Origin of the sequence: Rhizobium sp. AG207R, assembly GCF_027109195.1 — a bacterium.
GTDB classification, from domain to species: Bacteria; Pseudomonadota; Alphaproteobacteria; order Rhizobiales; family Rhizobiaceae; genus Rhizobium; species Rhizobium dioscoreae.
In genome coordinates this window covers 1-113,848 of sequence record NZ_JAEPVT010000006.1, presented here as the reverse complement: position 1 = coordinate 113,848, position 113,848 = coordinate 1, and the positions used below count along the sequence as shown (strand labels likewise).

Below are 113,848 nucleotides of genomic sequence, written 5' to 3'. Positions count from 1 at the left end.
ATTAATGAGGCGGCGCGAATGCTGCGGCCCGGCGGCCGGCTTGTCATCATCGACCTCGCGCCGCACGGGCTTGAATATCTGCGTGACGAGCATGCGCATCTGCGTCTCGGCTTCTCGCATCAGACCATGTCGGATTGGCTGAAACTGGCGGGGCTGGATGTGGAGCGCGTGCAGGATCTTCATTCGGGGAGGGAAGGCGGTCAGGCGCTGACCGTGACCATCTGGCTGGCGCGCGACCCGCGGTTGCTGATTGCGTCCGACCAGGGCCACCAGTCATCCCCCATTTTTGCCGGGAGAGTATGATATGTCTTCGAGCTCAGAAAGCCATAACGCGGGTATCCGCATCTCCTTTGAGTTCTTTCCTCCGAAGTCGGAGGAGGCCGAGCAGCAGCTGTGGAACACCGTCGAGGAGCTCAGCGATTGGGACGTTGAGTTTGTTTCGGTTACGTATGGGGCAGGCGGTTCGACCAAAGCGCCGACGCTTTCTGCCGTGCGTAAGATGATCCATGAGACGCCGTTCACGACCGCATCGCATCTGACCTGCGTAGGTGCCACGCGTGAGGACACGCATCGGGTGATCGACGAGTTTCTGGCTACCGGCGTTCGCCGTTTCGTCGCGCTGCGCGGCGATCCGCCGGGTGGTGTCGGCGCGGCCTATCAGCCTCATCCGGGCGGCTATGCCAATGCTGCGGAACTGGTGCAGGCTTTGCGCGAGCGCGGCGATTTTGATATTTCCGTCTCTGCCTATCCTGAAAAGCATCCGGAAAGCCGCGATACGGCAGCCGATATCGATATGCTGAAGCGCAAGGCGGACAATGGTGCCGACCGGGCCCTGACGCAGTTCTTCTTCGATAATGATGCCTTCGAGCGTTATCACGATCGCGTTCGCGCCGCCGGCATCAGGATTCCCGTTGTGCCGGGCATCATGCCGATCCAGAACCTGACGCAACTCAAGCGCTTCGCCGGCGCCTGCGGCACGAATATTCCGGCCTGGCTGGACGAGCGTTTTGATGGTTTGGACGAGGATGTCGAGGAGCGCGCCAAGGTCGCAGCTGATGTGGCCGCCGAGCAGATCCAGGATCTGGTGCGCCGTGGTATTCACGAGTTTCATCTCTATACGATGAATCGTTCGGCACTGGTTTCCGCCGTGCTTGAACGGCTGGGCCTTGAGCGCAAGGTGGATGCGCGGGCCGGGGCGGCCGCCTAAAGTACGTCGCGCGAACTCATGAAAAAGCGCATGTCCGGCGGGGCATGCGCTTTTCTAATGAAACAGAGGTTTTGTTAGCTTTTCGGAGTTTGGTCGTTTGCGTATTTCGCCGAAGCCGTCAGATGAAGAGCATCGTCACGACGAAAGCGAAGGCCGCACCGACCACTAGGACGTTGATGGATCGCGTTAATCCCATGTCTTCCTCCTCAGTCAGCCGTTAAATTTTATGTCGAAAATGTGTTGCTTGGAAAGAACATTCGATGCTGCGGCGCGGTATCGAATTCGCGGTGTGATTCATGAGCTTTCGGCAACATTTTGATATTGCGTTATAAATGTCGATTGCTGGCTCGATGACGGGCTGTGAATAAATATTAATATGTTGTGACTGCGGACCATCTGAATGGAGCAGGAGATCATATTTCCCGCGTTTTGACGCCGCGTTTCATCCACATGAAAAGCCGCCCATCGAGGACGAGCAGACCTGCGGCGATGAGCAGCATGCCAGCGATTTCGGTCGGCCCCATTCGCTCGCCGAGAAAGAGGAAGCCGAGCAATAACGCGCTCGGCGGCACGAGCAGAGTGACGAGGGAGGTGTTGGTGGCGCCTGCAAGTTCGATGATGCGAAAATAGAGGATGTAGGCGAAAGCAGTCGACAGCAGCGCCAGGCCGAGAATGGCTGCAATTGCCGTCACCGGCGGGGTGGCAAGCATCCAAGGTTGATCGATCACCAGCGCAACCGGCAGCATGATGAGCGAGGAGCCTGTCAACTGGCCCGCTGCCACAACCGGCGGCGCGATGCCCTTGAAGCGTTTGGCATAAATCGCTGCAAATCCGTAGGAGATTGCTGCCAAGATCGGCAATAAGAGTGCCCAGAGGGGGACCGAGCCGCCGCTGGTAACGCTCGGTCCGAGCAACACGATCGTTCCGAGAAGGCCGGTGAGGCAGCCGACCAGCTTGGCCGATGTCAGGCGCTCATCCGTTGTTAGCTGATTGCCGATCAACACGGTCCACATCGGCGTCGTCGCGTTCAGGATGGATGCGAGCCCGGCACCCATTTGCGTCTGGCCGCAGAAGATCAGCGTATGCGGTATCGCATTGTTGATTAAGCCCAGCAGCAAAAATTGCGGCCAATAGCGGCGCAGGGACTGATAGATGTTGAGGCGACCAGCCAGATAGAGATGCAATGCCACGGCTGCCAGCGAAAGGCGCAGAAAGACGAGCGTGAAGGGCGGCACATGATGAACGGCGATACGGGCGAAGAAGAACGAACCACCCCAGATCAATCCGAGCAATAGCAGCAGGCCCCAGGTCGAGGCGTTCATTCGATGTTGGCCGTTCATGGCATTCTCCTCTTTCGATGCATCTAAACCGGAAGAGTGCGGGTTCTCCACCCGTTTCTTGCTATTTTGCCCATGGGCGTGAGGGGAGCAGATACAAAAAAGGCGGCCTGGAGCCGCCTTTTTCGATCGATATATGGAGGAAATCAGAGTGCGTTGAGCAGTGCTGTCGTTGCCCAGCCATCGGCCGGCATACCCAGGCGGAACTGTTCCTTCTGGATCGCGACACGCGTGCCGGAGCCGAGGATGCCATCAATCTTGCCGACGTCGTAGCCGCGGGCCACGAGCTTAGTCTGAAGCGCCTTCATGTCTACATCGTTCAGGCCCGGCTCGGGATTGCCCTTGTTATAGGGCGGGGCGCCGGCAAAGCGCGTCGCGAAATAGGCGGCCGAGGTCGTGTAGATAAACGACTGGTTCCAGCCGAGATAGGTATTGTAGTTCGGATAGGTCAGGAAGGCAGGCCCCTTGCGACCCTGTGGCAGGATGAGAGCAGCCGGCAGGGAGCCGAAGCTCGTATTGCCGTCGCGGGGGGTGACGCCGAGCTTGAACCAATCGCCCGCGGTCAGCGGGCCGCCGATGCCGGATTTTTCCCAGGGAAGATTGTCCGGAACCGTCACCTCCTGCAGCCAGGGCTGACCGCGCTGGAAGCCGAGATGCTGGAGGAATCGCGCTGTCGTCAGAATGACGTCAGGTGCGCTGGTCTTGAGGTTGACATGGCCGTCGCCATCGCCATCCGTGCCATAAGCGATGATATCGGGCGGCAGCATTTGTGTCTGGCCGATTTCGCCGGCCCACGCACCCGTCGTCGTTGCCGGGTCGACATCGCCGCGCTGGACGAGCTCGATCAGCGCGATCAGGCGCGGGCGGAAGAAGTCCGGCCGGCGGCAATCATGCGAGAGAGTGACCAGCGCGTTGCGGGTGTTGAAATTGCCCTGGACGGCGCCGAAATCGGTTTCCATCGCCCAGAAGGCGGTGATGACGCCGGGAGGCACGCCATAGTCCTGTTCGGCCTTGGCGAAGATGTCGGCATATTGCTTCATCTTCTGGCGGCCGATGTCGAGGCGACCCTGGCTGACGGTGCGCTGGGAGAATTCGAGGAAGGTTTGACGGAAGACGCCCTGGCTGCGGTCCATGGCAAGAACCTTCTGGTCGATCTGGGCGCCGGCGAGCGTCTTGTCGGCAGCTGCAGCATCCGCGCCGTCCGCAATCGCTTCGGCCTTCACGCCGGCCAGAAATGTCGTGAGATCGCCGCCGCAGGCTACTTTTGGAGTGGCATCGCTGCTCGCGGGCGGCACCGTTGCCGGAACCGCGCTTTGAGCCAATGCCGTACCGGTCATGGCTGAGGCGAAGAGCAACGCGAGAGCGCCGCGTCGAATGGTGTGACGATCCATGAGCGATCCTTCCTAGTGATAGAATAGGGTCGCTTTCACAGAAGATTGTGACATAAGCAAGAGTGAAATGGGCTCAGTATTAAGAATTTCCCTGCTTCTCTACTGCGGCCACCCAGTTTTGCCAGTTCTGCTCAGAACCGCCGAAAACATTGATGTCTGTCGGGCCTTTGATCCCCGGAATGACCCCCGTAGATGTGTATTGCCAGAAAGCCCAGTTGCGACCTGCGTAAGTCTCTTTCGGGTGCTTGGCGACGGATCGGACCCAGAAATGATAGTCCTGGAAATAGCCGACTAGATTTTCACGATGGAAGTCGACCGAAGTATAGATGATCGGGCGCTTGCCGTAATAGGCCTGCAGGCGATCCATAAAGCGTTTGATCTCGCTACGTACGGTCTCGGGAGCTGGTCTGGTCTTGCAGGTGGGGGAGCCGGGATTCCATTCGACGTCGACGACGGGCGGAAGCGCCATGGCATCCCTCGGCACGTTACGGATGAACCAATCGGCCTGCTCATCGGCAGTGGAGCAGAAATAGAAGAAATGATAAGGCGCATGCAGAAGTCCCGCGGCGCTCGCTTCATTCCAATATTCAGTGAAACGCGGATCGATCCGGTCCTTGCCTTCTGTCGCCTTGATGAAGACGAAAGCCACGCCAGAACCCTTGACGGCTTTCCAATCGATATCGCCCTGCCACTTGGAAATATCGATGCCATGGATGGGATGGCGCTGCGGGTGATCGCGGCCGAAATCTTGTGGCTTCGTATCGGCGAACCTGGTCTTGGGGAGGGCCGCCGTCGACAGGGCATCATAGCCCGTCGTGCAGCCAGTCAAGGCAAGAGCGAGCGGCAGTAGGCATGCCAGAAGCCGGCGCATAGATATCCTGTTATGGCGCGAGTGATCTTGCTGCCCCAAGACTTGGCTTCCGTAATATGGTCCCCGATAATCCGAAAGAGCGGCAGACCATACCGTTGCCAGCTGGTCTTGCCACTTTATTCACCATATCAACGTAAAAAATGCGTTATCTTCAAGCAAATTCTTATGCTTGGTGTCTTACGAGGCCGGATTTTGCGCTGGAATCCATCGGCACTCAGGCGGCGTGCCGTGCCGCCACGGCTCGCCAGGCGTAACCGCGGCCGATTCTTTCGGTTTTCACCGACATGCCTCGCGCTGCAGCCTTCTCTTCGAGCACCGTCAGAAGATCGGCGCGCGGAGTGACGTGGAATTTCTTCAGCCAGCCTTTGAGCATGGCGCGGAACCAGCCCGGCAATCCCTCCTGCTGGCCGAAATCGACGATGTGAAGCTCGCCGCCCTGCGCGACTGCGTCGAGCGACGCGTCGATAGCCCTTGTCCAGTCGGGGATCATCGAGAGCGCGTAGGAGATCATCACACGGTCGAAGCCATCGGTGCCGAAATCGGCGGGTGAAAAGGCTGTAGCGTCGGCGACGCGAAAATCCGGCATCTGTTTCAGGCCACGGAAGTTACTGCGTGCCGAGATCAGCATTTCCTGCGAGATATCGAGGCCATAGAGGTGAGCGGACGGGAAGCGCCGATAGGCGAGCAGCATATTGCGGCCTGTGCCGCAGCCCACTTCCAGGAGGGAGCCACCGACGGGCACATTCAGCTGTTCGATGGTCCGATCGCGGCCGAACAGGTAATATTTGCGGGTCAGATCATAGATGTGACGCTGATAGCGGTACATGCCGTCCATCAGCTTGGCGTGGTTTTTCGCGCTGGTTTCTATGCCTGTATCCGCCTGGCTCACGCTTTTTTTCCGTAGATATGGAAGCCGCCGTAGATGGCCGAACGGTCACGGGTGTTGAGTTCCTGTGAGCGTTCTTCGAAATAGACCCACTGATCGCGGATCGCTGGAGAGAGGCGGCCCTCAATGATGCTCTTTTCGGCGGCCGTGCGGAAGATGACGCGGGCGTCTTCGCGTGCCGTGCGGGTAATCTCCGCCCAGAGGCCATTGAGCTGCTCATCGGTCATCCAGTCCTGCGCATCGAGCAGGACATAGCGATCGCGCGAGGCTGCCGGCTTCGAAGCGAGAAGCTCGGTGAAATTGGCGTGATGGACGCTCACACGATCGGCATTGGCGCGAATCGCCGCATAGTGCTCCGGCTTGAGATAGGTGGGCAGGGGGCCTTGGTGCTGGGCAGCGTAGCGTCGCGAGAATGCCTGCCAGGCGAAGTAGTTGTCACGCATCGGGAAGTGACAGGCTAGCTTTTCCAGGCGGTGTTTCAGCACGGCGGAAATGGAATCGTCACCGGCCAGGCTTGCAAGTTCGTCATATTGCTGCGGCGGGATGCCGAGGCCGAAGAGCGAGCTTTTGCGGCCGAGCAGCCAGCGGACCGCTCGCTTGTCAAAGATCGGAGCGATCTCCTCTTCAAAGAACTGACGCTGCTCGCGCATCGTGCGGGCTTCCGTCATCTTGTCGAGGCGGACGCCGTGCAGGCGTGCCAGTATATGGGCGGCACCAATGAACCGGCCGAGAAGGCCGGTCTTGTAGATATTGCGGTTGAAGACCGTGATGCGGCGGCGGCCATAGAGATCGCGACCATTCCAGTAGTCCGCCGTTGCCGCGTCGAGGCGAGGCGCGATGAACTGATCGTAGGCTTGGCTATTGGCCGCGATGCCGGGCGTTCCGAAGAAGCGCACCAGGTCCGCATGGCCGGGAAGCAGGCGGAAGGCTGCAAGCTTCAGCTTGTTCAGGGCAATGTGGTGGCGATTGAGATCGACGACATCGATGGATGCGGGATTTTGCGAGAGGTAGGCGAGCATGTTGCAGCCGCCCGAACCGATGGTGACGATGCGATGATGCGCCTGCAGCTCCATCGCCTCCATATCGATATCCGGATCCTCCCAGATCTGCGGATAGACAAGGCCGGAAAACAGCATTCCGAACAAGCGCTCGGAGAGACCCGCTTTGGACAATGCCTTGTGCTGCAGCAGAGCGTCCTTGAGTTTCCGGTTCTTTTGGAGACCGGCATCCGGGGCGAATTCCGTCATCTGAGTCTTGTCACCGATTTGTGAAGTTCAGGGCGTGTAACCCGGCAATGCTACAGTCTGATGACGCGGGCTGTTGGCAGATCCGGCGGAAAAGCATCCTTGCGCATATTTAAGGAGCCCTGACCATCATAGGTCTTTCATCTTGCTGCGTTTCCTGATTGTCTCCGCCTACCTTTCTGGAGGGTATGTAATATGCGTTTGATATCGAGAGTGATCGCGGCTCTGGTTGTTCTGCTGCTGATCATTGTCGCCGGCGGGGCCGTCTGGCTCTCTCTTTACCCGCCGGAATTGCTGAAGGTTGGCGATGGCTACGCGGCAAAGATCGTCTGCTCCAATACGTTCGTGGCCAAACGGGACCCGGAAAAAGTGATGGAGGAGGATGTGCAGGCTCCCGGCAATCCGGCATTGAAGCTCATTCGCGTCTATGTCGACCGGGACGAGGGCGTGGTCACGGCCCGCTTCCTTGGACTGTTTGCGCCGAACCGTGCGCTCTATCGGGGGGCGCTCGGCTGCGCGCTGGTGCCGGACGGTGATCTGCAGGCGGCCCGCAGCGCCGTCTTCCTCAACAAGGTCAAGGCGCCGAAGAGCGACGCTGTGTGGCCGGATGGGGATACGGTAAACCTCGGTCAGGGCGATGTCGGGAAGAAGCTCGCCGATATCGTATCGAATCTGGATCTCGCCGGGCCTGCCATGCGCGCGATCGTTGTCGTCAAGGACGGGCGCATTGTCGCCGAGTCCTATGGCGATGGCTTCAGCAAGGCAACGCCGCTGATCGGCTGGTCGATGACCAAGACGGTCAATGCCGCCATCATCGGCCGGCTCATGCTGGCCGGGCGTATGTCCTTCGACGATCAGAATCTTCTGCCGCAATGGAGCGTGGACCCACGCAAGGATATCAAGCTCAGCGATCTTCTTGCCATGGAGAGCGGCCTTGCCTTCAACGAATCCTATGGCACCGTATCGGACGTTACACGCATGCTCTATCTCGATCCGGACGTGACCAGTATCGCAGCCAACGCGCATCAGTTGGCTGCGCCCGGCGAGCGTTTCAGCTATTCCAGCGGTACGGCAGCGCTGCTTTCGCGCCTCTGGATGAACCGGCTGCCCAATCTGAGCGCTGCCATCTCCTATCCGCGCGAGGCGCTTTTCGGGCCGCTCGGCATGTACAGCGCCGTTTTCGAGGCCGATGAGCGCGGCACTTTCGTCGGCAGCTCCTATCTCTATGCCAATGCACGGGACTGGGCGCGCTTTGGTCTCTTTTTGCTGCAGGATGGGGTCTGGAATGGGCACCGCTTGCTGCCGGAAGGATTTGTCGGCGCCATGCGGACACCGACAAAGGCTTCCGAGGGCGTTTACTCGCAGGTTCAGGCCTGGCTTGCAGGCCCTGGCGGCTCCAATGCGCAATTTGGCCTGCCTGCGGATACCTTCTGGATGACCGGCCACGACGGCCAAACGATCGCAATCGTCCCGTCGGCCAATCTCGTTGTCGTGCGGATGGGGTTGACGCCGACCTGGGCGTATTATCGACCGCAAATCCTGGTGAAGCGGATCATCGATATAATAAAGCCGGCCACGAACTAGGCCGGCTTCTCATAAGGTTTTGGTAAAATCAGTAATTGCCGTTGGCGACGTCCGTCAGGCCCTTGCGCTTGGCGTCGTAATAATAGCCACGGGCATAGAGCTGCACGGCATTGGCTTCCTTGTTCTGAGCCTTGCTGTCCGCCGTCATCCAGGCACCGCGCAGATATTTGGCGGCGTATTTGATGTTGGTTTCGGCGTCGAGGAGACCGGACGGCGGGCCTTCGTAGCCCATGGACTTGGCCGTATTGTACTTGATCTGCATCAGGCCGAAATATCCGGCGCGATTATAGGCTTTCGGATTGTAACGGCTTTCGCGGTGAACGACGCGATGGATCAGGGATTCCGGAATTTCGTAGAGCTTGGCGTATTTCTGAATGAGCTTCGAAACGTAGCCCTTCTCCGCCGCCGGGACATCGGAATCGTAATTGGGAGTGTTGGTGGTGGTCATGACAGCAGGAACGACCGTCGGACCGCTGCTGTCGAAATTGAAGTCATAATGCATGCGGTTGTCCGCATAGCGCGGAATGCCCATCTGGGCGGGCGTGGCGAAGGCGACCTCTGCCTGTGCCATCGAATTCGGACGCGGCGTCGGCACGGCAACCTGAATGGCTGCCACATCCGATGTCATCGGAATGGTCGGCTCGCTCTGAGCCACGGAGGCGGAAACTGGCGTGAGGGCAGCATCGCCGGGGCGTGCCGGATTGGGCATGGGGATCGCGACCACGGAAGGCACCAGGGGCACGTCGGATGCTGCATAGGCCGCTGCGGCTGACGTGCTGCCGGCGGGCGCGCCCGTTGCTGCAGCAATTGCGGCGGTTCCCTGATTGGCAGCGTTCGCCACAGGCGCGCCGAAGCGTCCCTGTGCGGCATCCATCTGCTGCTGGCTTACCGTTGCTGCTGCCACGTTTGCAGTGCCCGGAACAAGACGGCCGGACTTTGCCATTGCCATTTGTTGCGGCTGCTGCGGGCCGATGAAGCCCGGTGCTGCTGCGACCATTGCGGCGCCTGCAGGTGCTGCTGCGCCAGTTGCGGTCAGGGTCGTATTCGGATGCGGCACGTTGGCGTGTGCCGACGGGAGTTCTGCCTGAGACGTCTGCTGCTGCTGAGTGCTTGCGCACCCGGCGAGAGCGCCGCACATCATTGCCGATAAGGCAACGCTGCGCTTCAGGCTGGGAAATCCGATCGTTACCATTCTGTCACTTTCGAAAAAACCAAACCTAATTTCGATGCAATTCGGCCACAGGACCGCCAAATTCGGTCACAGGATCGATAAAATTATGAATCCCCATTAACCTATCCGTGATCGCCTCGCAACCCTGCACCGGCTCAGGCGGCCATCCGGCGGTATCCGGCGGTCACTGCGCCGGCTGCAATCAACAGGGTTCCGCCAGTTCTGTTAACGGCGCGCTGCACGCTTGCCTTGCGAATGAAGCCGCGCGCCAGGTCGGCGACAAACATGTAAATGAGTGAGTTCAGCGCCGCCAAAGTGAGGAAAGTTGCCTCCAGAATAAGCGTTTGCTGAAGAAATGGCTTCGACATGTCGAGAAATTGTGGAACGAATGCAATGAAAAAGACGATGCTCTTCGGGTTGAGAGCCGTTACAATATATGCGTGTAAGAGAATTTTTAACGGTTTTTCCTCTGGGAGATTGTCATTGTCGCCTAGAGGACCCGTCACAATCGGGGCTCTCCAGAGCTTGATTCCGAGGAAAACGAGGTAGGCTGCGCCGATCAGCTTAAGAATCGTGAATAGTGTCGCTGAAGTGGCGAGGAGGGCGCCGAGACCGGCTAACGATGCGGTCATCGCGGTGAAATCGCCAAGCGTCACGCCCGTCACCGTTGCCAGGGCCGTCTTGCGGCCGTGGCCGAGCGCATAGGATATGACAAGGAGAATGGTCGGACCCGGTATGGCCAGCATGATGCAGGATGCGGCGGCGAAAGCGAGCCAGGTTTCGATGGACATAGAATCCTCCTCTATTCCTCTTCCGCCGTCAGCAAAGACATTGGATTTGCGATCCGTCAATCCGCCTGATTGCCAATCAGGCGGATTGACCACCGATTAAGCCGATTGATCGCCGATCGGTCAGGCTTGTGAGTACTTCTGCCCGATATGGTCCATGACTTCGGTGAACCAGGGAGTGGAGATATCGAAGGCCTTGCCGCCCTTGATGCGCGGGAATTCGATGACTCGCAACTTACCGCCCTGACCTTCATCATGTCCCGTGACGCCGGACACCTTGTTGAGGGCACTTTCCACCGCGAGGTCGACCATCCCCTGAATCAGGCGCAGGTCCTCGCCGTTTGCGGGGGCGGAGCGTGCGAAATAGCCCGACTTCTGTACCATGGAGCGTTCGGCGCCGATGATCGCTGCGAACTGTTTCTGGAACCAGCCGCCGACATTGATCGTGTCGATCTTTACGTGGCCGAAGGCGTCGCGCTTGACGGTTTCGCCGGAGGCTTCCCGTTCGGCAACGATGGCGTCGAGGCCGGCACCTTCCGATACGAAGAGCGTCACCTGGCCGGTTTTCTCCATGATATTGCGCAGGCGTTCGCCTTCCACCTCGATATCGAATGCCATTTCCGGCAGATAGAGGCCGTCGATACCCTTCATCTCGGCATTCATCATGAAGCCTTCGACATATTCGTTCGCGCTGGTCTTCTGAATATAGGCGCGCGCGGTTGCAGCGGTCAGCCAGCCACAGTGGCGGCCCATCACTTCATGGATGACGAGCGTCTTTGGGGCCGCTGTCTGTTCGTTGCTGACATTGTCGAAGAAGTCAGCACCGACTTCGGCAGCCGTCCAGGCGCCGAGGGACTGACGGATCGGCACGATGTCGTTATCAACAGTCTTCGGCAGGCCGACGACGGTCAGATCATAGCCGTTGGCGCCAAGATAGGCAGCAAGATCGGCCGCCGTCGTATTGGTGTCGTCGCCGCCGATCGTGTGAAGGATGGTAACGCCGTCGGACGCCAGTCGCTCGGCTGCGACGCGCAGCGGGTTTTCGCCTTCCTTGACCAGGCCGCGCTTGACGCAGTCTGCGATGTTGGTGAGCTTGACGCGGCTGTTGCCAATCGGCGAGCCGCCATAGCGATGCAGCAGATAGGCGCGCTCGCGCATGGCCTGCGTCACCTCGATGCTGTCACCCAGCAGAACCCCCTGATAGCCGGAACGATAGGCGATGATGTCGAGATCGGGCGCCACATCGCTATAGCGCTGGATCAGCCCGCCAACGGCAGATGAAAGGCAGGGCGCCAATCCACCGGCAGTGAGCATTGCGACTTTCTGTTTGGCCATGGGGATCCTCCTTGCAGACAAGCTGCTTCATTTCAATGGTTGCGGTGGAATGGATGCGACAGGCAAGCAAGGGTGTAAAGTAAAGAATTTAAGAAAGCGGCGGTTTGTTCCGTCTTCAAAAGCGGGGCGGGGCGATTGGACGATAGTTCGCATTTGCAGCATCATTACCAAATTGTGAAAAGTGTTTTCGGGCTTGCGACGAATGGACTGCTTGCAATGGCAACCATTATTTGATCAAGGTGTTCTACTGTTTCAGTAGGATATAGAGACCGGCATGTCGTTCTGGGAAAAATTGCTGAATGCTATCGGTAGCACTGCCGGCAATGCCCTGTCGGCGGTGGTCGAGGCTATTCGCACCGTCTTTGAAGGCGATCCGGAAACGCGCCGTAAGGTGGCATTTTCCGTCGCCATAATCGCTCTTTCCGCCAAAATGGCGAAAGCAGACGGTGTGGTGACGGAAAACGAGGTCAACGCGTTCCGCGAGATCTTCGAATTTCCGCCCGATCAGGCGAAAAACGTCGCCCGTCTCTATAATCTGGCGCGCCAGGACGTGGCCGGTTACGAAGCCTATGCGGAGCGGCTGTCCTCCCTTTGCGCGACCTGCACGAAGAATTGCCCCGTGCTGGAAGATGTACTCGACGGTCTCTTCCATATCGCCAAGGCAGATGGCCTGATCCATGAGAAGGAAATGGATTTCCTTCAGCATGTGGCCGAAATCTTCCATATGAGCGAAGAGCGGTTCGAGCAGATCATGGCGCGCCATGTGAATGTTGGCGGCCGCGATCCCTACAAGGTGCTCGGCGTCTCGCGCCAGGACGATTTCCCGACGATCCGCCGCCGCTACCATGGCCTCGTCTACGAGAACCATCCGGATCGCCTCGTGTCGCGTGGGGTGCCGGAAGAGTTCCATGCCATCGCAAACGAACGCATGGCGGCTCTGAATGCGGCTTATGCCGAGATCGAGAAAGAACGCCGCGCAGCATGAGTGCATTCCAGGCCGATTTCGCTCGCGCCCATGTGCAGCCTTCGCCGAACCATGGCGAGAGGCGGGATGGACGTCGGCCTGATATCATCCTTCTGCACTATACTGGTATGGGCACGGCTGAGGGCGCTCTCGATTGGCTCTGTCGTCCGGAGAGCCAAGTGTCGAGCCATTATTTCGTCTTCGAGGACGGGCGGATCATGCAGCTTGTTCCCGAAGAGCGCCGAGCGTGGCATGCGGGCAAGAGTTCGTGGCATGGCGAGACCGATATCAATTCATCGTCGATCGGCATCGAGATCGCCAATGCCGGCCATCCCGGCGGACTGCCTGAATTCCCCGATGCGCAGATCGAAGCGGTGATCGAACTGTGTCGCGATTGCGGCCAACGCTGGGCAATCGCGCCTGAACGGGTGCTTGGACACTCCGATGTTGCCCCTGTGCGTAAGGTCGATCCGGGCGAGAAATTCCCCTGGGCGCGGCTGGCTGCGGCCGGTGTCGGGCACTGGGTTGAGCCGGCTTCGATCACCGGCGGTCGCTTCTTCCAGAAGGGCGATGTCGGTCAGCCGATCGAGGCCTTGCAGTCGATGCTCTCGCTCTATGGCTACAGCACTGAAATAAATGGCGAATTCTCGGAAAAACTGAAGGGCGACGTTGAAGCCTTCCAGCGCCATTTCCGGCAGGAGCGAGTGGACGGCATTGCCGATTTTTCGACGATCGATACGCTGCATCGCCTGCTGGCCGCGCTGCCGCGCTATTCCTGAATTCGTTCCGTTCTGTCATCGGTGTTTATAGCCGGCTATAGATGCGAAAACGCGTAACGCCCTGCTGCGCCACAGCTTTTCCCTATTATCTCCGCATTGCATTGGTCTAACGACGCTCGCTGAACGGCGGTCGCGCCGTCTGGGTTTGTGTGTCGCGCGACCGTAGACGACTAATGGGGACTGTGCATTCCGGCGGCTCTTTTTGCCTCCAGCCGGACGTGATGGCTTGCGCTATCCGCGGTCCCGCCCCTGGAGACAAAAGACTACATGAAAAATTTGATTGTTGCGGCTGTGGCATGCGTGGGCGTGCTGCTGGCGGGATATGATTCTGCCTCTGCAGGCGAGCGCCATGCGAAGCAGAAAACGGTTCCTCTTAAGATCGTCAGCCGCACCACCGGCTTTCCGGTTCCCAATGTTCCCGCCGAATTGCGCGACGCCGAGACCTCCTTCGCACGGCAAAATCGCTATTCCGCACTGATTGCCAAATATGCCAAGCAGAACGGCGTTGCAGTTGAACTCGCCACTGCTGTCATTCAGATCGAAAGCAATTTCAATCCGAAAACTCGTGGAAGTGCAGGCGAAATCGGCCTGATGCAGATCAAGCCGGCGACCGCCAAGCTGATGGGCTATACCGGCCGCACCAAGGGTCTCTACGATCCCGAAACGAACATCAAGTTCGGCATGAAATATCTTGCCATGGCGCAGGACCTTGGCGGCGGACCGACCTGCAACACCATCCTCAAATACAATGCCGGCCACGGCGCCACGCGCATGAACCCGATCTCGAAGCGTTATTGCGGCAAGGTGCTTGCCCTTCTGGACTGACATTCATGCCAGGATTTCGGATAGGGCGGAATCGTTTTCCGTGCTATCGAAATCGCGACTATGGATGAGGGTTACAGCATGGCAGCGGATTTCAGGTTCATCGTCGTTGGCCGGGGCATGATGGGGGCAGCCGCTGCCCGTCACCTGGCAAACCAAACGGACGGCGTTGCCGTCATCGGGCCGGATGAACCTGAAGATCGCGCCAGCCATCAGGGTGTTTTCGGCAGTCATTACGACGAGGGCCGCATCACCCGCACGATCGATCCGGACACGAACTGGGCCCGTCTCGCAAACCGTTCGATCAGCCGCTATGCGGATATCGAACGGGATAGCGGCATTCAATTCTATGCTCCGGTCGGCTGCCTTGTTGTCGGGCCGGAGCGGGGCGGTGAAATAGCTTATGTCGGCGATGTCGTGGAAGCGGCCAGGCGGCTCGGCGTGCAAACCGATATCCTCGATGATGCCGAGCTCAAGGTGAAGTTCCCCTTCTTCTCCTTCGCATCGGGAAGCGAAGGGGTCTTCGAACCGCATGGGGCCGGCCATATCAGCCCGCGCCGGCTGGTCAAGGCACAATCCCTGCTGGCGGAAAAGGCAGGCGCGCGTGTCATCAAGCAGACGGCGGTGTCGATCCGCGATGAGGGTGGCCTTGCTGTCGTCACGACGGCGGAAGGCGATACATTCAGCGCCGAAAAGATATTGCTCGCCGCCGGCGGTTTCTCCATTGCCGAGAATCTCTTGCCGCGACCTGTTGAGATGAAGGTTTATGGCCGCACGATCACTTTCTTCGAGGTGAGCGAGGCGGAAGCCCAAGCCCTCTCCGGCATGCCATCGCTGATATCGAAGGCGGCTGATGATTTGGACAGCATCTATATGCTGCCGCCGATCCGCTATCCGGACGGCAAATATTACATGAAGATCGGTGGCGATCCCGATGATTTGCAATTCACGACCGAGGCGGAGCTACGTGCCTGGTTCCGCACCGCCGGCCGCGACAAGGCTCGCGAGCATCTGGTGCGGATATTCCATGGGCTCGTTCCCGGCCTGAGGCGGCCACCGGCTTTCACCAATTCCTGTGCCGTCTCCTATTCGCCAACGGGCTATCCCATGATCGGCTATACCTCTTCGCTGCGTGTTGCGGTTCTGACGGGTGGCTGCGGTACGGCCGCCAAGAGTTCCGATGAAATCGGACGGCTTGGGGCGGAACTGCTGCTTACAGGCCGAATCAACGACGAAGGCTACAGCACGGATTTCTCAGCGCATTTCCGCAACTGACATCCGCTCTTCACAAACCAGCATATTTCGGTGGCAATTGCGGGCGGTCTCGGTTAATGAGCCTGTGCCAGTTGGCCGGGCAGCCGCGCTTCATCAATGCCGAAAGGCGATGGGGTGAGGAAAGTCCGGGCTCCACGGAAACACGGTGCCGGATAACGTCCGGCGGGGGCAACCTCAGGGAAAGTGCCACAGAAAGCAAACCGCCCGATCTCCGGATCGGGTAAGGGTGAAAGGGTGGGGTAAGAGCCCACCGCGTCTCTGGCAACAGCGACGGCACGGAAAACCCCACCGGGAGCAAAACCGAATAGGGATGACACGGAGTGCGCAAGCGCTCCAGCCTGTTTCCGGGCCGGTCATCCGGGTGGGTTGCACGAGGCGTCGCGCAAGCGGCGTCCCAGATGAATGGCTGCCACGTTCCGGTCTTGGCCGGAGCCATACAGAACCCGGCTTACAGGCCAACTGGCAAATCATCGCGCTACTTCGGGCGGTGCGTTCAACGCTTCCGCCAAATAATTTTTGAAGCTGCCGAATGCCCTGCATTTCAAGGCTTTCAGCCCTCGATAGACGAGGGTTTTAACCTGTGAAAACAATCCGTTTCGGGACGTATCCTGAAGCCGATCCTAACCTTTCGTTAAACTTAACGTCTTATGAATATTCAGGCTGCGGCCACGTCTGACGTGGCTTCATCCCATTGACGCCCATATGGTCCCATGGTATCCCAAAAGAACACTGCACAAGGGCAAATCAGAGCCCAATTATCGCAAAGCCATGATTGCTCCCGTTCTGGGAGTGTCGAAGGGGTGTCGGCTCTTTCGGCTTGCGAAGCTGTGTCCGATTTTGGCTGTGCCTGTAAGCGAGTAGCGGTTTGCGGGTCATGGGGGACGGGTGTTTCGCGTCATGAACCGCTTCCTGTCAAATGCGACCAACCGGATCGATTCCAAGGGGCGGGTTTCCGTGCCGGCGGCGTTTCGTTCTGTGTTGGCCGAGCGCAATATCCAGGAGCTGTACTGCTTTCAGGATTTTGTGTTTCCGGCGATCAGCGTCGGTGGTCTCGATCTGCTCGATCGCTTCGAGCGGCAGATTGCGGCGGACGATCCGTTTTCGTCGACGGCAAACCAGATGTCGCTCCTCATTCACGGGGGCGGGGTCTTCATGAAGCTCGATGCGGAAGGGCGGCTGATGGTCACGGATTTCATTCGCGACTTCACCGGGATCGCAAGCGAAGTAACCTTCGTCGGTCGGGCGGATCATTTTCAATTGTGGCGACCGGAGGCCTTCTTGGCCTTGCAGTCGCAGGCACGAGAGGAGCGCAGGCTGGCGGGCGGGCGCTCGGAATAAAGCGGGGAAACGGAATGGCGGCGAATTCAGGCGGAGGTTCTTCTGATGCCGGTGGCGGACCGGTTCGTCACATTCCGGTTCTTCTTCGCGAGGTGTTGGAGGCGCTGGCTCCGGCGCCTGGCAAGGTCATCCTCGATGGAACGTTCGGGGCTGGCGGCTATACCTCAGCCATCCTCAAGGCTGGCGCCAATGTGATCGCGCTCGATCGCGATCCGACAGCGATTGCTGCAGGGCAGGCGCTGGTTTCTGCTCATGACGGCCATCTCAAGCTCATTCAATCGCAGTTTTCTCAGCTGGCTGAGCACGCTCCTGAAGGCGGTCTCGATGGCGTCGTGCTCGATATCGGCGTCTCCTCCATGCAGCTTGACGAGGCCGAGCGCGGTTTTTCCTTCAGCAAAAACGGCCCGCTTGACATGCGTATGTCGGCGAGCGGTGTCTCGGCCGCCGATGTCGTCAATCGCGCCAAGCTTGCTGATCTCATTCGCATCTTCGTGTTTCTGGGCGAGGAAAAGCAGGCGCCGCGCATCGCTCACGCGATCGAGAAACGGCGCGCGGAAGCGCCTTTCGTGACGACGCGCGATCTGGCCGGGTTGATCGAGGTCGTGACACCGAGAAAGGCGAAGGACAAGATTCATCCGGCGACGCGGGTCTTTCAGGCCCTGCGGATTTTCGTCAATGACGAGCTCGGTGAGCTGGCTCAGGCATTGTTTGCAGCCGAGCGCGCGCTCAAGCCGGGCGGGCGCCTCGTTGTCGTGACCTTCCATTCGCTGGAGGATCGCATCGTCAAGAAGTTCTTCGCCGACCGTTCGGGTCGTGCTGCCGGATCGCGTCACATGCCGATCGTGAATGAGCGGCCCGCCACTTTCGAGCCGGTCGGCAAATCGATGATTTCTGCGAGCGATGCCGAAGCGGAAGCCAATCCGCGCGCTCGTTCGGCCAAGTTGCGTGCGGGGGTTCGCACCTTGGCTCCGGCAGGGGCGACAGATCTTTCGATCTTCGATCTGCCCAGTCTCGCCAGTCTTGGAAAGCTTGGGGGCTAAAATGCTGAAGACTTTTGACATTGTGCTGATCGGCGTCATGACGGCCATGGCCAGCGTGACCTATACGATCAAGCATCGTGCCGAGCTGAAGCTGGAAGAGGTTCGCCGCCTCGAATCCGAAATCAAGCTAGAGAGGGATACGATCGATCTCCTCAAGGCGGACTGGGCACTGGTTTCTCAGCCGAACCGGCTCGAACGCCTCGTCAACACCTACAACAGCGAACTTCAGCTGCAGCCGACGCTCTCGACGGCGATCGTTCAGCCGAGCGAATTGCCGATGTTGCGCTCGCAGCTTCCGCCGCCGACGGTAACGGCCTCCAACGATCCGAAGAGCGGCAAGGCAGGCGGTGCCAAGAGCGGCGCATCGGTGGCCTCGAGCAACGGCGATACGACGGATGCTCAGATCAGGAAGGCCATCGCCGATGTCGCAGCCGCTCCGGCGCCGCGACCGAAACCGCCTGCTCTTGCCAAGCGCAAGAAGCCGGATGTCGACAACATGGCAACGGGATCGGTGAGGGACTGATGTCTTTTCTTTCGCGCATCATGGTCCTGAAGAGCAAGGCCCATTTCTCCACTGACGGCAATAACCGCCCAAGCGACGGCTTTTCTCGTTCGAGCTTTGAGGGTGCGCGCAAGCGCAAGTCCAGTCAGGCAAAGAGCCGCGTCGTCCTTTTGGTCGCAAGCTTCGTCGCCGTCTATTGCGTGATCGGCGGCCGGCTTGTCCAATTCGCCATGACATTGCCTGAGATGACGTCAAGCATTCTGCCTCCGGATCGTCTGATGGCCTCGCGTCCTGATATCGTCGACCGTAATGGCGCCCTGCTGGCAACCGACATCCGCACGGTCTCGCTGTTTGCCGAGCCGAACAAGATCATCGACGCGGACGAAGCCGTCGAGGAATTGCGCAAGGTTCTGCCGGATCTCGATACCAAATCCACCTACAAAAAGCTTTCGGCGAAATCCTCGCACTTTGCCTGGCTCCGTCGGCAGCTGACGCCGAAGCAGCAGAACCAGATTTTGGCGCTCGGCATTCCGGGCATCGGCTTTCGTCCGGAGAAGCGCCGCTTTTATCCGGGCGGTACGACTGCCCCCCATATTCTCGGCTATGTCAACATCGACAATCGCGGCGTTGCGGGCATGGAGAAATATATCGACGACCAGGGGCTCGCCGACCTCGCTGCTGCGGGAATGACCAACGATCAGCCGCTGCAGCCGGTGAAGCTTTCGATCGATCTGCGCGTACAAGGCATCGTTCGCGATGCGGTCGTTAATGCCGTCAAGAATTTCCAGGCCAAGGGCGCAGGTGCCGCAGTCCTCGACGTCCACACCGGCGAGGTTCTCGGTATGGCCTCGGCTCCGGACTTCGATCCGAACTATCCGAACGAGGGCGCCACGGAAGGCTGGCTCAATCGCATGACGAATGGCACGTTCGAAATGGGGTCGACCTTCAAGACCTTCACTATGGCCATGGCGCTGGATGATGGCAAGGTGACGTTGCGTGATGCCTTCGATGCCACCAATCCGATTCGCATCGGTGGCTTTACCATCAAGGATTTCCACGGTCAGCGGCGCGTTTTGACGGTTCCCGAAATTTTCCAGTACTCCTCGAACATCGGCACGGCCAAGATCGCCGATCTTGTCGGGATCGAGGGGCATAAGGAGTTCCTTACCCGTATCGGCCTGCTCACGAAGATGCAGACCGAGTTGCCCGAAGTGAAGATGCCGTCGCAGCCACGGGTCTGGAAGAAGATCAATTCTATAACAATCTCTTTCGGCCACGGCGTCTCGACGACGCCCTTGCAGACAGCCGTTGCGGGAGCAGCGCTCGTCAATGGCGGCAAGCTGATAGAACCGACCTTCCTGCCGCGCACGCGCGACCAGGCCGATGCCATCGCCAAGATGGTCGTCAAGAAGAGTACCAGTGATGACGTGCGCTTCCTGCTCGAGTTCAACGGCACCAGGGGCTCGGGTCGCAACGCCCGCGTTCCCGGCTACAATGTCGGCAGCAAGACCGGCACGGCCGATAAGGTGGTCAACGGCCGGTATTCCAATACGCTGAACTTCAATACCTTCATGGCCGTGTTTCCGATCGACAATCCGCAATATATCGTCATGACGTTCATCGATGAGCCGAAGAGCGGCGAGCGCGGCGGTGGGACGATTTCGGCCTTCACGGCATTGCCGATCGCGCGTGACATCGTCGCTCGCGCGGCGCCAATTCTCGGGGTACAGCCCAGTTTTGGAAAAGATGACTCGGCCTTGCTGGCGTCTTATTAAGCGTGAAAGAATACACACGTCGATTCGCGAGGGGCGGACTGATCGAGAAGGCGAAAAGTACATTCGATGAACTTGCGGGATATTGCCGGAAATGAGTTTCCGGAACTCAACACACATATTGGCGGAGCGCTTGGCGATCTTGAGATAAGCGGGATCTCCGCCGACAGCCGTAAAGTGGCGCCAGGCATGGCCTTTGTTGCCGTTGCCGGCACGAAGGCGGATGGAGCAAGTTTCATTGCCGATGCCGTTTCGCGCGGTGCTTCCGTTATCGTTGCGGGTCACTTGGCTGATGCCGGTAATGTGCCGCTGCTGCAGGTTGACGAGCCGCGCCGGTTCCTCGCTGTCGCCGCTTCCCGTTTTTACGGGCGCCAGCCGGAAACCATGGTGGCGGTGACGGGAACTGCGGGCAAGACCTCCGTTGCTTCTTTCACGCGCCAGATCTGGGCATATGCCGGCCATCCGGCCGCCATGATCGGCACGACGGGCGTCGTTTCACCGACCCGCAACGAATATGGCGCGCTGACGACGCCCGATCCGGTGTCGTTGCACAAGTTGCTGGCCGAACTGGCGGACGAGGGCGTTACCCATGCGGCGATGGAAGCATCCAGCCACGGCCTCGACCAGTTCCGGCTCGACGGCGTGAAGCTTGCTGCTGCTGCCTTCACCAATCTCGGCCGCGATCACATGGATTACCATCCGACGGTCGAGGACTATATGGCGGCCAAGATGCGGCTGTTCCGCGATTTGCTGCCGAAGGGTTCGCCAGCTGTTATCTTTGCCGATGACGCCTGGTCTGCGCAGGCGATTGCCGCCGCCAGAGACGCTGGGCATGATGTCCGCACCGTCGGGCGCAAGGGCGATTTCCTGACGCTGAAGCGCGTCGAGCATTTTCGCCACAAGCAGATCGCCGAGGTCCATGTTGGCGACGATATCTTCGAAGTTCATATCCCGCTTGCCGGAGATTTCCAGATCGCCAATGCGCTGGTCGCGGCCGGCCTCGCCATTTCGACGGGTGTTGCCGCACCGGTTGCCATGGCAGCGCTCGAAAAGCTCGTCGGTGCGTCCGGCCGCCTGGAGCTGGTCGGTCATACGCATGACGGCGCGCTCGCCTATGTCGACTATGCTCACAAGCCGGATGCGCTGGAAAACGTCCTGAATTCGGTGCGGCCGTTTACGACGGGCCGGGTCATCGTCCTCTTCGGCTGTGGCGGCGACCGCGATCGCGGCAAGCGTCCGATCATGGGTGAGATCGCCTGCCGTCTGGCCGATGTCGTCATTGTCACCGACGACAACCCGCGCTCTGAGGATCCGGCGGCGATCCGCTCGGAGATCATGGCGGCTGCCGCTTGCGCGACGGAGATCGGCGATCGCGCCGAAGCGATCCGCAAGGCTGTCGGCCTACTGAAATCCGGCGACACGCTGATCGTTGCCGGCAAGGGGCATGAGGAAGGTCAGACGATCGGCAGTGTAACGCTGCCGTTCTCCGATCATGCCGAATTGCGCAAAGCATTGGAGGATTTGAAGTCTTGAGCTGGCTATGGACAACTGAGGATCTGATCGCTGCAATCTCCGGCCGCTCTTTCGGAGTGCTGCCTGAGGGCATTACGGGCATTTCCATAGACAGTCGTTCCATCAAGCCGGGCGAAGCCTTTTTCGCCATCAAGGGCGATCGCGTCGATGGTCATGACTATGCCAATATCGCTATGGCGAACGGCGCCGCTTTCATCGTGATCAGTGAGGCACGCTTGCCTGCGATGGGCGGCCTGGCCGTGCCGAAGGTGGTCGTCGATGACGTCTTGGCGGCGCTTGCGCGGCTCGGTGTTGCCGCCCGCAAGCGCACGCAGGCGAAGATTATCGCCGTCACCGGTTCGGTCGGCAAGACGACGACTAAAGAGATGCTGCGCCGCGCGCTGACGCCTTCGGGCAAGGTGCATGCCTCCGTTGCTTCCTTCAACAATCATTGGGGCGTGCCGCTGACATTGGCTCGCATGCCTGAGGATACCGATTTCGGCGTTTTCGAGATCGGTATGAACCATCCCGAAGAGATTAGGCCGCTGGTCAAGATGGTGCAGCCGCATGTCGCGATCATCACCACAATTGCGCCGGCCCATCTCGGCAATTTCAACAGCATCACCGAGATTGCTGCCGCAAAGGCGGAGATATTCGACGGTGTCGTGCCGGGCGGTCATGCCATTCTCAATCACGACAACGATCAGTTCGAGATGCTGGAGAAGGCTGCCATGGCGGCCGGCATCGAGCACATCCATAGCTTCGGCCAGCATGCGAAGGCCGATGTGCGCCTCGCCGAATTCAATGCTTCGGAAGAGAATTCGACGCTTTGGCTGACGATCGGCGGCGAGACCATGGAAGTGGCGCTTGGCGCCCCTGGTCGTCATATCGCGGAAAACGCGCTTGCCGTGCTGGGCGCCGTCATGCTCGTGGAGGCCGATCTCGATCAAGCGGTCGATGCGCTGGCCGACCTGCAGCCGGAAAAGGGCAGGGGCCAACGCCACAAGCGCGCGATCGGCAACGGCTACTTCACGCTGATCGACGAAAGCTACAACGCCAATCCTGCCTCCATGCGCGCGGCCATCGCGTTGCTGGCGACGACATCGCCGCATGCCGGACCAGGCGGACGGGTGGGCAGGCGGATCGCTATGCTCGGCGACATGTTGGAAATGGGGGATTATGCCCAGCGCGTGCATGCCAACCTTGCCGGGCCGCTGCTTGCGGCTGGCATCGAGCATGTCTGGCTGGCTGGTCCGGAGATGGCGGCTTTGCGGGATGAGCTGCCGGAAAGTGTTCATGTCGAATATCACGAGACGACTGAGGAGCTCTCGGAATTCGCGCTCAATTCTGTCGCCCCCGGCGATGTCTTGATGGTGAAATCGTCGCTTGGAATGGGGTTCGGAAAGATCGTCGCGGGCTTGCTTGACAAATTTCCCGCATTTTCCGACACGGGCCCCCACACCCATCAGGGGCTTTAGAAAGGGCTCTTATGCTGATCTGGCTTGCCGAACTGTCGGACCATATTCATTTTTTCAGTACCCACTTCAGATTCCTCAATCTGTTCAGATACATCACGTTCCGTACCGGCGGTGCCCTGTTCACGTCAGCGTTGATCGTTTTTCTCTTCGGGCCGCGAATCATCTCCTCCCTGCGCGTGCGTCAAGGCAAAGGGCAGCCGATCCGCGCTGATGGTCCGCAGACCCATTTCAAGAAGGCCGGCACCCCGACCATGGGCGGCCTGATGATCCTGGCGGGTATCGTAGTCTCGTCGCTGCTGTGGGCTGATCTTGCCAATGTCTACGTCGTCGCCACCTTGCTTGTGACGCTCGGTTTCGGTGCCATTGGCTTCTACGACGATTATCTCAAGGTCACGAAGCAGAGCGACAAGGGCTTTTCCGGCCGCGCACGACTCGGCATCGAATTCGTGATTGCCGCGATTGCCGTCTATTTCATGATGACGACGGCGCTGTCCTCCGGTCCTGCCGGCTCCACCTTCGGCTCGTCGGTCGCCTTCCCCTTCTTCAAGAACTTGCTGCTGAATCTCGGCATGTTCTTTGTATTTTTTGGCGCTTTCGTCATTGTTGCCGCCGGTAACGCCGTCAACCTGACGGACGGCCTGGATGGGCTGGCGATCGTGCCTGTGATGATTGCCGCGGCCTCCTTCGGCATCATCGCCTACCTCGCCGGCAACTTCGTCTTTGCCGACTATCTCGCGATCAATTTCGTGCCTGGAACGGGCGAACTGGCTGTCGTCCTTGGTGCTGTCATCGGCGCCGGCCTCGGTTTCCTCTGGTTCAACGCGCCGCCAGCCGCAATCTTCATGGGCGATACTGGTTCGCTGGCTCTCGGCGGCATGATCGGCTCCGTTGCCGTCGCCACCAAACACGAGATCGTCATGGCGATCATCGGCGGTCTCTTCGTGCTTGAGGCGCTTTCCGTCATCATTCAAGTCGGCTTCTTCAAGATGACGAAGCGTCGCGTCTTCCTGATGGCGCCGATCCACCATCACTTCGAAAAGAAGGGCTGGACGGAGAGCCAGGTCGTCGTGCGTTTCTGGATCGTCGCCGTCATTCTCGCGATGATCGGCCTTTCCACCCTGAAGCTGCGGTGAGGCGTCGATGATTCCGGTCTCCACGCTGAACGGAAAGAAGGTCGCTCTCTTCGGCCTTGGCGGCTCCGGTTTTGCCACGGCACACGCGCTCGTTGCCGGCGGCGCCGATGTCACGGCCTGGGACGACAATCCGGACAGCGTGGCTAAGGCGGCTGCCGAGGGAATAGCGGTTGCCGATCTCAGGACGATCGACTGGAACAGCCTGTCGGTTTTCGTGCTGTCGCCCGGCGTGCCACTGACGCACCCGAAGCCGCACTGGACCGTCGATCTTGCCCATGCCGCCAGTGTTGAGATTATCGGCGATGTCGAGCTTTTCGTCAGGGAGCGGCGGGCACATGCCCCGGATTGCCCTTTCATCGCGATCACCGGCACGAATGGCAAATCGACGACGACGGCGCTGATCGCCCATATCCTGCAATCGAGCGGGCGGGACACGCAGCTCGGCGGCAATATCGGTACGGCGGTGCTGACGCTCGATCCGCCGAAATCCGGACGTTTCTACGTCGTCGAATGCTCCTCCTATCAGATCGATCTGGCGCCGACGCTCAACCCGTCCGCCGGCATCCTGCTAAACCTGACGCCCGATCATCTCGATCGCCATGGCACGATGCAACATTACGCTGACATCAAGGAGCGGCTTGTCGCGGGCAGCGATGTCGCCGTCGTCGGCGTCGATGACAGCTATTCCTCCCTGATCGCCGACCGTATCGAGCGAGCCGGCGGCAAGGTCACGCGAATTTCGCGCCGGCATGCCCTAGCGGATGGCCTCTATGCCGAGGGCAGCCGTATCCTGCAGGCATCGAACGGTGCGGCAAGCGAGATCACCGATCTCGATGGTATCCAGACCTTGCGCGGCGGCCATAACGCACAGAACGCAGCCGCGGCGATTGCCGCCTGCCTCGCCGTCGGCATTTCTGCCGAGGAGATCCGGGCCGGACTGAAATCCTTCCCCGGCCTCAAGCATCGCATGCAGCCGGTGGGAAGGCGCGGCCGGATCGTCTTCGTCAACGATTCCAAGGCGACCAATGCGGATGCGGCAGCCCCCGCGCTTTCGAGCTACGAAAATATCTACTGGATCGCGGGCGGTCTGCCGAAGGAGGGTGGCATCACCAGTCTGGCGCCGCTCTTTCCGCGTATCGCCAAGGCCTATCTGATCGGTGAGGCGGCACCCGCCTTTGCGGCAACACTTGGCGATCAGGTTCCTTATGAGATTTCCGGCACGCTGGAACGCGCCGTGGCACATGCTGCCGCGGACGCGGACAGGGATGAACGGGAGTCCGCAGCGGTGATGCTGTCACCGGCTTGCGCAAGCTTCGATCAGTACAAGAATTTCGAGGTCAGAGGCGACGCCTTCGTCAGCCATGTCGCGGCGATCGACGGCGTCACCATGCTGATCGGTTCAGCAACTGGAGGCAAGTGATATGGTAAGCCGCGTTGAACGTGGGGCCTTGGCCGAATGGTTCTGGACCATCGACCGCGTGTTTCTCGCCCTTTTCATCCTCTTGATCGGCATCGGCTTCATGCTGTCCTTCGCGGCTTCACCGGCGGTGGCGGAGCGTATCGGGCTTGAGCCGTTCCATTTCGTCAAGCGCCACGCCCTGTTCCTCATACCGGCGATCGCGGCGATGATCGGCATTTCCTTCATGACGCCCCGACAGGTGCGACGGACCGCCGTCATCCTGCTGATCGTATCGCTGGCGATGATGCTTTTCGCGCTTTTCTTCGGCATCGAGGTCAAGGGCTCGCGGCGCTGGGTGAATATCGCGGCCTTGTCGATCCAGCCTTCGGAATTCATGAAGCCGGCTTTCGTCGTCGTCTGCGCCTGGCTGTTTTCCGAACATGCACGTCAGCCGGAAATTCCGGGTAATCTCTTCGCCATCATCCTCTTTGGCATCGTCGTCGCTTTGCTCGTCGCGCAGCCTGACCTTGGCCAGACGATCCTGACGACCGCCGTCTGGGGCGGCATGTTCTTCATGGCCGGCATGCCCTGGCTGTGGATCATCGTGCTCGGCGGCCTCGGCGCGGGCGGTTTCGTCACGGCCTATTATGTCTTCGATCACGTGGCGCAACGCGTGAACAAGTTTCTGACGGGCGAGGGCGATACGTTCCAGGTCGACACCGCCAAGGAAGCGATCGTCCATGGCAACTGGTTCGGCGTCGGTCCTGGCGAGGGCATCGTCAAGCGTATCATTCCGGACGCCCATACCGACTTCATCTTCTCGGTGGCGGCCGAAGAGTTCGGTGCCATCTTCTGCATCGTGCTCGTGCTGATCTTCGCCTTCCTCGTGTTGCGCGGCCTGTCGCATGCCTACAAGGAGAAGAACGACTTCAACCGTTTTGCCGTCGCCGGTCTGGTGCTGCAGATCGGCATCCAATCGATCATCAACATCGGCGTGAACCTGCAGCTGCTGCCGGCCAAGGGCATGACGCTGCCGCTGATTTCCTACGGCGGTTCGTCGATGACCGCGATCTGCGTGACGGCAGGCTTCATTCTGGCGCTGACGCGTCACAGGCCGGAAAAGCGTGCGCAGGACCGGACCATGTTCCGCGTGACGCACGGATTGCCGGCGGAGTGATCGTCTTGGGACTACCGGCCATCCGCTCCTCATATCTCCTGCCCGCTGTTCATTCTCTGGTCGCTTTTCCCGAAACGCCGGTCTATGAGGGGGGCTTGGCCCGCGCCGATGACGCGGTCGGGGCGGCTTCCTATATCAGGGAGATGCCCCGAGTAGTGGGGTATTCGCGGGAGCGAAAATCATGAGTAAAGGCATTGTCCTTCTTGCCGCCGGCGGTACCGGCGGTCACGTATTTCCGGCCGAAGCACTGGCCTACAAGCTGAAGGAGCGCGGCTATTCCGTGCACCTCGTCACCGACAGCCGTGCCGAACGCTATGCCGGCAAATTTCCGGCAGACGATATCCATGTCGTGCCCTCGGCAACGATCGGCTCGAAGAACCCGTTAAAGGTTGCGCAGGCCCTCTGGACGCTATGGACCGGCATGCGTGCAGCGCGCAAGCTGATCCAGCGCATCAAGCCCGTCTGTGTCGTCGGCTTCGGTGGCTATCCGACGGTTCCGCCGTTTCTGGCCGCGACGCGCATGGGCGTGCCGTCCATGCTGCACGAGCAGAACGCGGTCATGGGCCGCGCCAACAAGATGCTGGCGACGCGCGTTCGCGCTATTGCCGGCGGTTTCCTCACCGAAAACGGCGCGTTTGCCGAGAAGACGGTGACCACGGGCAATCCCGTGCGCCCGGCCGTCATCGAAGCGGCAAAACGCCCTTATGTGCCATCTGGTCCGGAAGATCCGTTCAATCTTGTCGTCTTCGGCGGCAGCCAGGGGGCGCAATATTTCTCCAAGGCCGTTCCTACGGCGATCAGCCTGCTTGAGGAACCGCTGCGAAAGCGGCTGCGGATCACGCAGCAGGTGCGTCCTGAGGATATGGAGACGGTCAACAGCTGCACGAGAAAGCTTGACATGGGCGCCGATGTCGCGCCGTTCTTCAACGATATGGCGGAGCGCATCGGCGCTGCGCATCTGGTTCTCTGCCGCTCCGGCGCCTCCACGGTCTCCGAGCTTGCGGTTATTGGGCGCCCCGCGATCCTGGTTCCCTATCCGCATGCGCTCGATCACGATCAGGCGGCCAATGCGGCTGCACTGGCGGCAACCGGCGGCGTCAAGGTCATCGTGCAGTCGGAACTGACGCCGGAGAAACTTTCCACCATTCTGCGCGGCGCCATGACCATGCCGGAAAAGCTCGCAAAGATGGCTGCATCAGCCAAGCAGGCGGGCAAACCGGATGCGGCAAACTTGCTTGCCGACATGGTTGAGGCTATTGCCGCGGGACGTTCAATTCAGCAATTCAAGGGGGCAGGCGCATGAAGCTGCCGAAGGCAATCGGCCTTGTGCATTTTATCGGTATCGGTGGCATCGGGATGAGCGGCATTGCCGAGGTTCTGCATAACCTCGGCCATCGCGTGCAGGGTTCCGATCAATCGGAAAGTGCCAATGTGCAGCGGCTGCGCGACAAGGGTATTCCGGTCCATATCGGTCACAAGGCTGAAAACCTCGGCGATGCCGAAGTCGTCGTTGTCTCCACCGCCATCAAGAAGAGCAATCCGGAGCTGGTCGCGGCGCGTGAAAAGCTGCTGCCGGTCGTGCGCCGTGCCGAAATGCTTGCCGAATTGATGCGCTTCCGCAATGCGATTGCCATCGGCGGTACGCATGGCAAGACGACGACGACCTCGCTCGTCGCGACGCTGCTAGAAGCCGGCGGCCTTGATCCCACGGTCATCAATGGCGGTATCATCAATGCCTATGGCACCAATGCGCGCATGGGTGAAGGCGAGTGGATGGTGGTCGAGGCAGACGAGTCGGATGGCACCTTCCTGAAACTGCCGGCGGATGTTGCCGTCGTCACCAATATCGATCCGGAACATCTCGATCATTACGGCAATTTCGATGCCGTGCGCGCCGCTTTCCGGCAGTTCGTGGAGAATGTGCCGTTCTACGGCTTCGGCGTCATGTGCATCGACCATCCGGAAGTGCAGTCACTGGTTAGCCGCATCGAGGACCGCAAGGTCATCACCTATGGCGAGAACCCGCAGGCCGACGTGCGTTTCTCGAATGTGCGGATCGATGGCACGCGTTCGCTGTTCGATATCGAAATCCGCAGACGCCGCACCGGCAAGGTGATCCAGATCAAGGATCTCATCATGCCAATGCCGGGCCGCCACAATATTTCCAATGCGACCGCCGCCGTTGCGGTTGCCAACCGGCTGGGGATTTCCAATGAGGCGATCGCCAAGGGCCTTGCATCCTTCGGCGGCGTCAAGCGCCGCTTCACGCTGACCGGCGAATGGAACGGGGTCAAAGTCTTCGACGACTACGGCCATCATCCCGTCGAAATCAAGGCGGTGCTGAAGGCAGCACGCGAAGCCTGCAAGGGCCGCATCATCGCCGTTCATCAACCACATCGCTACACGCGCCTTTCGAGCCTCTTCGAGGAATTCGCGGCTTGCTTCAACGATGCCGACAGTATCTTCCTGGCGCCCGTCTATGCCGCCGGGGAAGATCCGATCGAGGGCGTTGATTCGCAGACGCTGGTTTCGCGCATCAAGGCAGGCGGTCATCGCGATGCACGCTATCTGCCTTCACAGGAAGATCTTGCCGCCATGGTTGCAGAGATTGCGCGACCTGGTGATTTTGTGGTTCTGTTGGGGGCTGGTAGCATCACATATTGGGCAGCATCATTGCCAAAGGAATTGGAAGGCCTCTCGGGTAAGTCCGCATGAAACAAGTAGATGGGGAAAAGCTTCTGGCGTCGCTCGGCGACGGTGTAAAGGACATCAGGGGACGGCTGACGCCGGATGCCCCGATGGATCGTGTGACGTGGTTCCGCGCCGGCGGGCTGGCGGAACTGATGTTCCAGCCGCACGATACGGACGATCTCATCACGTTCCTGAAGATCCTGCCGGAAGAGGTGCCGCTGACGGTCGTCGGCGTGGGTTCGAACATATTGGTGCGGGATGGCGGCATTCCGGGCGTTGTCCTCAGGCTTTCGGCCAAGGGTTTCGGTTCTGTCGAGCTTGCCGGTGAAAACCGCATCCTGGCCGGCGCGATCTGCCCGGACAAGCATGTCGCAGCCATGGCAATGGACAATAGCATCGGCGGTTTCCATTTCTATTACGGCATTCCCGGGAGCATCGGTGGTGCCGCGCGGATGAATGCAGGCGCCAATGGTGCCGAAACCCGTGAGCGCGTCATTGAGGTGCATGCCGTCGACCGCAAGGGCGACAAGCACGTGCTGACCAATGCCGAAATGGGATACAGCTACCGCCATTCCGATGCGTCTGAAGATCTGATCTTCACGCATGTCCTTTTCGAGGGATATCCGGAGGATCGCGCCAAGATCCGCACCGAGATGGATGCCGTGCGCGCTCATCGCGAAACGGTGCAGCCGGTACGCGAGAAGACGGGTGGCTCAACCTTCAAGAACCCGGATGGTTTCTCCGCCTGGAAGCTGATCGACGAGGCGGGTTGCCGCGGTCTGGTTATCGGTGGCGCGCAGATGTCATCGCTGCATTGCAACTTCATGATCAACATGGAGCAGGCGACGGGCTACGATCTGGAATATCTCGGCGAGCAGGTCCGTCGCGAGGTTTTCGAAAAGTCCGGCATCAAGCTGGAGTGGGAAATCAAGCGCCTCGGAAACTTCATGCCGGGCCGTGAAGTCCGCCCGTTCCAGGGTGTGACCACGGAGTAGGTCCCGACTGCAATCGGTGTCATCTTCATAAAATGATTCAACAAAAAGGCCGGGTTTTCACCCGGCCTTTTCAATTGCTTATGCTTGTTTTCTCAGACTTCGTCGTTGCCCGAGAGCAGGATGCCGATCAGCGAGAGCACTGCTGCGCCGGCGAGGTAATAGCCGACATAGACCAGACCGTAATTGGTCGCGAGCGAAGTGGCGATGTAGGGCGCCAGGGACGCGCCGACGATGCCGCCGAGATTGAACGTCATGGACGCCCCGGTATAGCGCACGCTGGTCGGGAAGGGGGCGGCCAGAGCCGCGCCGATCGGGCCATAGGTAAAGCCCATCAGGGCAAGACCGATGATCGAGCAGGCGAAGGCACCGGCAAGGCCAGCCGTCAGCAGCGACGAGTAGAACAGGCCGAAGATCAGGATGCCGATCGTCGTCAGGATAAGAACCAGACGGCGCGAATAGCGGTCGGACAAGAGGCCGGAGACCGGGATCATCAGGCCGAAGAAGACGACGCCGACGAGCTGAACGACGAGGAACTGGCCCTGGGAGTAGCCGAGGCCGGCCGGAAGCGGCCCGTTGCCCGGGGGGCGAGTGCCCCAGCTCAGTGTGAACGCCGTCATCAGATAGAACAGCACGAAGGTCGCGACCGCGATAATGGTGCCGAGGATCAGGCTGCGGAAATGCGAGCGGAAGATGACGGCGATCGGAACGGAAACGCGTTCTTCCTTCTCGATGGCCCGCTGGAATTCCGGGGTTTCGGTGATCTTCAGGCGGACATACAACCCGACCGCGACCAGCACGATGCTGATCAGGAACGGAACGCGCCAGCCGTAGTTGAGGAAATCCGCATCCGCCATGCTCTCGCGCAGAATCAGGAACAGACCCGCCGAAAGGATGAAGCCGATCGGTGCGCCGAGCTGCGGGAACATGGCATACCAGCTGCGCTTGCCTTCCGGTGCATTTTCCGTCGCAAGCAAGACAGCGCCGCCCCATTCCCCGCCGAGGCCAAGACCCTGGCCGAGACGGCAAAGTGCCAGCAGAATCGGTGCGAGAACGCCGATCGACTCATAAGTCGGCAGCATGCCGATCACGACGGTCGAGAGGCCCATGGTCATCAGAGCCGCGACCAGTGTCGCCTTGCGGCCGATCCGGTCTCCAAAATGGCCGAAGATCATCGCGCCGATCGGGCGTGCGAAGAAGGCAATGGAGAAGGTCGCGAAGGACTGCAGAGTTGCCGAAGTCGGATCGCTTGCCGGGAAGAACAGCTTCGGGAAGACGATAACCGCCGCCGTTGCATAAACATAGAAATCGAAAAATTCGATCGTTGTGCCGATGAGGCTCGCGATCAGAACACGTGCCGGGGAATTCGCAACAGCATTGTTCGATGACGAGGGGGTCGGCGATAAAGGAGATATCGCGTCAGTCATGTTCCCACCAATTCAGAGGATGCTAAGGAGCGCTTAGCGGATAAAAATTGTCCTTAGCGTAATTTTTGTTCAACGCAAACGTTAACTGCGCAAGAAATCAGCGGTTGCGTGCTATTATTTTGCCGTAATTGTTGATTCGTGAGCAATCAGGCGGGTGTTTGTTGTTGGAGAGGCGTGCTCCGGCGAGTCCTTACCGGAATCTTTTTCACCAATGGCCGATTCTCGCTTGGATTGCGGGCTGAGGAGAAAGGTTTCATGCAGAAAAAACTCATCGCTGAGTTTCTTGGGACGTTTTGGCTCGTATTCGGCGGCTGCGGCAGTGCGATCTTCGCAGCAGCCTTTCCGAGCCTCGGTATCGGTTTTCTAGGCGTTGCTTTTGCGTTCGGTCTGACTGTGCTGACTATGGCTTTTGCCGTCGGCGGCATATCAGGAGGGCACTTCAATCCGGCTGTCTCGGTCGGCCTGACGGTGGCTGGCCGCTTTCCCGGCGGGCAGCTCATTCCCTATATTATCGCACAGGTCATCGGCGCCGTTGTCGCCGCGGCCGTGCTCTATCTGATCGCAAGCGGCAAGGCTGATTTCCAGCTCGGTGGCTTTGCGGCGAACGGCTATGGGGAACATTCTCCCGGCGGCTATTCCATGGTGTCGGCACTGGTGGCCGAGATCGTGCTGACGCTGTTCTTCCTGGTCGTGATTCTGGGCTCGACGAGCAGCAAGGTGCCGGCCGGCTTCGCGCCGATCGCCATCGGCTTGGCGCTGACGCTGATCCATCTGATCTCGATCCCGATCACCAACACGTCGGTCAATCCGGCTCGTTCGACAGGGCAGGCTCTCTTCGTCGGCGGCTGGGCTCTGCAGCAGCTTTGGCTGTTCTGGGTTGCGCCCATCGTTGGCGGAGCGTTGGGCGGACTCGTCTGGAAACTGGTCGACGACAGCGAGTGATCTCGGCCTCAATTTAATGCCTGCGGCCCCGCATCGAGTGCTCGATGCGGGGCTTATTGTTTAAAAAAATCTAAATGTAGTGATTTCAAAAGTAGCAACTCCATGATTCCAATGGCAGAATTCTTTAAGTCGGTTTGATTCGAAGCATGCGGCCCTCGCCAGGTCGGGGGAAAGTTAACGAAAGTAAACGCTTCATTAACCTTAATGTCGTTCTAATCGGCCTATTGAAAGCGGGGCGAGAATCGCGGTTAGGCGAGGCCCTGCAAACGCAAAGTAGAGACCGTGAAGTCGGGGGTATTGATGGGTGGCAAGCATGTGGCTGTCCTTTTGGGCGGATTTTCCTCGGAGAGGCCGGTCAGCCTTTCCTCGGGGAAGGCATGCGCCGATGCCCTCGAAGTAGAAGGCTTCCAGGTTACCCGGGTCGATGTTGATCATGATGTCGCCAGCCGCTTGGCTGAGCTGAAGCCCGATGTCGTCTTCAATGCGTTGCATGGTCCTTTCGGCGAAGACGGTACAATCCAGGGCATTCTGGAATATCTGCAAATTCCCTATACACATTCCGGCGTGCTTGCCTCGGCTCTTGCGATGGACAAGTCACGCGCGAAGACGGTGGCTGCTGCCGCGGGCATCCCGGTTGCCAGCTCGATCGTGATGGATCGTTTCGCCATTGTTGGCGAGCATCCGATGAAGCCGCCCTATGTCGTCAAGCCGGTACGCGAGGGCTCGAGCTTCGGTGTCGTGATCGTCAAGGAAGATCAGGCGCATCCGCCGCAGATCGTTACCTCTGCCGAATGGCGCTATGGCGATGAGGTTCTGGTCGAGCGTTATATCTACGGGCGCGAGCTGACCTGTGGCGTCATGAACGGCAAAGTCCTCGGCGTGACTGAGATCGTGCCGCTCGGTCACAGCTTCTATGATTATGACGCCAAGTACGCCAAGGGTGGCTCAAAACATGTCTTGCCGGCGGAAATTTCACCGAATCTTTACCAAAAGATACAAACATTATCGTTAAGGGCGCATGAAGCTATCGGCTGCCGCGGTGTTAGTCGATCTGACTTCCGTTTTGACGATCGCTTTTCCGAAGAGGGCGAACTTGTCTGGTTGGAGATCAATACCCAGCCGGGCATGACTCCTACCTCCCTGGTGCCTGAAATGGCCGCTCATGCCGGCTACTCTTTTGGTGAATTTCTCCGGTGGATGGTGGAGGACGCGTCTTGTTTGCGCTGACGGTCAAAAATATGAGGCGGTCCCGTCATCGCGTCCCGCTCGCCATCGACGAGGTTGAGGACGCATTCGTTCTGCCGCGTCCGCTGCGCCGCACTGTTCGTTTCCTGGTCAGCCTCGGTTCGGGTCGCATCAATATTCCGGCTCATACGGGTACTGTTTCGACCCTCGTTCTTCTTGCTGCGACCGGCCTTTATGGCATGTCGGTTGGTGGTCATACCCAGGCGGTCGCGGAAGCGACGACTTCTGCCGCTGGTTTTGCGATCGAGGATGTAAAGGTCTCCGGCAATGACGAGACCTCGGAAATCGAGATCCTGCAGCTGCTCGGCCTCGACGGTACGACGTCGCTCGTTGCCCTTAATGCCGATGCCGCCCGCCAGAAGATTGCCAACTTGCCCTGGGTTCAGAATGTCGAGGTTCGTAAGGTCTATCCGCGGACTGTCGAGGTGAAGCTCAAGGAGCGTAAGGCCTATGCGATCTGGCAGCACGGTTCCGAGCTTTCTCTAATCCAGAAGGACGGCAGCGTGATTGCACCGCTGCGCGACAACAAGTTTGCAAAGCTACCGCTCTTCGTCGGTCGTGATGCCGAAACCGCAGCCGCCTCCATCGACGACCAGTTTGCCAAGTGGCCCGATGTTCGCAGCCATGTGAAGGCTTTCGTGCGTGTCGCCGGTCGTCGCTGGGATCTCTATCTGGACAACGGCGTGATCATCAAATTGCCGGAAGACAATATCGATGATGCGCTCGCGCGGCTGACCAAGCTCGACAAGGAGCAAAATCTTTTGCAGCGCGATATTGCTGCCGTCGATCTCCGTATCGATGATCGTACCGCCATTGAGTTAACTCCGGATGCCGCAATTCGTCGCCAGGCCGCAGTCGATGCAAGAAACAAGGCTTTGAAGAAAGCAGGTCAGGATACATGAGCTTATTTGGTTCGTCCCATTTCGGCCTGCCTCGGTTGAAGCCTTTGTCTTCGAAGCGGTCGCATATCGTGTCGGTCCTTGACATCGGCTCGACGAAGGTCGTTTGCATGATCGGTCGTCTGACGCCGCGCGAGGAGAGCCAAGTTCTCCCGAATCGCACCCACAACATAGAGATCATTGGTATCGGTCATCAGCGTTCCCGCGGCATCAAGACTGGCGTGATCGCCGATCTCGATGCGCTGGAAGGAGTTGTCCGGCTTGCGGTCGATGCCGCCGAGCGTATGGCGGGCCTGACCGTCGATAGCCTAATCGTCAACGTTTCGGCCGGTCGTCTCGGCAGCGATATTTACACCGCGACCATCGATCTCGGTGGTCAGGAAGTCGAGGCCAACGATCTCAAGAAGGTTCTGGCCGCAGCCTGCCAGCAGTCGATCCGTCAGGAGCGTGCCGTGCTGCACTCGCTGGCGACGGGCTACTCCCTTGATGGCGAGCGCGGCATTCGCGATCCGCTGGCCATGTTCGGCGACGCTCTTGGTGTCGACATGCATGTGGTGACGGCCGAGCGCGCGGCGCTTCGCAACCTCGAGCTCTGCATCAACCGTGCGCATCTCTCGGTCGAAGGCATGGTGGCGACACCTTATGCCAGCGGCCTTGCAGCCCTCGTTGACGATGAAGTCGAGCTTGGCTGCGCTGCGATCGACATGGGCGGCGGCACGACGACGATTTCGGTCTTTGCCGAGGGAAAGCTGGTGCATACCGATGCCGTCAGCCTTGGCGGCCATCATGTCACCACCGATCTTGCACGCGGCCTTTCCACCCGCATCGAGGATGCGGAGCGGCTGAAGGTCGTTCATGCTTCCGCTCTCGCGAATTCTTCGGAAGAGCGCGAACTGATTTCCATCCCGCCGATCGGCGAAGACGAGCGTGACCAGCCGACACAGGTGCCGAAGGCGCTCGTGTCGCGCATCGTCAAGGCTCGCATCGAGGAAACTCTCGAGCTCATTCGCGATCGCATCCAGCGTTCGGGCTTCAGCCCGATCGTCGGCAAGCGCGTCGTCCTGACCGGCGGTGCCAGCCAGCTGACCGGTCTGCCCGATGTGGCGCGCCGGGTACTTGCCCGCAATGTCCGCATCGGTCGTCCGATGGGCGTGTCTGGTTTGCCGACGGCAGCCAAGGGGCCGGCTTTTTCGACCGCTGTGGGACTGATGATCTATCCGCAGGTCGCAGACATGGAAACACATGCGCCGAGCAGCGGTCTGCTCTCGTCGTTTGGAGGTAACAACAGCCGGATCGGCCGCGTTGGCCAATGGCTGAAAGAGAGTTTTTGAGTGCCTGATCCCGGAAATCAGTCCGGGGCAAGCGTCAGGCAAGTGAAATCGAGTGAATTGGCCGGCGTGGCGATGCGGCCATAAAGAGAAGGAACGGGTACAATGACTATCAAGCTGCATAAGCCAGATATCACCGAGCTTAAGCCGCGAATCACCGTGTTCGGTGTTGGTGGCGGTGGCGGCAATGCCGTCAACAACATGATCACGGCAGGCCTGCAGGGCGTCGATTTCGTCGTCGCCAACACGGATGCCCAGGCGCTGACCATGACGAAGGCAGAGCGGATCATCCAGCTCGGCGTCAACGTCACGGAAGGTCTCGGCGCCGGCTCGCAGCCGGAAGTTGGCCGTGCAGCTGCCGAAGAGTGCATCGATGAAATCATCGATCATCTGAACGGTACGCATATGTGCTTCGTCACCGCCGGCATGGGCGGTGGTACGGGTACGGGTGCCGCTCCGGTCGTCGCGCAGGCCGCTCGCAATAAGGGCATCCTGACCGTCGGCGTCGTTACCAAGCCGTTCCACTTCGAAGGCGGCCGCCGTATGCGTCTCGCCGAGATGGGCATCCAGGAACTGCAGAAGTCGGTCGACACCCTGATCGTCATTCCGAACCAGAATCTGTTCCGCATCGCCAACGACAAGACGACTTTCGCCGACGCGTTCTCGATGGCCGACCAGGTTCTCTATTCGGGCGTTGCCTGCATCACCGACTTGATGGTGAAGGAAGGTCTCATCAACCTCGACTTCGCCGACGTGCGTTCGGTCATGCGCGAAATGGGCCGCGCGATGATGGGTACCGGCGAGGCTTCCGGCCAGGGCCGTGCAATGCAGGCTGCTGAAGCTGCCATTGCCAACCCGCTGCTCGACGAAACCTCGATGAAGGGCGCACAGGGCCTGCTGATCTCGATCACCGGCGGCCGTGACCTGACCCTGTTCGAAGTCGACGAAGCTGCAACCCGCATCCGCGAAGAAGTCGATCCCGACGCCAATATCATCCTCGGCGCCACCTTCGACGAATCGCTTGAGGGCATCATTCGCGTTTCCGTCGTCGCAACGGGCATCGACCGCGCGATGAACGAGGCTTCCGACAGGGGCATGGAATTCCGCCCCGCCGCAAAGCCTGCTATGCGTCCTTCCGCGGCCGCCGCTCCGGCAGCGGCCGCAGTTCAGCCTGCCCACGTCTCGCAGGCCCAAACCGCACAGGCTGCCGCTCCGGCTCCTCGTACCGTGGATCCGGTCGCCCAGACCATTCGTGCAGCAGAGGCCGATCTGGAGCGCGAACTGGAATTCCAGATGAGCCGGCAGACTCAGGTGCCGCAGCAGCCGGTTATGCAGCAGGCCGCTGCGCCGGAAGATAACTTCCGTCCGCAGAGCCGCATCTTCGCAGCAGCCCCGGAAGCCCAGCCGGTCCGTCAAGCTCCGGTTCAGCCTCAGCAGCAGGCGCCGGTCATGCATCAGCAGCCGGTCATCCGTCAGGCTCCTGAGCAGGTCCGCATGCCGAAGGTCGAGGATTTCCCACCGGTCGTTAAGGCCGAGATGGAACACCGCGCCCAGCCGGCAGCCGCCCAGGCGACCGAAGAGCGTGGCCCAATGGGTCTTCTGAAGCGAATCACCAATTCGCTCGGCCGCCGCGAAGAAGATCCGGCTTTCGACGACATGATGGCTCCGACGAACAACGCCGCTCCGCAGCAGCGTCGTGCGCCGTCGCCGGAAGCGAGCCTCTATGCTCCGCGCCGTGGCAATCTCGACGATCACGGCCGCCAGGCTCCGCAGGCACGCATGGCAAACCATGAGGACGATCAGCTCGAGATTCCGGCCTTCCTGCGCCGCCAGTCGAACTGACCCGCAACAGGCAGCCCTTTAATAGGTTGCTAACCATATTGGAGAAATCCGGGGCCGAAAGGCTCCGGATTTTCTTATTTTATAACCATTGTCTTATTTAAAATTATCCAACGAATTCAATTGGCTGCTTTCGTAACAAAACGAAAGAAACAGTGATTTGGAATGCGATGCCCTGGCGCGTATGTAGATATCAAGCAAGCCCGCTGAATCACATTCGGAGACGAATGTATGTGAGGTGCGTGGCATAGTTAACAGACTGAACCGGCGATAAGGGTAAGCGTCCGAAGATGACCGCCCGGCCTGGATCAGATAGACGAAGGCAGAATTACATGGCAATTGGATTGCTTGGTTTTCAGACCACCATTGCAAACCCTGTGACACTTTCCGGTATTGGCGTTCATTCCGGTGCCAATGTGTCGATCACCTTCTACCCCGCCGAAGCCGGCACCGGTGTCGTTTTTCAGCGTCTGCACGATAATGGCGATGTGACCGAACTGCGCGCCGTTTCCTCGCAGGTCGGCAACACGGATCTCTGCACGGTTCTCGGCTTTTCTCCGGCGCGCTCTGTCGCGACGGTCGAGCACGTCATGGCTGCGATCTACGCGATCGGCCTCGATAACGTCGTCGTCGAGGTGTCCGGTGCGGAAATGCCGATCATGGACGGCAGCTCCTATCCCTTCATCGAGGCGATCGAGCAGGCGGGTGTTGTTTCGCTCGGTGTCAAGCGCCGCTATATCCGCGTTATCAAGCCGGTGCGGATCGAAGCTGGCGGTTCCTGGTGCGAGTTCCGCCCCTATGATGGCACGCGCTTCGAAGTCGAGATCGACTTTGAATGCCCGCTGATCGGCCGTCAGAAGTGGGAAGGCGATCTGACCGCTGAGACCTTCAAGACGGAACTGTCGCGCGCGCGTACCTTCGGCTTCATGCGTGATGTCGAGCCCCTCTGGGCTTCGGGCCATGCGCTGGGTTCGTCGCTGGAGAATTCGGTCGTCATTTCGGACGACAATACCGTCATCAACGTCGAAGGCCTGCGTTATCCCAAGGACGAGTTCGTCCGCCACAAGACGCTCGATGCCGTTGGCGATCTGGCTCTCGCCGGTGCACAATTCATTGGTTGCTATCGCTCCTATCGCGGCGGCCATCGCATGAATGCGAATGCCCTGAAGGCATTGCTCAGCGACGCTTCGGCTTACGAGGTCGTCGAAACCTCGGCACCTCGCCAGCGCGGTCACGGCCGCGAGTTCATTGCGGTCAACGCGCCTGAATTCGCTCCTTGGTCGGCGTGATTTTTTCGGGATCGAAATGAGACAAAGCTGCCGCTCTGATGAAGGGCGGCTCTTTTTTTGACGGACGACTCATCGGGTTTGTCTTCGGTCGCGAAGCGGCGGCAGGATGGTGCGGGCCGATATGAGAAATCCCTGTCAAAACAGTGATTAAAGGCTGCGGATATGCGGTCTTTGCCACAAAAATGCGTTAATGCACCATCAATGCGTTGCCCTGATGGTGTTTTTGCGGCTAGAAACGCCAGCGAGAGAACGCCGTCTCCGCAACGACGGCTATGGGACAGTCATCCGATGGGTTTTGCAAGGTCTGAACGCATGAATATCACAGCACGGGCTTTGCTCGTATCGCTCCTTCTGGCCGGTACCGGTGCGGTGGTGACGGGGTGTAATACGAAAAAGGATATCGACATCACCAAGCTCGGTGTCGAGACCGATCCACCGGAGATGCTCTACAATCAGGGCCTTGCCAACATCAAGGCCGGCAACATGACGGAAGCCGGCAAGAAGTTCGATGCCATCAACCAGCAGCAGCCCTTCTCCGAATGGGCACGCAAGGCATTGGTGATGAGCACCTTCGTGAAGTATCGCACGGGCCGTTATGATGAGGCGGTACAGACCGGCAATACCTATCTCAAGCAATATCCGGGCTCGGAAGATGCCGACTATGTGCAATATCTGGTCGGTTCGTCCTATGCCAAACAGATCGTCGACGTGACGCAGGACCAGCGTGCAGCACAGCAGACGATCGAGGCGATGACCAAGCTCGTCAATACCTATCCGAAGTCGCAATATGTCAGCGACGCTCAGGAAAAGATCCGCTTTGCCCGCGACCAGCTCGCCGGCAAGGAAATGCAGATCGGCCGTTATTATCTGGAGCGCAAGGATTATCTGGCTGCCATCTCCCGCTTCCGCGTGGTGGTGGAGCAGTATCCGACGACGAACCAGATCGAAGAAGCCCTGGCGCGACTCGTCGAAGCTTATTATGCGATGGGTATCGTACCCGAAGCGCAAACGGCAGCTGCCGTTCTCGGCCACAACTATCCGGACAGCCGCTGGTACAAGGATTCCTATCAGCTGCTGCAGAAGGGTGGCGTGGAGCCGAGCGAAAATTCGGGCTCCTGGATTTCCAGAGCGGGCAAGAAACTTCTTCTTGGGACGTGAGATTGAGCGCAGATGCTGATCCAGCTTTCGATCCGCGATATCGTTTTGATCGAGCGGCTGGATCTTGCCTTCGAGTCCGGACTTTCGGTGCTGACCGGCGAGACGGGTGCGGGCAAATCCATCCTGCTTGACAGTCTGTCGCTGGCCCTTGGCGGGCGCGGCGATGGCGGGCTCGTGCGCCATGGCGAGGATCGCGGCCAGGTGACTGCGGTTTTCGATGTCGGTACACAGCATCCGGCCCGCAAGCTCCTGCGCGAAAATGGCATCGACGATGACGGCGATCTGATTTTCCGCCGTGTGCAGTCCGCCGATGGCCGCACCAAGGCCTTTGTCAACGACCAGGCGCTCAGCGTGCAGCTCATGCGCCAGATCGGCCAGCTTCTCGTCGAAATTCACGGTCAGCATGATGACCGAGCGCTCATCGATACCGACGCGCACCGCACCTTGCTGGATGCCTTTGCCGGCCTCGCCGAAGAGACGCAGGAGGTCGGCAGGCTGCACAAAATCTGGCGCGATACCGAGCGCACCTTGAAGAAGCATCGCGAGCAGGTCGAGAAGGCAGCGCGTGAAGCGGACTATCTTCGCGCCTCCGTCGAGGAGCTGGAGAAGCTCTCGCCGCAGGATGGCGAGGAGGATGAGCTGGCTGAGAAGCGCTCGCGGATGATGAAAGCCGAGCGCATCGCCGGCGATATCGCCGAGGCTTCCGAATTCCTCAATGGCAACGCATCGCCCGTGCCGCATATCGCATCGCTGGTGCGCCGATTGGAGCGCAAGAGCCACGAAGCGCCGGGCTTGCTTGAAGATACCGTGGCGCTGCTGGATGCCGCTCTCGATCAGCTGTCCAACGCGCAAATGGAAGTGGAGGCAGCACTCCGCAAAACGGAATATGATCCGCGCGAACTTGAGCGTGTCGAAGAGCGCCTCTTCGCGTTGCGGGGTGCCTCGCGCAAATATTCCGTGCCGGTAACGGAACTGCCAGCCCTGGCCGCACGCATGATTTCGGATCTAGCCGATCTCGACGCCGGCGAAGAGCGACTGGCGCGCCTTGCTGCCGAGCTTTCCGCCGCCAAGGCGGATTATGATGTCGCCGCACGCAATCTGTCGGAGAAACGTCACCATGCCGGCGAGGCTCTGGCCGCAGCCGTCACGGCCGAACTGCCGGCCTTGAAGCTCGAGCGTGCGCGTTTCATGGTGGAGATATCAAGCGATCCAGAAGCTGGGACAGCCGAGGGTATCGACGTTGTCGAATTTCATGTGCAGACCAACCCTGGCACGCGGCCGGGACCGATCACCAAGGTCGCCTCTGGCGGCGAGCTGTCGCGCTTCCTTCTGGCATTGAAGGTTGCGCTTGCCGATCGCGGCTCTGCGCCGACCCTCGTGTTCGACGAAATCGACACTGGTGTCGGCGGCGCGGTCGCGGATGCGATCGGCCAGCGGCTGAAGCGCCTGTCCGATCGCGTGCAGGTGCTGTCGGTCACCCATGCACCGCAGGTCGCTGCCCGCGCTGCAACCCATCTCCTGATCTCCAAGGGACCCGTCGCGGACGGCTCGGAAAAAATTTCCACACGCGTCGCCACCATGGAGCCGAAGGATCGCACCGAGGAAATCGCCCGCATGCTCGCGGGTGCTTCGGTAACCGAAGAGGCGAGGGCGGCTGCCAAGCGCTTGCTGGCCGGTAACGGGTGATCTCTCCTGTGATGTTGTCGGAGCAGATGCCGGTGGCGACTTGCCCGAAGCGGGCATAGCAGCAAGCTCAGCGACTATAGCGCTGAAACGCGCCTGAACCCGTCATCTGCCGTCGGCATCTTGCTTCGGTTTTTCGACGGTCTTGCGTCATATATCCTTCATCGTCCCCGGCTAGGCAGGCCCGGAATCCGGAGACCGTCAATGCACTCAACCACACAACCCAATCGCCCAAAAATCGCAGAAACCGTCATCCACCCGACGGCGAACATAAGGGATTCGAGCATCGGCAGATGCTGTGAGATTTTGGCGGACACATCTCTGCACACTGCCGAACTCGGAGATTTCTCTTACTTGGGGCCGCGCTGCATTGTCGGTGACGCAACGATTGGAAAGTTCTGCGCCATTGCGGCAGAGGTCAGAATTGGCGCTCCCAATCATCCGATGGACCGACCATCCATGCATCGTTTCACCTATTGTCCGGAATATTACGCGGCGAGCGCCGTGCGGGACCACGCCTTTTTCGATCGGCGAAAGGAAGACCGCGCCGTCATCGGCAACGATGTCTGGATTGGTCATGGCGTGATTGTTTTGCCGGGCGTACAGGTTGGAGACGGCGCCGTGCTTGCAGCAGGCGCGGTCGTCAGCAAAGATGTTCAACCATATACTGTCGTCGGTGGTATTCCCGCCAAGTTCATTCGAGAGCGCTTCACTCGAACCATCGCAGAAAGACTGACGTCCATCGCCTGGTGGGATTGGCCTTTCGAAACCATCATGGAGCGGCTTGCCGATTTTCAATCAAGCGACATCGAAGCCTTTTGCGAGCGCTGGTCCTGATCCGCTTTTGACGACTTGGGCGGCCAGCCTTGGCCGTGTCATCTTACGAAATCGGACGGTAGGTTGTGAATGAGTTCCGCCGACGTACGAACTTCTGAGCGACATGCATCAGAGCCGGCATTTGGGATCGATCATGTCCTCCGCGGAGCCGCGGGATTTGTGGGCCTCGTTTATTCTTGCCAGAATATAGAAGCCATGCTGCCCGTTGGGCAATGCAGCGCCAAAGACGCCGACGACCACATTTTCCATATTTGAACGGGCGCCATCGACGCCATCTGCGACGAGCTGCAGCGGGTTCAAATTCGAAAGGTCATCGGCCGTATGGAAAGTTGCCCACCAACCAGCTCGGGTCTTCAAGTCCGTAAACCGGCCGCTTTCAATTTCCGTCGCATGGGCTTTCAAGAGCGCGCGAAAGCGAGGCGTCTCGCACCCCATGTGGATATGAAGCCGATCTTGTGTGCGCCAGCTGGCGGCGTTTATCGCCAGAGCAAAATTCTGTCTCGAAGCCTTCGTTGAGCGCGGATCGATTGCCGATAGCTCTTTCCACGCTTCCTCAAAATAGTTCGGCGCACCCGCGGTCAGAAGGCGTGGGTCTTCGATGCCGGGTACATCGGCGAGCGGTGCAAGGATGGTGCGCTCCTTGTCAGCAGGCTCACGAAGAACAACGTATGAAGACAAAGGGTCCTGCGACTGGACGATCTTGAGGCACGGATATGGCGACCCTGTCAGGGTGGAGTTGATTTCACAGGCTCTGACGACCAGCCCCAAAGCGGAGCGGCTGACGAATGAGCTCATGATCAAGACTGCAACGACGAGGAAAATAGAGAGAACGGTAAGACGGTGCTTCATGCGTGATTTCGAATTTCTGCCAATGATCCAATCACTTCCAGAGATGTGGCTCTCATAATATAGCCTACCTTAAATCCTCTGCGATAGACGCGGAAGAGCCGCTGCCCCAGGAATTGGATAGGGAATTCCATCGGGGCTAACTGGACGCTGATACTTCCCGCATCTGTAACACCAAGGACGACAGATCACGGCGTAAAGTTGTCGTGAGCAGCGCCGCCACCTTTATCGGTCCGGCAATTGAATTGCAGATTTTTCCCTTTGTTTTTACGTGCCCCGAGCTGAAAACCGCTTCGCACTTTTCGCGGAAGTGCTCTAAAACATCTTCGAAATCGGGGAGTGTAGATTCATGAGCACCGAACAGAAGCCCGTCGAGGATTTGACCGAGGAGGAAGCGGCCGCGGCGCTTGCCTATTTGGCTGCGGAGATCGCGCGCAACGACGCGCTTTATCATGGCAAGGATGCGCCGGAGATTTCGGATGCCGAGTATGATGCGCTGAAGCGGCGCAACGACGCGATCGAGGCGCGGTTTCCCGCATTGATTCGCGCCGACAGCCCGTCGCGACGGGTCGGCGCCCCGCCATCTGAGACGTTTGCTCCTGTTGTCCATGCAAGGCCGATGCTCTCGCTCGACAACACGTTCTCACAGGAGGATGTCGAGGATTTCGTCGCCAGCGTCTATCGTTTCCTCGGTCGCTTGCCGGATAATTCGATCGCCTTTACTGCCGAGCCGAAGATCGACGGCCTTTCAATGTCGATCCGTTACGAGAATGGCCGGATGGTCAGTGCGGCGACGCGTGGCGATGGTACGACAGGCGAGAATGTTACGGCCAATATCAGGACCATCAAGGAAATCCCTCAGACTTTGCCGGCAGGCGCTCCCTCCGTCGTCGAAGTGCGGGGTGAGGTCTATATGGCCAAGAGCGATTTCCTGGCGCTCAATGCACAGATGGAGGCCGAGGGCAAGCAGACCTATGTCAATCCCCGCAATACGGCGGCCGGATCGCTGCGTCAGCTCGACGCGAAGGTGACGGCGAGCCGCAAGCTGAAATTCTTCGCCTATGCCTGGGGCGAGATGTCCGACATGCCGGCCGACACACAATACGGCATGGTGCAGACCTTCAAATCCTGGGGCTTTCCCGTCAATCCGCTGATGGAGCGGCTGAGTTCGGTCGCCGACATTCTCGGCCACTACGAGGAGATCGGCCTGCAGCGGCCGGATCTCGATTATGATATCGACGGTGTCGTCTATAAGGTTGATAGCCTGGAATTGCAGGCCCGCCTTGGTTTCCGCTCGCGCTCGCCGCGCTGGGCGACTGCGCATAAATTCCCGGCGGAACAGGCCTTCACGCGTCTGGTCGGCATCGACATCCAGGTCGGCCGCACTGGTGCGCTGACGCCGGTTGCGCGACTGGAGCCGATCACGGTTGGCGGTGTTGTCGTAACCAATGCGACTCTGCACAATGCCGATTACATCAAGGGCATCGGCAACAAGGGCGAGCCGATCCGCGATGGCCGCGATATCCGCGTCGGCGACATGGTAATCGTACAGCGGGCGGGCGATGTCATCCCGCAGATCGTCGACGTTGTGCTCGAGAAGCGGGAGGCGTCGAGCGCGCCTTACGAGTTCCCCAAAGTCTGTCCGGTCTGCGGCAGCCACGCGGTGCGCGATATCAATGAGAAGACCGGGAAGGTCGATGCCGTCACCCGCTGTACCGGCGGCTTTATCTGCCGCGCGCAGGCGACCGAACATCTCAAGCATTTCGTCTCGCGCAACGCCTTCGATATCGAGGGCCTCGGCTCCAAGCAGATCGATTTCTTTTTCGAGAGCGAGGATCCGGCGCTGCAAATAAAGACCGCGCCTGACATCTTCACCCTGGAAAAGCGTCAGCAGGCGTCACTGACGAAGCTTGAGAATATCGAAGGTTTCGGCAAGGTCAGTGTCGGCAAACTTTACGCCGCGATCAACGAGCGGCGCCAGATCGCCCTGCATCGCTTTATCTTCGCGCTTGGCATCCGCCACGTCGGCGAGACGACGGCCAAGCTTCTGGCACGCTCCTACGGCACCTACGAAGCCTTCGAAACAGCGATGAAGGAAGCCGCGCCGCTTGCCGGCGACGCGTGGAACGATCTTAACAATATCGAGGGCATCGGCGAGGTGGTGGCGCGAGCCATCGTTGAATTCTACAAGGAACCGCGCAATACGCAGGTAATCGCGAAGCTTTTGGAGGAGGTTCAGCCTCAAGAAGCGGAGCAGCCGGTGACCTCAGGCAGTCCCGTCGCCGGCAAGACCGTCGTCTTTACCGGTTCGCTGGAAAAGTTCACCCGCGACGAGGCCAAGGCGAAGGCTGAGAGCCTGGGAGCCAAGGTTTCCGGCTCGGTGTCGAAGAAGACCGATATCGTCGTGGCCGGACCGGGTGCCGGCTCCAAGCTCGACAAAGCGCGCGAGTTCAATGTCCAGGTCATGACCGAGGACGAGTGGCTGGATTTGATCGGCTGATGATAGTCGGCGGCGGAATCATATTCGCCGCCGTGTGATTGCTTAGAATCTCAGCCGCGCCATCGTGAACGCATCCACGTATTCGCCATTGCGGAAACCGAAGGCACGTAGACGCCCCTCGGTTTCGAACCCGAATTTCTCGTAGAGGCCGATCGCCCGCGCATTGTCGACATAGACGGTCAATTCCAGACGCTTGATGGCGAGCCAGTTATCGGCGGTATCGATGAGAGCGCCCAACAGCGCGGAACCGACGCCGCAGCCGGTGAAATCGTCGTGCACGCCCATGCCAATGCTAGCGCTGTGAGCCCGCCGGCCGGCAAGGCGGTTCATGCCGGCATTGCCGACGACCTTTCCGTCCACCTCCGCGACGAGGCGTGTGGCGCTGGGATCGTGCTTGTCCAGCCATCGCTGCGTGTCTTCGACGCTTTGAAACGGCAGGCGAAGCGTGCCGGCGCGGAAACCCGGAAGATTGGCGATGATTGCGATTGCCTCGGCATCGGATGGGCGGGTTGCACGGACCGTTACCGGGCCGACCTTGCCTGATCGTCGTTTGGCGGGTTCTTGCTCTTCGAAAGACATGGGCTCTCCTTGATATTGACGAGGAGAGCAAGGAGGCTTCAACCCTGCTCGCCTCGGCAGGGTTGAGATGGATCGCGGTCAGCTCAGCGCAACACGGCTTCCACTCGCCCTGCAAAGGGAGAGGTGGTGTGAAGGTGCATCACGATGGTGCGGTTTGCGATCATGGGCGGATGATCTGACGCGACGCGGAGGTTGTCAATCGCTCCCCGGATAAATCCCTAGATGAAACCGCCGCCGCCCCGCGGCGCGATGGGGTTATTTCGTTTCACATATTACTTGACAGGCAACCATTTGGTTGCCTATAAGCAAAAGAAAGGCAACCAAATGGTTTCATGTCCGTGGATGATGATGATGCAGTCTTCAAGGCGTTGGCGGATGCCAGCCGGCGGCAATTGCTCGACAGGCTCCATGAGCGCAATGGACAGACTCTGAACGCGCTCTGCGAGGATCTGAACATGAGCCGCCAGGCGGTTGCCAAGCATCTCGCCATTCTGGAGGAGGCCAATCTGATCTCCACCGAGAAGCATGGACGCGAGAAGCTGCATTTCATCAACGCCGTCCCGATCAACGGCATCGCTGAACGCTGGATCAACAAGTTCGAACAGCGGCATCTGAATACGCTTTCGGCCTTGAAAAAGGCGCTGGAAGGCGAGGGTGGGCCCTGAGCTCAAGAAGCAATAAAATTCAAACAAGGAGAAATGGCATGACTGGAAGCAAATTCGTCTACGTCACCTTCATCCGCACCACGCCGGAAAAGCTCTGGTCGGCGCTGACCAGGCCGGAATTCATCAAGCAATATTGGTTCGATATGGTCCACGACACCGAGTGGAAGGTTGGATCGCCGTGGAAAATGCTCTTTCCGGATGGCCGGGTTGCCGATGCGGGAGAGATTGCCGAGTTCGATCCGCCTCGGCGGCTCGCGATCAACTGGCGCAACGAGTGGCGCCCGGATCTGAAGGCCGAAGGCTGGTCGCGCTGCGTGATGGAGCTGGAGCCGTCGGACGGTGTGGTGAAGCTGACCGTTGCCCACACGATCGAGGTTGAAAACTCCAAGCTTATCGAGGCGGTCTCCGGTGGCTGGCCGAAGATCCTGTCCAACCTCAAGTCGCTGCTGGAAACCGGAACGGTCGCAATCAACCAGAAGTGAGATGACGCACTGCCTGCATGTGTTCGGACGCCGTTGCTTTGGCGGCGGCGTCCATTGTGTGGATCGCCGCCGTATCGATCGTGAAGCGTTGCACGCGGATATAGGCGTCCCATCTTGCATCGCTCACGGACCATCTTACCTTAGCCAAGCCGCTCTCGCTCCCGGCGGCTGTTGTTAGAGGATGATCGATGCGTTCACCCAAACTCTTTGCCGCCATTGCCGCGTCATTTCTGGCCGTGACCCCAATTTCCGCTTCCGCCGAAATTGTCGGCAAGGTCGGGGTGGACTGGACGGGCAATGATATTCTGGTCGATGCCGTTCCGGACCCCGAAGTCTCGGGCATCACTTGCCATGTGACCTATTTCGATCGCAGCGTGATCGACCGGTTGCGCAAGGGCAACTGGTTCGAAGATCCTTCCAATAATTCCATCGCTTGCCGTCAAACCGGTCCGATCGAGATCGGTGATATCAACCTGTCTCAGAGCGGTGAGGAGGTATTTCGTGCCGGGCTTTCGCTCATCTGGAAGAAGCTGGTTGTCACCCGCATTTACGATAAGAAGAATGACACGCTCGTCTATCTTATCCATTCGCGCCAGCTGACGGATGGCTCTGCCAAGATGGCCATTTCGACGATCCCCTTGTTCGGCCAGCAGGTTACGTGGAAGAATGGCAAGCCGAAATAACGGTATCGACGCACCTCAAAAATAACCCGTAGAAAGATAATACCAAAAAAAGTCATACTCTTGGGTTGTCGAATTCCTTCTAGTTGCTTTCGGTTTGCACCTTTTTGATGCAATTTCGAAGGCGAACAGGGAGGCGACTCTCGCCCCTGTTCACGGCCTGCAAGACCGTGTGATTGGCTACACCCCTGCCAAAACCGGTTGTATAAAAAGCGATCGCCCTGGAGCTTGGCTCCAGGGCGATCTTCTTTGGGTAAGCTAACTTATTGAAATCAGGCTGCCTGTGCCAACTGATCCGCAATGACCGTATCGAGGTTGAGGAAGCAGACCATGGTCTTTTCTAATGCCACGATACCGCGGCAAAAGGCGCGCTGTGCTTCGGGGATGATTTCCGGAGCTGGCTGCAGATCTTCACTTTTGATCGACATCATATCCGAGACCTGTTCGACCAGCAGGCCGACCAGCTTGCCGGCAATATCCGTGACGATGATTGCGGAACGCTCCGAAGGTTCCGTCATCTTCATGCCGAGGCGGCAGGCCATGTCGATGACCGGGATCACGGCGCCGCGCAGGTTGATGAGGCCGAGCACGTAAGACGGCGTATGCGGCATCGGCGTCACAGGAGCCCAGCCACGGATTTCGCGGATGGCCATGATGTCGATGCAGAATTCCTGATCGCCAAGGTGAAAGGAGACGATTTCCAGATAGGTGCCCGATTGCTTGATGGCGTTCGTCATATTCGAGAACTTCCCGTTTGGCATCGCCGCGCAAGCGACGCTCGCGATTGAAGAGAGAGATCGGCTGGAGCGGCTTGGGCAGCGGCAGCGTCCGGTGCTTCGGCGAAAGATACGCTTGGCGTTCCGGCGGGCGTCATGCCCTTCTGGAATAAAGAGGTTTGCCGCGCTTTCGGGCGGCGAGTGAGGTCGAATTCGGCCTTTGCTGCAGATGTTGGCGCGGACTGGTTAGGATTGGTTTAACATGAAAACAGATTTTGTTTCTCCGGCCCAAGAAGAGCGGCGAAATGGAGCGATCAAGGCTTGGAAAACCCCGGAACCACATACTGCGACGATTTCGGCCTCCTCTGAACATCTTCTTGAATTGCGTCCTCCACTTCGAGCCGTTACATCGGCTAGCAGGTCGATTGCACCGTGCTTTCGGCGCAATTGTCCGTATCGGTGAGGAATAGCATTCATGAGAAGCGTGCGGATTGCAGTTTGGGTGGCCGTATTGATCGTGGCCGGACTATTGGGCTGGTTTAGCTTTGGCGGCGGCAAGTCGCCGGAAGTCACGTCATCCGGGCCTTATGGCGTGCCCTTTACCCTCGTATCGCAGAGCGGCCAGCCGATCAGCGAGCAGGCGTTCCGCGGCAAGCCGTCAGCTGTTTTCTTCGGCTATACCCATTGCCCCGATGTCTGCCCGACGACGCTGTTCGAGCTGAATGCCTGGCTGCAGAAAGTGGATCCCGACGGGAGCAAACTCAATGCCTATTTCGTGACTGTTGATCCCGAGCGCGATACGCCCGCCATCATGGACCAATATGTCTCCAACGTATCGAAGCGCATCACCGGAATTTCTGGAGACCCCGCCAAGGTGATGGATATGGTCAAGGGCTTCCGTGTCTATGCCAAGAAAGTGCCGGTCGACGATAAGCAACCGAATGGCGACTATACGATGGATCACACCGCTTCCGTCTTCCTGCTGGATTCGCAGGGCCGCTTTGCTGGAACCATCGCTTATGAGGAGGATCCGGACGTGGCGGTGAAGAAGCTGGAGAACCTGGTCAAGAAGGGATAGGACCTGCATGGGCGAGGGGACTGGTGGACAGGGAAAATCCAGATCCATCCTGATCGCAGGAGCTGGGCCGGTCGGCCTTGCCGCCGCCCTTGAGCTCGCCCGTCGCGGCTTCTCGCCGCGTATCGTCGATGACAGCACAGGTCCGACGCCGCTGCAGGAAAGCCGGGCGCTCGGCGTCAACGCCCGCACGCTGACGCTGCTATCTCCTTCCGGTGTTGCGGAGCGCATCATCGCCGCCGCGCAGCCGATCGAGCAGTTTCGGGTCCGCTCGAATAGGAAGATTCTGATCCGGCTAGATACACGAGAGGTGAAAGGTCGCTTCAGCGCTGTTTGTGCCTTGCCGCAGGGAAGTACGGAGCGTGAGCTGATGGAGGCGCTTTCGGCCTACGGCATCGCGCCTGAATGGCAGACGACAGTGATTGCGGAGGTCATATCGGACCCTCAAAAGCCGGAGCTCACGCTGCGGAGTGCAGATGGCACGTCGGAAACGGTGCGGCCTGACATATTGATCGGCGCCGACGGCGCCCATTCGGCAGTGCGCAAGGCATTAGGTGCCGGCTTCCCGGGCGAGGCGCTGGAGGCTTATTTCTATCTTGCCGATTTTCGCTATGCGGAGCCGGTCGACACGCATTTTGCCGAGATATCGCTCTTCGATCCTGGCATGGTCGGGCGCCTGCCTGTTACGACCGACATCATTCGCTATATCTCGACGCTGGAGGATTTCGAAAGCCGCATCGCTCATCCGGCCGCCATTGCCGAAAAGACATGGGCCTCGCAGTTTCGCATCCACTTTCGGCATGTCGAGCCGATGGCCAAGGGCAATGTCTTTCTTGCCGGCGACGCCGCGCATATCCATTCGCCGGCCGGCGCTCGCGGTATGAATCTCGGCATCGAAGATGCCTGCTGGCTTGCCTGGCTCATTGCGGAAGGCCGCGAACAGGAGTATTCGGCCTTGAGAGTTCCCGCCGTGAAGCAGGTTTTGAAACAGACCTATGGCTTGACGCGATTGGTGACGATGCAAAGCCCGCTGGCAGTTGCGGCGCGTAATTTCCTTGCGCCGCTATTGCTGCGCTTTGGCCCGGTCCGCCGGCAATTGCTTCGGGGTGTGGCCGGCTATGACACGCCGAAACCGCCCTGGATCGACTGGGCTGAATAAGAACGAGAAAGAGCGACGAGTTGAGTGAAATCCGCCTTTATGTGACGACGACCGAGAAGAAGGCCGGTCAGGTTCTGGACCTGATGACGCCGGTGTTCGAAGACGAAGAATTGCCGATCGCAACGACGGAGATCGATGAAAAGAACGATGTCTGGGAAGCGTCGATCTATCTCTATGCCGCAGATGAGGATGGGGTCCGCGGACGTTTCGAAGCGCTCCTGAAGCCTGCCTTTGCTGATCTCGTCATTCAAAAGGAAGTGCTTCCCGATATCGATTGGATCGCCAAGTCGCTGGAAGGATTGAAGCCGGTGCGTGCAGGCCGTTTCCTCGTGCACGGTTCGCATGATCGCGACAAGGTCGGGCCTAGTGACATCGCCATCGAAATCGAAGCCGGGCAGGCCTTCGGCACCGGTCACCATGGGACGACTGCGGGCTGCCTGGAGACGATCGAGAAGGTTGTCGCGAGTCGCCGCGTGCGCAATGCGCTCGATCTCGGAACGGGCAGCGGCGTGCTGGCGATCGCCGTTCGCAAGCTGCGCAACATTCCGGTTCTGGCAACAGACATCGATCCGATTGCCGTCCGCGTTGCGAAGGAAAATGTCCGCAGCAACGGCATCGCCTCGGGTGTCACGCTGGAGACGGCACCGGGATTCCATTCCACGGCCTTTTCCCGTCATGGGCCGTTCGACCTGATCATCGCCAATATTCTGGCGCGCCCGCTCATCAAGATGGCGCCGCAGCTTGTGGCGCATCTGGCACCGGGCGGTTCGGTCATCCTGTCGGGTATCCTTGCCGAGCAGCGCTGGAAGGTTCTCGCCGCCTATAATGGCGCAAACCTGCGCCATGTGCGCACGATCTGGCGCAACGGCTGGGTCACCATCCATCTCGACCGGCCCTAAGCCGGTCACTTCCCGCATCAACAATCGCAAATAAAAAAGGCGGTGCCGAGGCACCGCCTTCAGATCGGTTTTCACCGATCTTGCCCGCGAGCGTGTGGAGGAGGAGTGCTCAAGCGGGCTCTAAGCGTTCTGATCACAATCCGAGAGGGAGGAGGAGAACCGGATTGCGATCGACTTCGAACGCGTAGATCGTAAACTTCTTAACGGCGACCGCCGCGGCTGGCGCCGATTGCCTTTGCGGTTTCGACTTCGAGCTGACGAAGCGAGCCGACGGAGTGGCGTACGGTGCGACGCTCGCCAGCCAGCGCCGGGCTAACATATGCGGAGCGAGAGATAGGCATTGTCATAAGTCCTTGGTTTTGAGCTGGTTCTTCGTGAACCCCGTTTGATGCGGCGGATATAGCGACTCGCCCGCCGACGTGGCAGGGGGGAAGCTTCATGGGAGCTATGCATGATATGCATGTTTCGCGCCGTGAAGTTGTCATATTCGAACTGGCATGCTCACGAAATGGGCGGATTCGTTAACGGCCGCAGTTGGGATAGACTGCTCTTATGTGGTGAGATGTGCCTGTAATCACGCATATCGTCTCAGGGATCGAAAATCACGTCGCACTTCCGATTGTGATGCTCTAACATACTGGCAATATTCGGTTTCACGGAATCTCCACCAGTCTCGGATCAGCTCATGTTTCAGTCTTTCGACGTCACTTCCACCCCGCAATTCGGTCGCGAGCGTGTCGCCGGTTTGCGCGCTGCCTTCGGCGATCTCGGCATTGACGGCTTCCTGGTGCCGCGAGCCGACGAGTATCAAGGCGAGTACGTGCCCAAATGCTCGGAGCGTCTCGCATGGCTCACGGGCTTTACAGGATCGGCGGGTGTTGCGCTTATCACACACTCTCAGGCCGTGGTCTTTGTGGATGGCCGGTATGTGACGCAGCTTGCCGAACAGGTGGACCGCAGCGTCTTTACTGGCGGCGATCTGGTGAATGAGCCGCCGCATGTCTGGCTGCCGCGTCATGCGAAGAAGGGCTTCCGGCTTGGTATCGATCCATGGCTGCATACGGGTGCGGAAGTGCGCCGGCTGGAAAAGGCGCTGGCTGAGATCGACGGCAAGCTCGTCTTCCTGCCCCATAATCCGCTCGACAAGCTCTGGACGGACCGGCCGGCCGAGCCGTTGGGCAATGTTATCATTCAGGACATCGCTCAGGCCGGCATTCTCGCCAAGGACAAGCTTGCAACGATTGCAAGCGGCCTCAAGGAAAAGAATCTCAAGGCGGCGCTGATTACCGATCCGTCTTCTGTCGCCTGGATCTTCAATATCCGCGGCAGCGACGTGCCGCACACGCCGCATCCTCTGGCCCGCGCCATCATCTATGCGGAAGGAGAAGCGGCGCTTTTCCTCGACAAGCGCAAGACCAAGGTCGAGGCTGAAGCTTATCTCGCGCAGATCTGCAAGCAGCTGCCGCCTTCGGAACTCGTCAAGCGCCTGGCCGCTGCGGCTGCAAACGGCGGGCGAATCCTAGTCGACCCGGATCTCGCTTCCTATGCCTTGACCGATATCATCCGTCGTGAAGGTGGAGAGGTCGTCGAGGGCAGTGATCCCGCCAAGCTGCCACGTGCCTGCAAGAATGCCGCCGAAATCAACGGATCGGCCGCGGCGCACCTGCAGGATGGGGCTGCGATGGTCGAGTTTCTTTACTGGCTGGAGACAAGCAAGCCGGGAACAGTGACCGAAATCGCCGCGGCAGAAAGGCTGGAAGCCTGCCGTGCCCGCGTCGGCGAAAGCATGCAGAACCCGCTCAAGGACATCTCCTTTGATACGATCTCCGGTGCCGGCGAGCACGCGGCCATCATGCATTACCGCGTGACGACGGCGAGTGACCGGCTGATCCAGGCAGGCGAGTTGTTCCTCATCGATTCAGGCGCGCAATATATCAACGGTACGACCGACATCACCCGCACCGTTGGCATCGGTGCCGTATCGGAAGAGCACAAGCGTCTCTTCACGCTGGTCCTGAAGGGAATGATTGCCATCAGCACAGCGCGCTTCCCGAAGGGTACGCGCGGTTGCGATCTCGATCCGCTGGCACGGATCGCGCTCTGGAAGGCGGGCGTCGATTTCGCGCATGGCACCGGCCACGGCGTCGGTTCCTATCTCTCCGTCCATGAAGGCCCGCAGCGCATTGCGCGCCTCGCCGTGCAGGAACTGCTTCCCGGCATGATCCTATCCAATGAACCCGGCTATTATCGTCCTGGTCACTTCGGCATTCGCATCGAAAACCTGATCTATATCCGTGAGCCGGAGGAGATCGAGGGTGGTGACATGCCGATGTTGGGCTTCGAGACTTTGACCTTCTGCCCCATCGATCGCAGTCTGGTGCTGGTGGAACTGCTGACACACGAGGAGCTGCATTGGCTGAACGAGTATCACGCCCGGACGCGCGAAGCGCTGATGCCGCTGATCCATGATCATGACGTACGGGCGTGGCTGGAAAATGCCACGCTCGCGCTCAGCCATTGAGAAATATGGACCTCATCCGATCTCGAAAGGGATGGGGTCCGTCTCAAGCGCCTATGGAATGGCGCCATGCCATGACAACGATCCATCCGGCGACCAGCATATAGGTCGATGGATAGCGCAGGCCGACAAGAAGGGCTGCGAGCATCGCCACCTTCGTATCCCAGCCGCCTATGAAGAAGGCGGGGGCGACGAGGGTCGTGAGTACGGCGGCGGGCACGGCATTGAGCGCGGCTTCGACGCGTGGCGGAATGCGGGTCATCTTGACGATCAGGATATAGCCGCCGATGCGCGTCAGGAAGGTCACCACCGCTGCGGCCGCAATCAGCAGAACCATATGCGAATTGAAATCGAACATGGTCAGACCTCGTGGCTTTCGTGCGCGATATCAGGCTTGCGATTCGCTTTGACCGGCGGCAGCATTGCGGCAAGCGCGACGCCCGCCAATGCGCCAATGCTGACATGCCAGGGCGAGCCGACATAGCGATGGGCGATGGCTGATGCTACGGCACTGACCGCCACGACAGGCAGGAAGTTGTCGCGCGTACGGAAGCCCATGACGATGCCGAGGAAATAGACCGGCAGCAGAATGTCGAGGCCGATGGCCTTGGGATCGCCGATGAAACTGCCGAGAAGACCGCCGATCAGGCTCACAACCACCCAAGGGATATAGATCACCGCCGCAAAGCCAATGTACCAGGCGAAAGTCACCGGCTTGCCGCTTTCATGGCGCTTGATCGTCTCGGCAAATTGCGGATCGACCAGCAGGAAGAAGGTGAAGAATTTCTCCACTGCGGAAAAGTGCCTGATGTAGCGAGCGATCGCCGCCGAATAGAGCACATGGCGGAAGTTCACGGCGAGGATCGACAGCACGATGAGCCAAGCCTGAACACTGTGGCCGAAGAGGTCGATGCCCACCATTTGGCTGGCGCCGGCATAGACGGTACTGCTCATCAGGGTTAGTTCGCCAAGGGACATGCCCTGATCGCGCGCCAGCGCGCCGAAAAGGGCGCCAAAGGGTGCAGCAGCGAGGCCGACGGGAATGCCGCCCTTCAAGCCTTCAAGAAATTCCGCGCGACTCATGGTCCGCTTTGTCCTTTGTGGGAAATCCGGCGCTCTCGCCAAGATGTCGTGTCGAGGGCGGGCATTCCGCATGGAAGCAACGATGGTTGCACCCTTGCGCATTTGCTGCCGCGCGGTTCAATGGCCGGAGGTGTAAGCCGTGCCTTTAGAGCCAGCAATTGAATTTCCTTGATGGATCAATTGATTTCCTTGATCCAGTACTTGGAGCCGCTCGCAAAAATGGGAGATGGAAAGATGAAGAAGATCACTTTTGCGAAGGAGGAGAAGGCAGCCATGGTCGCCCGCCTTCAGCGCTATTTCGCCGACGAGCTGGATCAGACGCTCGGCTCGTTGCCGGCCGAATTCCTGCTCGACTTCTTCACCGCAGAGATCGGGCCTTACTACTACAATCAGGGCTTGCGGGATGCCCATGCGGCATTGATGAGCAAGATGGAGGATTTCGGCGAAGCGATCTATCTTTTGGAGAAGGAGCCGGCCAAGAGCTGAGGGCGGTTCACTTTTTCGGCTGGAACGTATGCTCAATAGCCGGGAAAGTGCGAGCCTTCACCTCTTCGGCATAGGTTTCCGCGGCTTTCGAGATCATGGGCGCCAGCTCTGCGAAATGCTTGACGAAGCGCGGCTTGAAATCGTTGAACAGGCCGAGCATGTCGTCGGAAACGAGGATCTGGCCATCGCAGGCGGCAGATGCACCAATGCCGATGGTGGGAATGGCAACGGCGGCGGTAATCTCGCGGGCGAGCGGCTCGATTGTGCCTTCGATCACCATTGCGAAGGCGCCGGCCTCCGAGATCGCCTTGGCGTCACGCCGGATCTTGTCTGCTTCCTTGTCCGAGCGGCCAAGAGAGCGATAGCCGCCGGTCGTATTCACCTGCTGCGGCATCAGGCCGACATGGCCGAAGACCGGAATACCGCGAGAGGTCAGGAAGGCCACGGTTTCAGCCATTTCCTCGCCACCCTCCAGCTTCACGCCATCGCAGCCGGTTTCCTTCAGGATGCGCGCGGCACTGCGGAATGCCTGCTCCTTCGATTCCTGATAGGAGCCGAAAGGCAGGTCGACGGTAACGCAGGCATGATTGGCGCCACGCATGACGGCCTTGCCGTGGGCGATCATCATCTCCAGCGTGACGCCGACGGTCGTTTCCATGCCGTAGAGTACCATGCCGAGGGAATCGCCCACGAGAAGCAGGTCGCAATGCGGATCGAGCAGGCGGGCGATCGGTGTCGTATAGGCCGTCAGGCTGACGATCGGGCGCGTGCCCTTCATCGCCTCGATGGCGGCGGGCGTTATGCGCTTGGCATGTCCGACAGTGCTCATCTCAGGCGGCCTTTTCGTTGTTTGATGGCTTGCGGCCGATGACCCGGTTGTCTAGCAGACGAGTGGTACCGATGCGGACGAACAAGGCAATGAGGATTGGCTGCCCCTGCAGTTTGCTCAATGGTTCCAGCGTTTCAGGATGGCGAACGGCGGCGACTTCCACGGTCGCGAGCGGCTCCTTTTCGATGAAAGCGCGCAGCGCCTCTTCGAGTGCGGCGGGGTCATTCACCCCGAGATCATATAGTCGCTCGGCTTCCGCCAATGCCTTGGGAACGATAACCGCGGCGGCACGCTCTTCCTTCGACAGGTAGACATTGCGCGAGGAGAGGGCCAGGCCATCCGCATCGCGAACGGTCGGCACCGGTACGACCCGGACGGGCTGGGCCAGATCCTCGACCATGCGGCGGATGATCGTTACTTGCTGATAATCCTTCTCGCCGAAATAGGCACTATCCGGCTGGACGATGTTGAAGAGCTTGGTGACGACGGTGGCAACCCCGGCGAAATGGCCCGGGCGAACCGCGCCTTCCAGCTCCGCGCCAAGTTTCGGCACATCGACCACAGTTTGCATCGGACGCGGATACATATCTGCAACACCAGGTGCGAAGAGATAGTCGACACCGGCATCGCACAACATGGCGCTGTCGCGTTCGAGATCGCGCGGATATTTCGCCAGATCCTCATTGGCGCCGAACTGCAGCGGATTGACGAAAATGGAGGTGACGACGACGTCGTTCTCGGCCTTAGCGCGGGAGACGAGTTCCATGTGGCCGGCATGCAGGTAGCCCATGGTAGGCACCAGGCCGATGCGCCTGCCGGCTTTGCGGTGTTCGCCAAGCCGTTCGCGTAGAGCGGCTATCGTGTGAACGATCTCCATCGTGGCACTCCTCCCCAAGCAATTCGTTTCCGCATTGCCCGTTTCCATCCCTAAAAATTGCCGGGACTTCTAACGTGTGCAGTGCAGAAAGGCAATTCGCTCGCGGCCGGCCAACCAAGGCGATATAATCTCCGCTATCCCGCTCCAAACAAAATCGCTCTCCCAAGTGGTGCCTGCGAGAGCGAAAGCGAGATAATGCTGTCTTGCGTAGCTAGACCGAGCGCATCAGGCCGCCGTCGACCTTGAGATTCTGACCGGTGATGTAGCCGGCGCCGTCTGAGGCGAGGAAGGCGACGGTGGCGGCGATCTCTGCGCTGGTGCCGTAGCGCCGCATCGGCACGCTGTCGCGGCGTTCTTCGGTCGCCGGCAGGCTGTCGATCCAGCCGGGTAGGACGTTATTCATCCGCACATTGTCGGCGGCGTAGGTGTCGGCGAAAATCTTCGTATAGGAGGCAAGGCCAGCCCGGAATACCCCCGAGGTCGGGAACATTGGCGATGGCTCGAATGCCCATGCCGTGGAGATGTTGATGATCGCGCCGGTTTTCTGCTTCTGCATGATGGGGGCGATGAGGCGTGTCGGACGGATGACGTTCATGAGATAGACATCGAGGCCGGTGTGCCATTGCTCGTCGGTAATCTCGAGGAGCGGGGCGCGCGGGCCGTGGCCGGCGCTGTTGACGAGCACATCGATGCGCGCCCATTTTTCCATCGTCGCATCGACCAGGCGCTTGAGATCGTCGTTAGATTGGTTGGAGCCGGTAACGCCGATACCGCCAAGCTCCTGAGCCAGCGCCTCACCCTTTCCGGAGGAGGAGAGGATGGCGACATGGAAGCCATCGGCCGCAAGGCGCCTAGCGCTTGCAGCGCCCATGCCGCTGCCGCCGGCAGTGATCACAGCCACTTTTTCTATCGACATGGGTCCTTCCTCCTTCATCTCGTTCCACTGGAACCGATTGCTTCGAAACTACCGATGAAATATCATTACCCTCGCGCGAGAGCGAAGCAGATAAATTCCCGTTTGCCAGTAGAAAAACTATCGCATGAATGGTTCGCCCGGTAAACTTCCCTCTCTGAATGGCCTAAAGGCATTCGAAGTGGCTGCACGCCATCACAGCTTCAAGCTGGCGGCCGAGGAGCTGGGGGTTACGCAAGGAGCGGTGGCTCAACAGGTGAGAGGGCTGGAAGCCGAGCTGGGCGTAAAGCTGTTCGAGCGGATGCCGCGGTCTTTGGTGCTAACGGGCGAGGGGCGGGGCTATATCGCCGATATCAGGCGCGCTTTCGAAATCATCGCTCAAGCGACCAGCGACCTCGAGCCGCAACCCGTAAGGCTAACCATCAGCACCACGCCGACATTCGCATCGAAATGGCTGATCCCACGCCTGCCGGATTTTACGGCTCGTCATCCCGATCTCGATCTTCATATCCTCGCCACGGACCGTATGTCGGGCTTTCAAGCGGATGGAGTGGATCTTGCCGTTCGATATGGGCGACCGCCTTTCGGGCCGGGGTTGGCGACCGAACTGCTTTTCGAGCAAGAGATCATCGCCGTTTGCAGCCCGACGCTGCTGCATCACCGAAAGTCACCGAAGACGGCGGAAGAACTCGCCGACTACGCGCTTCTCCATGACGCCCATAATTCCTGGCCAGAATTTATCGACAAGCATTTCGGGCGGGCAGTCCACGCCTCCTATAAAGGGATCAGCTTCAACCAGACATCGCATGCGATCGAAGCGGCCATTGCGGGGCAGGGAATCGTCCTCGCCAACCGCGATTTCGTGGCGCGAGATATGGTGGAAGGCCGTCTGACGCAGGTTATCCAGGGGTCGCTAAGCGGTCCATCCGACTTCTATCTCGTCTGGCCGCGCTATCGCAAATCCGCAGCGCTTGAGACGGTGATCGACTGGATGAGGGGAGAAGCGAGCAGGTAATAGTGGATACTGCTCGGTGGTGCGACCGTGGAAGTTTTCATCGCTGGAAGGCCGCCGGCTGGCAACGTGGCGCATCAAGCGCGATCGCGCTGCCGAATGCTGCAATTGCCTTCCGGGGTTAGCGCTTTCCTCAATCTTTTCCTGTTAGCTGCCACCATGGCAAAGATCGTGGCGTTGGCTGCATATTTCTATCAGGCTGCAGTGGCTTTCGGGCTGCTGATCGTGGTGGCACATCTGCTGGCTCCGGCGGACTATGCGGCCTATTCGCTGTTCATCTCGATCAGCCAGTTTGCGGCGATCCTCTGCTTCGAGTGGGTTCGCTTTGCCTGCAGTCGCTTCTATCCGGGGCAGGGGCCAGGGAGCGAGGCACTGGAGCGCAAGGCGCTGACGGTAGAATTCGCGGCATGCTCGGCAATCTGCCTGATCGCCGCTTCCGTCTCGATCCTCTTTTCGGTCTCGGCAGAGATTGCCGTGCTTGGCGGCCTGGTTGCGATCTTCCAGGGCGGGAGCGACCTGCATCTCACCATGCTGCGCTTCCGTCAGGAATTTCGCGTCTTTTCGCGGCTGCAGGGGTCGCGCGCGACGATTCTGGCAATCGGTACGCTTGCGGGCACCGCCGTTGCTCCGACTTTCACATGCACCGTCATCGGTCTGATGGCCGGCTATCTTGCCTATGGGCTCCTTGCCGCTTTTCTGAGCCGCAACAGTCTTCACGAGGCGGCTTCGTTCGAGAAGGCGCTGGTACGTAAGCATTTCGTCTATGGCAGCGTTGCCGCGAGCGCCTCCATTATCGGCATGTTGACGCCGTTGGGATTGAAATCGATCCTCACGGCCTCGCTGGGAGCGGGTGGCGCTGCCGGCGCACTTCTGGCGCTTGATCTGCTGCAGAGACCCTTCGTCCTGATCGTCTCTGCGCTGCAGGCCATTCAATATCCCGATGTCGTCACGACCTATGATCGCGATGGGCGAACCCCTGCCTTTGCCAAGCAGCTTGGGGAATATTACTCGCTGCTGACCGGTTTGACGCTGATAACCGCCGCCGGCATTTTCGCGCTGCTGCAGCCGGTCGGGCAATTGGTCATTGCCGCCGGTTTGCGCAAGGAGTTTCTTGCCGTCGCCCCCTTTGTCATCGGCCTTGCGACATGCCGCGCGCTGACGGCCAACATGATGCCCACCCCGGCGCATCTGCAGCATCGGCTATTGACGATCTTCCTGCTCGCGGCGCTGGATTGCGCGCTGCTGAATGCGGGCACGCTCATCGGAGGCTATCTCGGTTCCTTCGGCGATGCTGCCCTCATGGCCGGCGGCATGATTGGCGCGCTTTGTGCCATGACGATCGGCGTCAAGGTGATGATGTCTCTTGCCTTCGATTTCGTCTGGCCGCCCGTCGTTCTGTCGGGCATCGGGCTGGCCCTGCCGGTGCTGGCAACTGCCGGTTTTGGCTATTCGCTCTGGACATCTGTGGCTATCGGCGTTGTCGGGGGTGCGCTCTTCTGCCTGCTCGGCCTCTACAGCTATTTTGTCACCATGTTCCGGCCGCAGTCCCGGTCCTGAAATCTCTTAGAGATCTTCCAAAATGGACAGGACGCGATCTGCGCTGCCATCCCAGGAGAAGCGCGTAACGTTCTCATGGCCGCGTCGACGCAGATCCTGGCGCAATGTCTCGTCCGTCGCGATCCGCCGCATGGCGGAGACAAGTTCGTCCTGTCGGAAGGGATCGAAGTAGAGCGCGGCATCGCCCGACGCCTCACGCACGGCAGGAATATCGGCCGCGAGCACCGGGCAGCCCTGGGTCATCGCCTCCAGCGGCGGGATACCGAAACCTTCGTAAAGGCTCGGGAAAACGAAAGCTGTGGCATGGCGCTCCAGGGCGGCGATTTCTGCATCGGCGAGCCTGCCGGGGAAGAGCATGCTGTCGCTCGATTGCTGGTTGTCCGATTTGAACACGGTCGGTGCGGAGCCGCCGACGACCACGAGCTTCTGATTGATATCCTTGAGCGCCTCGAAAGCGCGAATGGCGAAATCGAGGTTCTTGTTCGGCTTCATCGTGCCGACGAGTAGGAAGAAGCCGTTGGTTTTCAGACCAAGCCGCTGCATGACGGCCTCATCCGGCTCGATGGCGGCATAATGATCGACGGCATTGTAGACGACATCGATACCAGTCGATGGCACCCGGAATACCGAGGCGAGCTCCTGCCGCGAGAATTCGGAGACGGTACCGATCTTAGCGGTGCGCGTCAGCACGGTTCCAAGGGCGCCATGCAGCAGGCGGTAGCTGCGCTTGAAGGACTGCGGATGGCGGAAGATCGTCACGTCATGGATGACGACGGCCTGGCGGCGATGCAGAAGTGGGCCGCTGCCGCCAAAGCCGATGAGCCGACTGCCGCGCGAGTGTGAAAGCAGCGCTGTTTGCTCCCAGAGATGGCCGGGGCCGGAACCGAAACTATCGATTTCTATCGCCGAAAGCCTCATATCGACAGGCGTATTGCGCGGCACCGCCAAACGCCAGCGCACCCCTTTCAGGGAGGCAGGCAGTGCGCCTGAGGAGATCTTGCGATCGAGCGCCAGGGTCAATTCGCGCGCAAAGCGCTGTACACCGGACAGAGGCTGGCCGAGAAAACGCCCGTTGATGACAATCGACTGCACGCTAAAGATCCCGATATCTTACTGACAGGGAATAGCTTGCACCATTTTATTTAGAGAAGGTTTAGCTTGCTTCGCGCGATTTTACGCAAGCGCGTCCTTGCTGCTGGCAATGGTGACGCCGCGGGCTCGCATCTCGTCGATTGCCGATTTTACGCCGGCGGGATCGATGCCTCGGCTGGCGTCTTCGATGAAGCGGACTGTGACGCCGGGCAGCATTTCAACGGCATCGAGCGCCGAGAACTTGACGCAATAATCGGTTGCCAGCCCGCAAAGGTCGAGTTCGGTGACGCCTTTGTTGCGTAGATAGGCGGCCAGTCCGGTGAGGGCAGCCTGATCGTTGTCGCGGAAGGCGGAGTAGCTGTCGACGGCGGGATTCTGGCCTTTTTGCTGGATGAAATCGACGGCGGCCATATGGAGATCGGGACGGAACTCGGCATCTTTGCTGTTCTGAACGCAGTGGTCGGGCCACATCATTTGCGGCTTGCCCGAAAGCATGCCGATTTCAAAGGGTTTCTTGCCGGGATGGGAGGAGGCGAAGCTGCCGTGACCAGGCGGGTGCCAATCCTGTGACGCGACGATGAGATCGTATTTGCCGCTATCAATGAGCTGGTTGGCGACGGGCACCACCTGGTCTCCCTCTGGAACTGGAAGGTTACCGCCAGGGCAGAAGCCGTTCTGGATGTCGATGAGCAGCAGCGCTTTCATGAGACCTGTCCTTCCGTTTTGTTGCGCTGCACGATGCCAAGTGGCGCGCTTCGGATCAAGCCCTTTGCGCCCCGCCGATGAAGGCGGCGAGGCGCGATGGTTTGTGAAGGCTTATGCCGGCTTGTGGCCCTTGAGCCCATAGAAGGCAATGTAGATGTAGCAGATAATCGGCATCAGGAAGGCCAGGTGGATGCCGATCGTATCGGCAAGGCCGCCCTGGATAACAGGCAGGATCGCGCCGCCGACAATGGCAAGGCACAGAATGCCCGAGCCCTGGCTCGTATATTTGCCGAGACCGTGCAGCGCGAGGCTGAAGATCGTCGGGAACATGATCGAGTTGAAGAGGCCGATCGCCAGCACGGCCCACATGGCGACATGGCCTGTCGTCAGCACCGTCACCAGCAGGAGGATGATCGCGGCGACAGCATTGAAGGCAAGCGCCTTGCCGTCATCGATGTGGCGCATGATTGCCGAGCCGACGAAGCGTCCGACCATCGCGCCGCCCCAGAAATAGGAGACGTAATGGGCGGCGTCCGCTTCGGAAAGATGCGCGATATCGGGCTGGCTGAGGAAATTCACCAGGAAGCTGCCGACGCTGACTTCGGCTCCGACATAAACAAAGATGCCGAGAGCGCCGAGCACGAGATGGCGGTATTGCCAGGCAGAGCCGCCGCCGCGCATCGGCTCGATAGTCTCCTCATCCTCGACTTGCGGGAGTTTCAGCGCCGCAAAGACGGCCGCGAGCACTAGGAAAGCGGCGGCAAGGAGCAGATAGGGGAATTTGACCGCGCCGGCTTCCGCAAGCCGCATGGCGTCGAGCTGTTCCGGTGTCGCGTTGGTGGCTGCAACAGTCGCGGCAGACAGGATCAACATCGCGCCGAAGTAGGGGGCAATCGTCGTGCCGAGCGAGTTGAAGGCCTGCGTCAGGTTCAGGCGGCTGGCGGCCGTATCCGGAGGTCCCAATACGGTGACATAGGGGTTTGCGGCAACCTGCAGGATCGTGATGCCGGTGGCGAGCACGAAAAGTGCGCCCAAGAAAAGGGCGTAGACGCGATACGTGGCGGCAGGAATGAACAGGGCGCAGCCGACAGCCGCGATCGCAAGGCCGACGACGATGCCCCATTTATAGGTGATGCGCTTCACGAGTGTGCCGGCAGGCAGCGATATGATGGAGTATGCGCCGAAAAAGCAAAGCTGGATGAGCATTGCCTGCGTGTAATTGAGCTGAAAGACGCTTTTCAGGTGCGGGACCAGAATATCGTTCAAGCAAGTAATGAAGCCCCACATGAAAAAGAGTGAGGTGAGTGCGATAAGCGCGAATTGGTAATTGCCCTGGCCTTGGTGTGCGGATGCACGCGCGCTGGTGGGCGCAGAGCTTGTTGCTGAGCCAGCCACTTTTTTATCCTCGGTTTTTGTTGTTGCCAGGCTTCGAGATTCGAGCCGGACGAAAGCCCGAACGGGCCGAAAGAAGAAACTGGCGGCGGCTTACCGAGATACCGCGGGAAACGCAGAATCCCGAAGCCGCTTCAATCGATATAATCGATTGGTCCGCTATTGGTAGCTTGCTAGGCATGCGGATTTTGCAATGCTGCAATGCAATCACTTGCAAGGGCGGAATGTCTGCCGACGTCAGTCGAGGCTGTGCAAATAGCCAAGAACGGCGCGTTTCACGCGCAGAGCCAGCTGGTATCTATCCTGGTCGCCATGCTCCCCGGCGGCATCGACTATTCCCTTGATGATGGCGACCACGTCGCGACTCGCCACATCGATATCGGCCTGCGGCGGCAAATCTGGCCGCAGCAGGGTTGCGCGCGTGAGCTCGAAGAAGCGCCTTTTGACCGCTTCGGTGGCGGCATCAAGCGGAAGGCGCGCTTCCTCGAAATCGAGCAAGCGGGCTAGCGCCGGCCGGCGAAGTTGCTGCTCGACGCAAGGGAGGATGAGCGCCGACAAGGCCTCGCTGCCCGTGGGCTTGTCGGCGGCAATTTCCGCCTCTGCGACGAGACGCGAAGTCTCGCGCAGGATCAAGGCTCCGATCAACGCATCCTTGCGCGGAAAATATTGATAGAGCGAGCCGACACTGACGCCGGCCTTTTCCGCAACGGCATTGGTGGAGAAGGCCTCATGGCCGTGCTCCTCCAAAATGCGAGCTGCAGCCTCCACGATCGCCTCGACTGTTGCGAGCGAGCGGGCTTGTCTTGGCGCTTTTCTCGGCGCGGCACGGCTATGGAGAGGGCCTTCGGACATGTTCCTGGAATGCGAGTAGCAAAAAGCGAATTATCGCTCATATTACAGTTCGCAACCCAACGAAACAAGCGTTTAAGCGACATGCCGGGATTGAGTTCCCAGGCATGCTCGAGAGCGCGTGTGCGAACGACAAGGAGATTGACGCATGTCCAACGAAATTAGAACGGCGATCGTAACCGGCGCATCCAAAGGGATTGGGGCAGCCATTGCGAGGCAGCTTGCCGAAGACGGCTTTCAGACCGTCGTCAATTACGCATCGAGTTCCGGAGAGGCCTCCGATGTTGTTGCCGGCATCACGGCGGCAGGCGGCCGCGCGATTGCAATCCGTGCCGATGTTAGCGACGCTGCGGCAATAACGGCATTGTTCGATCGCACCGAAGCAGAGTTCGGCAGGGTCGATGTGCTCGTCAACAATGCAGGTATCAGCAAATTTTCGCCGCTGGCTGAGGTCTCGGATGAGGATTTTCAGCAGCAAATCGCCGTCAATCTGACAGGCACTTTCAACGGGATGCGAGAAGGGGCGAAGCGGGTGCGCGATGGTGGCCGCATCATCAATCTTTCCACGAGCATCATCGGTCACTATTCCCCCGGCAATGGCGTCTATGCGGCGACCAAAGCGGCGGTGGAGGCGATGACGCATATTCTTGCTAAGGAACTCGGCCCGCGCGGCGTCACCGTCAATGCGGTCGCGCCAGGGCCGATCGCTACCGAATTGCTGTTCAAGGGGCGGTCCGAGGCGCTGATCCAGCGGCTGATAAACGACATTCCGCTCGGGCGCCTCGGGATTCCTGACGACATCGCCCAGATCGTATCGTTTCTGGCCGGCCCGCGGAGCGGCTGGGTCAACGGCCAGATCATCAGGGCAAATGGCGGACGCAACTGAGATCGAGTAGCGCGAGGTGCAGAAGCCTTTGCGGCAGAAGGATCGTTTCTTGCCACAAATCGCGACACCGAATGATGCCGCTGCGAGACCGGGACTGTCTCGTACAAAAATTATACCGCCATGCACATGAGGTAGGTGCGATGAAAAAGACCGTAACTGGCTGCTCCGTCGAGGAAGCGATGCATTTGCTGGGCGGCCGCTGGCGGCTGCTGATTGTGTCTTATCTGGTCGATGGACCCCAGCGTTTCAACGAGCTGAGGCGGCTGATGCCTGGCATTTCGCAGAGGATGCTGACGCTTGATCTGCGCGCTGGAGGAGGCGGGTCTGATCCGGCGGACGGTCTATCCGACGGTTCCAGTGAAGGTGGAATATTCGCTGACGGAGGATGGGCGGCGGTTGGAGAAGGTGGTGGCCGTGGTCAAGGAGTTTGGGCTGTGGCTCAAGGATCAGGATGCGCGGGGGAATTGAAGAGCGTGCGGCTTCACCAGAGCTCGTGGTATAAATCCCGCCAATCCGGATTTGTCTTTTCAACCAGCTCGATTTTCCACTGGCGATACCAGCGTTTCAGCGATTTTTCGCGTTGTATTGAAATGATGTCGGCGTGGTCTTCATACCAGACGAGCCGTGTGCATCCCATATTTCCAAGCAAAGCTCGGTGTCAGAAACCCATTGGGTTGCTGTTACTATTCGCCGCTCTTCTATTATCTTCTTCTCTCTCGACAAGTACCTGTTCCCATATGCGATACGTCGTCGAGATCATTTCGTTAAGCTGATCGAAGCTAAATAATTCCAATCCATCATCGGTACGGCGCTGTAATATCCGGGTTCCATCATCCAATTTTCTAAACTGATAAATGGCCAGGGCTACATTCTGCAAGTCTGGATCAAGGGCCCGCGTGCGCTCATGCATAACGGAAAAGGCAAAGCGTCTAGCTTCTTTATTCAAACGCTTGGTAAGGCGATAATCGTGAAAACTAACTTCCGGCTGCTCGCCCACAATTGAGATGTAATCCGGCCAAAAACGTACGGTCTGTCCGAAACCAATCGCCCAGTTGGGCATCAAGCGGTCGCGCGAGTATATCTGTTCATGCTGAGCAAAATCGTAGAGGGCCTTTGCGACACTTAGATTGTGCTCATATTCAGCAATATGACGGGAGTGCTTTTGAACAATCTCGCAAACCTTCTGCCAAGGCGTCGGCTCGGCTTTGCCAAACAGAGGTATTTGGCGATTGAGAATATCCGGCTGCGCCCTTCGAACGGGATCGTAAGTATGAGGAGGGCGTCCAAACTTATGTTTCCGCAAGAGAATCCATTGGTGGGAAATCGGTAAAACAGCGATTCGCGCAAGATCAGTCTCAGCCAAACGGCGTGTCTTCATCGGGTTCCCTTTGTCTCGACGATTTTCCAATTGCCAATTTTAAGAACTTGAATCTTTCTTTTGTAACATCGTCGGTGATTCGTAACCCAAGATTTGCATTAATTTTTGAGTTCTCCACAGTATAATGCCAAGGGCCATTTGGTGCGTGTGATAGATCGACCAATTGCCCTGCTGATAAACTAGAGAAATTCACCATTACCGATCTAATTACTCTTCGAGCAGATTTGTCAGAAATTGGCTCGATCACAAAGCTGGCACCAGAGATAACGTCATACCTGGAAGCTCTGCCTCTAATTGGATTAGCACCGAACTCTTTGAAGGATTTGTACAAAGCCGGGTGAACCGGGCCATAAGTCCAAGCTTCAAAGTAACCGCTTACCAGCGGTTTCTCATGTTCAAGCAAGAAGAATGCATGACAGAAATATATTAGCTTCTGCAGAACAATGTTTGTCACCGGGCGCGCATCTTCTTCTGCGAGCTCTAGGACGTAGTTAGCGATAGCTCTCGGATCATGCATTTTCTATATCTTGCGGCAGTCAGCTAAAAAGAACTCGTTCCCTTATACCCGCTCGACAAACCCGTCCAGCACGCGCTTCTGCCCAGCGCGATCAAATTCGATCGTCAGCTTGTTGCCCTCGATCTCCGAAACATTGCCGTTGCCAAACTTGATATGGAAGACGCGGTCGCCGATGGCGAATTTGGAGGGTTCGGAGGAGGTGGATTTGGCCACCAGCTCGCCGTCGATGGTGCGCACTTTCGGACCGCTTTCGCCGTAACCGATGCGTTCGACGGCGTGGCCGGAGCGGCTGCCCCAGTTGTCGCGGGTCGCATCGTTGCGGTTGGCCTGGGCGCGCTTCCAGCCGGGGGTGGAATAGGTGTTGGCGAAGGGATCGGCCTTGTCGAAGCGGGATTGGCCGTAGCCGCCGCGGCCATATCCGCCATAGGACTGCTCTACTTCGGCGACCTGAACATGCGTTTCCGGCAGTTCGTCAAGGAAGCGGGAGGGGATCGTCGATTGCCATAGGCCGTGGATGCGGCGGTTGGAGACGAACCAGATGTGGCAGCGGCGCTTGGCGCGCGTGATGCCGACATAGGCGAGGCGGCGCTCTTCCTCGAGGCCGGCGCGCCCGCTTTCGTCGAGCGAGCGCTGATGCGGAAACAAGCCTTCCTCCCAGCCGGGCAGGAACACCGTGTCGAATTCCAGACCCTTGGCAGAGTGCAGCGTCATGATGGAGACGGCGTCGAGATTTTCGTTCTGCTCGGCATCCATAACAAGGGCGACGTGTTCAAGGAAGCCGCGCATGGATTCGAAGCTGTCCATGGAGCGGATGAGTTCCTTGAGGTTTTCAAGCCGCCCCGGCGCTTCTGCCGATTTGTCGTTCTTCCACATGTCCGTATAGCCGGACTCTTCGAGAATCTGCTCGGCAAGCTCAGTATGCGGCGTGTTTTCGAGCAGGCCCTGCCAGCGGCGGAAGGATTGCACGACGTCGAACAGCGCCTTGCGCGCCTTCGGCTTCATCTCATCCGTCTCGATGATGTCGACCGCTGCCGCCAGCATCGGGATATCGCGCACGCGGGCGTAATCATGCAGCGCACGGACAGTGGTGTCGCCGAGACCGCGTTTTGGCGTATTGATGATGCGTTCGAAGGCGAGATCGTCGGCCGGCTGGCAGACGAGGCGGAAATAGGCCATGGCGTCGCGGATTTCGAGGCGCTCGTAGAAGCGCGGGCCGCCGACGACGCGATAGTTCAGGCCGAGCGTCACGAAACGGTCTTCGAACTCGCGCATCTGGAAGGAGGCGCGCACGAGGATGGCGATGTCGTTGAGATTGTGCTTGTTGCGCTGGAGCTGCTCGATCTCTTCGCCGATGGCGCGCGCTTCTTCCTCGGAATCCCAGGAAGCGTGCACCTGCACCTTGATGTCGTCCGGATCGGAGCGGTCGGTGAACAGCGTCTTGCCGAGCCGGCCCTCATTATGGGCGATGAGATGCGCGGCAGCACCGAGAATATGTTCGGTGGAGCGATAGTTGCGCTCGAGCTTGATGACCTTGGCGCCCGGAAAATCCTTCTCGAAGCGGAGGATGTTGTCCACCTCCGCGCCGCGCCAGCCATAGATCGACTGGTCGTCGTCACCGACGCAGCAGACATTCTGCGGCTCGCCCTTCTGTCTCTGCGCCAGCAGGCGTAGCCACATATATTGCGCCGTATTGGTGTCCTGATACTCGTCGACGAGGATGTAGCGGAAGCGCTGGTGATAATCCTTGAGGATATCAGGATTCTGCCGGAACATATTGATCGGATGCAGCAAAAGGTCCCCGAAGTCGCAGGCGTTCAGCGTCTTCAGGCGGTTCTGGTAGGCGGCATAGAGTTCGCGGCCCTTGCCATTGGCAAAAGCGCGGGCATCACCTTCCGGAATATCGGCGGGGCTCAGGCCCTTGTTCTTCCATGTGTCGATCATGCCGGCAAATTGCTTGGCCGGCCAGCGCTTGTCGTCGAGCCCTTCGGCCTGGATCAGTTGCTTGATCAGGCGGACGACATCGTCGGTATCGAGAATGGTGAAGCTCGAGGTGAGGCCGACCAGCTCGGCATGGCGGCGCAACAGCTTGACACCGATCGAGTGGAAGGTGCCGAGCCAGGGCATGCCTTCGACCGCGCCGCCGACCAGCAGCGCGATACGCTCCTTCATCTCGCGGGCTGCCTTGTTGGTGAAGGTGACGGCGAGGATCTGGCTGGGGAAGGCGCGGTTGGTGGACAGGATATGCGCGATGCGCGTCGTGAGCACTCGCGTCTTGCCTGTGCCGGCGCCGGCAAGCACCAGAACGGGGCCGTCGAGCGTTTCCACGGCTTCCGCCTGTTCTGCATTGAGGCCTGAGAGATAATCGGGCCGGCGGCCGCTGTCGCGTGCTGCCATGGCGCGGGCCGCAATGCCGCCGCCAATGCTGCCGGCAGCCGGCGCGGAACGGCGCGGCGCCACGTGCTCCGGCTCCTCGTCAAAGAAGGGAATATCGTCATGTCCAATGGTCATGCCGCCCAATGTAATGATTCTACCCCGAAAGGCAAAAGAAACGGGCCGAAACTAGAACAAAAAGTGCACATTCACAGGGCATAAGACTCGATCGACGGCTGTTTTCATGTGGAAATGGGTCGGCCCATTCACCGGGTAAAACGTCTCGTTGTCCGCACTAAGATTACAACTTTGTCATAATCTGTGGCGAAACTTGCGGCATATGCTCAAAAACACGATATTGCAGCAAATCGGGCACAATCTTGCTTTATGGAGCCGTCCGAGCCGAAATTGACCCCCGGTTAAGTGCGCTGGGTGGATGAGGGGTCACAAAAACCAACGACGCGATTTCATCGCCTCTGACACAACGAGCCGGAGACGTGCATGACCGCCTGGAAGCAGCTTTCCTTGTCTTTTTTCTTGCTGGCAGCTGGCATCGCCGCTGTCGTGGCCTTCATGCCCAGCGCAGCGGGCCTGCTGCAGAAGGTCGGCGTTCCCGAGACTGTCGTGGCCTGGATTGCTCCGCGCGATGGCGCGGCGGACGGAAAGTCGGAGACGCAGGCAAGCTCCGGTGGACGGCGCGGTCAGAACATACCGCTTGTCGTCACCGAGCCTGTGGTCAGCGGTGTTGTTAACGATCGCCTGAGCGCGATCGGTACCGGCGACGCCATCCGTTCGGTCGTCGTCATGCCGCAAGCGGCGGGTACGATCCGGGAAATTCTCATCAAGTCAGGCGACAGAGTGAAGCAGGGGCAGGTGCTGGCGCGTCTCGACGACGACGAGCAGATCATCGCTCGCGGCCAGGCGGAAGTGGCGCTGAAGAGTGCTGTCGAAAAATCCCAGCTCTACCGCAATATCAAATCCACAGTCTCGCGCATGGATGTTTTCGATGCCGAGATCGTGGAGCAGGGCGCAAAGCTAGCGCTGCAATCGGCCGAGCTGGCGCTGAAGCGCCGCGATGTGGTCGCACCGATCGACGGGATTGTCGGTATCGTGCCCGTGGTCGTCGGCGACAATGTGACGACAACGACCAATATCGTGATGCTAGACGACCGCTCGGAAATCCTGGTGGATTACTGGGTGCCGGAGCGCTTCGCCAACACAGTCAAGGTCGACCAGCCGGTGGAAGCGACGTCGGTGGCATTGCCGGGGCGCGTATTTTCGGGCGTTGTCGAGGCAGTCGACAATCGTGTTGACGGCGCAAGCCGGACGCTGCGCGTGCGCGCCCGCATCGATAATGCTTCCGATGTTCTGCGCGCCGGTATGTCCTTCAATGTCGGCATGCGCTTTGCCGGCGAATCCTATCCCTCCGTCGATCCGCTCGCCGTCCAATGGGATGGGGCGGGTGCGCATGTCTGGCGCGTCGTTGACGGCAAGTCCTCGAAGGTGCGCGTCAGCATCGTGCAGCGCAATCCGGATGCGGTGCTGGTCCGTGGCGATCTCCGCAATGGCGATCTCATCGTCATCGAAGGATTGCAGCGCGTGACCGAAGGTGGCGAGGTTCGCTTTGCCCGCGATGTCGCCCAGGCCAAGGAGGTCATCACCCAATGATGACCGATGGCAACGATGTGGCGGATGCCGGCTCGGCAGCGGCCAAGCAATCCTTTACCGCACTCTTCGTGCGCCGGCCGATCCTGGCGCTGGTCTTCAACACGCTGATGGTCGTCGCCGGTCTTGCCGCCTATTTCGGCGTCGAAGTGCGAGAACTGCCCGATGTCGACCGTCCCGTCGTGACCGTCAGGACCGTATTCGATGGCGCATCGCCGCAGACGGTGGATCAGGAGCTGACGAAGATCATCGAAGGGGCGGTTGCCCGCGTCAGCGGCCTGAAGTCGGTTTCCTCCAGTTCCTCCTTCGGTCAGAGCCGGGTAACGCTTGAATTTTCCGACGCGACCGATCTTTCGGTTGCCGCCAATGATGTCCGCGACGCCATCGGTCGCATCACCGAACAATTGCCCGATCAGGCGGATGCGCCTCAGATCGTCAAGGCGGATTCGGATTCGCAGCCGATCATGCGGCTTGCCGTCACCTCGACCACGTTGACGATGGATGACCTGACACAGCTCGTCGACAAGGAGATCACCGACCGGCTGGCTTCGGTCGAGGGCGTCGCCGATGTCGAGCTTTACGGCGATCAGGAGAAGATCTTCCGCATCGATGTCGATCAGGCCGCCCTTGCGAGCCGAGGTCTCACCATCGGCGACCTGACGACGGCGCTTGCGACCGCAGCACTCGATGTACCGGCCGGATCGCTGAAGAGTGCGCGGCAGGATATCGTCGTGCGCGCCACGGCGGCACTACAGACGCCGGAGGATTTCTCCCGGCTGATCATCAAGAACCGCGTGCGGCTTTCCGATGTCGCCACCGTGACGCTCGGACCGAGGGACGGCACGACCGCGCTGCGTTCGAACGGTGTGCAGGGCGTTGGTCTCGGCATCATCCGTCAGGCGCAGTCGAATACCTTGAATATTTCCGAAGGCGTGAAGGCCGTCGTCGCGCAGCTGTCTAAATCGCTGCCCGAGGGTACGCGCATCGTCATCACCAGCGACGATGCCCTGTTCATTCAGGGGGCGATCCACGAGGTCGTGCTGGCGCTCGTCCTGTCGGCGTTGATCGTCACCGCAGTCATCTATCTCTTCCTGCGCGACTGGCGGGCGACGCTGATACCGGTCGTCACCATGCCGGTGGCGCTGATCGGCACGCTTGCCGCGCTCTACATGGTCGGTTTCTCGGTCAATATCCTGACGCTGCTGGCAATCGTGCTTGCGACCGGCCTCGTGGTCGATGACGCCATCGTCGTGCTCGAGAATATCGTGCGGCGCAGGGCGGAGAAGATCGGGCCTCGCGCTGCCGCCGTGCTTGGCACGCGCGAAGTTTTCTTCGCCGTCATTGCGACGACGGCCACGCTTGCTGCCGTGTTCATTCCGCTCTCCTTCCTGCCGGGGCAGGTGGGCGGTCTGTTCCGCGAATTCGGCTTCGTGCTTGCCTTCTCCGTCGGCCTGTCGTCGATCGTGGCGCTGACGCTCTGCCCCATGCTTGCCTCGCGCATGCTGACCAAGGAGATGCGCGAGGAGCATGGCGCGCTCGGGCGTTTCGGCGAGCTTTTCTCCGGTGTCTATCGTCGTACCCTCAAGGCTTGTCTCAATGCGCCTTTCGTCGTCATCGTCTTCTGCGCCGTGTTTTCGGCTGCAGCCGTCCTGGCGTTCATAAACGTCAAGAGCGAGCTGACGCCGAGCGAGGATAGGGCGATGGTCATGCTGCGTCTCACCACGCCGCAAGGCGCAGGCCTCGATTATACCAAGGATCAATTACAGCGCGTCGAAGAGCGGCTGCAGCCGCTGATGGACAGCGGCGACATACGAAATATCTACGCGATTTCAGGCATGAACACCCAGAAGAACAGCGGCTTCATGGTGCTGACGCTGGCCCCCTGGAGCGAGCGCCATCGTACGCAGCAGGATATTGTCACCGATATCAACAAGGCCATGGCAGGCGTGCCGGCTCTTCGCGGCAATGTCATCCAGGCCAACAGCCTGCGCATTCGTGGCGCCGGCAGCGGCGTGCAGATGGCGCTCATCGGCAACAATCACGAAGCGCTGACCGATGCAGCGCTGAAACTCGTGCAGGAACTCGACAAAACCGGCCAATTCGATACGCCGCGGCTGAACAACGAGCCGACACAGGCTCAGGTCTCCGTCACCATCGATCGTGAGCGCGCTTCCGATCTCGGGGTCGACATTTCAGGCCTTTCAGTGGCCTTGCAGTCGCTACTTGAGGGCCGCTCCGTCGTCGACGTATTCGTCGCCGGCGAATCCTATCCGGTGCTTCTGACGTCGACGATGCGGCCGATCGATGATCCCACGGATCTTGAAAACGTCTTCCTGAAGACCGGCGACGGCAAGATCGTGCCGATGTCTGTCATCGCGTCGCTGAAGGAGAATGCGGTTGCGCCGCAGCTGACCCGCGAGCAGCAGCTGGCTTCGGTTGCGATCACCGCCGGGCTCAAGAACGGCATGTCGCTCGGGCAGGCGGTCGAGGAGATCACACGGATCGCGACGCCACTCCTGCCGCCTGGTTCGCGGTTGATGCCGCTCGCCGAAGCGGCGACACTGGAGGAAAATTCCAGCGGCATGGCCCTGACCTTCGGTTTTGCCATCGTCATCATCTTCCTGGTGCTTGCCGCGCAGTTCGAAAGCGTGCTGTCGTCGGTCATCATCATGTCGACGGTGCCGCTCGGCCTTGCCTGTGCCGTCTTTGCGCTCGTCATCACCGGATCGAGCCTCAACATCTACAGCCAGATCGGCCTGGTGCTGCTTGTCGGTGTCATGGCCAAGAACGGCATCCTGATCGTCGAGTTCGCCAATCAGCTTCGCGACAAGGGCGAAAGCGTGCGCGAGGCGATCGAAAAGGCCTGCGCACTGCGTCTGCGCCCGGTCATGATGACGATGATCGCGACCATCCTTGGCGGCGTACCGCTTGTCTTTGCCGAGGGGGCCGGCGCAGAAGCGCGCGTTGCTCTCGGTTGGGTCATTGTGGGCGGCCTTGGGTTTGCGACCCTGGTCACGCTTTACATCACACCCGTCGCCTATCTGCTGATCGCCCGCTTTGCGAAGCCACAGACGCATGAGGAGCAGCGCCTGCATGACGAGATGTCGGATGCGGCGCTGCGCGCGAAGCTCGCCAATCTTCGCGCGGCGGAGTAGGTCGGCACCGGCAGGTTGGTCCGTTGCAGGCGTTGCGCTTATTTATGGTAAATCAGGGGTATCGTTTAGCGCTTTTTTAAGCATGTTTGCTAATCATGTCGGTATGTAACCGCTGGAGCGCAGGTGTTGTTTTGCCTCGCTCCCCGTTCGCCGACACGCTCGGCCCGCGCGCATGAGCGCCCGCGGCAAGGTTCCGATGTCTCCTTGTATTTGTTGCGTATTGTTGCGTCCGGAGTTCATGTGCCGTGAGTATTTTTTCGACCTTCATCAGGGTCAGTCCCTCTGTGAATACAGCACTGGAAGTGCTGAGGGACACCCAGACCAAACTGGGTAATGCCGAGCGACAGATGTCGTCAGGCCTGCGGGTTCAGTCGGCCAGAGACAATGCCACCTACTGGAAAATCTCGACTTTGACGCATACCGACATCGGCGCGATTTCGTCGGTTCAGGATGCGCTCGGTCTCGCCGCCTCGACCGTCAGCACCGCTTCCACGGGTGTCGGTAGCGCGATCGATGTCGTGACCGAGATCAGGACGAAGCTCGTCAGCGCCTATGAGACCAGCGTCGACAAAACGACACTCAACGACGAGATCACCGAGCTCAAGCAGCAGTTGCGCAGCGTTGGGGAGTCGGCGACCTTCAACGGCGTCAACTGGACCGTGCTGCAAGATGGCGCGGACCCGACTGACCCCCATGAGATTCCAGGCTCCCTTATCCGGGGTACCAACGGCACCGTAACGATCGGCATGCTGAGCTATGCGGGCGTCAGCTCGACGACGGGGCCAATCACCTCGGCCGATGCGCGTTATCTGATCGACGATCAGTCAAGCGGCACCGGCGGATATGGCGTGCTGACGTCGACATCTTTCGCCACCGAAGCCGGAGCGGCCAAGAATTATGTGCTCATCAGCAGCAAAAACGGCAATACGAGCGGCCAGGTGGAGATTTCGCTCGATGCGAATACGAGTCGGGGCGCTATTGTCGACATGGTCAACACCGTGACGGGAATGCTGAACCAGCTCAAGACGATCGGATCCGCCTTCGGCTCCCTCGAGGCGCGTATCAATCTTCAGACCGAGTTTGCCAGGAATCTCAATGATTCGCTGACCAGCGGGGTCGGCAAACTCGTGGATGCCGATATGGAACAGCAGTCGAGCAAGGTTCTGGCGCTGCAGGCTCAGCAACAACTCGGGTTGCAATCTCTGTCGATTGCCAACGCGAGCTACAATACGGTTCTGCAACTCTTCCAGAACCATTGATTGCAGCGAACGGCTGAAATTGACAGGCTGGCGGGTGAATGGCTCCGCACGTCCGCATGCGCCGGCTTCTGCAAAAGCTCTGCTGACGCTCTATGCACAGGGGACAAGGGTCTGGATAAGATTTCTCTTCATGATATTGCCGCAATGCTTCATATCTGCTGCGGCCATCGAACCGGAGAGCGACGATTCTATGATCAAGAAAATTGCCATTCTTGCCCTTGCGGCAGCCTTTTTGAACGCATGCACCACCACCGACCCCTATACGGGTGAGCAGAAGGTATCGAATACCGCAGGCGGTGCGGCGATCGGTGCCGGCGTCGGTGCCGTTGCCGGTCTTCTGATCGGTCATTCGCCGGCCTCGCGCCGCAATGCCGCGCTGATCGGCGCCGGCGTCGGTGCGCTCGCGGGTGCCGGTATCGGCAACTACATGGACCAGCAGGAGTCCGAACTGCGTGCACAGCTGCAGGGCACTGGCGTTTCGGTTACCCGCGTCGGCGACCGCATCATCCTGAACATGCCTTCGGCGATCACCTTCGATATCGACCAGGATGCGATCAAGCCGGAATTCTTCCCGACGCTCAATTCCGTCGCGATCGTTCTGCGCAAGTTCAACCGCACGCTGATCGACGTCAACGGCCATACGGATTCGACCGGCAGCCTGCAGCATAACCAGGATCTGTCCGAGCGCCGCGCCGGATCGGTCGCGTCCTACCTCGGCAGCCAGGGCATCGATCAGCGCCGCATGTCGGCCATCGGCTTCGGTCCGTCGCAGCCGGTCGCAACCAATGCCACCGAGGCTGGCCGCGCGCAGAACCGCCGCGTCGAGATCCAGATCGCACCGATCACGCAGAACGGCTAAGCCTTTCTGGACAAAAATGGCCGGGTCTCGCGATCCGGCCGTTTTCTTTGCGCGTCCGATCACGCATGCATGCTTGCGCCCTTGGTGATCTTGTCGACGATTTTCTTGTCGGCGCGCAAGGCGATGCCGACGACCTTGGCATCTTCCGGCGTAAATTCGGCAAAGACGGCGCGGTTGGCCGCGTCATGCCCGGTTGAGAACATTTCTTCTATAAAGATGGAAGAGGTGACGCCTCGCTCCAGCGAGCGGCGGTGGATGGCGGCAATGCTCTCCTTGTCAGCCGAGAGCACGATGATGGGCTGGATCGATAAAGCGTTGTAGACGTTGCCGGTGCGATCGCGATAGGCTTCGCCGATGATATCGGGATGTTGTCCGGCTATGCCTGTGGATAGGAAGGCCGTTACATTCAGCTTTTGCCAGGATTGAAGGTCGTTTCGCAGAACGATCGCGATTTTGGTATCGAACATCGATGGTCACTTTCATGCAGTCTGGAAATGGGACATTGCACGAGGATGTAGCCGGACAGATCTTCGAGGGTCTTGAACATTTGTGCGTGACACCGGAGGCCAACCGCATCCTGTCTGCGCCTGCCTATCCGGGCATCGAACGCATCCAGGCGCAGTTTCGTGGCGATGCCTTCGAACTGCATCGGCACGATACCTATGCGCTTGGCGTCACCATGCGCGGCGTGCAGACATTCCGTTATCGTGGCGAACAGCGCTACAGCCTGCCGGGGCGGGTGATCATTCTTCATCCGGACGAACTGCATGACGGCGGGGCAGCGACCGAGGACGGCCTCGTGTACCGGATGCTGTATCTGGAACCGTCGGTGCTGTTTCAATGCCTTGAGGCGGCGCGTGTCGGCCTGCCTTTCGTCGATGATCCCGTGGTGGAAGACAATCGTCTTGCCGGCCTGTTGCTGGCGGCGCTTGGCGAGCTCGATCGTGAGCTGGATGAGCTCTTCGTCGACGATTTCGTTTCGCGGCTCACCGACGGACTTGTCCAGCATGCCCGTTTGCCGCAACGGCGCTTGGGCAGCATTGCGTGGGGGCAGGTGAAGATTGCGCGAGACTATCTCGAGGCGCATGTCACACGAGGTGTGCGCTCGCAGGAATTGGAGCGCATCACCGGTCTCGATCGCTTTGCGCTTGCGCGGCATTTCCGCGCCGCCTTTGCAACAAGCCCGCATCGGTTCCTGCTGATGCGGCGGCTGCAGCAGGCGAAGGCGATGATCGGCGCGGGAGAGTCGATCGCGGAGGTGGCAGCCGTAACCGGCTTTGCCGATCAGAGCCATCTGACCCGGCATTTCAAGAAGGCGTTCGGCATTGCTCCAGGTGCTTGGAACAACATGGTTCAAAGAACCGGTTAGCGGGACTTGTCGGCTCTCAATGAATGCCGAGGAACTGCTTGAGCTCTGGGGTTTGCGGATTGGCGAAAACTTCGCCGGGCGGTCCGATTTCGTGCACGCGGCCCTGGTGCATGAAGACGACGCGCGAGCAGACGTCGCGGGCGAATTTCATCTCATGGGTCACCATCAGCAGCGTCATGCCTTCGCTTGCCAGCTCGCGCACGACGGCGAGAACTTCCGCGACCAGTTCCGGGTCCAGTGCGGAGGTGATTTCATCGCAGAGCAGCGCGATCGGCTGCATGGCAAGTGCCCTGGCGATGGCGACGCGCTGCTGCTGGCCGCCGGAGAGCTCATCCGGATAGGCGTCGAACTTGTGCCCGAGGCCGACACGGTCGAGCATGCGCCGCGCCATGGCCTCGGCTTCGGCCTTGGCGGTCTTCTTGACGACCATCTGGGACAGCATGACATTGCGTCCCGCGCTCAGGTGCGGGAAAAGATTGAATTGCTGGAAGATCATGCCGACCTTCAGTCGGAGGGCCTTCAAATGCAGATCGTCGGGCAGGAGCTGTGCGCCCGCGACGGAGATCGAGCCGTCATTGATCGTTTCCAGGCCGTTGATGCAGCGCAGCAGCGTTGACTTTCCCGAACCGCTCTTGCCGATGATGGCGATGACTTCGCCGGGCTCGACATCGAGGTTGATGCCCTTCAGGACTTCGTTGGTGCCGAAGCTCTTGCGGACTTCAGTGATTTCGATGAGCGACATTGAGCTTCCTCTCCAGGATCTGGCTGCTTTTTGACAGCGGCCAGCACAGGGCGAAATAGATGAGCGCGACAAAGCCGTAGACGGTGAACGGCTGGAAGGTCGCATTGGTGATGACGGTGCCGGCCTTCGATAGCTCGACGAAGCCGATGATGGAGGTCAGGGCCGTGCCCTTGACGACCTGCACGGAGAAGCCGACGGTCGGCGGCACGGCGATGCGCAGCGCCTGGGGCAGGATGACGTAACGCATCTGCTGCAGATAGCCCATCCCCAGACTGGCCGAAGCCTCCCATTGCCCCTTGGCAACAGCCTCGACGCAGCCGCGCCAGATTTCGGTCAGGAAGGCTGATGACCAGAGGGTGAGCGCGACGCCGGCAGCCAGCCAGGCCGGCACGTCGATCCCGAAAAGCCCGAGACCGAAGAAGGCCAGGAAGAGCTGCATCAGCAACGGAGTGCCCTGGAACAGCTCGACGAAATATCTGACCGCAATGCGGCCGGCCTTTGCCTTACCGATCCGCAGGAACAGCAAGATTGCGCCGACGATGGCACCGCCGGCGAACGAGACGAGCGACAGCAATACCGTCCAGCGCGCGGCCAGCAGCAGGCCGCGCAGGATATCCCATGTGGTGAATTGGATCATTGGCGGACCCTGCGTGGAAAGATCATCTTGCCCACGACCGCGAGTACCTGTCGAAGCAGGATCGCCAGCGCGAGGTAGATCGCCGTGGAGACGAAATAGGCTTCGAAGGCGCGGAAAGAACGCGATTGAATGAAGTTTGCCGCGAAGGTCAGATCTTCGGCGGCGATCTGCGAGACGACCGAAGAGCCGAGCATAACGATGACTACCTGCGATGACAGGGCCGGCCAGATGCGCTGCAGGGACGGAACGAGGACGACATGCCGGAAGGTTTCGAACCGGGTCATGGCCAGGCTGGCGCCGGCTTCGAATTGCCCGCGCGGCGTTGCCTGTATGCCGGCGCGGATGATCTCGCAGCTATAGGCGCCGAGATTGATGATCATCGCGAGATTGGCAGCCGTCATCTCGTTCATCTGCACGCCGATGCCGGGCAGGCCAAAGAAGATAAAGAAGAGCTGGATCAGAAACGGCGTATTGCGGATGAGCTCGACATAGGCAGCGACGAAGGGTTTGAGCCACCCTGGACCCAGTGCTCGCGCCCAGGCGCAGGCGATCCCAAGGAGAATGCCAAGCACAGCGCCGATAAGGGTCAACTCCACCGTGACGAGAACGCCCTTGATCAGCGTGGGATAGTATTCGGCCAGCCAGCCGAAATCGAAATGATAGCGCATGGGAGAAAGCCCTGCTCGGACCGATCACGCCGCCGAATGACGGTACGATCGGTCCTGCGTTGATCAGAAGCCGGTCGGCAGGTCGGCGCCCAGCCACTTCTGCGACATCTTGTTCAGCGTCCCGTCCGCCTTGGCGGCGGCAACGATGTCGTTGACCTTCTTCTGCAGCGCCGGCTCGTTCTTGTTCAGGCCGATGAAGCAGGGGGAGTTGGTGATGAGGAATTTCATCTCGGGCTTCTTCGGAGGGTTCTTGGCGAGAATGGCCGCCGCGACAACGTTGCCGGTCGCAACCAGCTGGACCTGTCCGGACAAGAAGGCGGAGATGGTGCCGTTATTGTCCTCGTAGCGCTTGATCGTCGCGTCCTGCGGCGCGATCTTGGTCAATGCCAGATCCTCGATCGCGCCGCGGGTGACGCCGATCGTCTTGCCGGAAAGGTCTTCCGCCTTTGTTGCCGCGACATCGCCGGGGCCGAAGACGCCGTTGAAGAAGGGCGCGTAGGCTTCAGAGAAATCGATGACCTTTTCACGATCCGGATTCTTGCCGAGGCTTGAGATCACCAGATCGACCTTGTTCGTCTGCAGATAGGGAATGCGGTTGGCGCTGGTGACGGGAACGAGTTCCGTTTTCACGCCGAGTTTTTCGCCGATCAGATTGGCCATATCGATGTCATAGCCCATGGGTGCCATGTCCGTGCCGACGCTGCCAAAGGGCGGAAAGTCCTGGGGGACGGCGACGCGGAGTGTGCCGCGCGAGGCTATGTCGCTCAAGGCATCCGCCCGAGCTGCGTCAGGGGCGGAAACCGACCCCATTGCGAGCATCGCAATTCCGAGTGCCATGAGCATTTGTCTGCGCTTCATCGAATGTCCTTCCAATCGTGGCTATGTGAAAGCTGAAAGGCGATAGGCAAGACATATGCCAGTCGACGGAAAACTGCGTCGCGGTGTTATGATCTGGATGAAAGTGAATGCTCGGTGATCGTTGAGTTGGTGTTCTGATTAAAATATAGGCAAAACTCTGCCGCGATGCTTTTTCCTACCAACCGATTGTCGTACCTTTGATCAATCGCACAAAACTTGAACTTATGCGCGATAGCGGTTCACTTTCATCACTGGACAGCGCCGCCCCAAATGCCCCATAGAACCGGGAGGGGTTAACGCCCTGGACGACCGCGATGGGAGATTCGGACTATGGTTTTGGCTGATGCAAAGGCGGGAACACGCAACGAGGCCGGCATATCCGCCGTTCTCGGTATTCTGAAGCAGGCCTTCGGCGAGCGGTTCCAGACCGGCGAAAGTTTTCGCGCCCAGCACGCCCACACGACCACTTATATCCCATCGCAGCTGCCGGACGGCGTGGTCTTTGCCGAAACGAGCGAGGATGTGCGGACTGTTGTCAAGGCATGTGCCGAACATAAGGTTCCGGTCATTCCTTTTGGCACTGGATCTTCGCTGGAGGGACAGGTGAATGCGCCGCAGGGCGGCATTTCCATCGATTTCAGCCGCATGAACCGCATTCTCGAAGTCAATGCCGAGGATCTGGATTGCACGGTCGAGCCCGGCGTCACCCGCGAGCAGCTTAATACCTACTTGCGCGACACCGGCTTATTCTTTCCGATCGATCCCGGCGCCAATGCCTCGATCGGCGGCATGGCATCGACGCGCGCGTCGGGCACCAATGCCGTGCGCTATGGTACGATGAAGGACAATGTTCTGTCCGTGACCGTAGTGACCGCCAATGGCGAGGAAATCCGCACCGCCCGACGCGCCAAGAAATCATCCGCCGGTTACGATCTGACGCGGCTTTTCGTCGGCGCCGAAGGCACGCTCGGCGTGCTGACCTCGATCACGTTGCGCCTCCAGGGCATTCCGCAGAAGATCGCCGGCGGCGCCTGCGCTTTTCCGGATATCAAGGCTGCGTGCGATGCGGTCATCATGACCATCCAGATGGGTGTTCCGGTCGCGCGCATCGAACTGCTCGATGCCATGCAGATGCGGGCCTGCAATCGCTATTCTGGTCTGACCTATGACGAGAAGCCGACGCTCTTCCTCGAATTTCATGGCACCGACGAAACTGTTGCGCTGCAGTCGGCGCAATTTGCCGAGATCGCAGCCGAATGCGGCGGCGGCGAATTCCTTTGGACAAGCAATGCGGAAGAGCGCAACAAGCTCTGGAAAGCTCGACATGACGCCTATTGGGCCTGCCGGGCGCTGGCGCCGGAGTTGGCTGCGCTATCGACCGATGTCTGCGTGCCCATCTCGCGGCTTGCCGAATGCGTCGCAGAAACCCAGGCCGATATCGAGGCGCACGGCCTGCTGGCACCCATCGTCGGCCATGCCGGCGACGGCAATTTCCATGTGCTCGTCTTGTTCGACGACAAGACGCCGGCAGGTATCGCCGTTGTCGAGGAATTCGTCGCGCGCCTCAACGCGCGTGCGCTCGCCATGGATGGCACCTGCACGGGCGAGCACGGCATAGGGCAGGGGAAGATGGCGTTTCTGGAGCAGGAACTCGGCGATGCGGTCGATCTGATGCGTCAGATCAAGGAGTCGCTCGATCCGGATGCCATTTTCAATCCAGGGAAGATATTCCGCAGGCACTGAAAGATGGAATATTTTCATGATGTTGGCTTGCTACGGCCGCGAATGGCGCTAGGCTGCATCCGCACTTTTCCGGTTTTTGCCATGAAAAGCCACCGATATGCGCTAGATGGGGCATATCTCCCGAAAAGAGCTGCTGTAACAGGCGGAGATCGGGTAGAACCATGCATATGCGCTCTGACAAGCGACGCCTGCATGTGTTGGGAATGAAGATTGGAGACGATACGCGTTGTTAGGTAGGGTCCTGGTTTTTCTGGGTGGATTGCTCGTGGTGGTGCTGTTCGTGGCGCTGCTCGCTCCGCTCTTCATAGACTGGACCGATTTTCGCAAGAACTTCGAGGATCAGGCGAGCCGCATCATCGGCAAGAAGGTGACCGTTCACGGCACGGTCGATGCCCGCCTTCTGCCGTTTCCGTCGGTAACGCTGCACGATGTCCGTGTCGGCCAGGAGGCTGATGGCACACCGCTGGTGCAGGTGGCTGAATTCTCAATGGATGCGGAACTTGCGCCTTTCCTTTCCGGGGAAGCGTTGATCTTTGATATGCGGGTGTCCAAGCCCAAGGTACGGCTGCGGCTGCTGAAGGATGGCACGCTTGACTGGATGCGCGGCAGTCAGCCGGAAATTCCCGCAAAGTCCGTCGTGCTCGAAAACGTTCATGTCGAAGACGGCGACATTCTCTTCATTGACGAGCAGACGGGCAGGGCCCGGCATGTCACGGGCCTGAATGCCCAGATGTCGGCCAGATCGCTTGCCGGCCCCTGGCGTATCGAGGGCGATGCGGCACTCGACAACGAGCATGGCAATTTCACTGTTTCCAGCAGCCAGCCTGACGACAACGGCGTCCTGCGTGTCCGCACCCGGCTGATGCCGGATCGCCATCCGCTGAATGTCGATCTCGACGGCGAATTGAAACTCGTCAACAGCAAGCCCGATTACATGGGCTCCTTCACAGCCGGGATCAACGATAAGCAGACGCGCGATTCCGCCGACCAGAAGGCGCAGCCCCGCATCAAGGGCCGTTTCGAGCTGACGAATGACCGCATTCGCGTTCCCGAATACCGTCTCGAAGTCGGCGCCGATGACGATCCCTATGTCGTCACTGGCGAGGCGACGCTGGATACGGGGTCCAAGCCGGAATTCCTGCTGACGGCCGACGGCCAGCAGATCGACGTCAATCGTCTCGGCAACAATAAGGGCACCAATGGCAAGACCAATCGCAACCCTGCAATCTCGGCGCGTCAGCGCCTCAACACTCTGATTGCGATCGCGGCTGAAATCCCGGTGCCACAGGTTCCCGGCAAGGCGACCTTCCGCCTGCCGGCGATCGTCGCGGGCGACACGACCATACGCGACGTGCAGCTCGATCTCGAACCGGCGGGAACGGGATGGAAGATCGATCATGCGATCGGCACGATGCCCGGTCGCACGCAGGTCGAAGCGCGCGGCAATCTGATGCTGATGGGCGAGCCGAATTTCATCGGCAATCTGGTTGTCGCATCCAACCAGCCGTCGGGATTGGCCTCGTGGCTTGTAGGGTCCGTCGACCCGGCGATACGCCAGCTGCGTCAGGCCGGCTTCTCTGCCGATGTCAGCCTGAAGCATGATGAACAGCGCTTCGAAAATCTTGAGATTGCAATCGGTTCGGCCACGCTGAAAGGCCGGATCGATCGTCAGAGCGGGACAGACAAGGCCCCGCCAAAGCTTGCGGTCGACCTGATCGGCGATGCCCTCGACCTAGACGCACTGAGGGCGCTCACGGGGCTCTTCACAGGTCAGGATACGGGGGAATCCCTCTTTGATCATCGGATCACGGCGCATCTCCAGGCCGGAAAATTCATGGCATTCGGCGTGCCGGCGGAGAATGTTGATACGTCCTTCTCCGTTGCCAACGGCGCTCTGACGATCGATAAGCTCTCGGTGCACAATGTCGCCGGCGCCGAAATTACCGCAACCGGCCGCGCCGACGGCTCGCCTTCCGACTACAAGGGATCGGGCGAGATCACCTTCAAGGCTGCCGATCCCGGGCCGTTCTTCGAAATGCTGCGCCAGCATTTGCCGCATCATCCCGTCATGGACCGGTTGGTGCGCAATGCCGCATGGTATGGAAACACTGCTCTTCGCGGGGCGGTGACGCTCGGCGGGGATCAGGACAATGCGCTGACGGTGACGCTTGCCGGCGTTTCCAACGGTAGCCGCGTCAATTTCGATTATCGCATGTCCGATCTTTCGGCGTTCACGGGCAAGGGCACCACGACGCTCGAGGGAACGCTGGAAAATTCGGTGACGTCGATCCTGTTCGGCCAGGCGGGTCTCGATCCGTTGCCTGTCGAAGCCGATGCCAACGGTCGTCTGACGCTGAAAGTGTCCGCAAGCGGCACCGATCCGGCGGATGCCGCACTCACCTTTGCGACCGACAAGACATCGTTTACCGCAAACGGCAAGGTGGATGTCCGTCCCGCCACCTTCCTCAATGGCAACATAACGCTGTCGCTCGAAAGTGCTGATATCGATCCTTATTTCGTGATGAACGGCATCGGCGTTCCACAGATGGGTGCCGGCTTGCCGGTGAAGTTCCAGGCCAATGCCGCACTGAACCCGGACAAGATCGTGTTTTCGGACATGAAAGGGTTGTTCGCCGACAACAACATGTCCGGCACGCTGACCGTTGATCGGAAGGCGCCGAATCTCAAGGCGTCGGGCGAATTGTCGCTCGACAAGGCGGATCTCGACTGGCTGGCGGAAGCCATCTACGGGCCGATAAGCGATCCGAAAACAGGCACTCTGAACCAGGATAAACTTGGGCTGCCTGCCTTCACCGGAATGGATATCGGCGTCAAGCTTTCCGCAAAGCAGGTATGGCCCGGCATATTCGGTCCCATTTCGAATTTCGCCGCCAATGCGACCTACAAGGGCGAAGAATTGCGGCTTAACGATCTGACGGGTGGCTGGAACGGCGGCACGCTGACCGGCAGCGCAATGTTCGCCAATTCCGACGGTACCGGCCTGCTGCAGACGAAGCTTAGCCTGGCCAACGGCGATCTCGCCGCTGTCGCCTGGCAACGTGACGGTGCGCAGCTTGCCACCGGTCGCTTCGGCCTTGCGATGAATGCCGAAGCGAGCGGCAAGAGCATTGCCGACCTTGCGGCCAATGCCAGCGGTTCGGGTGAAATGAAGCTCGGCGAGACGCATGTGCGTGGCCTCAATCTCTCCGTCATGCCGCCGCTCCTCTCGGCGACGGATCAGATTCAGGGTGATATCACTGCCGCCAAGGTGCTGCCGATCGTGCAGACGCTGCTCAACAATGGCGAAGCGGTCCTTCCGGCGACGAGCATTCCTTTCAACATTTCCGCCGGTGTGATGCGGGCGACCAATATTGCCGCCGGCAACGATCTGGCAAAGCTTTCGGGCAATGCCGAAATCAGTCTGCCGGATGAGCGTATGCGCGGCTCTCTTGGCATCGATTTCAACGCCGGCTCAGAAGCCCAGAGCGGGGCGGAACCGGCCTTGCGCCTCGATTTCGCCGGCCCGCTAGCCTCCCCGGGCCGGACAATGGACGTGACGGATGTGACCAGCTTCCTGTCGGTTCGGGCATTCGAGCGTGAACGCCGGCGTGTCGAGCGCCTGCAGGCCAATGTGCTTGAAAAGCAGAGGCTGCGGCGTGAAGTGGCGCTGTACAAGTATGTTGCAGGCATGCGCGAGGCTCAGCGCCAGCGCGATGCCGCTATCGAGCAGCAGCGTCGTGCAGAAGAAGAACGGTTACGCAATTTAGCCCAGCAAGCGGCCACCCAGAAGCAGGCGGAGGAAGAGGCGCGCGCCAAGCAGGCGGCGGAGGAAGCGGCCAAGGCCAAGGCGGCGGCCGAAGCTCGAGCCAAGGCCGAAGCGCAGCATCCGCCGGCGGGACCTCTGAATTTCAATGAACTGCCGGGAGTTGCCCAGTAAACAGGGCGGTTGTGGATCGATCCACATCTGGTAGGTGAGGCGCAGCGCTCACGATATCGTCGTGAACTCCTCTGCAGCCATTCAGTTGCGATCCTTCAGCCATCTGAGGACATAGAGGCGAAGTGCCGAGGAGAGATTGCTGCCGGCTTCGCGCCCGTCGTCGATCTCGGAAATCAGTGCTGCGAGCGACATGCCGCGCGCGCTGGCGATAGCCTTCAGTTCTGTCCAGAAGGCATCTTCAAGGGAAAAGCTTGTGCGATGGCCATGCAGCGTCGCGGAATGTTTGCGGATCATCGGCGGATCGATCAAAAATCGGAAATGGCGGGATATTTCTGAAAGTGATTCAAAATGCGGAAGTAAGCAACTGATTTCTGAAGTTTTTTATCTCGGGGTCTAAACTAGTCTTCGGTCTTCTTGGTTTCGATTCGCCCGGCCTCGTGCGTCTTCTCGGCCTTTTCGTTAAGCGCCGACGTCAGCTTCTTCTCTGCCTTGGTTCGCCCGAAGGCGATGCGGTTCTGCTCCGCTTGCTTTTCCTTGTCCGAGCGGGCCTGCTTTTTGCGAAACTGGCGCAGATTGACGATTTCGGCGCTCATCGATCTCTTCCGTTACCGATACGAAAAAAGGAAGCGAATGCTTCCCCTCCAATGCCTACTGCTTCTTGCGGAATGCGTCGAGGGAGACGACCGATCCCGGCTTTTTTTCTTCGCCTTCCTTGGCTGCCGCCGCCGGCGCTTCCTCGCCTTCGGCCGGTACCGGATAGGCCGTAATCTCGCTGGAGGAGGTTTCCTCTTCCTCGTCAGCCAGCGGCACGTCGAACTCCAGCTCGAAATTCACCGATGGGTCATAGAAGCCGCGGATTGCGTTGAAGGGGACGACCAGTTTTTCCGGAACGTCGGAGAAGGAAAGGCCGATCTCGAATTGGCTTTCGCTGATCTTCAGGTCCCAGAACTGGTGCTGGATGACGATGGTCATCTGCTCGGGATACTTCGCCTTCAGGTGCTGCGAAATGCGCACACCCGGAGCGCCGGTCAGAAAAGTGATGAAGAAGTGGTGATCACCGGGCAGGCGGCCTGTAGCGGCGACCTCGGTCAGCACCTTGCGGATCACTCCACGCAGGGCGTCCTGTGCCAAAATGTCGTAGCGGATATGATCCTGCCCCATGCTTTCCTGTCTTTCGTTGGCCATGTTTTTTATAGGCTTATGCCACGCTGAACGCCGCCGGAAAAGCCCTATGCGCGAGTCACCGCCTGTCGATCTATAATATAGCACTGGAGAAGAAGGTGAAGGCTTCTGTTGCCAGGTGCCTTCGAACCCCGCCTAAGAGTGCGACCCCTTAGGACTTTATTTGAAGTGTCACACCGCGATTAAGCAGCGAGACGAGCTTCCGCATAGTTGTCGTTTGCAACTACAATTTTAGCCCGATAACGGCGGTACAATGCCGAGCGAAAAGTCGATCTTTACACCCTTGTCGATCCTGTTTCGCCCCCATCAAAAGCCGGTCTGACGCCAGTCTTGCCGGCCGGTTTTTGGTGGAGGCGCCGGGTACCGCCCCCGGGTCCAATAGGTTTATTACACCGCTCATTTATCGCCATAGCCGGCCCGAAGACCGGCAAAGCTGATATAGTGTTTTCCGCCGGCGAAGGGAAGGGCAATTGTCATAATTACGTCGCGGAAACATCGGTTTGTCCGCGAAGCTCAGAGATTTACCTGAATTACGTTTCCCTGCGGTTGGTTTCACAGCGGCTTGTCATTAAAATTGCGAAAAAGGAATCGGCGGGCTGCCGTTCGGGCAAGCCTTACGGCTGGAAATTTCAAGCGATTTCGGAGCAGAAGATGGCTCGTCACCCAGAGTATCAATATCTCGACCTGATGGCGCACCTGCTCGAGCACGGCGATCGCCGGATCGATCGCACCGGCGTCGGCACCTTGAGCGGCCTCGGCGCGATGATGCGATTCGATCTTTCGAAAGGGCAGATCCCGATCTTCACGACGAAACGCGTCTACTGGAAGCTCGCCGTCAAGGAGATGCTCTGGTTCCTGACCGGCGACACCAATATCCGCAATCTGCTGAAGGAAAATGTGCGGATCTGGACCGACTGGCCGCTCGCCAAATATCGCAAGGCCACGGGCGAAGAGATCGATCAGGTTGCTTTTGAAAAGCGTATCCTTGAGGACGAGGCCTTTGCTCTGCAATGGGGCGATCTCGGCCCGGTCTATGGTAAGCAGTGGCGGCAATGGCGCGATGCCGAAGGCCGGGTGCATGACCAGCTCGCCGCTGTTATCAAGGATCTCAAGACCAATCCCAGCAGCCGCCGCATGATCTTCCACGCCTGGAATGTCGGCGAGCTTGCCGATATGGCGCTGCATCCTTGCCACATGGTCTATCAGTTCCACGTATCAAACATCTCGGCTGAAGGGGGCAAGCGCCCGCGTCTCAGCCTGATGGTCTTCCAGCGTTCGTGCGATTTGTTCCTCGGCAATCCCTTCAACATCTGCCAGCAGGCGGTTTTGCTCGCCATGGTCGCGCAGCAGGTCGATATGGACATGGGCGAGCTGGTCTGGTCAGGTGGCGATGTTCACCTCTATCTCAATCATCTGGATGCCATTCGCGAGCAGCTCAGCCGTGAGCCGAAGCCATTCCCGACCTTGCGCCTGCTGCGCCATCCGGACAGCATCGATGATTATCATATCGAGGATTTCGAGGTTCTCGGATATGAGCCGCACGCGGCGATCGCGGCTGAAGTTGCGGTTTAGGCGTTTCGGCCGGCAACGCCGGCGAGAATGAGTTTTGGCACCGTAATCGGCATTATCCCCATGCCTGCAGGTTATGGTTTGGGATCGGGATCGACGCGTTCGTCCAGCAGCAGCTGCAGGAAGGCGAGATCCAACCACCGCCCGAACTTCGTGCCGACCTGCGGGAGGAGGCCGACCTGCTGGAAGCCGAGTTTTTCGTGCAGCCGAATGGAGGCGACGTTGCCGGCCTCGATGCCTGCGACCATCGCATGTTTGCCGATCGCCCGGGCACGCTCGATCAGCTCCATCATCAGCGCCTTGCCGATGCCGCCGCGATATTGATCGTTGCGCACGTAGACTGAATGCTCGACCGTGTGCCGATAGCCGTCAAAGGCACGCCAGTCGCCGAAGGAGGCATAGCCGACTACTTCCCCATGCTCATCGGTTGCGACCAGCACGGGATAGCCGAGCTTATGCCGGTCCTGCAGCCATTGTCTGCGGTTGGCAATATCGACCTGCGTCTCGTTCCAGATTGCGGCGGTATTGGCGACGGCGTCGTTATAGATCGCGGTTATGCCCGCGAGATCTTCGTCCCCCGCATCGCGAATTTGCATCGGCAGCTCCATAGGGCATCCACTAAATCGGATAGATGTCTTTGTTACTCTATCCTGTCATACATCGATTTCCATATCTGTCTATTATATTATTACAAATATCAGGCGGATAAAAAGCGCCGGGCCGGCTCGCGATGAATGCCGGAATTCTCAAGGTTACACGGCTTTGAGGAATGTTCGACTGTTCTTCCGTGCTATGAAGGCTCGTATGAGGTCAGGTTTCGGATGTGCAGGGCGCTAATTGTCAGCTCTGTGGAAGTCCACTATATTAAAACGCATGCCTCACCTTGATGATATCGACAGGCGCATAGGCGCACGCATTCGCATCGAACGGGAAAGCCGCGGCTGGTCGCTGACGGAGCTGGCGGACCGCTCTACCGTATCCCGTGCCATGATCCATAAGATAGAGCGCGGCGAAAGCAGCCCGACGGCGACGTTGCTCGGCAAGCTTTCCGGTGCCTTCAGCCTGAGCATGTCGACCCTGATGGCGCGTGCGGAGATGCAGCAGGGCCGGTTTCTCCGGAAGGAAGAGCAGCCCGTCTGGATTGATCCGCAGACGGGTTATGAGCGCAGGCACGTTTCCCCGAAGTCGGACCTGCCGCTCGATCTCGTCCGCATCGAATTGCCTGCGGGCGCGGTGGTTCCAATGCCCGCGTCGGCTTATGCCTTCATGCGGCAGCTTATCTGGGTGCTGGCGGGACGGCTAACGTTTCTCGAGGGAGATACGAAGCACTCGATGTCGGCGGGCGATTGCCTCGAACTCGGTCCGCCGACGGATTGCGTCTTCAAGAATGAGAGCTGCGAGCCCTGTATTTATGCCGTCCTCGTGCTTCGTAACGCCTGAGGGGCAGCGCTAAACTTAGCGTTACCACAAGGCATTATGCTCGTCCGGCCGGACGATAGGCGATATGCTGCCGTCTTCCTCGATCGGAGAAGGAGTTGGCCGTGGAGATCGCAGTCATCGGAGCTGGCGCAATGGGAAGTGCCATTGGCCGGCGTTTGGTCGAAAACGGGGCGAGGGTGCTCACCTATCTCGAAGGACGTTCGGCTTCGACTGTCGAGCGGGCGAAAGCAGCCGGCATGCAACCGGTCGATCTGGCCGATGTTGCCGCATCGCGTCTCATTCTTTCTATCGTTCCGCCTGCTGAAGCAGTGGCCGTCGCCAGGCACATTGCCGGCGAGCTTCGGCGGAGCGGAAGCAAGACCACATTCATGGATTGCAACGCGATCTCGCCGAAGACGATGGCGGAGGTTGCGGCGATCTTCGGCGGCGATTGTGGCGTAGTTCTCGACGGCTCCATCATCGGCGGTCCGCCGAAACCGGGCCAGAAGGGACCGAAACTCTATGTAAGCGGCGATACAGCGAACGACAGCAGCGTGCTTGCGGATCATGGGCTTCAGGTCCGCCGCATCGATGGGGCAATCGGCGCGGCCTCGGCATTGAAGATGTGCTACGCCGGCATCAACAAGGGTGTGACGGGCCTTGGCACGGCCATGCTGCTTGCGGCGATCCGTTCGGGTGCCGATGCCGCCCTGAAACGCGAACTTCAGGAAAGCTTGCCGGATCTCGATGCGAAATTCGTCCAGGGAATTCCGGATATGTATCCGAAAGCCTATCGCTGGGTCGCGGAGATGGAGGAGATTTCCGAATTCCTCGGCGAGGACGATCCAGCTGCCTTGATATTCAAAGGTATGGCCGGGCTCTATCGGAGGATGGCCAATGATCGAGAAGGCGGGGCCGTTTTGGCCGACCAACTCGATAAATTGAATAGTGGCGCCTGATACCGGGCCGTGGCAGGTGCGTTCCATCTGCCGTTGCGGCCATGATGATATAAAGTCGTCGGACCGACTCGCATTGGCGTCGGTGAGGCAGACTGAGGGAGACGCATGACCCAGCCGATCAAAACCATCGTCGTTGCCGTATCGCGCAACGGCATCATCGGGCGCGAAGGCGATATGCCCTGGCGGCTGTCATCCGATCTCAAGCGCTTCAAGGCGATGACGCTCGGCAAACCCGTAATCATGGGTCGCAAGACGTTCCAGTCGATCGGCAAGCCGCTGCCGGGCCGGCCGAATGTCGTTATTACTCGGGATACCGATTTTGTGGCCGAGGGAATAATGGTGGCGCACTCGCTCGATGAAGCGATCTCGGTTGCGTCGCATCTGGCGAATGAGAGCAATGTCGACGAAATCTGTATCCTCGGCGGTGGCGAAATCTATCGGCAGGCGATCGGTCTGGCAGACCGGCTGCTGATCACCCATGTCGAGGCGGACGTAGAGGGCGATACGTCCTTTCCAAAGATCGATCCCGGCATCTGGCAGGCGGACAGCGAGCTTGCCGTTCCGGCTGGAGAAAAGGACACTTATCCGACGCGTTTCGTTCGCTATTTCAGACGAAAAGCATAAGAGCTGCCCCCAAAAAGCAAATATTTTCCAATGAATCCGACGAACTTCCTGAAGTCGCGTTGAAAGCAGGTGCTTCGATACCTATAACGGGAAACAATCGCTGCCACCCGCGAATTTCGTGGGCGTGGCGCGATATCGGGAGTCAACAAACAAAGAGGTTTTGATGCCTTGGAGCAATCAGAATGGCGGCGGCGGTGGCCCATGGGGCGGCGGTGGCGGCGGAAATAATCAGGGACCCTGGGGGCAGGGACCGAACCGGCCGCGAGGCAGCGGCGGGCCACCCGACCTTGAGGATATTATTCGCCGCGGTCAGGACCGATTGAAAGGTTTCGTACCTGGTGGCTTCAATGCGGGCGTTGTACTCATCATCATCGCAGTGATTGCCGTTTTCTGGCTGATCCAGTGCATCTATACCGTGCAGCCGGACGAACGTGGCGTTGAGCTGCGCTTCGGCAAGCCGCGCGAGGAAGTCTCCATGCCCGGCCTGCATTTCCATTTCTGGCCGATGGACCGCATCGAATTCGTGAAGGTCACCGAACAGCAGCGCAATATCGGCGGCCGCTCCTCGGCCGGTTCGAATGCTGGTCTGATGCTGACGGGCGATCAGAACATCGTCAACGTGCAGTTCTCGATCCTCTATACTGTGACCAACCCGCAATCCTACCTGTTCAATCTCGAGACCCCCGACGAGACTTTGCAGCAGGTTGCGGAGAGCGCTATGCGTGAGGTCGTTGGCCGCCGTCCGGCTCAGGACATCTATCGCGACAAGCGTCAGGAAATCGCGACCGAGGTCAGAAGCATCATCCAGGATACAATGGATCGCTACGGCTCCGGTATCTCCATCAACGCTGTTCCGATCGAGGATGTCTCGCCGCCGCGCGAAGTAGCTGATGCATTCGAAGAAGTGCAGCGTGCGGAGCAGAACGAAGACCAGCAGGTGGAAGAGGCCAATCAATACGCCAACCAGAAGCTCGGTCAGGCCCGCGGTCGCGCGGCTCAGATCCGCGAAGAAGCGGCTGCCTACAAGGACCGTATCGTGAAGGAAGCGCAGGGCGAGGCGCAGCGCTTCATCTCAATCTACGACGAATACGTCAAGGCGCCCGAAGTCACGCGCAAGCGTCTGTTCCTGGAAACCTTGGAGTCCGTCATCGGCAATTCCAACAGCATCATCATCGACGACAAGCAGGGCGTCGTGCCTTACCTGCCGCTGAACGAAGTCGGCAAACAGTCCACGATGCCGGCGGGCAAGCCCGCTGCTGCAACTCAGCCGGAGGCCAAATAATGACATCCAGCCGTTTGCCAGCCATTCTTATCGCGCTCGCGGTAGTGCTGCTGCTTATTTATTCGTCGGTGTTCGTGGTCAACGCGCGTGAACAGGCGATCGTCCTGCGCTTCGGCCAGATTCGTGACGTGAAGACGGAGCCCGGCATCTACTTCAAGCTGCCTTTCGCCTTCATGGATGCCGATCGCGTCCAGTATGTGCAACTACAGGAACTCCGCTTCGATCTGGACAACATCCGTGTCCAGGTCTCCGGCGGCAAGTTCTACGAAGTCGATGCCTTCGTGGTCTACAAGATCATGGATGCGCGCAAGTTCCGCGAGACCGTCTCGGGTGATCGCGATGCGGCTGAATCGCGTCTCAGGACCCGCCTCGACGCTGCTCTGCGTCGCGTCTATGGTCTGCGTGGTTTCGAAGCGGCGCTTTCCAACGAACGTGCTGCGATGATGACGGAAGTACGCAACGATCTGCATCGCGATGCGGAATCACTCGGCCTTAACATTGAGGACGTCCGGATACGCCGCACGGACCTGTCTCAGGAAGTGTCGCAGAACACTTACGACCGTATGAAGGCCGAGCGTCTGGCGGAAGCCGAGCTGATCCGCGCGCGCGGTAACGAAGAGGGCCAGCGCCGCCGGGCAGTTGCTGACCGTCAGGTCGTCGAGATCGTTGCCGATGCGCAGAAGGATTCGGAAGTGCTGCGTGGTGAAGGCGAAGCTGAGCGCAACGCCATCTTCGCGGATGCCTCGAAGCGCGATCCGAACTTCTACGAGTTCTATCGCTCGATGGCGGCTTACAATAAGGCGCTCGCCTCGGGTGGCAAGACGCTTGTCCTGCCGCCGAACCAGTCTGACTTCTTCAAATATTTTGACAGTCCTGCCGGTTCCGCACCCAATTCCGGGGCGCCGGCACTCGCCAATCCGACGCCGCCTGCGAACTGAGGCGTCATACATTGAAACGAAAGGGCTGCCTCAGGGCGGCCCTTTCTTTATGACGGATTGTATCACCTTTCGCCTGCAAGCATCGGCAGCGAGGAGCTTCGGGGATTTCTCAAAAAGGTGATTTCACGCTTCATCATTCCGCCTTATGTTGATGCTTATACGAGTTTTCCCCTATCGTGATGAGGATGCCTGATGGCTTCGACCAATCGCCTGCCTTTCAGCCGTTCGTTTGCCTTGCTTGCAAGCATCGCATTGATTGCCGGCCCCGTTGCGGGCGTCACCGAACAGGCTTATGCGCAGACGCAGAACAGCGGTGCAGCCGCAGGTGCCCAGCCGCCGACCGCGACCAACAATCAGACGCCGCCGGCAGCATCTCCAACGGTCACGACGAACCCGGCCATGAATGCCGGCCCGGCATCGGTTGCCGATCTCGCTTCCGGATTGCTCGATGCGGTCGTCAATATTTCCACGTCGCAGAAGGTCAAGGATGAGGGGAATGGGCCGGCGACGCCGAAGGTGCCGGACAATTCGCCCTGGCAGGATGAGTTCAACGATTTCTTCAATAACAAGAAAGACGACGACAGCAATCGCAAGGTGAGCTCACTCGGCTCCGGCTTCGTCATCGATCCCTCAGGCTATATTGTCACCAACAATCACGTCATTGAAGGGGCCGACGATATCGAGGCAATCTTCCCGAACGGCACGAAGCTGAAGGCCAAGCTGATCGGAACGGATACGAAGACCGACCTTTCAGTTCTCAAGGTAGAACCCAAGCATCCGCTGACGTCCGTCAAGTTCGGCGATTCCTCGAAGATGCGGATCGGCGACTGGGTGATGGCAATCGGCAATCCCTTCGGCCTCGGCGGCTCGGTGACCGTCGGCATCGTCTCGGCGCGTGGCCGCAACATCAACGCCGGCCCCTACGACAATTTCATTCAGACGGATGCGGCGATCAACAAAGGCAATTCCGGCGGTCCGCTCTTCAACATGAAGGGCGAGGTGATCGGCATCAACACCGCTATCATCTCCCCGAGCGGCGGCTCGATCGGTATCGGCTTTGCCGTCCCGTCCGAACTGGCTGAGGGCGTCGTCAATCAGCTCCGTGACTTCGGCGAGACGCGCCGCGGCTGGCTCGGCGTGCGCATCCAACCGGTCACGGACGATGTCGCCAATAGTCTCGGTCTTTCAGAAGCCAAGGGAGCCCTTGTGGCTGGTGTCATCAAGGGCGGCCCTGTCGATAACGGCTCGATCAAGGCGGGCGATGTCATCCTGAAGTTCGACGGCAAGGATGTGGACGAGATGCGCGATTTGCCGCGTGTTGTCGCGGAAAGCCCCGTCGGTAAGGAAGTCGATGTCGTCGTCTATCGCGATGGCAAGCAGCAAACCATCAAGGTGACGCTCGGTCGGCTGGAGGACAGTGATCAAGCGGCAGCGGCAAGCGCCGACAAGAACAAGAAGCCGCAGCTTGCGCCTGACGATAAGGGCAACAGTGACGGCGTCATCAATCCCGACCAGGGAGACGATGGTGACGACGACGGTATGGATGGACAGGATCAGGGCGGCGACCCGCAGCAATCGCCGCAGGCTCAGCCGCCGGTTCAGGCGACCTCGAATATTCTCGGAATGAAGCTCTCGACGCTGACTGCCGAAAACCGCAAGAGCTTCGGCATCGCCGACAGTGTCGATGGCGTCGTCATCACCGAAGTGGCGCCAGGTTCGGCAGCCGCGGAGAAGGGGCTGAAGCCCGGCGATGTCGTCGTCGAGGTCGCGCAGGAATTCGTCCAGACTCCGAGTGCCGCCTCGGAGAAAGTGGCCTCACTGAAGCGGGAAGGCCGCCGCAATGCGCAGATGATGATTGCGTCTCCGAACGGTGACTTGCGCTTTATCGCCGTCGCGCTGGAGTAGAATTCAGCTCCCGGTCTGCATCGCCTGCTGCGCCCGCCACTTTGCGGCGCTCAGGCGGTAGACAGCATGACGCTTCAGGTGCGGATGCGTCTCCGGAATTTGCGGATGGTCGAAATCGAAGGCCGGATCTGGATGCATGCCGATCTTGCGCATTACCGCGAGGACGCGGCTGTTGTCATGGACGGCAACCGACAGGATCTCGCGGAGATTCAGGACGGTGAAAGCATGACGCACAAGAGCTATACCGGCCTCGGTTGCGTAGCCCTTTCCCCAATGGCACGCTGATATCCGCCAGCCGATTTCCACGGCATCCCTCGGTAAATGCGGTTCAAGCTGCACTCTCGACAGGCTGCAGAAACCGACTGCCGTGCCATCACCCTTCAAGACAGTGGTGAGAAGCTCGAAGCCGGGTTCCGGCGTTACGTTCCGGATCATGGAAAAGATGGTGTCGGCATCTTCGCGGCTGCGGGCAAAGGGGAAGAATTCGAGGACGGCTGGGTCCGAGCTGAGTTCATAAAACAACCCACGATCCTCTTCCGCGCAGGGGCGCAGGATCAGTCGAGCCGTTTCGATCGGGGTCATTGCCGGGAGCGCCACTGAGCTGCCGTCAGTCGGTAGAGGACGTGGCGCTGCAGATGTGGATGGGTATCGGGCACATTGGGGTGGTTGAAATCGCCGCCCTCGACGCGATGCATGCCGATCCGCTCCATGACAGCGGTCGACCTGACATTGTTATGCACGGCGAAGGAAACGATCTCGTCGAGGCCGCGCGTTTCGAAGCCGTGGGCAAGAAGCGCCCGCGCCGCCTCGCTGACCAATCCCTTGCCCCAGTGCCGCGCCACCAGCCGCCAGCCGATCTCGACGGTTCCGATCGCGACGAACGGTTCCAGATGATCGGTGCGCACCAGTCCGCAATAACCGATTGCCTCGCCGCTGGCTTTGAGCTCCAGCACATAGAGACCGAGCCCGGTTTCCGCGATCATCGACTGGACGCGATCGAAGAAGGCGTCCGCTTCCGCGCGATTGCGGCGAAACGGGAAGAATTCCATGACCGCCTCGTCGGAATTGATCTCCAAGGCCAGGTCGCGATCCCCTTCGCGCCAATTGCGAATGATGAGGCGTTCGGTTTCGGTAATGATCATCTGCGGTCCTCGAGCTCGGCGATTTGCGCTGCTCTATGGTTTGACGAAGTCCGTCTTGCGGTAGCCCTGGATATAGAGCAGGGCAGTCAGGTCACCGTGGTCGATGCGCATCCTGGCCTGCGCCGAAACAGTTGGCTTGGCATGGAGCGCGACGCCGGAACCGGCAAGCTGCAGCATACCGAGGTCATTGGCGCCGTCGCCGACGGCCATGGCGTCATCGGTGGATATACCGAGCTTTTCGGCGATATCGTTCAGCGCGTCCACCTTGGCCTGCTTACCGAGGATGGGCTCTTCGACGAGGCCGGTCAGGATACCCTTTTCTTCCAGCAGGACATTTGCCCGATTCTCGTCGAAGCCGAGGGTGGCGCCGATCCTGCTGGTGAAGACGGTGAAGCCGCCGGAAACAAGGGCGGCGTAATAACCCTTCGCCTTCATGGTGGCGATGAGTTCGGGGCCGCCTGGCGTCAGAGTGATGCGCTTGGCGATGACATCGTCGACAACGGAGAGCGGCAGTCCCTTCAAGAGAGCGACGCGCTCGCGTAGCGCCGGCTCGAAGGCGATTTCCCCATTCATGGCGCGGGCGGTGATATCAGCTACTTTATCCTTGAGGCCGACTTCGGCGGCGAGTTCGTCGATGCATTCCTGGCCGATCATCGTGGAATCCATGTCGGCGATCAGCAATTTCTTGCGGCGGGTCTCGGCTTGCTGGATGACGAGATCGATAGGTTCGCTGCCGATCACCGCCAGTATATTGGCCTCTGCTGCCTCGATATCGGTGTCGTCGCGAAGCGCGATATCGCAGGCAATGCCGTCGGCAAGCCAATAGAGCCCGGACGCTTTGACAGCATCAGCCGCCTGTTCGGCGATAGCCGGAACGAGAACGGGGTTTGACGGATTGGCAATAAGCGTGGCAACGAAGGCCATGAGCAGAAACCCTATAAGCAATATCGACGCGATCCTGATAACCGGGCCAACCGCCAGCGGCAAGTCCGCACTGGCGGTAGAATTGGCCCGTTCGCATGATGGTGTCGTCATCAATGCCGACAGCATGCAGGTCTATGATACCCTGCGCGTGCTGACCGCACGGCCCTCCGAGGCCGATATGGAGGGCATTCCACACCATCTTTACGGCCACGTCCCGGCGGGACAGGCGTATTCGACTGGCGTCTGGCTGCGCGAGGCAGACGCTTTGGTCGAGCGCCTGCGCGTCGAGGGCAGAATGCCTGTCTTCGTCGGCGGTACGGGTCTTTATTTCAAGGCGCTGACGGGCGGACTGTCCGACATGCCGGAAATTCCGCCTGGTATCCGCAATCGTCTCCGCAGCCGGCTGGTGGCGGAAGGGGCGGAAGCGCTGCATCGTGAGCTTGCGGAGCGCGACGCCGCCGTCGCGGAAACGCTGAACTCGCAGGACGGGCAGCGTATCGTTCGCGCCCTGGAGGTGATCGAAGCAACGGGCCGGTCCATCGCCGCTTTTCAGGGGAAGAACGGGCCAATGGTCATCGATCCCGATCGTGCACGAAAGATCGTGGTTCTGCCTGAGCGCGCTATTCTGCACGAACGCATCAACAGCCGTTTCGAGAAAATGCTGGCGATGGGAGCGGAAGAGGAGGTGAAGGCTCTGTTGGCATTGGATCTTCCACCGGAAATGCCCGTCATGAAGGCGATCGGGGTCGCGCAGATTGCCGGGATGCTGAAGGGGGAGATGACACGTGCCGAGGTCATCGAAACCGGATCTGCGGCGACGCGGCAATATGCCAAGCGGCAGATGACCTGGTTCCGCAATCAGATGGACGAGAGTTGGGAGCGTTTGAGCCCGTAGTTCGGGAGTCAGTCCTTGTCGTAAAGGCTGCTGAGTGGCTTTTTCAGAATGCTGTCCCGCAAGGACAAGCCGGATTCTCGCCGCAGAGATGGCGCGGCCTCTCTTGGCACCGAGCGCGTGCCTCCTTCATCGCTCCGGAATTCGCGGCGCAGTTCCGCAAGCTTGCTGTCGATCGATGTTTGCGAGGCGGCCGCAGGTTGCGGTGCGGCGGTGCGCGGCAGCATGTCCGGACGATAAGGTTCGATCGGCGGTGGGTTCGGTTCCGCCTGATGAGGAATTGTTTGCGGGACTGGCACGTCGTCGAAATCATCTCTGATATCGGTCATCGGCACAGCATTGTAGCTCTGCTGCAGAGGACTGATATCGGGACCTGTAATCGAGCGCATGCGGCCGATGATCGTGCGCAAATCGACCGTATCCGGCGAATCCTCACTGGTTTTCGCGACGCTGCCGCTGGCTTTTGGCAGCAAATGCCGTTCGACCTGGGAAAAGCGCATCCGCATCGGTACTGCGATGGCCTCGCCGAAGGCGATGGCTTCGCCATTGCCAATCGACGACAGGAAGCTTGTCGTCGAGATCGAGGAGTTCGGGATGGCCGAACGGATGATTTCCTGGTCGCGATCATTGGCAAGGCGCATGGCAAAGAGCGTCGAGCACTGCGACAGGATCGTCTGATCCAGTTCGCCCGGCCGCTGCGTGATGATGCCAAGCGATACGCCGTATTTGCGTCCTTCCTTGGCGATGCGGGCGATCGCCTGGCGCGTGGGGAAGAAGCCGAGCGTCGGGTCGGCGGGAATATAGCGGTGGGCTTCCTCGCAGACGACGAGCATGTGGATTGCGCCGTCGCTCCAGAGCGCCAGTTCGAAGGCCATGCGGCAAAGCACTGAAGCGACAGAATTGATGACTTCCGAAGGGATGCCGGCGAGCTGGAAGGTGCAGATCGGCTTGCCGTCACCGGGAATGCGGAAGATCTTGGCGATGGTCTCCATGATCGTATCGGTGATCGTGTTGTTGGAGAACATGAAGTGATAACGGGGATCGTTGATCGCCGAGATGATGCGCATCTTTAGGGAGCGCAGATGGGGCTTTTCCTGACGGCCTTCGAGGCGGCCAATGCGCTCGTCTATTAATGCTAGCAGATCGGCCATGCGGTAGGGAACCGGCGTGTCCGCTGTCACCGAAGCCTTTTCCGTCTGGCGACGCATCAGGGCGGAATCGCTGCCGCGGAAGGCGCGTCTCGCTTCGGGGATAAGGTCACGCAGCGCATCGAGCTCTTCCGGCACTGCAGGACGGCCGCGGAAAACGACTTCGCTGAACTCCTCCAGCCGCATCAGCCAGAAGGGCAGGTCTAGGGTATCGGTGTCGATGACGACGGCGTGCCTCGGGAAGGCGGCGGCGAATTCATTGTGCGGATCGAGGATCAGCACGCGCAATTTTGGATCGGCTGCGATCGCTTTGTGCAGCAGCAGCGAGACCGCAGTGGATTTGCCGACGCCTGTGGAGCCGACGACAGCGAAGTGTTTCGAGAGCATTGAGGGAATATGGATGGCAGCATCGATGCTTTCGTCCTGTGTCAGTTTGCCGATGACGCAGCTGCTGCCCTTGCCGGCATCGAAAATGCGCATCAGATCGGCCGCACGGATGCGGTGCGCGATCGCTCCGAGATAGGGATAGGCCGATATGCCGCTGGAAAACTCCTCGCGGCCATCCGGTCCGACGCGGACTTCGCCGAGCAGTTCCACCTCGATGCGGAAGAGATTGTCCTGCCCTTCGCCCCAGCCGACGCTTTGCGTATTCATGGAATAGACGAGGGCTGCGACGCGGTTCTTCCCGACGCTGATGGAAATCAGTCGGCCGACCGACCAGAGTTCGGTCAGGTCCGTGCCGCCGGCCTCGGCCACGGCGGCGATCGTCGCTCTGGAACCGTTGCACGCGACAACGCGGCCAAGGAAGCGATTTCCCGGCTTCAGCTTGTCGCGGCGATCAAAATCTCCAGCGTTGCCTGATGTCTGCAGGTCTTTATTCAGCAAACAGTTACCCCAACTAATAGATGCCGGAGCATAGAGACGTGGGCTTAACAAAACCCTGTCTGTTACCCATGCTTTTTATAGGGTTATGATGCGGTCGCGATTTTTTATTGCTTCACGCGTTGACGCTTCGAAATTTTCTGTCTATCACTTCGGCCCATGAAAAACTCGATCGTTCTTATCGTGGTGGGAAGGCGCATGGGCAGGATGGTGTAACCATCCGGCGACAGCCACCCATGCGCTAGATGACAGGCTCCCGAAGGGGCCTTTTTTTATGCCCGAAATCGAGATTTCATCTTTCCAAACCTCCAGCAGACAGCGGAACAAACGTATGACCGGCACAGATAATCAGGCGAGCGGCAATCGAATGACAGGCGCGGAGATCGTGTTGCGGGCGCTCAAGGACAACGGCGTCGAGCACATCTTCGGTTATCCGGGCGGCGCTGTGCTTCCGATCTATGACGAAATCTTCCAGCAGGACGACATCAAGCACATTCTCGTCCGCCACGAACAGGGCGCCGGTCATGCGGCCGAAGGCTATGCCCGCTCCACCGGTAAGGTCGGCGTCATGCTGGTTACCTCGGGTCCTGGTGCTACCAATGCGGTTACGCCGCTGCAGGATGCCTTGATGGATTCCATACCGCTCGTTTGTCTCAGCGGTCAGGTCCCGACCACGCTGATCGGCTCTGACGCCTTCCAGGAATGCGATACGGTCGGAATCACGCGGCCCTGCACCAAGCACAACTGGCTGGTCAAGGACGTCAATGAGCTGGCAGCGGTCATTCATGAAGCCTTCCGCATCGCCCAGTCGGGTCGTCCAGGTCCCGTCGTCGTCGACATTCCGAAGGACATCCAATTCGCAACCGGCACCTACACGCCGCCGGAAGCGCATCACGTCCAGAAGAGCTATCAGCCGAAGATGCAGGGCGATCTCAACAAGATCACGCAGGCGATCGAGCTGATGAAAAATGCTCGTCGTCCGGTCATCTATTCCGGTGGCGGCGTCGTCAATTCCGGTCCGGAAGCCTGCAAACTGCTGCGCGAGCTGGTCGAGCTGACCGATTTCCCGATCACTTCGACGCTGATGGGCCTCGGCGCTTATCCGGCTTCCGGCAAGAACTGGCTCGGCATGCTCGGCATGCATGGTTCCTACGAGGCCAACATGGCGATGCATGATTGCGACGTCATGGTCTGCATCGGTGCACGCTTCGACGACCGCATTACCGGCCGCCTGAATGCTTTTTCGCCGAATTCGAAGAAGATCCATATCGATATCGATCCGTCCTCGATCAACAAGAATGTCCGCGTCGATGTCGGCATTCTCGGCGATGTCGGCAATGTTCTGGAAGATATGGTTCGCCTGTGGCGTGCACTGCCGCAGAAGCCTGCCGCAGAGCGTTTGGGCGATTGGTGGGCTGATGTTGCCCGCTGGCGCGCGCGCAACTCGTTCGCCTACAAGCCGAGCGACGATGTCATCATGCCGCAATATGCGATCCAGCGTCTCTATGAGCTGACGAAGCATCGCGATACCTACATCACCACAGAAGTCGGTCAGCATCAGATGTGGGCGGCGCAGTTCTACGGCTTCGAACAGCCGAACCGCTGGATGACTTCGGGCGGCCTCGGCACCATGGGCTATGGTTTGCCGGCAGCGCTCGGCGTTCAGATCGCCCATCCCGAGAGCCTGGTCATCGATATTGCCGGCGATGCCTCGATCCAGATGTGCATTCAGGAAATGTCGGCTGCGATCCAGCACAATGCGCCGATCAAGATCTTCATCCTGAACAACCAGTACATGGGCATGGTTCGCCAGTGGCAGCAGCTGCTGCACGGCAATCGTCTCTCCAATTCCTACACGGAAGCGATGCCCGATTTCGTCAAGCTTGCGGAAGCCTATGGCGCTGTCGGCCTGCGTTGCGAAAAGCCGGGTGATCTCGATGCCGCCATTCAGGAGATGATCGACGTCAAGAAGCCGGTCATCTTCGATTGCCGCGTCGCCAATCTCGCCAACTGCTTCCCGATGATCCCCTCGGGCAAGGCGCATAATGAAATGCTGCTGCCTGATGAGGCGACCGACGAGGCCGTCGCCAACGCCATCGACGCCAAGGGTCGCCAGCTGGTTTGATCGATAGCTTGGGTGCAGCAGGAGCCGCGCCCCAACGGATCTCGCTGGCATACCGAATAAGAACCGAGGAAACGGAACAAGGATCATGAACGCACACCTTCAACCCACGGGCTCCGCCTATTTCATTTCGCCGGAAACCGCGGCGGCCGAGAGCCATACGCTTTCGGTGCTCGTCGATAACGAGCCAGGCGTTCTCGCCCGCGTCATCGGCCTCTTTTCCGGCCGAGGCTACAACATCGAGAGCCTCACGGTTTCCGAGACGGAACATCAGGCGCATCTGTCGCGTATCACCATCGTGACGCGCGGCACGCCGCAGGTGCTGGAGCAGATCAAGGCGCAGCTTGAGCGCATCGTTCCCGTTCACCGCGTCGTCGACCTGACGGTGCGCGCCCGCGAACTCGGCCAGGAGCGGCCGATCGAGCGCGAAGTGGCGCTGCTGAAGGTGACCGGAAGCGGCGAGACTCGTGCCGAGACGCTGCGGCTGGCCGACGCCTTCCACGCCAAGGTCGTGGATGCGACCGTCGAGCACTTCATTTTCGAGATCACCGGCAAGTCCTCGAAAATCGATCAGTTCATCGCCATCGTCAAGCCGCTCGGCCTTATCGAAGTCTGCCGCACCGGCATCGCTGCGATGAACCGCGGCTCGCAGGGAATGTAAGGGCCTGCAGTGTTGAGGGGGTACTCGCATATGAGGCAAATCGGCGCTGCAAATTCCTTCTCCCTTCGGGGAGAAGGTGGCCCGAAGGGTCGGATGAGGGGGGCTTTCCGATTTGAATTCGCGGGTTTTCGCACTCCTGGCAGGCACCCCCTCATCCGCCTGACGGCACCTTCTCCCCGAGGGGAGAAGAGGAAACGCGGCAACAATGGCTGAGATCGGCGACAAGCCGTGGCATCCGCCAGCCGGCATGCGTCTCGGCGCGGCGCCCTTCGTGCGCGGTGACTTTCCTTGGCTTGGGCATTATTTCGGCTCGCAGAAACTGGCATCGATCCTTTCTCCCGGAATCGGCGGCATTGTTTCCTGGGGCGGCCGTGCGCCGGCCAAGGTGGCGGACGGGATTGCGCGGTTTCGCGGATTGCGCCACTGGCACCTCGAGGACGGCTTCTTGCGGTCGATGGGGCTTGGCAAGTCCGGCGCCATTCCGCTGTCCATCGTTATCGACGATCTCGGTCTGCCCGTCGATGTAAGCAGGTCCTCGCGGCTTGAGCGGCTAATTGAGGGAGCGGAAGAGGCTGAAGAGCTTGGCCGCACCATCCGCGAGCAGATCGTTCTGAACAAGCTCTCGAAGTATAATCATCTCCCTCATCGATCGCCCAGCGTTGAGCGGACGATCAAGCGGCGCATTCTGCTGGTCGATCAGGTCGTTGGCGACGTTTCCGTCGGTCGGGCGCTCGGCTCAAAAGTCTCCTTCGAGAAGATGCTTGCCGATGCGCTGGCAACCGATGCACAATGCCTCATTCGTACTCATCCGGATGTCATGGCCGGTCTTCGTAAGGGGTATCTTACCGGATCGACTTCCAAGGGTGATGTGGTCATGATTGGCGATGCCGTGTCGGTGGCCTCCATCCTCGAAGTCATGGACGAAGTCTGGACTGTTTCCAGCCAGTTTGGCTTTGATGCGCTTCTGCGCGGCATTCCGGTTCGCTGCTATGCCGCACCCTTTTATGCGGGCTGGGGAGTGACCGAGGATCATTTTGGCGTTTACACCAAGGCCGCGCTTGCCGGGCGTCGAACGAAGCGGAGGACGGTCGATCAGATCGCCGCCGCCGCATTTTCACTTTATCCGACCTACCGCGATCCGGCCGACTGGCGAGAGATCGATGTCTTTCGGGCGATCGAGCTGATCGTCGCGCAGCAGAAGGCGGCTGCCTGAACCTACAGCATGTCCAATGACTTCTTTCGCGACGGCGGCGGGAAGGCGGCGTCGAGCACGGCCCAATCCTCGTCGGTGATATCAATATCGACAGAATCACGGTTTTCCTCGATGCGCTGAGGGTTCGAGGACTTCGGGATTGCTATCACGCCGTCGCGTTCCAGCAGAAAGGCAAGCGCGACCTGCGCCGGTGTCGCCTGATAGGTCTTGGCGACGCGGATCAACTCGGGATGGTGGAGCAGGCGGCCTTGCTCGATCGGAGAATAGGCCATGATCGGAATGCTGCGCTCCTGGCACCAGGGCAAGAGGTCGTATTCGATGCCGCGTCGGGAGAGATTGTAGAGTACCTGGTTGGCGGCGACATTGCCGCCGTTCGGCACGGAAAGCAGCTCGTCCATATCCGCGACATCGAAGTTCGACACGCCCCAAGCCTCGATCTTGCCCGCCGCCTTGAGGCCTTCGAAGGCTTCCACTGTTTCTTCCAGCGGATAGTTACCGCGCCAATGCAGCAGATAGAGATCGATGCGATCGGTATTCAGGCGCTTCAGGCTGCGTTCGCAGGCCGCAACCGCGCCCTTGCGGCTCGCATTGGCGGGATAGACCTTGCTGACGAGGAAAACCTCGTCGCGGCGGCCTTCGATCGCCTTGCCAACGATCTCCTCCGAGCCGCCATCGGCATACATCTCAGCCGTATCGATCAGCGTCATGCCCAGATCGAGACCGGTTTTCAAGCTGGCGATCTCATCCCTGGCGGTTGCTGCATTCTCGCCCATATTCCAGGTGCCCTGGCCAAGCGCCGGAACCTGGATGCCGGAGGGAAGGGCGACAGTTGGAATGGGCTCGCGCATGGTTTTTCCTCGCTACAGAAAACCGAAGGATAGGGGCATTCGACCGGATTTCAATCGGCATCCGTCCTGTCACGGTGACAATCATCCTATGGCTTTCGTATGGCCGGCGAACTAATGTCGCATCGTCATGCGCCGTCGCATTTTTTGCGCGCGCGAAGAATTTTGGATGCCGCCTTGTCACGATACGGTGTCCTGGGAGGCATCATGGCGCTGGATACATTTCTGGCTCTTCTACTTTTTGCATTCACGACCTCGATCACGCCCGGACCGAACAACATGATGTTGTTTACCTCCGGTGTGAACTTCGGTTTCCGGCGCACCATTCCACACATGCTCGGCATCGGTGTCGGCTTTTTTGTGCTGCTGATTGCTGTGGGATTGGGACTGGGTGCACTTCTGCACACGGTGCCCGTGCTTTACACCACGCTGAAATTTGCCGGCGGGGCCTATCTCCTCTGGATTGCCTGGAAGATCGGCACCTCGCGTAGCCTGAGCGAGGCGGAAAGCGATGCAAAGCCGATGAGTTTCATCAGCGCTGCTGCGTTCCAATGGGTCAATCCCAAGGCGTGGGTGATGGCTGTCACCGCTATGGCCACTTACACCAACGAACAACTCTATCTCTTCACGGTCCTTGTCGTCGGATTGGCATTTGCCGCTGTGAACGTCCCGAGCGTATCGACCTGGGCCGGCTTCGGCTCCGTCCTGCGCGATTGGCTCTCCGATCCCATCAGGCTGAAATGGTTCAATATAACCATGGCCATTCTGCTGGTGCTCAGTCTCTGGCCGATGCTAAAGTAGGTGCAAAGAGACAGGAGACGGCCATGTCCCACGGGCACTCGCATGATGATGACGATCATCATCACCATCACCACGACAACCACTATTCGGATATGCAGGCGCGCGTGAAGGCGCTGGAGACGCTGCTGACCGAAAAGGGGCTGATCGACCCGGCGGCGATCGACCGCATCGTCGAGACCTACGAGACGAAGGTCGGGCCGCGCAATGGGGCGCAGGTGGTGGCGAAAGCCTGGAGCGATCCCGACTTCGCCGATTGGCTGCGGCGTGACGCGACGGCGGCGATTGCAAGCCTCGGTTTTACAGGCCGCCAAGGCGAGCATATGCGTGCGGTGTTCAATACGCCGGAAACGCATAACCTGATCGTCTGCACGCTTTGCTCCTGCTATCCGTGGGCCGTACTCGGGCTGCCGCCGGTCTGGTATAAGGCTCCGGCCTATCGCTCCCGCGCGGTGATCGATCCGCGTGGCGTGCTCGCCGAATTCGGCCTGACATTGCCGCAGGAGACGAAGATCCGCGTCTGGGATTCGACGGCCGAACTTCGCTACCTGGTAATCCCCGAGCGGCCGGCCGGTTCCGAAGGCATGGACGAGGCGGCGCTTGCGGATCTCGTCAGCCGCGACGCCATGATCGGAACCGCGCTCGCAAAGGCGCCGGAGGCAACGCTATGAATGGTCCACACGATCTCGGCGGTCAGATGGGGTTCGGCCCGGTCGCCCCGGAGCCGAATGAGCCCTATTTCCATGCCGAATGGGAAAAGCGGGCGCTCGGTATCACGCTTTCCTGCGGCGCCTTCGGTGCCTGGACGATCGATGAAAGCCGGCATGCGCGCGAAAACATTCCGCCGGCGAGCTATCTCGGCGCCAGCTATTATGAGATCTGGACTCGTGCCGTCGATATGCTCCTGGAGCGGCATGGTTTTGCGACGGCCGAGGAGTTGCGCAGCGGTCACTCGCTCGAACAGGGCAGGGTGCCGAAGCGGGTTCTGACGGCTGACATGGTCGACGGTGTGCTGGCCAAGGGCGGCCCTTGCGATCGACCGGTCGATACTGCACCGCTCTTTGCCGTCGGCGATCATGTCCGCACCAAGAACTTCAACCCGACCGGCCACACAAGGTTACCGCGCTATGCCCGCGCAAAGACGGGTGTCATCGAAGCGGTGCAGGGCTCCTTCGTCTTCCCTGACGACAATGCCCATGGCCGCGGCGAAAATCCGCAATGGGTTTATACGGTCGTCTTCGACGGTGCCGAGATCTGGGGCGAGGGCGCCGATCCCTCGTTGACCGTCTCGATCGACGCTTGGGAGAGCTATCTTGAGCGCGTGTGAGGTGACGTCGCCTCTGGCACAATCCCCCGGATTGCCGAAGTCTGTCGATGGAGAGCCGATCTTTCCGGAACCTTGGGCGGCAGAGGCTTTCGCCATGACAGTTCATTTGCATGAGCAGGGCCTGTTTGACTGGAGCGAATGGGCGGAACGGCTGTCCGGCGAGTTGCACAAGCCCGGCCGCGCGATTGACGGCAGCGACTATTTCGATTGCTGGGTGGCGGCTCTGTCCGGCTTGCTGGTGTCAAAGGGTATCGCGGATGCCAACGCGATCTTGGCCCTGCAACAAAGCTGGCAGCGTGCGGCGGAGGCCACGCCGCATGGTAAGCCGATTGTGCTTGAAAACGATCCTCAATACACGACATAAGCGCGTGGTGGCGGCGACGGCTTTTTACCGCTTGCTTCCATCAACCGAATCCTGCCAAGTCGAACCATGCAATTCGCGCCGCAACAAGATGAAGCGCTCAAGGCCGTCGCAAACTGGCTGAAAGAGGGGCGCTCGCCGTTGTTCCGTCTGTTCGGCTATGCCGGCACGGGCAAGACGACGCTTGCGCGGCATTTCGCCGAGCATGTGGATGGCGAAGTGCTGTTCGCTGCCTTTACCGGCAAGGCGGCGCAGGTGCTGCGCTCACGCGGCGCCTCGAATGCCAAGACCATCCATTCGCTGATCTACCGGCCGCGCGGCGAGGAAGCTGTTGAGGACGAAGAGACAGGCAAGACATCGATTGCCCCGATGTTCACGATCAACCGTCAGAGCCCGGTTGCCAAGGCCGCGCTGATCATCGTCGATGAGTGCTCGATGGTGGACGAGGCGCTTGGCAAGGATCTGATGAGTTTTGGTACGCCCATTCTCGTGCTCGGCGATCCCGGCCAGCTCCCGCCCGTTTCCGGCGGTGGTTTCTTCACGAATGAAGAACCGGATTATCTTCTGACGGACATTCACCGCCAGGCACGCGACAATCCGATCATCCAGCTCGCCATGCAGGTGCGTGAGGGCAAGGAAATCATGCATGGGGACTATGGCACCGCACAGGTGATCTCGAAGAACGAGGTCACGCAGCCGCTGGTGCTGGAGGCCGATCAGGTGCTCGTCGGTACCAACAGGACGCGCCGGCGCTACAATCAGCGTCTGCGTGAGCTCAAGGGTTTTACAGCCGATTATCCGCAATCCGGCGATAAGCTGGTCTGCCTGCGCAACGACCCCGCCAAGGGGCTGCTCAACGGCTCCCTCTGGCAGGTGATGACCTCTTCCAGGGAAACGACGAAGCCGGGCATCAATCTGCTGGTGCGTCCGGAAGATGACGACATGGATCGCGGGGCAGCGAAGATCAAGCTCTTGAAGCAGGCCTTCGAGGATGTCGAGGGCGAGGTCCCGTGGTCGACGCGCAAGCGCTACGACGAATTCGATTACGGCTATGCGCTGACCGTACATAAGGCTCAGGGTTCGCAGTGGAACAATGTCGTGCTGTTCGATGAGAGCTGGGCATTTCGCGATACGCGGGAGCGTTGGCTCTACACGGCGATCACCCGTGCCGCTGAGACGCTGACGATTGTCCGTTAACAGGACATCCTGAGTCTTGGCTCAGTGATGTCGCGCCCCGGTGACTTGGTTCGATCTTCTCCATCAAAGTTTTGCATGGATTGATGTCGGAATCTCGTTGGTTTTGCTGCGCATAATGGCATAAAACGACACTGCCATCCGCTTTGAAAATCAGGGATTTCGATCATGCCCGCCAAGCTTTCCGTGAACCTCAACGCTATCGCGATGCTGCGCAACCGGCGTGATCTTCCCTGGCCGAGCGTCACAGGTTTGGGCCGTATCGCGCTTGCCGCCGGCGCCAGCGGTCTGACCGTTCATCCGCGTCCCGATCAGCGGCATGTCCGCTTTTCCGACCTGCCCGATATCCGCGCGCTGATCGATGACGAGTTTCCGGAAGCGGAATTCAATATCGAGGGCTATCCGAGCGACGAATTCTTCGATCTCTGTGCTTCGGCGGAGCCCGAACAGGTGACGCTCGTGCCCGACGACCCCGCGCAGGCGACGTCGGATCACGGCTGGGATTTTCGCAAGAACCGCGACTTGCTGGTCGAAGTCGTCGCCAAGTACAAGACGATCGGCTGCCGCGTGTCCCTCTTTGCCGACGGCGACGGCGATGCCGAGGCGGTGAAGATCGCCAGGGAAGTGGGCGCCGACCGCATCGAACTTTATACCGGCCCTTACGGTGGCTGCTACGACGATCCGCAGAAGGCTGCCGTCATTCTCGAAGCGCTGGGGAAGACCGCCGATGCAGCCTTCGCCAATGGCCTTGACGTCAATGCCGGTCACGACCTGACAGTCGCCAACCTGCCGGCGCTGTTGAAGCGCATTCCGAAACTTGCGGAGACTTCGATTGGTCATGGGCTGACTGCCGACGCGCTGGAATATGGCATGGCCGAAACGGTGCGGCGCTTCCGCCGGGCTTGCGGGCAGGTGGTTTGATCGGCGGGATCTGCCGTTGGTGAGATAGCGGCGTGCACGCGTGATAAGCGGATGCGCTGTCACTATCGGGCTGATTTTGTCTGCCGCTGACCTAACAGCCAGCCGTAGAGTGCACCCCATGCCGCGCCAGGAATCAGGCTTAAAGTACCGAGAACGGCAATGTTTTGGCCATTCGTGATATCGGACCCATTGAACGCCATCATAGCGCCGAAAAACTGCGCGGCGCTTACGCATCCGCCAATGATGACAAGAAGGGGTAAAAGCCGTCCTAGTGTCAGTTGGCGCAGAACCGCCACATGGAGAAGGAAAGTGATCGGTACTGATAGTGCCATGGTAATTGGCATCCCTGCCAACGGCACCAACCACCAACGCACATTATAGAAAAATACAGACGGCTCACCGTAGTACCAAAGCGACTGAGTAATCCTTGGAACAGCATAAACCAGCCAGAGAAGGCCCCAAGCCATCAGAAAAGCGAGGAGAGCCTTGCCAATGCTGGGCGAAGTATCGCTTCGTTCCATTTCTTTAATTGCCGCTCCTCCTGCTCCATCTTTGTGCATTTTAGCACGGTTCATTATAACGAACGTATCACTTCCGTTGTGCTTGTTATCAGATGATCTACGTTAAGATGCCTTTCGGCTGCACTACGGAGCCGACCGTCAAGTCATTATCGTATCTTCCTCGTAATCCGATAGGATCATGAAAGATGGAGTTCCATGACTGAAATTCCCGAAAGCATGAAATTGGAACTGGGCCAATGGAATAATGGTCGTGGTATCGATATTGAAAGCTGGACGGGATGCGTCGGCAACTTTTCACTTGCCGTCGGATACTCTTCTATATTCTGGCCGAGCTTTGTTGCGCATCGGCAATATATCTTGGTGCAGGGTTTCTCCGAAGAAGTGCTGCGATCCTTCGAAAATGACCCAACCTCGACGCGGCAGTCTGTTGAACGGGTCATGAACCATCTCCACGTCGCGGATATCCAGCATTCGGGATGTACAGATATATCCAGAGATAAGCTCATCTTTCTCGGCGAGCGACTAGCTGAAATTTTCACGGCAAAGCTCCAGTGGCAATTTCCGGATCGGGAATTTGTCGTGGAATTCGCTAGGCCCGATTGGAGTGCTCCCCGTTTCACCGGACATGTCGGCTAGTTTGATTTAGCCCTGATGAACTGCCGTGGGGAAGCCATCTTGAGCGCGGAATGGGGATGGATTTCGTTGTAGTCCTCGATCCATCCGTCAA

General features: G+C 59.4%; 107 protein-coding genes, 2 other RNA genes and 2 pseudogenes (1 of these 111 cut by a window edge). 67 read left to right on the top strand and 44 right to left on the bottom strand.

All coding sequences use genetic code 11. The annotated features are described in order from the left end of the window. Both JJQ51_RS15505 and metF read left to right on the top strand, forming a co-directional pair. Positions 1-303, top strand: the 3' portion of a protein-coding gene (locus tag JJQ51_RS15505) for an ArsR/SmtB family transcription factor (protein ID WP_113351950.1). The gene continues 723 nt to the left of window position 1, outside the view; only the last 303 of its 1,026 coding nucleotides appear in the window; its start codon lies beyond the left edge, outside the window; its stop codon occupies positions 301-303. 1 nt (position 304) lies between these two features. Continuing rightward, positions 305-1,207, top strand: a complete 903-nt coding sequence (gene metF / locus JJQ51_RS15500; protein WP_269244866.1) for a methylenetetrahydrofolate reductase [NAD(P)H] — start codon at positions 305-307, stop codon at positions 1,205-1,207. Positions 1,208-1,620: 413 nt separating this feature from the next. Here the strand turns inward: metF and JJQ51_RS15495 are convergent, their stop codons facing one another. From JJQ51_RS15495 to JJQ51_RS15475, 5 genes are all read right to left on the bottom strand, one after another. Then, the gene (locus JJQ51_RS15495; protein ID WP_113332891.1) at positions 1,621-2,547 is read right to left on the bottom strand and encodes a DMT family transporter; all 927 of its coding nucleotides are present in this window, start codon (positions 2,545-2,547) and stop codon (positions 1,621-1,623) included. 143 nt (positions 2,548-2,690) lie between these two features. Continuing rightward, positions 2,691-3,935, bottom strand: a complete 1,245-nt coding sequence (locus JJQ51_RS15490; protein WP_269244865.1) for a lytic murein transglycosylase — start codon at positions 3,933-3,935, stop codon at positions 2,691-2,693. A 79-nt stretch (positions 3,936-4,014) separates the two neighbouring features. Beyond that, a complete protein-coding gene (locus JJQ51_RS15485; protein ID WP_113332892.1) occupies positions 4,015-4,806 on the bottom strand; it encodes a glycoside hydrolase family 25 protein in 792 nt (263 codons plus the stop codon). Between the two features lie 214 nt (positions 4,807-5,020). Beyond that, on the bottom strand, positions 5,021-5,641 hold the full coding sequence (locus JJQ51_RS15480) for a class I SAM-dependent methyltransferase (RefSeq protein WP_173002453.1): 621 nt from the start codon (positions 5,639-5,641) through the stop codon (positions 5,021-5,023). Between the two features lie 50 nt (positions 5,642-5,691). After that, the gene (locus JJQ51_RS15475) at positions 5,692-6,939 is read right to left on the bottom strand and encodes a DUF3419 family protein (RefSeq protein WP_113390594.1); all 1,248 of its coding nucleotides are present in this window, start codon (positions 6,937-6,939) and stop codon (positions 5,692-5,694) included. Positions 6,940-7,131: 192 nt separating this feature from the next. Between JJQ51_RS15475 and JJQ51_RS15470 the strand changes: the two genes are divergently transcribed. After that, on the top strand, positions 7,132-8,520 hold the full coding sequence (locus JJQ51_RS15470; protein ID WP_269244864.1) for a serine hydrolase domain-containing protein: 1,389 nt from the start codon (positions 7,132-7,134) through the stop codon (positions 8,518-8,520). A 28-nt stretch (positions 8,521-8,548) separates the two neighbouring features. Here JJQ51_RS15470 and JJQ51_RS15465 read toward each other — a convergent pair whose 3' ends face one another. From JJQ51_RS15465 to JJQ51_RS15455, 3 genes are all read right to left on the bottom strand, one after another. Continuing rightward, complete coding sequence (locus JJQ51_RS15465) at positions 8,549-9,712, bottom strand: lytic transglycosylase domain-containing protein (protein ID WP_269244863.1); 1,164 nt, start codon at positions 9,710-9,712, stop codon at positions 8,549-8,551. A 134-nt stretch (positions 9,713-9,846) separates the two neighbouring features. Further along, entirely contained in the window at positions 9,847-10,482 is a 636-nt protein-coding gene (locus tag JJQ51_RS15460) for a LysE family translocator (RefSeq protein ID WP_269244862.1), read from the bottom strand. Positions 10,483-10,602: 120 nt separating this feature from the next. Next, positions 10,603-11,814, bottom strand: a complete 1,212-nt coding sequence (locus JJQ51_RS15455; protein ID WP_269244861.1) for a pyrophosphate--fructose-6-phosphate 1-phosphotransferase — start codon at positions 11,812-11,814, stop codon at positions 10,603-10,605. A gap of 274 nt (positions 11,815-12,088) precedes the next feature. Between JJQ51_RS15455 and JJQ51_RS15450 the strand changes: the two genes are divergently transcribed. The 17 genes from JJQ51_RS15450 to murB all read left to right on the top strand — a co-directional run bounded on the left by JJQ51_RS15450 (position 12,089) and on the right by murB (position 30,691). After that, entirely contained in the window at positions 12,089-12,799 is a 711-nt protein-coding gene (locus JJQ51_RS15450; RefSeq protein WP_113332898.1) for a J domain-containing protein, read from the top strand. After that, entirely contained in the window at positions 12,796-13,557 is a 762-nt protein-coding gene (locus tag JJQ51_RS15445) for an N-acetylmuramoyl-L-alanine amidase (protein ID WP_113351957.1), read from the top strand. The genes JJQ51_RS15450 and JJQ51_RS15445 overlap by 4 nt, the downstream gene beginning before the upstream one ends. 267 nt (positions 13,558-13,824) lie before the next feature. Further along, positions 13,825-14,382, top strand: a complete 558-nt coding sequence (locus JJQ51_RS15440; protein ID WP_069612544.1) for a lytic transglycosylase domain-containing protein — start codon at positions 13,825-13,827, stop codon at positions 14,380-14,382. 78 nt (positions 14,383-14,460) lie between these two features. Continuing rightward, positions 14,461-15,654 carry an NAD(P)/FAD-dependent oxidoreductase gene (locus JJQ51_RS15435; protein WP_113352052.1) on the top strand — a complete coding sequence of 398 codons (1,194 nt, stop codon included), beginning with the start codon at positions 14,461-14,463 and terminating at the stop codon, positions 15,652-15,654. 67 nt (positions 15,655-15,721) lie between these two features. Beyond that, an RNA gene (rnpB, locus tag JJQ51_RS15430) (RNase P RNA component class A) lies at positions 15,722-16,121 on the top strand. Positions 16,122-16,551: 430 nt separating this feature from the next. Beyond that, positions 16,552-16,992, top strand: a complete 441-nt coding sequence (mraZ, locus tag JJQ51_RS15425) for a division/cell wall cluster transcriptional repressor MraZ (RefSeq protein ID WP_233788704.1) — start codon at positions 16,552-16,554, stop codon at positions 16,990-16,992. A 14-nt stretch (positions 16,993-17,006) separates the two neighbouring features. Continuing rightward, positions 17,007-18,032 carry a 16S rRNA (cytosine(1402)-N(4))-methyltransferase RsmH gene (rsmH, locus tag JJQ51_RS15420; RefSeq protein ID WP_113351959.1) on the top strand — a complete coding sequence of 342 codons (1,026 nt, stop codon included), beginning with the start codon at positions 17,007-17,009 and terminating at the stop codon, positions 18,030-18,032. A 1-nt stretch (position 18,033) separates the two neighbouring features. Continuing rightward, a complete protein-coding gene (gene ftsL / locus JJQ51_RS15415; protein WP_113332903.1) occupies positions 18,034-18,555 on the top strand; it encodes a cell division protein FtsL in 522 nt (173 codons plus the stop codon). Further along, the gene (locus tag JJQ51_RS15410) at positions 18,555-20,309 is read left to right on the top strand and encodes a peptidoglycan D,D-transpeptidase FtsI family protein (protein WP_113351960.1); all 1,755 of its coding nucleotides are present in this window, start codon (positions 18,555-18,557) and stop codon (positions 20,307-20,309) included. The genes ftsL and JJQ51_RS15410 overlap by 1 nt, the downstream gene beginning before the upstream one ends. 66 nt (positions 20,310-20,375) lie before the next feature. After that, on the top strand, positions 20,376-21,839 hold the full coding sequence (locus JJQ51_RS15405) for a UDP-N-acetylmuramoyl-L-alanyl-D-glutamate--2,6-diaminopimelate ligase (protein ID WP_113351961.1): 1,464 nt from the start codon (positions 20,376-20,378) through the stop codon (positions 21,837-21,839). Next, positions 21,836-23,296: a UDP-N-acetylmuramoylalanyl-D-glutamyl-2,6-diaminopimelate--D-alanyl-D-alanine ligase gene (locus JJQ51_RS15400; RefSeq protein ID WP_113351962.1), complete on the top strand. Its 1,461-nt coding sequence runs from the start codon at positions 21,836-21,838 to the stop codon at positions 23,294-23,296. The genes JJQ51_RS15405 and JJQ51_RS15400 overlap by 4 nt, the downstream gene beginning before the upstream one ends. Before the next feature lie 11 nt (positions 23,297-23,307). Then, positions 23,308-24,429, top strand: a complete 1,122-nt coding sequence (gene mraY, locus JJQ51_RS15395) for a phospho-N-acetylmuramoyl-pentapeptide-transferase (RefSeq protein WP_113351963.1) — start codon at positions 23,308-23,310, stop codon at positions 24,427-24,429. Between the two features lie 7 nt (positions 24,430-24,436). Further along, on the top strand, positions 24,437-25,849 hold the full coding sequence (gene murD, locus JJQ51_RS15390) for a UDP-N-acetylmuramoyl-L-alanine--D-glutamate ligase (protein ID WP_113351964.1): 1,413 nt from the start codon (positions 24,437-24,439) through the stop codon (positions 25,847-25,849). A gap of 1 nt (position 25,850) precedes the next feature. Beyond that, positions 25,851-27,005 carry a putative lipid II flippase FtsW gene (ftsW, locus tag JJQ51_RS15385; RefSeq protein ID WP_069612536.1) on the top strand — a complete coding sequence of 385 codons (1,155 nt, stop codon included), beginning with the start codon at positions 25,851-25,853 and terminating at the stop codon, positions 27,003-27,005. A gap of 181 nt (positions 27,006-27,186) precedes the next feature. Continuing rightward, on the top strand, positions 27,187-28,308 hold the full coding sequence (murG, locus tag JJQ51_RS15380; RefSeq protein WP_269244860.1) for an undecaprenyldiphospho-muramoylpentapeptide beta-N-acetylglucosaminyltransferase: 1,122 nt from the start codon (positions 27,187-27,189) through the stop codon (positions 28,306-28,308). Beyond that, positions 28,305-29,720, top strand: a complete 1,416-nt coding sequence (murC, locus tag JJQ51_RS15375) for a UDP-N-acetylmuramate--L-alanine ligase (protein WP_113351966.1) — start codon at positions 28,305-28,307, stop codon at positions 29,718-29,720. Before murG ends, murC begins: the two co-directional genes overlap by 4 nt. Next, positions 29,717-30,691 (top strand): UDP-N-acetylmuramate dehydrogenase, encoded by a 975-nt coding sequence (murB, locus tag JJQ51_RS15370; protein ID WP_113332909.1) that lies wholly within the window; start codon positions 29,717-29,719, stop codon positions 30,689-30,691. Before murC ends, murB begins: the two co-directional genes overlap by 4 nt. Before the next feature lie 92 nt (positions 30,692-30,783). On the opposite strand, the gene JJQ51_RS15365 is transcribed toward murB, so the two are convergent. After that, a complete protein-coding gene (locus JJQ51_RS15365) occupies positions 30,784-32,115 on the bottom strand; it encodes an MFS transporter (RefSeq protein WP_106998269.1) in 1,332 nt (443 codons plus the stop codon). Positions 32,116-32,370: 255 nt separating this feature from the next. Here JJQ51_RS15365 and aqpZ point away from each other — a divergent pair, with 255 nt between their 5' ends. The 9 genes from aqpZ (at position 32,371) to JJQ51_RS15320 (ending at position 43,335) form a co-directional block, all read left to right on the top strand. Beyond that, positions 32,371-33,057 carry an aquaporin Z gene (gene aqpZ / locus JJQ51_RS15360; protein WP_113332911.1) on the top strand — a complete coding sequence of 229 codons (687 nt, stop codon included), beginning with the start codon at positions 32,371-32,373 and terminating at the stop codon, positions 33,055-33,057. Between the two features lie 300 nt (positions 33,058-33,357). Then, on the top strand, positions 33,358-34,284 hold the full coding sequence (locus JJQ51_RS15355) for a D-alanine--D-alanine ligase (RefSeq protein ID WP_113351967.1): 927 nt from the start codon (positions 33,358-33,360) through the stop codon (positions 34,282-34,284). After that, entirely contained in the window at positions 34,272-35,204 is a 933-nt protein-coding gene (locus JJQ51_RS15350) for a cell division protein FtsQ/DivIB (RefSeq protein ID WP_069612529.1), read from the top strand. Before JJQ51_RS15355 ends, JJQ51_RS15350 begins: the two co-directional genes overlap by 13 nt. Then, the gene (gene ftsA, locus JJQ51_RS15345; RefSeq protein ID WP_069612528.1) at positions 35,201-36,532 is read left to right on the top strand and encodes a cell division protein FtsA; all 1,332 of its coding nucleotides are present in this window, start codon (positions 35,201-35,203) and stop codon (positions 36,530-36,532) included. Before JJQ51_RS15350 ends, ftsA begins: the two co-directional genes overlap by 4 nt. Before the next feature lie 102 nt (positions 36,533-36,634). Next, complete coding sequence (gene ftsZ, locus JJQ51_RS15340; RefSeq protein ID WP_113351968.1) at positions 36,635-38,371, top strand: cell division protein FtsZ; 1,737 nt, start codon at positions 36,635-36,637, stop codon at positions 38,369-38,371. 329 nt (positions 38,372-38,700) lie between these two features. Further along, entirely contained in the window at positions 38,701-39,657 is a 957-nt protein-coding gene (gene lpxC / locus JJQ51_RS15335; RefSeq protein WP_069612526.1) for a UDP-3-O-acyl-N-acetylglucosamine deacetylase, read from the top strand. Positions 39,658-39,945: 288 nt separating this feature from the next. Beyond that, positions 39,946-40,815 carry an outer membrane protein assembly factor BamD gene (locus JJQ51_RS15330; RefSeq protein ID WP_173002438.1) on the top strand — a complete coding sequence of 290 codons (870 nt, stop codon included), beginning with the start codon at positions 39,946-39,948 and terminating at the stop codon, positions 40,813-40,815. 12 nt (positions 40,816-40,827) lie between these two features. Continuing rightward, a complete protein-coding gene (gene recN, locus JJQ51_RS15325) occupies positions 40,828-42,501 on the top strand; it encodes a DNA repair protein RecN (RefSeq protein ID WP_152096108.1) in 1,674 nt (557 codons plus the stop codon). Positions 42,502-42,702: 201 nt separating this feature from the next. Continuing rightward, the gene (locus tag JJQ51_RS15320; protein ID WP_113351970.1) at positions 42,703-43,335 is read left to right on the top strand and encodes a DapH/DapD/GlmU-related protein; all 633 of its coding nucleotides are present in this window, start codon (positions 42,703-42,705) and stop codon (positions 43,333-43,335) included. A 108-nt stretch (positions 43,336-43,443) separates the two neighbouring features. On the opposite strand, the gene JJQ51_RS15315 is transcribed toward JJQ51_RS15320, so the two are convergent. Then, positions 43,444-44,103 (bottom strand): CDP-diacylglycerol diphosphatase, encoded by a 660-nt coding sequence (locus JJQ51_RS15315; RefSeq protein WP_246661088.1) that lies wholly within the window; start codon positions 44,101-44,103, stop codon positions 43,444-43,446. Positions 44,104-44,530: 427 nt separating this feature from the next. On the opposite strand from JJQ51_RS15315, the gene ligA reads away from it, so the two are divergent. After that, complete coding sequence (ligA, locus tag JJQ51_RS15310; protein WP_113351972.1) at positions 44,531-46,681, top strand: NAD-dependent DNA ligase LigA; 2,151 nt, start codon at positions 44,531-44,533, stop codon at positions 46,679-46,681. 42 nt (positions 46,682-46,723) lie between these two features. Here the strand turns inward: ligA and JJQ51_RS15305 are convergent, their stop codons facing one another. Further along, positions 46,724-47,260: a GNAT family N-acetyltransferase gene (locus JJQ51_RS15305; RefSeq protein ID WP_113332920.1), complete on the bottom strand. Its 537-nt coding sequence runs from the start codon at positions 47,258-47,260 to the stop codon at positions 46,724-46,726. A gap of 332 nt (positions 47,261-47,592) precedes the next feature. Between JJQ51_RS15305 and JJQ51_RS15300 the strand changes: the two genes are divergently transcribed. After that, positions 47,593-47,925 (top strand): ArsR/SmtB family transcription factor, encoded by a 333-nt coding sequence (locus JJQ51_RS15300; protein ID WP_113351974.1) that lies wholly within the window; start codon positions 47,593-47,595, stop codon positions 47,923-47,925. Between the two features lie 38 nt (positions 47,926-47,963). Continuing rightward, positions 47,964-48,407 carry an SRPBCC family protein gene (locus JJQ51_RS15295; RefSeq protein WP_113351975.1) on the top strand — a complete coding sequence of 148 codons (444 nt, stop codon included), beginning with the start codon at positions 47,964-47,966 and terminating at the stop codon, positions 48,405-48,407. Here JJQ51_RS15295 and JJQ51_RS15290 read toward each other — a convergent pair. Then, complete coding sequence (locus JJQ51_RS15290; RefSeq protein WP_162748794.1) at positions 48,394-48,534, bottom strand: hypothetical protein; 141 nt, start codon at positions 48,532-48,534, stop codon at positions 48,394-48,396. The genes JJQ51_RS15295 and JJQ51_RS15290 overlap by 14 nt on opposite strands. A 61-nt stretch (positions 48,535-48,595) precedes the next feature. Here JJQ51_RS15290 and JJQ51_RS15285 point away from each other — a divergent pair, with 61 nt between their 5' ends. Beyond that, on the top strand, positions 48,596-49,090 hold the full coding sequence (locus JJQ51_RS15285; protein WP_113332922.1) for a CreA family protein: 495 nt from the start codon (positions 48,596-48,598) through the stop codon (positions 49,088-49,090). A gap of 269 nt (positions 49,091-49,359) precedes the next feature. On the opposite strand, the gene JJQ51_RS15280 is transcribed toward JJQ51_RS15285, so the two are convergent. Next, positions 49,360-49,824, bottom strand: coding sequence for a chemotaxis protein CheW (locus JJQ51_RS15280; protein ID WP_269244859.1), 465 nt, complete (start codon positions 49,822-49,824; stop codon positions 49,360-49,362). Between the two features lie 454 nt (positions 49,825-50,278). Here JJQ51_RS15280 and JJQ51_RS15275 point away from each other — a divergent pair, with 454 nt between their 5' ends. The 3 genes from JJQ51_RS15275 to JJQ51_RS15265 are packed head-to-tail and all read left to right on the top strand — an operon-like array spanning position 50,279 to position 52,936. Beyond that, positions 50,279-50,881, top strand: a complete 603-nt coding sequence (locus JJQ51_RS15275) for an SCO family protein (RefSeq protein ID WP_113332923.1) — start codon at positions 50,279-50,281, stop codon at positions 50,879-50,881. Between the two features lie 7 nt (positions 50,882-50,888). After that, positions 50,889-52,037 carry an FAD-dependent oxidoreductase gene (locus JJQ51_RS15270; RefSeq protein ID WP_113332924.1) on the top strand — a complete coding sequence of 383 codons (1,149 nt, stop codon included), beginning with the start codon at positions 50,889-50,891 and terminating at the stop codon, positions 52,035-52,037. A gap of 20 nt (positions 52,038-52,057) precedes the next feature. After that, positions 52,058-52,936, top strand: coding sequence for a 50S ribosomal protein L11 methyltransferase (locus tag JJQ51_RS15265; protein ID WP_113332925.1), 879 nt, complete (start codon positions 52,058-52,060; stop codon positions 52,934-52,936). A gap of 200 nt (positions 52,937-53,136) precedes the next feature. Here JJQ51_RS15265 and JJQ51_RS15260 read toward each other — a convergent pair whose 3' ends face one another. After that, positions 53,137-53,277, bottom strand: a complete 141-nt coding sequence (locus JJQ51_RS15260; protein ID WP_162711788.1) for a hypothetical protein — start codon at positions 53,275-53,277, stop codon at positions 53,137-53,139. 344 nt (positions 53,278-53,621) lie between these two features. Between JJQ51_RS15260 and JJQ51_RS15255 the strand changes: the two genes are divergently transcribed. Then, positions 53,622-55,457: an aminopeptidase P family protein gene (locus JJQ51_RS15255; RefSeq protein WP_269244858.1), complete on the top strand. Its 1,836-nt coding sequence runs from the start codon at positions 53,622-53,624 to the stop codon at positions 55,455-55,457. A gap of 43 nt (positions 55,458-55,500) precedes the next feature. Here JJQ51_RS15255 and JJQ51_RS15250 read toward each other — a convergent pair whose 3' ends face one another. Both JJQ51_RS15250 and JJQ51_RS15245 read right to left on the bottom strand, forming a co-directional pair. Beyond that, the gene (locus JJQ51_RS15250) at positions 55,501-55,812 is read right to left on the bottom strand and encodes an AzlD family protein (protein WP_113332927.1); all 312 of its coding nucleotides are present in this window, start codon (positions 55,810-55,812) and stop codon (positions 55,501-55,503) included. A 2-nt stretch (positions 55,813-55,814) separates the two neighbouring features. Continuing rightward, positions 55,815-56,537, bottom strand: a complete 723-nt coding sequence (locus JJQ51_RS15245; RefSeq protein WP_269244857.1) for an AzlC family ABC transporter permease — start codon at positions 56,535-56,537, stop codon at positions 55,815-55,817. A 234-nt stretch (positions 56,538-56,771) separates the two neighbouring features. Here JJQ51_RS15245 and JJQ51_RS15240 point away from each other — a divergent pair, with 234 nt between their 5' ends. After that, positions 56,772-57,023: a DUF2164 domain-containing protein gene (locus JJQ51_RS15240; protein WP_145316753.1), complete on the top strand. Its 252-nt coding sequence runs from the start codon at positions 56,772-56,774 to the stop codon at positions 57,021-57,023. Positions 57,024-57,030: 7 nt separating this feature from the next. Here JJQ51_RS15240 and panB read toward each other — a convergent pair whose 3' ends face one another. The 3 genes from panB to JJQ51_RS15225 all read right to left on the bottom strand — a co-directional run bounded on the left by panB (position 57,031) and on the right by JJQ51_RS15225 (position 59,645). After that, positions 57,031-57,852 (bottom strand): 3-methyl-2-oxobutanoate hydroxymethyltransferase, encoded by an 822-nt coding sequence (gene panB / locus JJQ51_RS15235; RefSeq protein WP_269244856.1) that lies wholly within the window; start codon positions 57,850-57,852, stop codon positions 57,031-57,033. Between the two features lies 1 nt (position 57,853). Beyond that, complete coding sequence (gene panC, locus JJQ51_RS15230) at positions 57,854-58,729, bottom strand: pantoate--beta-alanine ligase (protein ID WP_269244855.1); 876 nt, start codon at positions 58,727-58,729, stop codon at positions 57,854-57,856. Between the two features lie 211 nt (positions 58,730-58,940). Next, on the bottom strand, positions 58,941-59,645 hold the full coding sequence (locus JJQ51_RS15225) for an SDR family oxidoreductase (protein WP_152092659.1): 705 nt from the start codon (positions 59,643-59,645) through the stop codon (positions 58,941-58,943). Positions 59,646-59,769: 124 nt separating this feature from the next. On the opposite strand from JJQ51_RS15225, the gene gcvA reads away from it, so the two are divergent. Both gcvA and JJQ51_RS15215 read left to right on the top strand, forming a co-directional pair. Beyond that, positions 59,770-60,657: a transcriptional regulator GcvA gene (gcvA, locus tag JJQ51_RS15220; protein ID WP_145632619.1), complete on the top strand. Its 888-nt coding sequence runs from the start codon at positions 59,770-59,772 to the stop codon at positions 60,655-60,657. A 156-nt stretch (positions 60,658-60,813) separates the two neighbouring features. After that, positions 60,814-62,211: a hypothetical protein gene (locus JJQ51_RS15215; RefSeq protein WP_145632622.1), complete on the top strand. Its 1,398-nt coding sequence runs from the start codon at positions 60,814-60,816 to the stop codon at positions 62,209-62,211. Positions 62,212-62,217: 6 nt separating this feature from the next. On the opposite strand, the gene JJQ51_RS15210 is transcribed toward JJQ51_RS15215, so the two are convergent. The 4 genes from JJQ51_RS15210 to JJQ51_RS15195 form a co-directional block, all read right to left on the bottom strand. After that, on the bottom strand, positions 62,218-63,303 hold the full coding sequence (locus JJQ51_RS15210; protein ID WP_145632625.1) for a glycosyltransferase family 4 protein: 1,086 nt from the start codon (positions 63,301-63,303) through the stop codon (positions 62,218-62,220). Positions 63,304-63,384: 81 nt separating this feature from the next. Beyond that, positions 63,385-64,008: a bifunctional nicotinamidase/pyrazinamidase gene (pncA, locus tag JJQ51_RS15205; protein WP_145632628.1), complete on the bottom strand. Its 624-nt coding sequence runs from the start codon at positions 64,006-64,008 to the stop codon at positions 63,385-63,387. Positions 64,009-64,119: 111 nt separating this feature from the next. Then, on the bottom strand, positions 64,120-65,403 hold the full coding sequence (locus JJQ51_RS15200; RefSeq protein ID WP_113332935.1) for a sugar MFS transporter: 1,284 nt from the start codon (positions 65,401-65,403) through the stop codon (positions 64,120-64,122). A 234-nt stretch (positions 65,404-65,637) separates the two neighbouring features. Then, on the bottom strand, positions 65,638-66,168 hold the full coding sequence (locus tag JJQ51_RS15195; RefSeq protein WP_233788703.1) for a TetR/AcrR family transcriptional regulator: 531 nt from the start codon (positions 66,166-66,168) through the stop codon (positions 65,638-65,640). Positions 66,169-66,397: 229 nt separating this feature from the next. Between JJQ51_RS15195 and JJQ51_RS15190 the strand changes: the two genes are divergently transcribed. Beyond that, positions 66,398-67,135 carry an SDR family oxidoreductase gene (locus JJQ51_RS15190; RefSeq protein ID WP_113351988.1) on the top strand — a complete coding sequence of 246 codons (738 nt, stop codon included), beginning with the start codon at positions 66,398-66,400 and terminating at the stop codon, positions 67,133-67,135. 71 nt (positions 67,136-67,206) lie between these two features. Further along, positions 67,207-67,603: pseudogene (locus JJQ51_RS15185) on the top strand (winged helix-turn-helix transcriptional regulator). Positions 67,604-67,616: 13 nt separating this feature from the next. Here the strand turns inward: JJQ51_RS15185 and JJQ51_RS15180 are convergent. The 4 genes and pseudogenes from JJQ51_RS15180 to JJQ51_RS15165 all read right to left on the bottom strand — a co-directional run. Further along, a pseudogene (locus tag JJQ51_RS15180) lies at positions 67,617-67,794 on the bottom strand (GIY-YIG nuclease family protein); the annotation flags it as partial. After that, complete coding sequence (gene socB / locus JJQ51_RS15175; protein WP_269244854.1) at positions 67,794-68,513, bottom strand: type VI toxin-antitoxin system SocB family DNA replication inhibitor toxin; 720 nt, start codon at positions 68,511-68,513, stop codon at positions 67,794-67,796. The gene socB and the pseudogene JJQ51_RS15180, both read right to left, overlap by 1 nt. Next, positions 68,491-69,030, bottom strand: coding sequence for a type VI toxin-antitoxin system SocA family antitoxin (socA, locus tag JJQ51_RS15170; protein ID WP_113351990.1), 540 nt, complete (start codon positions 69,028-69,030; stop codon positions 68,491-68,493). The genes socB and socA overlap by 23 nt, the downstream gene beginning before the upstream one ends. 42 nt (positions 69,031-69,072) lie before the next feature. Beyond that, complete coding sequence (locus JJQ51_RS15165) at positions 69,073-71,538, bottom strand: ATP-dependent helicase (RefSeq protein WP_113352055.1); 2,466 nt, start codon at positions 71,536-71,538, stop codon at positions 69,073-69,075. A 363-nt stretch (positions 71,539-71,901) separates the two neighbouring features. On the opposite strand from JJQ51_RS15165, the gene JJQ51_RS15160 reads away from it, so the two are divergent. The 4 genes from JJQ51_RS15160 (at position 71,902) to JJQ51_RS15145 (ending at position 78,338) form a co-directional block, all read left to right on the top strand. Next, a complete protein-coding gene (locus tag JJQ51_RS15160; protein ID WP_113351991.1) occupies positions 71,902-73,068 on the top strand; it encodes an efflux RND transporter periplasmic adaptor subunit in 1,167 nt (388 codons plus the stop codon). Beyond that, on the top strand, positions 73,065-76,220 hold the full coding sequence (locus JJQ51_RS15155; RefSeq protein WP_442966446.1) for an efflux RND transporter permease subunit: 3,156 nt from the start codon (positions 73,065-73,067) through the stop codon (positions 76,218-76,220). The genes JJQ51_RS15160 and JJQ51_RS15155 overlap by 4 nt, the downstream gene beginning before the upstream one ends. A gap of 245 nt (positions 76,221-76,465) precedes the next feature. Beyond that, positions 76,466-77,479, top strand: a complete 1,014-nt coding sequence (locus JJQ51_RS15150; RefSeq protein WP_113351992.1) for a flagellin N-terminal helical domain-containing protein — start codon at positions 76,466-76,468, stop codon at positions 77,477-77,479. A gap of 190 nt (positions 77,480-77,669) precedes the next feature. Further along, a complete protein-coding gene (locus JJQ51_RS15145) occupies positions 77,670-78,338 on the top strand; it encodes an OmpA family protein (protein ID WP_069612829.1) in 669 nt (222 codons plus the stop codon). Between the two features lie 59 nt (positions 78,339-78,397). On the opposite strand, the gene JJQ51_RS15140 is transcribed toward JJQ51_RS15145, so the two are convergent. Then, positions 78,398-78,805: a DUF2000 family protein gene (locus tag JJQ51_RS15140; protein WP_113351993.1), complete on the bottom strand. Its 408-nt coding sequence runs from the start codon at positions 78,803-78,805 to the stop codon at positions 78,398-78,400. 14 nt (positions 78,806-78,819) lie between these two features. Between JJQ51_RS15140 and JJQ51_RS15135 the strand changes: the two genes are divergently transcribed. After that, complete coding sequence (locus JJQ51_RS15135) at positions 78,820-79,707, top strand: AraC family transcriptional regulator (protein WP_371864913.1); 888 nt, start codon at positions 78,820-78,822, stop codon at positions 79,705-79,707. A gap of 16 nt (positions 79,708-79,723) precedes the next feature. On the opposite strand, the gene JJQ51_RS15130 is transcribed toward JJQ51_RS15135, so the two are convergent. The 4 genes from JJQ51_RS15130 to JJQ51_RS15115 all read right to left on the bottom strand — a co-directional run bounded on the left by JJQ51_RS15130 (position 79,724) and on the right by JJQ51_RS15115 (position 82,597). Further along, positions 79,724-80,449, bottom strand: coding sequence for an amino acid ABC transporter ATP-binding protein (locus JJQ51_RS15130; RefSeq protein WP_113230542.1), 726 nt, complete (start codon positions 80,447-80,449; stop codon positions 79,724-79,726). Further along, complete coding sequence (locus JJQ51_RS15125) at positions 80,427-81,086, bottom strand: amino acid ABC transporter permease (protein WP_113390627.1); 660 nt, start codon at positions 81,084-81,086, stop codon at positions 80,427-80,429. The genes JJQ51_RS15130 and JJQ51_RS15125 overlap by 23 nt, the downstream gene beginning before the upstream one ends. After that, positions 81,083-81,754: an amino acid ABC transporter permease gene (locus JJQ51_RS15120; protein ID WP_145632634.1), complete on the bottom strand. Its 672-nt coding sequence runs from the start codon at positions 81,752-81,754 to the stop codon at positions 81,083-81,085. Before JJQ51_RS15120 ends, JJQ51_RS15125 begins: the two co-directional genes overlap by 4 nt. 63 nt (positions 81,755-81,817) lie before the next feature. Next, positions 81,818-82,597 carry a transporter substrate-binding domain-containing protein gene (locus JJQ51_RS15115; RefSeq protein ID WP_246661092.1) on the bottom strand — a complete coding sequence of 260 codons (780 nt, stop codon included), beginning with the start codon at positions 82,595-82,597 and terminating at the stop codon, positions 81,818-81,820. Between the two features lie 345 nt (positions 82,598-82,942). Between JJQ51_RS15115 and JJQ51_RS15110 the strand changes: the two genes are divergently transcribed. Next, positions 82,943-84,355, top strand: coding sequence for an FAD-binding oxidoreductase (locus JJQ51_RS15110; RefSeq protein ID WP_145632642.1), 1,413 nt, complete (start codon positions 82,943-82,945; stop codon positions 84,353-84,355). A 226-nt stretch (positions 84,356-84,581) separates the two neighbouring features. Further along, positions 84,582-88,292: an AsmA family protein gene (locus tag JJQ51_RS15105; RefSeq protein ID WP_269244853.1), complete on the top strand. Its 3,711-nt coding sequence runs from the start codon at positions 84,582-84,584 to the stop codon at positions 88,290-88,292. An 81-nt stretch (positions 88,293-88,373) separates the two neighbouring features. On the opposite strand, the gene JJQ51_RS15100 is transcribed toward JJQ51_RS15105, so the two are convergent. The 4 genes from JJQ51_RS15100 to ssrA form a co-directional block, all read right to left on the bottom strand. Continuing rightward, positions 88,374-88,586 carry a ribbon-helix-helix domain-containing protein gene (locus tag JJQ51_RS15100; RefSeq protein WP_069612828.1) on the bottom strand — a complete coding sequence of 71 codons (213 nt, stop codon included), beginning with the start codon at positions 88,584-88,586 and terminating at the stop codon, positions 88,374-88,376. A gap of 104 nt (positions 88,587-88,690) precedes the next feature. Further along, positions 88,691-88,885, bottom strand: coding sequence for a DUF4169 family protein (locus JJQ51_RS15095; RefSeq protein ID WP_113332950.1), 195 nt, complete (start codon positions 88,883-88,885; stop codon positions 88,691-88,693). Positions 88,886-88,940: 55 nt separating this feature from the next. Beyond that, the gene (locus JJQ51_RS15090) at positions 88,941-89,453 is read right to left on the bottom strand and encodes an SspB family protein (protein WP_113333137.1); all 513 of its coding nucleotides are present in this window, start codon (positions 89,451-89,453) and stop codon (positions 88,941-88,943) included. A gap of 118 nt (positions 89,454-89,571) precedes the next feature. Then, positions 89,572-89,942: a transfer-messenger RNA gene (gene ssrA / locus JJQ51_RS15085) on the bottom strand. Between the two features lie 183 nt (positions 89,943-90,125). On the opposite strand from ssrA, the gene JJQ51_RS15080 reads away from it, so the two are divergent. Beyond that, positions 90,126-91,046: a thymidylate synthase gene (locus JJQ51_RS15080; protein ID WP_145632648.1), complete on the top strand. Its 921-nt coding sequence runs from the start codon at positions 90,126-90,128 to the stop codon at positions 91,044-91,046. Positions 91,047-91,117: 71 nt separating this feature from the next. On the opposite strand, the gene JJQ51_RS15075 is transcribed toward JJQ51_RS15080, so the two are convergent. Next, a complete protein-coding gene (locus JJQ51_RS15075) occupies positions 91,118-91,639 on the bottom strand; it encodes a GNAT family N-acetyltransferase (protein WP_113352058.1) in 522 nt (173 codons plus the stop codon). Between the two features lie 277 nt (positions 91,640-91,916). Here JJQ51_RS15075 and JJQ51_RS15070 point away from each other — a divergent pair, with 277 nt between their 5' ends. The 6 genes from JJQ51_RS15070 to JJQ51_RS15045 all read left to right on the top strand — a co-directional run bounded on the left by JJQ51_RS15070 (position 91,917) and on the right by JJQ51_RS15045 (position 98,170). Next, entirely contained in the window at positions 91,917-92,483 is a 567-nt protein-coding gene (locus JJQ51_RS15070) for a helix-turn-helix domain-containing protein (RefSeq protein ID WP_113352001.1), read from the top strand. Positions 92,484-92,584: 101 nt separating this feature from the next. Next, complete coding sequence (locus tag JJQ51_RS15065; protein WP_113352059.1) at positions 92,585-93,421, top strand: NAD(P)-dependent oxidoreductase; 837 nt, start codon at positions 92,585-92,587, stop codon at positions 93,419-93,421. A gap of 105 nt (positions 93,422-93,526) precedes the next feature. Then, positions 93,527-94,045 carry a dihydrofolate reductase gene (locus tag JJQ51_RS15060; protein ID WP_113352002.1) on the top strand — a complete coding sequence of 173 codons (519 nt, stop codon included), beginning with the start codon at positions 93,527-93,529 and terminating at the stop codon, positions 94,043-94,045. 163 nt (positions 94,046-94,208) lie between these two features. Beyond that, complete coding sequence (gene hflK / locus JJQ51_RS15055) at positions 94,209-95,327, top strand: FtsH protease activity modulator HflK (RefSeq protein ID WP_269244852.1); 1,119 nt, start codon at positions 94,209-94,211, stop codon at positions 95,325-95,327. Beyond that, the gene (gene hflC, locus JJQ51_RS15050; protein ID WP_069612488.1) at positions 95,327-96,265 is read left to right on the top strand and encodes a protease modulator HflC; all 939 of its coding nucleotides are present in this window, start codon (positions 95,327-95,329) and stop codon (positions 96,263-96,265) included. The genes hflK and hflC overlap by 1 nt, the downstream gene beginning before the upstream one ends. Before the next feature lie 192 nt (positions 96,266-96,457). After that, on the top strand, positions 96,458-98,170 hold the full coding sequence (locus JJQ51_RS15045) for a DegQ family serine endoprotease (protein WP_113352004.1): 1,713 nt from the start codon (positions 96,458-96,460) through the stop codon (positions 98,168-98,170). A gap of 3 nt (positions 98,171-98,173) precedes the next feature. On the opposite strand, the gene JJQ51_RS15040 is transcribed toward JJQ51_RS15045, so the two are convergent. From JJQ51_RS15040 to serB, 3 genes are read right to left on the bottom strand one after another with little or no spacing between them, the layout of a single operon-like run. Beyond that, a complete protein-coding gene (locus JJQ51_RS15040) occupies positions 98,174-98,752 on the bottom strand; it encodes a GNAT family N-acetyltransferase (protein ID WP_113352005.1) in 579 nt (192 codons plus the stop codon). Next, positions 98,749-99,312 carry a GNAT family N-acetyltransferase gene (locus JJQ51_RS15035; RefSeq protein ID WP_113352006.1) on the bottom strand — a complete coding sequence of 188 codons (564 nt, stop codon included), beginning with the start codon at positions 99,310-99,312 and terminating at the stop codon, positions 98,749-98,751. Before JJQ51_RS15035 ends, JJQ51_RS15040 begins: the two co-directional genes overlap by 4 nt. Before the next feature lie 33 nt (positions 99,313-99,345). Continuing rightward, positions 99,346-100,236 carry a phosphoserine phosphatase SerB gene (gene serB, locus JJQ51_RS15030; RefSeq protein WP_113352007.1) on the bottom strand — a complete coding sequence of 297 codons (891 nt, stop codon included), beginning with the start codon at positions 100,234-100,236 and terminating at the stop codon, positions 99,346-99,348. Between serB and miaA the strand changes: the two genes are divergently transcribed. Then, complete coding sequence (gene miaA, locus JJQ51_RS15025; RefSeq protein WP_113352008.1) at positions 100,235-101,131, top strand: tRNA (adenosine(37)-N6)-dimethylallyltransferase MiaA; 897 nt, start codon at positions 100,235-100,237, stop codon at positions 101,129-101,131. The genes serB and miaA overlap by 2 nt on opposite strands. 8 nt (positions 101,132-101,139) lie before the next feature. Here the strand turns inward: miaA and JJQ51_RS15020 are convergent, their stop codons facing one another. After that, on the bottom strand, positions 101,140-103,161 hold the full coding sequence (locus JJQ51_RS15020) for an ATP-binding protein (protein ID WP_113352009.1): 2,022 nt from the start codon (positions 103,159-103,161) through the stop codon (positions 101,140-101,142). Between the two features lie 328 nt (positions 103,162-103,489). Here JJQ51_RS15020 and JJQ51_RS15015 point away from each other — a divergent pair, with 328 nt between their 5' ends. The 3 genes from JJQ51_RS15015 (at position 103,490) to JJQ51_RS15005 (ending at position 107,154) form a co-directional block, all read left to right on the top strand. Then, on the top strand, positions 103,490-105,283 hold the full coding sequence (locus JJQ51_RS15015; RefSeq protein ID WP_113352010.1) for an acetolactate synthase 3 large subunit: 1,794 nt from the start codon (positions 103,490-103,492) through the stop codon (positions 105,281-105,283). 85 nt (positions 105,284-105,368) lie between these two features. Further along, positions 105,369-105,941 carry an acetolactate synthase small subunit gene (gene ilvN, locus JJQ51_RS15010; RefSeq protein ID WP_113332962.1) on the top strand — a complete coding sequence of 191 codons (573 nt, stop codon included), beginning with the start codon at positions 105,369-105,371 and terminating at the stop codon, positions 105,939-105,941. Between the two features lie 205 nt (positions 105,942-106,146). Then, positions 106,147-107,154, top strand: coding sequence for a capsular polysaccharide export protein, LipB/KpsS family (locus tag JJQ51_RS15005; protein ID WP_233788702.1), 1,008 nt, complete (start codon positions 106,147-106,149; stop codon positions 107,152-107,154). Between the two features lie 2 nt (positions 107,155-107,156). On the opposite strand, the gene JJQ51_RS15000 is transcribed toward JJQ51_RS15005, so the two are convergent. Then, a complete protein-coding gene (locus tag JJQ51_RS15000; protein ID WP_145316816.1) occupies positions 107,157-108,002 on the bottom strand; it encodes an aldo/keto reductase in 846 nt (281 codons plus the stop codon). Between the two features lie 204 nt (positions 108,003-108,206). Here JJQ51_RS15000 and JJQ51_RS14995 point away from each other — a divergent pair, with 204 nt between their 5' ends. From JJQ51_RS14995 to JJQ51_RS14970, 6 genes are all read left to right on the top strand, one after another. Next, entirely contained in the window at positions 108,207-108,800 is a 594-nt protein-coding gene (locus JJQ51_RS14995) for a LysE family translocator (protein WP_113352061.1), read from the top strand. A 23-nt stretch (positions 108,801-108,823) separates the two neighbouring features. Continuing rightward, on the top strand, positions 108,824-109,468 hold the full coding sequence (gene nthA, locus JJQ51_RS14990) for a nitrile hydratase subunit alpha (RefSeq protein ID WP_269244851.1): 645 nt from the start codon (positions 108,824-108,826) through the stop codon (positions 109,466-109,468). After that, entirely contained in the window at positions 109,465-110,124 is a 660-nt protein-coding gene (gene nthB / locus JJQ51_RS14985) for a nitrile hydratase subunit beta (protein ID WP_152092680.1), read from the top strand. The genes nthA and nthB overlap by 4 nt, the downstream gene beginning before the upstream one ends. Next, positions 110,111-110,488: a nitrile hydratase accessory protein gene (locus tag JJQ51_RS14980; RefSeq protein ID WP_152092681.1), complete on the top strand. Its 378-nt coding sequence runs from the start codon at positions 110,111-110,113 to the stop codon at positions 110,486-110,488. The genes nthB and JJQ51_RS14980 overlap by 14 nt, the downstream gene beginning before the upstream one ends. A 66-nt stretch (positions 110,489-110,554) precedes the next feature. Then, the gene (locus JJQ51_RS14975) at positions 110,555-111,682 is read left to right on the top strand and encodes an ATP-dependent DNA helicase (RefSeq protein WP_269244850.1); all 1,128 of its coding nucleotides are present in this window, start codon (positions 110,555-110,557) and stop codon (positions 111,680-111,682) included. Between the two features lie 165 nt (positions 111,683-111,847). Beyond that, positions 111,848-112,600 carry a pyridoxine 5'-phosphate synthase gene (locus tag JJQ51_RS14970; protein ID WP_113332969.1) on the top strand — a complete coding sequence of 251 codons (753 nt, stop codon included), beginning with the start codon at positions 111,848-111,850 and terminating at the stop codon, positions 112,598-112,600. 62 nt (positions 112,601-112,662) lie between these two features. On the opposite strand, the gene JJQ51_RS14965 is transcribed toward JJQ51_RS14970, so the two are convergent. After that, positions 112,663-113,175 (bottom strand): hypothetical protein, encoded by a 513-nt coding sequence (locus JJQ51_RS14965; protein ID WP_269244849.1) that lies wholly within the window; start codon positions 113,173-113,175, stop codon positions 112,663-112,665. Positions 113,176-113,316: 141 nt separating this feature from the next. On the opposite strand from JJQ51_RS14965, the gene JJQ51_RS14960 reads away from it, so the two are divergent. Then, positions 113,317-113,757, top strand: a complete 441-nt coding sequence (locus JJQ51_RS14960) for a hypothetical protein (RefSeq protein WP_269244848.1) — start codon at positions 113,317-113,319, stop codon at positions 113,755-113,757. Here JJQ51_RS14960 and JJQ51_RS14955 read toward each other — a convergent pair. Beyond that, the coding region (locus tag JJQ51_RS14955; protein WP_143556301.1) for an integrase core domain-containing protein at positions 113,754-113,848 on the bottom strand (95 nt) is incomplete at its 5' end. The genes JJQ51_RS14960 and JJQ51_RS14955 overlap by 4 nt on opposite strands.

Coding starts and splice junctions, on each gene's coding strand:
- metF (WP_269244866.1), top strand. CDS start 305: ATGTCTTCGAGCTCAGAAAGCCATAACGCGGGTATCCGCATCTCCTTT.
- JJQ51_RS15485 (WP_113332892.1), bottom strand. CDS start 4,806: ATGCGCCGGCTTCTGGCATGCCTACTGCCGCTCGCTCTTGCCTTGACT.
- JJQ51_RS15165 (WP_113352055.1), bottom strand. CDS start 71,538: ATGACCATTGGACATGACGATATTCCCTTCTTTGACGAGGAGCCGGAG.
- murG (WP_269244860.1), top strand. CDS start 27,187: ATGAGTAAAGGCATTGTCCTTCTTGCCGCCGGCGGTACCGGCGGTCAC.
- JJQ51_RS15240 (WP_145316753.1), top strand. CDS start 56,772: ATGAAGAAGATCACTTTTGCGAAGGAGGAGAAGGCAGCCATGGTCGCC.
- JJQ51_RS15495 (WP_113332891.1), bottom strand. CDS start 2,547: ATGAACGGCCAACATCGAATGAACGCCTCGACCTGGGGCCTGCTGCTA.
- JJQ51_RS15095 (WP_113332950.1), bottom strand. CDS start 88,885: ATGAGCGCCGAAATCGTCAATCTGCGCCAGTTTCGCAAAAAGCAGGCC.
- ligA (WP_113351972.1), top strand. CDS start 44,531: ATGAGCACCGAACAGAAGCCCGTCGAGGATTTGACCGAGGAGGAAGCG.
- ftsA (WP_069612528.1), top strand. CDS start 35,201: ATGAGCTTATTTGGTTCGTCCCATTTCGGCCTGCCTCGGTTGAAGCCT.
- JJQ51_RS15215 (WP_145632622.1), top strand. CDS start 60,814: ATGGCAAAGATCGTGGCGTTGGCTGCATATTTCTATCAGGCTGCAGTG.
- JJQ51_RS15475 (WP_113390594.1), bottom strand. CDS start 6,939: ATGACGGAATTCGCCCCGGATGCCGGTCTCCAAAAGAACCGGAAACTC.
- JJQ51_RS15160 (WP_113351991.1), top strand. CDS start 71,902: ATGACCGCCTGGAAGCAGCTTTCCTTGTCTTTTTTCTTGCTGGCAGCT.
- JJQ51_RS15075 (WP_113352058.1), bottom strand. CDS start 91,639: ATGCAAATTCGCGATGCGGGGGACGAAGATCTCGCGGGCATAACCGCG.
- murC (WP_113351966.1), top strand. CDS start 28,305: ATGAAGCTGCCGAAGGCAATCGGCCTTGTGCATTTTATCGGTATCGGT.
- JJQ51_RS15405 (WP_113351961.1), top strand. CDS start 20,376: ATGAACTTGCGGGATATTGCCGGAAATGAGTTTCCGGAACTCAACACA.
- JJQ51_RS15480 (WP_173002453.1), bottom strand. CDS start 5,641: ATGGACGGCATGTACCGCTATCAGCGTCACATCTATGATCTGACCCGC.
- JJQ51_RS15155 (WP_442966446.1), top strand. CDS start 73,065: ATGATGACCGATGGCAACGATGTGGCGGATGCCGGCTCGGCAGCGGCC.
- hflK (WP_269244852.1), top strand. CDS start 94,209: ATGCCTTGGAGCAATCAGAATGGCGGCGGCGGTGGCCCATGGGGCGGC.
- JJQ51_RS15130 (WP_113230542.1), bottom strand. CDS start 80,449: ATGTCGCTCATCGAAATCACTGAAGTCCGCAAGAGCTTCGGCACCAAC.
- JJQ51_RS15330 (WP_173002438.1), top strand. CDS start 39,946: ATGGGTTTTGCAAGGTCTGAACGCATGAATATCACAGCACGGGCTTTG.
- JJQ51_RS15035 (WP_113352006.1), bottom strand. CDS start 99,312: ATGATCATTACCGAAACCGAACGCCTCATCATTCGCAATTGGCGCGAA.
- ftsZ (WP_113351968.1), top strand. CDS start 36,635: ATGACTATCAAGCTGCATAAGCCAGATATCACCGAGCTTAAGCCGCGA.
- murB (WP_113332909.1), top strand. CDS start 29,717: ATGAAACAAGTAGATGGGGAAAAGCTTCTGGCGTCGCTCGGCGACGGT.
- JJQ51_RS15460 (WP_269244862.1), bottom strand. CDS start 10,482: ATGTCCATCGAAACCTGGCTCGCTTTCGCCGCCGCATCCTGCATCATG.
- JJQ51_RS15255 (WP_269244858.1), top strand. CDS start 53,622: ATGTTTCAGTCTTTCGACGTCACTTCCACCCCGCAATTCGGTCGCGAG.
- JJQ51_RS15250 (WP_113332927.1), bottom strand. CDS start 55,812: ATGTTCGATTTCAATTCGCATATGGTTCTGCTGATTGCGGCCGCAGCG.
- JJQ51_RS15320 (WP_113351970.1), top strand. CDS start 42,703: ATGCACTCAACCACACAACCCAATCGCCCAAAAATCGCAGAAACCGTC.
- JJQ51_RS15080 (WP_145632648.1), top strand. CDS start 90,126: ATGGCTCGTCACCCAGAGTATCAATATCTCGACCTGATGGCGCACCTG.
- mraY (WP_113351963.1), top strand. CDS start 23,308: ATGCTGATCTGGCTTGCCGAACTGTCGGACCATATTCATTTTTTCAGT.
- ftsW (WP_069612536.1), top strand. CDS start 25,851: ATGGTAAGCCGCGTTGAACGTGGGGCCTTGGCCGAATGGTTCTGGACC.
- JJQ51_RS15005 (WP_233788702.1), top strand. CDS start 106,147: ATGGCTGAGATCGGCGACAAGCCGTGGCATCCGCCAGCCGGCATGCGT.
- recN (WP_152096108.1), top strand. CDS start 40,828: ATGCTGATCCAGCTTTCGATCCGCGATATCGTTTTGATCGAGCGGCTG.
- JJQ51_RS15145 (WP_069612829.1), top strand. CDS start 77,670: ATGATCAAGAAAATTGCCATTCTTGCCCTTGCGGCAGCCTTTTTGAAC.
- JJQ51_RS15225 (WP_152092659.1), bottom strand. CDS start 59,645: ATGTCGATAGAAAAAGTGGCTGTGATCACTGCCGGCGGCAGCGGCATG.
- JJQ51_RS15455 (WP_269244861.1), bottom strand. CDS start 11,814: ATGGCCAAACAGAAAGTCGCAATGCTCACTGCCGGTGGATTGGCGCCC.
- JJQ51_RS15295 (WP_113351975.1), top strand. CDS start 47,964: ATGACTGGAAGCAAATTCGTCTACGTCACCTTCATCCGCACCACGCCG.
- JJQ51_RS15135 (WP_371864913.1), top strand. CDS start 78,820: ATGCAGTCTGGAAATGGGACATTGCACGAGGATGTAGCCGGACAGATC.
- JJQ51_RS15355 (WP_113351967.1), top strand. CDS start 33,358: ATGGGTGGCAAGCATGTGGCTGTCCTTTTGGGCGGATTTTCCTCGGAG.
- JJQ51_RS15285 (WP_113332922.1), top strand. CDS start 48,596: ATGCGTTCACCCAAACTCTTTGCCGCCATTGCCGCGTCATTTCTGGCC.
- hflC (WP_069612488.1), top strand. CDS start 95,327: ATGACATCCAGCCGTTTGCCAGCCATTCTTATCGCGCTCGCGGTAGTG.
- nthA (WP_269244851.1), top strand. CDS start 108,824: ATGTCCCACGGGCACTCGCATGATGATGACGATCATCATCACCATCAC.
- JJQ51_RS15190 (WP_113351988.1), top strand. CDS start 66,398: ATGTCCAACGAAATTAGAACGGCGATCGTAACCGGCGCATCCAAAGGG.
- JJQ51_RS15070 (WP_113352001.1), top strand. CDS start 91,917: ATGCCTCACCTTGATGATATCGACAGGCGCATAGGCGCACGCATTCGC.
- JJQ51_RS14975 (WP_269244850.1), top strand. CDS start 110,555: ATGCAATTCGCGCCGCAACAAGATGAAGCGCTCAAGGCCGTCGCAAAC.
- panC (WP_269244855.1), bottom strand. CDS start 58,729: ATGGAGATCGTTCACACGATAGCCGCTCTACGCGAACGGCTTGGCGAA.
- JJQ51_RS15000 (WP_145316816.1), bottom strand. CDS start 108,002: ATGCGCGAGCCCATTCCAACTGTCGCCCTTCCCTCCGGCATCCAGGTT.
- JJQ51_RS15115 (WP_246661092.1), bottom strand. CDS start 82,597: ATGCTCATGGCACTCGGAATTGCGATGCTCGCAATGGGGTCGGTTTCC.
- miaA (WP_113352008.1), top strand. CDS start 100,235: ATGAGCAGAAACCCTATAAGCAATATCGACGCGATCCTGATAACCGGG.
- JJQ51_RS15090 (WP_113333137.1), bottom strand. CDS start 89,453: ATGGGGCAGGATCATATCCGCTACGACATTTTGGCACAGGACGCCCTG.
- murD (WP_113351964.1), top strand. CDS start 24,437: ATGATTCCGGTCTCCACGCTGAACGGAAAGAAGGTCGCTCTCTTCGGC.
- JJQ51_RS15490 (WP_269244865.1), bottom strand. CDS start 3,935: ATGGATCGTCACACCATTCGACGCGGCGCTCTCGCGTTGCTCTTCGCC.
- JJQ51_RS15435 (WP_113352052.1), top strand. CDS start 14,461: ATGGCAGCGGATTTCAGGTTCATCGTCGTTGGCCGGGGCATGATGGGG.
- JJQ51_RS15270 (WP_113332924.1), top strand. CDS start 50,889: ATGGGCGAGGGGACTGGTGGACAGGGAAAATCCAGATCCATCCTGATC.
- JJQ51_RS15120 (WP_145632634.1), bottom strand. CDS start 81,754: ATGCGCTATCATTTCGATTTCGGCTGGCTGGCCGAATACTATCCCACG.
- JJQ51_RS15300 (WP_113351974.1), top strand. CDS start 47,593: ATGTCCGTGGATGATGATGATGCAGTCTTCAAGGCGTTGGCGGATGCC.
- JJQ51_RS15040 (WP_113352005.1), bottom strand. CDS start 98,752: ATGACCCCGATCGAAACGGCTCGACTGATCCTGCGCCCCTGCGCGGAA.
- panB (WP_269244856.1), bottom strand. CDS start 57,852: ATGAGCACTGTCGGACATGCCAAGCGCATAACGCCCGCCGCCATCGAG.
- JJQ51_RS15450 (WP_113332898.1), top strand. CDS start 12,089: ATGTCGTTCTGGGAAAAATTGCTGAATGCTATCGGTAGCACTGCCGGC.
- gcvA (WP_145632619.1), top strand. CDS start 59,770: ATGAATGGTTCGCCCGGTAAACTTCCCTCTCTGAATGGCCTAAAGGCA.
- rsmH (WP_113351959.1), top strand. CDS start 17,007: ATGGCGGCGAATTCAGGCGGAGGTTCTTCTGATGCCGGTGGCGGACCG.
- JJQ51_RS15260 (WP_162711788.1), bottom strand. CDS start 53,277: ATGCCTATCTCTCGCTCCGCATATGTTAGCCCGGCGCTGGCTGGCGAG.
- mraZ (WP_233788704.1), top strand. CDS start 16,552: ATGAACCGCTTCCTGTCAAATGCGACCAACCGGATCGATTCCAAGGGG.
- JJQ51_RS15100 (WP_069612828.1), bottom strand. CDS start 88,586: ATGATCCGCAAACATTCCGCGACGCTGCATGGCCATCGCACAAGCTTT.
- JJQ51_RS15275 (WP_113332923.1), top strand. CDS start 50,279: ATGAGAAGCGTGCGGATTGCAGTTTGGGTGGCCGTATTGATCGTGGCC.
- JJQ51_RS14965 (WP_269244849.1), bottom strand. CDS start 113,175: ATGAACCGTGCTAAAATGCACAAAGATGGAGCAGGAGGAGCGGCAATT.
- aqpZ (WP_113332911.1), top strand. CDS start 32,371: ATGCAGAAAAAACTCATCGCTGAGTTTCTTGGGACGTTTTGGCTCGTA.
- JJQ51_RS15110 (WP_145632642.1), top strand. CDS start 82,943: ATGGTTTTGGCTGATGCAAAGGCGGGAACACGCAACGAGGCCGGCATA.
- ftsL (WP_113332903.1), top strand. CDS start 18,034: ATGCTGAAGACTTTTGACATTGTGCTGATCGGCGTCATGACGGCCATG.
- JJQ51_RS15060 (WP_113352002.1), top strand. CDS start 93,527: ATGACCCAGCCGATCAAAACCATCGTCGTTGCCGTATCGCGCAACGGC.
- JJQ51_RS15440 (WP_069612544.1), top strand. CDS start 13,825: ATGAAAAATTTGATTGTTGCGGCTGTGGCATGCGTGGGCGTGCTGCTG.
- nthB (WP_152092680.1), top strand. CDS start 109,465: ATGAATGGTCCACACGATCTCGGCGGTCAGATGGGGTTCGGCCCGGTC.
- JJQ51_RS15125 (WP_113390627.1), bottom strand. CDS start 81,086: ATGATCCAATTCACCACATGGGATATCCTGCGCGGCCTGCTGCTGGCC.
- JJQ51_RS14970 (WP_113332969.1), top strand. CDS start 111,848: ATGCCCGCCAAGCTTTCCGTGAACCTCAACGCTATCGCGATGCTGCGC.
- JJQ51_RS15365 (WP_106998269.1), bottom strand. CDS start 32,115: ATGACTGACGCGATATCTCCTTTATCGCCGACCCCCTCGTCATCGAAC.
- socB (WP_269244854.1), bottom strand. CDS start 68,513: ATGAAGACACGCCGTTTGGCTGAGACTGATCTTGCGCGAATCGCTGTT.
- JJQ51_RS15410 (WP_113351960.1), top strand. CDS start 18,555: ATGTCTTTTCTTTCGCGCATCATGGTCCTGAAGAGCAAGGCCCATTTC.
- JJQ51_RS15045 (WP_113352004.1), top strand. CDS start 96,458: ATGGCTTCGACCAATCGCCTGCCTTTCAGCCGTTCGTTTGCCTTGCTT.
- serB (WP_113352007.1), bottom strand. CDS start 100,236: ATGGCCTTCGTTGCCACGCTTATTGCCAATCCGTCAAACCCCGTTCTC.
- JJQ51_RS15470 (WP_269244864.1), top strand. CDS start 7,132: ATGCGTTTGATATCGAGAGTGATCGCGGCTCTGGTTGTTCTGCTGCTG.
- JJQ51_RS15465 (WP_269244863.1), bottom strand. CDS start 9,712: ATGGTAACGATCGGATTTCCCAGCCTGAAGCGCAGCGTTGCCTTATCG.
- JJQ51_RS15015 (WP_113352010.1), top strand. CDS start 103,490: ATGACCGGCACAGATAATCAGGCGAGCGGCAATCGAATGACAGGCGCG.
- socA (WP_113351990.1), bottom strand. CDS start 69,030: ATGCATGATCCGAGAGCTATCGCTAACTACGTCCTAGAGCTCGCAGAA.
- lpxC (WP_069612526.1), top strand. CDS start 38,701: ATGGCAATTGGATTGCTTGGTTTTCAGACCACCATTGCAAACCCTGTG.
- JJQ51_RS15280 (WP_269244859.1), bottom strand. CDS start 49,824: ATGACGAACGCCATCAAGCAATCGGGCACCTATCTGGAAATCGTCTCC.
- JJQ51_RS15140 (WP_113351993.1), bottom strand. CDS start 78,805: ATGTTCGATACCAAAATCGCGATCGTTCTGCGAAACGACCTTCAATCC.
- ilvN (WP_113332962.1), top strand. CDS start 105,369: ATGAACGCACACCTTCAACCCACGGGCTCCGCCTATTTCATTTCGCCG.
- JJQ51_RS14960 (WP_269244848.1), top strand. CDS start 113,317: ATGACTGAAATTCCCGAAAGCATGAAATTGGAACTGGGCCAATGGAAT.
- JJQ51_RS14995 (WP_113352061.1), top strand. CDS start 108,207: ATGGCGCTGGATACATTTCTGGCTCTTCTACTTTTTGCATTCACGACC.
- pncA (WP_145632628.1), bottom strand. CDS start 64,008: ATGAAAGCGCTGCTGCTCATCGACATCCAGAACGGCTTCTGCCCTGGC.
- JJQ51_RS15245 (WP_269244857.1), bottom strand. CDS start 56,537: ATGAGTCGCGCGGAATTTCTTGAAGGCTTGAAGGGCGGCATTCCCGTC.
- JJQ51_RS15445 (WP_113351957.1), top strand. CDS start 12,796: ATGAGTGCATTCCAGGCCGATTTCGCTCGCGCCCATGTGCAGCCTTCG.
- JJQ51_RS15305 (WP_113332920.1), bottom strand. CDS start 47,260: ATGTCTTTCGAAGAGCAAGAACCCGCCAAACGACGATCAGGCAAGGTC.